Genomic DNA, 113,718 nt, shown 5'->3' with positions numbered 1-113,718 from the left:
CACCTCGGGCGGCGGCACCATCGGCGACTCCGACCGGTCCGGCACCGGCCGACACGGATCCACCACCGGGCGGCCCTCGCCGCTCACCGCACCACCCCGAGTGCCGACGCACCCCACCGACGCACCCGCGCATCATGGTCCGGCGGCGACGTCGGCAACTGCCCCGCCGCCATGATCAGGCTCGGCCGCCAGCCGCAACCCGCGATCACCGCGTACCACACCGGGCGCGGCAAGCCGTCCTCCACGATCTTCAACACGTCCTTCGACACGTCCTTGCCCCACCGGACGAACGACCACCCGCACACCTCGCCGAGCATGTCCGCGACCGGCCACAGCCGGTCCAGCTCGACCATCGCCGCCGTCGACGTCGCCCAGGCCGCCAACCGCTCCGGATCGCCCTGCAAGTCGTCCATCGTCAACGGCGGCAGCTTCGGCCCGCCACCCGTCCACGGGTCCGCGGTCAACGTCCCCGACACGTTCCCGCTCACCGACTGGCCACGCCGCTGCCAGATCGGCGACAACAGGCGAACCATCTTCGGCACGTCCACGACCCGGCCGCCGGCCTCCACCGCCCGGTCGACTGCCGCGTTGATCCGGTCGACCAGCACCTGGTGCACCGCCACCGACTCACTCACCGCCGACCGGCGGGCCGCCGCCGTCAGCTCCGAGATCGCACGCTCCGCCAGCCGCAACGCCGGCCGCTCCCCGTCCAACCACGGCACGTACTCCACGTCACGCTGCGCCGCCTCAGCCGCCCCGACGTCCCCGCCCGCCAGCCGCTCGACCAGTACCGCACGCCCGTCGCGCGCCCGATGCACCTCGCTGGCGGCCCCGGCCTGAAGCTGCCGCGCCCGGTCCAGCTGTCGACGGGCCTCCGGCATGACGTCGCCGATCCCGAGCCCGTCCAGCTCGGTCAGCAACGCCACCAACAGCCCCGACTGCGGGTCGAGCCGACGGAGCCCGGCCACGGTCGGCGCATGCTGCGCCGGATCCGCCACCTGCTCCGCACCCTGCCGCAGCAACTCCGACACCGTGGTCCCGTTCCGGGCCGCCGCCTCCTCCAATGCCGCCATCTGCTGACCGTTCAGCCGCACCGACGGCCGAGCCGCTCCCCGCCCCATCGCCTACTCCCGTCCACGTCGGACAACTGTCTGACAGCCTAGTGCTCGGTGCCGAAGGATCGAAGATCTGATGCGCTTTCAGCCGAAGAATCTTCGGCAACCTGCCGGCATGACACGACTTCTTCCAGCAGCCGGAAGGCGCCGGGAGATCGCGGGACGCACCGAGCGGCGAAGAGCCGAGATCAACCGAGATACGTCACTATCAGTGACCTCGCGTCCAAGGGAGAGAGATTTTGGCCATAGCGGGCTGTTCGGGGGGTACCCCCACTCGGGAAAAACGCGCAGGTCAGAGTGATGCCGTGCCTGCCGCTGTCCATCTGGCGTCTACGTCCGGGCTCGGTCGTCGGTTCACGCCGCGTGGCTGGTAGCTGTGGGTGACGGCTGGTCGGCTCGGCTGGTTCGTCGGTGGGCGCGGCGGTCGCCTTGGGTGGTGCCGGCCCAGATGCCGTGTAGTTGGTCGGTGGGTTGCTGGTGGGCCCAGGCCAGGCAGGCGGGTTGGAGCGGGCAGCGGTTGCAGATGGCGCGGGCGCGTGGTGTCTTCCATCGTTCGCCTGGTTCGGGGAACCAGAGTGCGAGGTCGGTGCCTCGGCAGGCGGGCAGCTCGGTGGCGTGGTCGAGGAAGGTGGGCCAGTTGCCCCAGTGGGGTGGGCGGCCGGCGGTCATGGGCGGCGCCGTGCGGCTGCTTGGCGTGTGGTGTGGCGTTGTCGGAGTCCGTGTGCCCGGCGTTGGGCGAACTCGGTGTGTGCGTCGCGTCGGGCTTGCCGTCGGCGGGTGGTCTGCTCTACGGCGGCGCGTAGGCGTTCCGGCCAGCCGTCGAGTTCGTCCCCGGGGGTTGGGGTTGAAGGGTCGCCCGGAGTTCGTCCCTCGTCCTCGTCCCTATACGACGGGACGAGGGGACGAGGTGCTTCGGTTCGTCCGGGACGAGGTGGGACGAGGTTGGGACGAGGGGACGAGGTGTCATCCATTGGGAGCCTCCAGGGCCTCGATGACGTACGGCTTGATGTGGGTGTGCACCATCGCGGCGCCCTGCTTCTGCTGGAGTACGAAGCCCTCGTTCACGAGGAGTTCCAGCGCGGTCCGGACGACGGCCGCCTTCCCGCCGGCCATCTGCTCGATGGCGTTCTTCGACAGGCCACCGGGGTTGTCGGCGAGGATCCGCGACAACTTGGTCATCACGGCGGTCGGCCGGAGTCCGGTGTCCGGGTTGGCCACCGGGGCGGCGAGCGACACCTCTACGAAGTCGGCTTCGTGGGAGGTGACCACCAGGTCGCCGAACCAGAACAGCCCTTCCCGCCCGGGCAGTGCGTGCCGGCGCAGCTGGGCCGGCCGGTCCTTGGTGATGTAGACCCCGGACCGGCCGGTCAGTCCTACGCCGAACGGGCGCCGGTTCTCCAGCACGTACCCGGCGCCGTTCAGCCCGTTCAGCTTGTGCACCCCGCCGATGGCGTACCGGCCTCGGCCCTCCGCGCTCTTCGTCACGTGGTCGAGCGCCACGGTTGCCGGGCCCCGGTCGGCGATCCACCGGGGCAGCAGCTTGCCGAACGCGGCGACGTCGGTGTTGTCCTTCATCTCCAGCCCGTGCAGCGACATGGCCTCGGTGACCCCGTCCAGCACGGCCAGCGTCGGCCGGAGATCACCGAGCACTTCGGCCAGGTCCTCGCGGTTGCCGAGCACGTTCACGGCGTCGTCGGGCTTCAGGTACGCGAACCGGTCGCGTAGCAGCTCGGGCTTGACCTGCATGGCCAGCAGCCGGCCGACGATGCCGCCTTCGTCGTCCTCGAAGTCGAGATACACCACGGCGTTGCCGGCCTCGAGTTCGGCGCGTACCGCCAGCAGCGCCAGCCAGGTCTTGCCGGCCTCGGACTCGCTGGCGATGGTGTGCATCCGGCCCGGGTAGAAGAGCCCCACCCCGTCGTCCCTGCGGCCCACGGTCGCCCTGGGCGGCTCGTACGTGCCGGCCAGCACCGGGCCGATGTCGACTGCCCGCCACGACCGGCGGCGCTCGGGCTCGGCCTCGGACGCTGCCGGACCGGCCAGCCGGCCCAGGGCCTCCCGTGCCTCGGCGAGCCCGGCCGCCCGGACGTCAGGGTCGGGCGACTCGGCCAGCCGCGCCAGCCGCTCGCCGGCGGCCCGTAGCCGGCGCTGCGCGGCGTACTCGGCCACCATCCGGGCGTAGTGCACCCCGTCGGTATCGGTCGGTGCCGCCGCGTACAGGTCGGTCAGGTAGGTGTTGCTGGGCAGGGCCCTGATGCCGTCAACGTCGAGCTGTGCCGCCACGGTCGCCGGACTGACCGGGGCACCGACGGCCCGCAGGTCGGTCACGGCCCGCCAGATCTGCCGGTGGTACGGCCGGGAGAACTGCTCGACGTCGACCAGGCCCAGCAGTACATCGGCGTTGGCGGTGGCGCACAGCGCCGACCCGATGGCGGTGCGCTCGGCCAGCACGACAGGATCGGTCACGCGGCACGCTCCGATTGGCCACCGTGGTGCCAGTCCGCGACGCTGGCGGCCCACACGGCATCGTTGACGGGGTGGCGGGGCCAGCGGCGGCGGGCGGTCCACCGGACCCAGCGGCGGGCGTCGGCGTACGTCTCGACCCATCCGGCCGCCGGTGGCTGGTCGGTGGTCGGCGCCGTCACGACACCACCCGGCCCGTGCGGCTCAGGTAGAGCTGATGCAACTCGTCCTGCTCGCGCCGGCACTCGTCCCCGTACCAGCCTTCCGGCCACGCCATGACAGCGTGGACGCGGTCGGTGTACATCACCTTGCGGACCGGGCCGAGGAACTCCTCATCCCCGTGGTGCTCCAGCTCGAACTGGTGCCACGCTACGGAGAGCCAGCCGATGATGCTGGCCGGCGGCTCGCCGGAGAGCAGCTGCACGAGGATGGTCTTATCGAGGGACGCGAGTCCGGCCCCGATTTCCTCGGTGCGCTCGGCAGCCTGCCGACGCTCCGCCTCGGTCAGCGGCTCCGGCTCCGGGTGGGGAGATCCCCCACTCAGCGACCGGCGGACCGCCCCCACGGTCTTGTGATCCACGCCGACGATCCGGGCAATCCGGCGGTCAGACCGGCTGTCGTCACGGCGCAACTCGGCGGCGATCAACCGGCGCCGGTCCGCCTGCGTCAGGTGCCGGCGGGCCAGGTTCAGCGCCATCGCGTGCTGCCGCTTGCCCTCTTCGTCCAGCCCGGGGACGACGCGGGTCGGGCAGTCGATACCGAGTTCGGCGGCGATCGCGGCCCGGTGGTGCCCGTCGAGCACCTGGCCGGCTTCGTCCACGTCGACCGGTACCCGGATGCCGTGAGCCTCGATGTCGGCTCGCAGCGCGGCGTACTCCTCCGCCGACAGCGGCGGCAGCAGCTGGTACGGCTGGTTGGTCACGGCGTCTCCCAGCGGACCAGGGACCATCCGCGGCCCCGGTCGACTTCGACCCTGCGCCAGCGGACCCGGACCGGGCCGGCCGGTGGCAGTAGCATCGTGGTCGACGTCTCGCCGGTCGACTCCTGGCCCGTCGCCCCTGCCCGGGGGTGGCGGGCTTCTCCGTTCCGGTCCATCAGGCTGCCTGCCCGGCCTGCTCGGTCTGCTGGTCGAGCCACTTCTCGACGTCGGCCCACCGGTACCGCCGATGGCGGCCCACGAGTGCGTATCGGGGCCCGGTCTTGCAGTACGCCCACCGGTCGAGAGTCCGAACCGGCACACCGAGGTACTCGGCGAGCTCCTGGGAGGAGGCGAGGGGGCGGGTGTCACGCATGAGCGTGCGTCCTTCCAGTCAAGACGTCTGCCGAGATTTTCTCGACGGACGTCGCGATGATCGAGACGCTACACGCATGCTTGCGCGTCGACAAGTCGTCGGGTACTGTCGCGGTTATGTCGACAGACGAAGTGATCGGGGCCAACCTCGCGAGGGTCCGAGACCAACGCGGGCTGAGCCTGCGGAGGCTCGCGGAGCACCTGGCCGCGATCGGCCGGCCGATCAACGCCGATGGTCTGAACCGCGCCGAGAAAGGGCGGCGGCAGATCAGCGCGGCCGAGCTGGTGGCGCTGGCGGTCGTGCTCGACGTGTCGCCGCTGACGCTGCTGCTGCCGCACGACCCGACGCCGGACGGGGTGCCGCTGACCCCCGAGGTCGTCGCGGATTGGCAAGCGGCGTGGCGTTGGGCGGTCGGTGAGCAACCGCTGACCCGGCGCGGCGAGTCTGTCGACCTGGTCGACCCGAAGGTGAGCGCCTACATCCGCGAGAACCGCCCGCACGAGGCGAACTCGATCGTTGACGAGATCGGCCGCTTCCTGGTCGCGCGGTCGGGTGGGAACCCGAACCGGCTGCGGTACGTCGTGGAGGTCGAGCAGGACGGCAGGGGCGGCTTCGGTGGCCGGTACACGGTGACGACTGCTGGCGGCGACGATGGCGAGCGTTGAGCGGCGGAAGGACGGCCGCCCCGGGTACGTGACCCGCTGGCGCGACGAGGCCGGCAAGCAGCGGAAGAAGTCGTTCACCCGCAAGGTCGACGCCGACCGGTTCCGCTCCGAGGTAGAGCACCGGATGAACACCGGCACGTACATCGACCCGGCCGCCGGGAAGATGACGTTCCAGTCGTACGCCGAGAAGTGGCGCGCGATGCAGCCGCACCGGCCGAACACCGCCGCCCGGATCGGGTACGCGCTCGGCAAGCACGTCTACCCGGTGCTCGGCCAGCGGCCGGTCGCGCAGATCCGGACGTCGGAGATTCAGGCGTTGGTGACCGGCCTGGATCTGGCGCCCAGCTCGGTCCGGCCGGTGTACGCCACGGTGCGCGCGATCCTCGGTGCCGCCGTCCGCGACCGGCTGATCGGGCACGACCCGTGCCAGCGGATCAAGCTGCCGGAGCTACCGCACGAGGAGATCGTGCCGCTGACCGTCGACCAGGTCGACGCGCTCGCCGACGCGATCGATCCACGGTACCGGGCGCTGGTCGTCGTCGGTGCCGGCGCCGGCCTGCGCCAGGGTGAGCTGTTCGGCCTCCAGGTCGCGGACGTCGACTTTCTGCGGCGCACGGTGACGCTGGATCGCCAGGTGCAGCCGAAGGCCGGCGGCGGGACGCTGGTCGGGCCGCTGAAGAACCGGGCCAGCTACCGCACGATCCCGCTCGGCCAGGTGGTGGTCGACGCGCTCGCCGCGCACCTGAAGGACTACCCGGCGAAGGGCACGGCGTGGATCTTCCGCGACCCGGCCGGTAACGCGCTGAGCCGGAACACCTTCAACGACACCTGGGAGCCGGCCCGGACCGGCGCCGGCCTGCCGGACGTGACGATGCACGATCTACGCCACTTCTACGCCAGCGCGCTGATCCGGGCCGGCCTCAACCCCAAGGTCGTCGCGGCCCGCCTCGGCCACGCCGACGCCTCGATGACCCTGAAGGTGTACACCCACCTCTGGCCGGACGACGAAGACCGGTCGCGCCAGGCGATCGATGACGTGTTCCGGCGCGATGTGCCCCGCCTGCGCCCCGTAAAGGAGGCGTGATCTATGCCGCCGCAGGTCAGAAGCCCTGCCAGGGCTCCACCGAGCACTTTTGTGTGAAGTGCTTCTCACCAAACCGGATCACTCCGGTTCGCCGCCGTCCTCACGCCGGTTCGAGTACGTCCCGGCCGCCGAGGTACGGCTGGAGGGCCTTGGGGACCCGTACCGAGCCGTCCGGTTGCTGGTGGTTCTCCAGGATCGGCACCAGCCACCGGGTGGTGGCCAGGGTGCCGTTCAGGGTGGCGGCGGTCTGCGACCTGCCCTGCTCGTCCCGGTATCGCACGTTCAGCCGGCGGGCCTGGAAGGTGGTGCAGTTCGAGGTCGAGGTGACCTCGCGGTACCGGCCCTGCGACGGCACCCACGCCTCGCAGTCGTACTTGCGGGCCGCGCTGCTGCCCAGGTCGCCGGCTGCCACGTCGATCACCCGGTACGGCACCTCGACCTTGGCCAGCATCTCCTCCTCCCAGGCCAGCAGCCGCAGGTGCTCGGCGTGCGCCTCGTCCGGGCGGCAGTAGGAGAACATCTCGACCTTGTCGAACTGGTGCACCCGGATGATCCCCCGGGTGTCCCGGCCGTACGACCCGGCCTCCCGGCGGTAGCAGGACGACCAGCCGGCGTACCGGACCGGCTCGGCCAGGTCCAGGATCTCCCCCGAGTGGTACGCCGCCAGCGGCACCTCGCTGGTGCCGACCAGGAACAGGTCGTCGGCCTCCAGCCGGTAGATCTCGCTGGCGTGCGAACCGAGGAAACCGGTCCCCTCCATCGCCTCCGGCTTGACCAGCGACGGGGTGATGGTCGGGGTGAAGCCGTACTCCACGGCCTGGGCGACGGCGAGTTGCAGCAGGCCGAGCTGGAGCAGCGCGCCGACCCCGGTCAGGTAGTAGAAGCGGCTGCCCGAGGTCTTCGCCCCGCGCTCGACGTCGATCGCCCGCAGCGCCTCGCCCAGCTCCAGGTGGTCGCGCGGGTTCTCGATCTCGGGCCGGGTGCCGACCTCGCGGAGCACCACGAAGTCGTCCTCGCCGCCGGGCGGGGCGCCCTCCTCGACCACGTTCGGGATCGCGTACTGCGCCTGGCGCAGCACCGCCTCGGCCGCGCCGACGGCCGCCTCGGCCGCCTTCACCTCCGCGGAGAGTTCCTTGGTCCGGGCGAGCAGCCCGGCCTTCTCCGCCGGGTCGGCCTTCGGCATCCGCTTGCCGAGCTGCTTCTGCTCGGCCCGCAGCGCCTCGAAGCGCCCGACCGCCGCCCGCCGCTCCTCGTCGGCCCGGAGCAGGTCGTCGACCGCCGACTCGGACTCGCCACGGGCACGCTGGCTGGCACGGACGGTTTCCGGATCGTCGCGGAGCAGACGCAGGTCAATCACGGGAACCGAGCCTACCGCCGCACGGTGCGGCACGGGTATCGAGATACGCCCGTCCGGTACCGGCGCCCGGTGCCGACGTCGGGTGGCCGGCGATTGTCGCTGGTGACGGAACAGGGGGTTCCTCAGCGGGCGAACGGCTTGGTCGGGGTCACCGTCAGGTCGGGCGGCGGCGGGCGGCCGTCGTCATCGTCGGGCACCTCCGGGTCCCCGGCCGGCCGGGGACGCCGCCACGGCCAGTCGGACTCCTCGGGGGTGGCCGCCCCGGCCGGGGTACCGGGTTCGGCGGCCGACGCCGGCGGGGCGGCGGTACGCCGGACGAAGCGGCCGGCGAGCAGCAGGGCCAGCCCGAGTCCGCCGACGGCGACGTACGCCAGCACGAGCCCCTGGCCGTATTCGATGACCATCCCGTCGAGCTGGCCGTACACCTGCCAGCGGTCGGCCAGGGTGTCGAGGGAACCGGTGGCGGCGACGAGTACCCCGAGTACCGCACCTGCTCCGGCGAGTCCGGCGACCCGGGCGTCGTGGCGTACGCCGGGCGAGCCGAAGAGGACCAGGGCGAGGCAGCCGACCACCCCGAACACCCCGACCAGGTACGCCGTGCCGAACGCCGACATGTCCGCGACCCCGCTGCCCAGCGCGACCGCGTTCTCGGCGCCCTCGACCGTCATGCTTGTCACCGCCCAGTCGCCGATCAGCGAGGCGAAGGCGGCGGCGGCACCGGCGACACCGATCACCGGCACCAGCCGGCTGTCCCGGCCGAGCCGGCGCAGGGCGAGTCCGGCCCGTCCGCCGGTATCCGGGCGGTCGCCCCAGGAGACGACGCTGGCAGCGTCCGGTCCGTCCTGGCGGGGGATGGAGACGTCGTCGGGCATGGCTGTCCCTTCCGCGGCGGGCTCCTGGCTCGATGATGGCACAGCGGCCCCGGCGCGGACCTGTGCCGCGACGCCGCCGCCCGGCGTCCTGGCCCGGGTCGTCGCGTCGCCGCTCGGCATGAGCTAGCGTCGGCACCATGCCTATCCGCACCGCATCCGCCCGCTGGCAGGGCAATCTCACCGAAGGTTCCGGCACGATCCGCACCGGCAAGGGCGGGTTGCAGGGGAACTACTCGTTCAAGTCCCGCTTCGAGGAGGGCGAGGGCACCAACCCGGAGGAGCTGATCGGCGCCGCGCACGCCGGCTGTTTCTCGATGGCGTTCTCCAAGGCTCTCGCCGACGCCGGCTTCACGCCGACCTCGGTGGAGACCACCGCCCAGGTCCACCTCGACAAGACCGACGCGGGCATGACGGTGACCCGGATCGATCTCGACACCGTCGGCGACGTGCCGGGGATCGACGAGGCCGAGTTCAACAAGCTGGCCGAGGCCGCCAAGGCGGGGTGCCCGATCTCCCGGCTGCTCTCGCCCGGCGCCGAGATCTCGCTGAACGCCCGCCTCTCCGCCTGACCCCAGGTGCGGACCGTCGCCTGCGCACCGGCGGCGGTCTGCTCCCGGCAGGTGCGGCACGGCGTGTGCGGCACGGCGTGTGCGGCACAATTGGGCGCGTGCCGGTCGAGATGAGCCGTGAGCGTTTCGAGGAACTGGTCGCCGAGGCCCTCGACGAGGTGCCGGAGGAACTGCTCAACCTGATGAGCAACGTCGTCATCCTGGTCGAGGACGACTCGCCGGAGGACGGCCCCGAGCTGCTGGGTCTCTACGAGGGCCACGCGCTGACCAGTCGAGGCTGGGACTACGCCGGGGTGCTGCCCGACCGGATCCTCATCTACCGCCGGCCGATCCTGCGGATCTGTGACGACGAGGACGACGTCGTCGACGAGATCGCGATCACGGTGGTGCACGAGATCGCCCACCACTTCGGCATCGACGACGACCGGCTGCACGACCTCGGCTGGGGCTGAGCACCGCGGATGCGGGCCCCGCGACCTGCCCGGTTGCGCCGGACACCTACCCTCGGTCCTCCACCCACAGGAGGAACGTGATGCGCAGCGCGCTGTTCTCGGCGGAGAACCTGGAGAAGGAGTCAGACCAGCCCGGCATGCGGCTGCAGAACTCCAAGATGCTCAAGATCGAACTTAACGGCGAGGCGATGGCCCGGGTCGGCTCCATGGTCGCGTACCAGGGGCAGGTGCAGTTCCAGGCGCTGGGCTCGGGCGGACTCGGCAAGTTTCTCAAGCAGAAGCTGACCGGCGAGGGTGTCCCGCTGATGAGGATCAGCGGGCGGGGCGACGTCTTCCTCGCCGACTACGCGGCGGACGTGCACATCATCGACCTGGAGCCCGGCGACGCGCTGTCGATAAACGGTTCCAGCGTGCTCGCCTTCGACTCGACCCTCCAGTACGACATCAAGATGGTCGGCGGTGCCGGCATGATGTCGTCGTCCGGCCTGTTCAACTGCGTCTTCAGCGGCTACGGACGGATCGCGATCACCACCAAGGGCACCCCGGTGGTGCTGAACGTCGACGCGCCGACGTACGTCGACCCGCAGGCGGCGGTCGCCTGGTCGGCGAGCCTGCAGACCGGCTACCACCGGGCCGAGCAGCTCGGCCTCGGCACGCTGCTCGGCCGGCGTACCGGTGAGGCTTTCACGATGAGCTTCGCCGGCCAGGGCTTCGTGATCGTGCAGCCGTCCGAGGAGCCGCCGATCCAGGGCATGGGCCGCCAGGAGCAGAGCGGTGGCGGCGGCCTGCTCAACCAACTGCTCGACTGACAGCCGCCGGCAGCGTCCGGCCGCCGGAGGCGCCTCGCCCGGGGGCGCCTCCGGCCCGTGCCGGTCGGGTGTCGCTCGACCGGTCGCGTGTTGCTCGGCCGGTCGGGTGTCGCTCAACCGTGTCGGGTGTCGCTCAGCTCAGAACCGGCCGTACCGTCCGGCGGTGACGCCGGTCAGCACCCGGGTCGCACCGCTGATGCTGCCGCTGCTGTGGTAACCCCCGACACCGGTCCCGGACACGCTGCCGCCGGTGTAGATGTCGTACTGCTGGCCGTTGGTGATCCGGTTCGACGAGAAGACGACCTCGCGGGTGTTGGCCGACGTCCGGTACGACGCCAGCACCGTGTTGCCGGAGACGACGTGCACGATCGTGTTGGTGGCGAGGTTGGCGCTGAACCGGGGCGCCACCCAGCCCTGGCCGGTGTTCGGTACCGCCCGGAACACGGCCATCGAGGTCAGGCCGGCGCCCAGCACCGTGCCGGCGGTGAAGGTGATCGGCCCGTCGGCGTCGATCGCGCCCTCGCCACCGCCCACCCGGCTGGAGCCCTTGGCCACCACGGTGCCACCGGCGAAGGTGAGCGAGCCGTTGGAGTCGAAGCCGTCGGTCCCGCCGGTCGCCACCACCGTGCCGCCGGTGACCCGGATGAACGCGATCGTGGACGGCTGCATGTGGCCCAGACCCTCTTCGGCGGCGTTCACCGCGTCGTCGGTCGCCACGGCGTTGACGGTGCCGCCGCTGATCGTGGTGCGGAGCCCTTCGAGCGCCTCGTACGACCTGGTCACGTTGATGGTGCCGCCGGAGATGTTCAGGTCGTTCTCGCCCTTGATCGCGTCGTCGGCGACGGCGGCGGTGATGTTGCCGTTGGTGATGGTGAGGACGCCCTTGCCGGCCTCGGTCTCGTTGGACTTGATCCCGTCGCCGGCGCTGGAGGTCACGTTTATTGTGCCGCCGTTGACGGTGAGCGAGTCCTTGCCACGGATGGCGTCGTCCACCGAGTTCACGGTGATCGTGCCGGACTGGATCACCAGGTCGTCCTTGCTGACGATGCCGTCGGCGTAGTTGGCCCGGACGTCCAGCGACCCGGTGCCGCCGATGGTCAGGTCGGCCGCGCTGAACAGCGCCGCGTCCGGCTCCCCGGTGTTGGTGTACGTCGTCGCGTCGGTGAGCCGGTTGCTGGTCCCGGCGGCCAGGGTCACGGTGACCGCGTCGGCGTCGGTGACGTGGAGCGGGGAGGAGCTGGAGTTGGTGATCGAGGCACCGCTGAGGATCAGTTCCACGGTTCCGGCGGCGGCGCTGGCCACGTTGACGTATCCGTTGTTCAGCGTGCCGCTGATCTGGTAGGAGCCGGGGGCGGTGATGGTGACCGCGCTGCCGGAGACGGTGACGTTGCTGCCGGTGACGCTCGCGCTGTTCCCGTTGAGGGTGATGGTGGCGGTCGGTGCGGCGGTGGCCGCGACGGCGAGCGGTCCGGCCAGCAGGGCTGCGGCGAGCCCTCCGGCGAGGGTGGTTCGGCGTACCACGGTGGTCATGACGGTCGGTCCTGTTCGTCAGGGGACGGGGGTTTGGACCGAGGCGCGGTGGGGTGCCTCGCACACCGGCGGCCAGGGATCATGAACCGCTGGTGAACCAAGGGTGTCCATCGACGAGTGTAAATGAGTACGGCAGGTGTCGAAGCCCTCGCGCGCAGAAACTTCGGACGCCCGCTTCGGTTCGCCGCGTATCCGGGCGAACCGTCCGGACGGTCCGGCGGCCAGGACGGCCCGCCCGCCGGGACCCTAGGAGAGTTCGCCGGCCCGCAGCCGGGCCAGCCAGGCCGCCGCGTCGGCGTAGTCCACGTCGGAGAGCCCGGCCGGCGCCGGGACCGGCCGGTCGGCCACCGCCGTGCTGCCGCGATGCCTCGGGTACGACCCCAGGAAGCGCACCTCCGCGCAGATCCTCCGCAACCCCTGGAGTGCCTCGCCGACCCGGTCGTCGGCGACGTGCCCGGCGCAGTCGAGGAAGAACGCGTACCGGCCGAGCGCCTCGCCGGTGGGCCGGGACTCGATCCGGGTCAGGTTGACCCCGCGTACCGCCAGCTCCATCAGCACCGCGAGCAGGGCGCCGACCCGGTCGTGCGCGATGTAGACGGCGAGCGAGGTCAGGTCGTCACCGGTCCGTGGCGGCGGCGGTCCCGGTCTGCTGAGCAGCACGAACCTGGTCACCGCGTCGTCGTGGTCGGCGATCTTGTCGGCGAGTACGGCGAGCCGGTGCCGGCTGGCGCCGATCGGCGCGCAGATCGCGGCGTCCTGCTCGCCCTGCACCGCGGCGAGCGCGGCGGCGGCGTTGGAGAGCACGTCCACCACGACCGCGTCGGGCAGGTGCTCGCGCAGCCAGCGCCGGCACTGGGTGGACGCCTGCGGATGGGCCGCCACGGTGTGCACCCCGGCGAGGGTCCGGCCCGGCGGCCCGGCGAGCACGAACTCGACCGGCAGCACCACCTCGCGGGTGATCACCAGCGGTTCACCGTCGACCATCTCGTCGAGCGTCACCGCCACCGCACCGCCGATGGAGTTCTCCAGCGGCACAAGCGCGGCGTCGGCGTCACCGGCGCGTACCGCGTCCAGTGCCTCCGGCACGCTGCGCGCCGGGGTACGGGTGCCGCGTTCCGCGGCCGGGATGGTTCGCAGCGCCTGTTCGGCGAAGGTCCCCTCGGGCCCCAGGTAGACGAAGCGGGTCGGCGGAGTTCCGGGCATGCCGTCAGCCTACAAACCGCCGTACGCGGGCGGGGGCGCGTCACACACCGTGGTCCGCAACCCCGGTGGCGCCTCCGCGCGTACCGTGATGTTGCAGACGTCGGTGCCGGCGGTGACCAGTCGCAGGTTGCCGGCCCGGCCCCGGGTCACCGCCTGCAACGGCTCCCGGCCGGCCACCGCCACGACGCTGTACTGCCAGTCCTCCAGGCAGAGCGGCCCGGTCTGGAAGGTGACCCGGCCCGATCGGGGCAGGTTCGCGGTCCGGCGCAGCAGCGCGGTGACCTGGTCGCGGATCGATCCGCTGGCCGGGCAGGCGGCCAGGGCGGTCGGTCTCGGCGTCGGTGTCGGGGACAGACTCGGTACGGCCGTCGGAAGGCCGGTCGGGCCGACCGTCGGGGTGCGGGTCGGCCGGGTCGGGGTGGTTTGCGGCTCCTTCAGCTCCGGCGGCACACCGCAGGCCGCCAGGGCGAGACAGCAACCCAGGGCCAGCCACCCGGGCAGGCTCCGGGCGGCACGGAGCCGACCGGCGACACGGCCGGGCGCCGGGCGCGCGACAGGCCCGGAGGACGACGAAGGCGCGACGGAACCGGTCGGCGGCGGCGCGACCGGACCGGACGAGGAGCGCGCGACGGGACCGGACGAGGAGCGCGCGACGGGACCGGGTGACGGGGGCGCGACCGGACCGGGTGACGGGCGCGCGACGGGACCGGGTGACGGGGGCGCCCCGGGATCGGGCGACGGGAGACGGAGCACGGCGGGTCCTCGGGCATCGGTGGCTGCCGTGGGTGGTGCGGCGGATTGCCCCGCCAATGGTAGGGCGTAGCCATGATCGACCCCCCTTCAGGTGCCGACCCGGCGTGCGCTGCCGCCGGCACGGCTGCTGCCGCTGCCGGTGCCGCCGGCCCGGTCGGAAAGGCTCCGACGATCCGTCCGCTCGTACCCGGCGCTCGCTCGTTCAGCCGGCGATCCGGTGCCCGTACTGCCGCAGCGCCGCGAGCGCCTCGACGAGTCGTACCGAGGGGACCAGCAGATAGTCGGTGTCGAACGTCGAGAACGCCACGATGTTGACCCGGGCGTCGGCCAGCGGGACGGCCAGGGAGGCGAGGATCCCGGTCAGCGCCAGGTCGAGCGGACCGGCCACCCGCAGGCACCGCCACGGGGTCTCGGCGGTGGCGTCGGCCGGAACCTGGTCGGCCCGGCAGATGATCGACAACTCGCTGCCGCTCCGGGTCACCGAGAGGACGCCGGAGTCCCTCGAAGGGGCCAGCAGGCCGGCCGGCACCGATGCGTCGGCGGGCAGCCGGCACACGGCGTACTCCTCCGGCAGCAGAGCGATGTCGAGCATGAGGAGACCTTACGGTGGGTGCGTCAGCGGCCCAATACCGCCGTACGGCAAAAGACCTGATCGCGACGTGCATCACCTCCCGGAAGGCATCCGACTGGCCGACCGGGTCAACGAGACCAGCCGATGGGTGACCGGGAAATCACCATGGGTACGCTCATCGGCCGGGCCCTGCCTCCCGGCGTGCCCCGCCTGCCGCAACCGTCCCCAGACCTCGACTGCTTCGGACCTCGACTGCTTCAGACCTCGGCGAAGAAGGTGAGCGAGCCGGCGACCTCGCCGTCGGTGAGGATCGGGGTGGCGATCGCGTCCACGGTGGTGGCGTCCGGGCCGCGGCCCTCCGGGCAGCGCACCCGGAGCAGTCCCCGGGCGAGCCGGGCCGACTGGAGGGCGAGCAACGGGGGAATCTTCTCGACGTCCTGCTCGGTCAGCTCGCCCCGGGCGGCGGTGAAGTCGAGCAGCCGCAGTGCGCTGCCGAGCAGCGGCAGGCCGAGCGCCTCGAGCGGGGTGCCGAGACCGAGCAGTTGGCAGCAGGACGGCGAGACGGCGGCGATCGTGGTCTCCCGGTCGATCAGCAGGCACGGCTCGGCGGCGGTCGAAACGGCCTCCGACCACCGGCTGAAACCGTCGACCCGGGCGCGGCCACCGGCGTCGGCGCGGCCGTCGACGTGAGCGCGGCCGTCGGCGTCGTCGAAGCCGGTGGACCCGTGTCCCGGCGAGGTGGTCGCCGGCGTCGGGAACGCCTCCGAGATCGAGAGTTCGACGTGGGCCACCGCGCCTCCTATTTGCCGCACCACCCCCCACGCTAGCCGGTGGCTCCGCAGGGCCGCGACCCCCGCGCTGCACCGGCCGGCTGGGCCGTCCACCGTCCCCGCCGCCGGCACGGCCCGTCCCGCACGCCCCCTCGGGCGGCGACGGGCGCCGCCTCAGCGGGTGGCGTCGGCTGGTGACGCTACCGGCGACCGGCGTGCTTGTCAGCCGCCGTTCGGCCCTCCTCGTACCACCGGTAGTCCGCCGCCGAGCGGTAAGGGGCGTTCAACCAGGTGGCGGGGGACTGGGCGACCCGGGAGAGCTTTTCCGCGGTCGCGGCACTGATCCGGTTGCCGCCCGCGACGAGCAGCCGGTCCAACTCCCGGTGGGTCGCCACCAGGCACTCGTTCGGCAGCCCGTAGACGCTGATCACGCCGGAGCCGACGAACGTGAGCACCGGGGTGACCGGAATCGGCAGCCCGACGGCGTTGCTGAGCGCCTTGGCGGCCCGCTTCGCGTCCCGGCGCGCCTCCGCGACGTACGCCGGGCGCCTGCCGTTGATCTGCACGACGTCCCCGGCGATCAGGACCCGGGACCGACCGTGGTCGGCCACGGTGACCGCGAAGAGGCCGCTGGGGCCGATCGCGAGGAAGCCGGCCCGCTCGTCCCGGGACCGGTAGTCCAGCTCGAGCATGCTGGACTCGGTCAGCTCGGTACGCGGCCAGTCGACCACGTGCCACGACGGGCCGAGATGGTCGAGTCGGCTCAACGCCCGTGCACCGGCCGCCTCGATCCGGCGGGCATCCCGTTCGGCGCGGCGCCGACGGGCCCAGTCCATCGGCGTCGGCCGGACGGCCTCCAGCGTGGGAAGTGGGTTGACCGGTGCGGGGGGCAGTGCCCTCGCGGGCGGAACCGCTGATCGTGCAGAGAAGACAGTCATCGTGACCTCCGGCAAAAGGTCCCTCGAAGTTATCTCCTCACTACGGTACGTGGCCAGTACTAGGGGGCGGCAAGTTGAACCGACGGAGTGAGTGTGGATGAATGCCCTATTCATCCGAAGCCTGTTTTCCCGGATGGTGCCAACTGCTGCCCTACGCTGCGAAGATGAGCCATTTCGTGGACAGCGAGGTCGGCCGTCTCGGCACCGTACTGCTGCATCGTCCCGGACCTGAACTCGCCCGACTCACGCCCCGGAACAACGACTCGTTGCTCTTCGACGCGATCCCCTGGGTCGGGCGGGCACAGGAGGAGCACGACGCGTTCGCCGCCGCGCTGACCGGGCGCGGCGTCGAGGTGCTCTACATCGGAACGCTACTCGCCGAGACGCTCGCCGTGTCGGACGCGCGGTCCGAGATGACCGAACGGGTACTCGCCGACCCCCGGCTCGGTGACACCCTGCGTCGGCGGGTCGCCGAACATCTGTCGTACCTCGACCCGGCCGCCCTGGCCGGAGTGCTGATCGCCGGCCTCGCCCACGAGGAGCTGCGGCTCGGCGGCCGGGGCGGCGGCCTGGTCTACCGGCTGATGGACCGGCTCGACTTCGTGATCGACCCGCTGCCGAACCTGCTCTTCACCCGGGACTCGTCCACCTGGATCGGCGACCACGCGGCGGTGACCAGCCTGGCCATGCCGGCCCGGGGCCGGGAGACAAGTCTGACCGACGCGATCTACCGCTACCACCCCCGGTTCGCCGGCACCTCCTTCGTGTACGGCCCCAGCCTGGAGCACCTGGAGGGCGGCGACGTACTGCTGCTCGCCCCCGGCGTGCTGGCCGTCGGGGTCGGCGAACGGACCACCCCGGCCGGAGCCGAGCGACTCGCCCGCCGGGTCTTCGAGGCGAAACTGGCGCACACCATCCTGGTGGTGCCGATCGCCCAGGAGCGGGCCACCATGCACCTGGACACCGTGTGCACGATGGTCGACGTCGACGCCGTACTGATGTACCCGAACATCGCGGACACGCTCTCGGCGTACACGGTGGTGGCCGGCGCGGACGGCGACATCCAGCTCGACGGGCCGGCACCCTTCCTGCGGGCGGCGGCCGACGCGATGGACCTGGACACGCTCCGGGTGATCGACACCGGCCTGGACCCGGTGACGGCGGAACGCGAACAGTGGGACGACGGCAACAACACCCTGGCGCTGGCCCCCCGACTCTGCGTCGCCTACGAGCGCAACGTGGAAACCAACGCCCAGCTCGAACGGGCCGGCATCGAGGTGATCCGGATCGCCGGCTCCGAACTCGGCTCGGGCCGGGGCGGCCCGCGCTGCATGTCCTGCCCCCTCGTCCGCGACCCCCTACACCCCGCGACGACGGCCGACCCCGACCCCGACTCTCGCCCCGGACCCCGCTCAGCGCCCGCCCCGCGCTAGGAGTCGCGACGCGATCGTGCTCGATCCGGGAAAGAGTGGCCTCCGCCGCGCATGAGGCCACTCTTTCACCGAACGAGCGTGATCCCGCCCCAGCCCCGGCCCACCCGGAGCGGCAGCGGAGGGCAGGGTCAGCGGCGGCGGGGCACCCAGTGCAGGAGTTGGCTGACGATCAGTGCGGGGTGCGTGTCCGGACGCTGTTGCAGGGCGCGGGCGAGATGGGCACCGAGGTACATCAGCAGCCCGACCCGGTCGCCCGCGAAGCCGACGAGCAGGGCCAGCCGAGCCTGCGGACACGGCCAGGGATGCTCACACTCCCGGCAGGCGTAACTCTCCGACGGGGTGTGTCCGGCAACCTGCCGCTCCTGCTCGCGCCTGCGGCGACGGGCGGCGAACCGCTCCCAGCGTGCCGGCGGCCCGATCACCGGTCACACCCGGGCACCGCGCCCGGCACGGTGCTCCTGGCCGGGAGTGTGGGCACCCGGCCGGCCGTTGGCCAGGTGTGCACGGGTCGACACGTCCCGGTCGGGTCGACGGTTGGCCGCCCGGCACCCGGAACGGGTGGAGCTGGAACGACTCCACCCGTTCCGGCCCGCCCGGCTCGGCTCGGCTCGCTTCCGGCGGGTTCGGGCCGGGGTGGCGTGACCGGCGACCGGTGGCGTGCCGGCACCGGTGCGGGCGTGTCGGGGCAGCGCCACCGGTGACCGCATCGGCAGTACCGCCAGAGGCGCCACCACGCGCGGCGGTGGCGGGGCTTGGCCCTGCTGCGTACCTGTCTCATCTGGCTGCCTCCCGTCGGCGGGATGGGAACGGGGCGGTGCCGGCCAGGACGCCGGAAGTTCGCCCTTGTCCACCGAGGAACGTGCCACCCTGCTCCGCTGGTGGGAGCCGATGCTCGGGCCGGGCCTGCTCCAGACCGAGGGGTACGCCCGTGCCGTGCTGCAAGGCGGCTGGTTGTCGGACGAGGTGGTCGACCGGGCCTTGCAGGTCCGACGGGAGCGTCGGGCCGCGACCGTCGACCGCCCCAAGCCGCCGACGTTCTCGGCGATCATCAACGAGTTCGCGCTGACCTTCGGGCCGCCCGAGCTGCGCCGGGAGCAGTTGGAACACCTGCTGGAACTCAGCCAGCGGCCGAAGATCCAGATCCTCGTGGTCCCTCGTTCGGCTGGCCTGCACGCTGGTCGTCAGGGCGCGTTCGTGCTGGCGACGCTTCCCGCCGGTCGACGAGCCGGCTATGTGGACGACCAGCTCCGTGGCCGGGTGGTGACGGACGGCGGAGATCTGGACCAGTTGGAAATATCGTGGGAGATCGTCAGCGGGCTGGCCCTACCGGTGCAGCCGTCCAGGGACCTTCTCCGGAGAGCGGTCGACGACCATGAGTGATCTGGTGCCCCGGTGGCGCAAGAGCACCCGCAGCGGCTCCAACCAGGGTGCGTGTGTCGAGGTGGCGGACAATCTGGTCGGGCGGGTGCTGGTCCGGGACAGCAAGGACCGCGCCGGGGGCACGCTTACCTTCGGGCCGGCGGGTTGGCAGGCGTTCGTCGAGCTGGCGAAGCGGATCGGCTCGGTCGGCGAGCAGTCCTGACAGGACAGACGGGAGCCCGGCGTGGTCGTCACGCCGGGTCCGGCTCGTCTCCCCAGAAGCTGCCCGAGAGGCCTACGCCGCGCAGGTATTCCCGGGCCGCCGACGGTTCGCGTCGGACGTAGCCGCGGTCGAGGCGCCCGTCGTACCAGTGCGAGGCGAGCTTCCAGAGGGTGCCGAGGTCCATCAGGTAGCCGTGATCCGCACCCGTGGCCCGACGCCACGAGTCGACACAGGACTCGGAGCAGAACAACCGCTGGTGCCGGCAGGTGTGCACGACGTCGTCCCACATCCGGGACACCGGTACCAGGAAGTGGGCCACCTGGTCGCCGTCGGGCGGCCGCTGGTTGCCGACGTTCCAGGCGTGCGGATGTGCGCAGGCCGGGCATCTGGTCGACACCAGCACCTCGTCCTCGTCGGGCAGCAGATGCGGCAGCGCGAAGGAGTCCCAGGCGCAGCCGCCCCACCAGAGGGTCCGGCTGCCCATCACGGCGAATCCGAGCGGTACGGCGGAGAACGGGTGCGCCATCACGATCTGGCCGGACCGGTCGAGGACGAGATGGCGGGAGGCGGCGAGTTCGGTCAGGCCGGCCTGAACGGCCTGGGTGTCGAGCCCGAACTGCTCAGCCAGCTCGTCTGTCGTGGGAGCCCGCCCGCACTGCGCGAACGAGTGGTAGACGCCGAGCCGAAGATCCTCCAGGTTCATCCCGACATCCTCCCGCATCCTCCCGCACCAGCAGCGCGTGCCGGCCCGCCTCCGGCTCGGCTCCGCAGCCGCCGGCGGCGAACCGTCAGATCTCCGGGCCGCCGGTGTTCCGAATCATCTGCCGGAGCACCTTCAGGGTCGTGACGTAGTCGGCGTCGTCGATGCCCTGGTGGATGCGGTCGCGAATCGCCGGGGCATGCTTCCCGAGGTCGACGCGTGCCGTCTCGCCCGCCTCGGTGATCCACAGCCGTCCCTCGCCGTCCCGGGTGAGCCAGCCCCGCTCCACCAGGACCGCCGCCTCCGCGTCGAGGTCGTCCTCGGGCCGGAGGTAGCTGCTCATCGCCTGCCGGAGCTCGGCGACGGTCATGCCGTGGCCGTCGGGCGAGATGTCGTGCCTCGACAGGTTGCGCAGCAGCCAGAACTGCGGCTGGGTGAAGCCGGACTCGGCCTGCCGGGCGCGGATGAAGGCGACCAGGGACTCGTAGGCCAGCTTGGCCCAGTAGGCCGCGGGTTGGGCCGCGAGTTGGGTGTCGGAAAGGTGCTGCGCCGCCATCCGTGTTCTCTCCTCACAGGTGATGCCGGTGGAGGACATTGCCTGGCAAACGTAGGACCTCGATCATGGTTGAGGTCAATGAGAGGGCTCGGGGTTCGCCGTGCGCGACAACCCCGATCGAGGCTCCTCGACCCGACGGCCGGCATGTGCGTCACCTTCGTTGGGCAGCAGGGCGGCGACGGACCGTCCCGCCACGAACGCGCGGCTCGCGTTGAGCGGTGCCGCCCCCGTGTCGGTGGCGTCGGTTACGGTCCCCGGGTGACCGACCTGGACTCCCTTCCCGCCACCCGGGACGCCTACGACGCCGTCGCCACGCTGTACGCGGAGCAGTTCGCCGACAGCCTGCGCGACCGGCCAGTGGAGCGGGCACTGCTTGCCGCGTTCGCCGAGTTGGTGCGCACCGGTGGTGACGGCGAGGTTGCCGACCTGGGGTGTGGGCCGGGATACGTCACCGCTCATCTGCGGGGATTGGGGCTGCGTGCCTTCGGCGTCGACGCCTCGCCGGCGATGATCGAGCTGGCCCGGAAGGCCAACCCGGATCTGCGGTTCGAGGTGGGATCGATGGCGGCGCTCGACATCGCGGACGGTGTGCTGGCCGGGGTGCTCTCGCGGTCCTCGATCATCCACACCCCGCCGAGGGATCTCCCGGCCGTGGTCGCGGAGTTCGCCCGGGTCCTGGCCCCCGGCGGCCAGCTGCTGATCAGCTGTTTCGCCACCGACGACCCGGCGATCCCGACACAGTCCTTCGACCACACGGTGATCACGGCCTACCGCTGGTCGCCCGACCACCTGGCGGGGCTGCTGCGCGACGTCGGCGTCAGCGAGGTCGCCCGGATGCTGTGCGAACCGAAGCCCACCGACAAGCGGCAGTTCCAGGAGTTGCAGTTGCTGGCCGCGAAGAACCAGTGCTCGGATCGACTCCTCAGGGGCAGATGAGGGTGGCGACCGCGCCGGCCGAGGTGACCGTACGTCCGGTGGTGCGCTGGTAGCGCCGGACCAGGTCGTGCCCGCGCGAGCGCTGGCCGATCCGGCGCTCGGCGCGGAGCAGTGGGTTGCGTGCCGGTGCCGGGAAGGCGGCGGCCAGCTCGGCGAGCAGGGTCGGGCGGTCCACGGCGGCGGCTTCCAGTACCCATGCCACCGCCGGGTCGAGGGCGACGAGGACGAGGGCGAGGTGTTCCGGCCGGTGTTCGCGGTCCCGGCGGGCGAGTGCGAGTCGGAGCGACGCTTCGTACGCCGCCTGGGCGTCGAGCCCGAGCGGAGGGTTGGTGCGGGCGCACCGCCGGCGTGCTCGGGTCGCGCCCAACGGCAGCAGTGGCTCGGGCCGGGTCGTACGGTCCAGTGTGGATGGAGCCAGCTGGGACAGGAGCCCGGCCACGTCGACGCCGAGCGGGGCTAGCAGGTCGCGGTCGGCGGCGGCTCCGGCGCCCAGTGGTCCGGCCCGGCGGACGGCTGTCCGGATGGCCTGCTCCGTGCCGCCGTGCCGGCCGAACAGGGCGCCGACGCCGTGACCGGGTGTTGCGGTGTGGCCGGGTGTTGCGGTGTGGTCGGGTGTTGCGGTGTGGTCGGGTGTTGCGGTGTGGTCGGGGGCGGTGAGAGCGAGGAGCAGGTGCTCGCTGCCGACCCGGGGGTGGTCGAGTTCACCGGCGGCGGTCCGGGCGCGGGTGACCGTACGCCGGAGTTCGGGGTGATCGCCTCGGAACATCAGACCTCCTGGTCACGGTATTTCCGGTGCACGGTCTGCTTGGTGACGCCCAGCCGGACGGCGATGTCGGACCACGACCAGCCTGCCCGTCGGGCCGCCGCCACCTGCTCGGCCTCGACCTGCTCCACCAGGCGGCGCAGCCGGGCGACCGCCCGCAGCGCGGCGTCGGGATCGCTTCCGTGCACGGCGCGGTCGAGGTCGGCGAACGAGGACATGTCGTCAGCATATGCTGACGACACCGACCCGTCAACAAATGCTGACGCCCCGCCGCGCCCCGAGGGGGTCAAGATTCTTGTTGAACTGTGGTGCATGCCGAACCACAACCCGTCAAGAATCTTGACCTGCCGGAGGTCCGGCGGGGGGCGTGGCGGGTTAGCGGAGGGTCAGTTGGCGGCCGAGTAGGCCCTGCTTGGCGCGGCGGGCGGCGGCGTCCAGCGGGGCCGGATCGGCAAGGGCGGCGGCGTAGCGCTTCGCGCAGTCCGCGAGCGGGCCCTCCCACGACTCGGGCGCGGCCTCCCGGGGAACATCCCAGACGGGTACCAGCCGGCCGTGTGCCCGGAACATCCCGGCGAACCTGGTCTGCGGGCCGAGCAGCAGCTCACCGGCGGCGGAGAGTCGGGAGAGCGCATCCAGAGCGGCGTCCTCGTCGTCCGGGAGCACCCAGCGGACGTGGCTCTTGTCACTGACCTGGCACCAGTACGCGGCCGGCGCGGCGGCCAGCCGGACCGTCGGATAGATGGAGGCGTTCGCCCGCTCCAGCGACGCCTTCACGTTGGGGTCCTCGCCCGCGCCCGGGTCGAGCCAGAACTCGAACCCGTCGTGCATGGTGATGTCCAGCGGCCCGTCGACGAGTACGTCCGGCAGCCGGGGACCCTCGCCGGGCAGCGCCGGCACCGAGACCGTACCGCCGGGCTCGGTGCGCAGGGCGCAGAGCAGCGCCTCGGCCAGGTCCCGGGAGACGTCGCCGGACTGCACGTGTCGCTGCAGGCCGATCATGATCCGGCCGTCCGGCTTGGTGATCGCGGGCGTGGCCATCGGCAGCACGGTGGCCAGGACGACCGGCCGGTCACCGAACTCCTCGACCAGGTGCGGCGCCAGGGTCAGCGGGGCGGAAGCCGCCGGCACCAGTTCGCGGAGCGCGATCCACTCCACCTCGTCGATCAGTCCCTCGAAGGGCCGGGGCACGAAGACGTCCCGTACCTTCTGCCGCTTCGCGGTCTGGCTCTCGGCGCTCGCGGAGCCGCTGGCACCGGTCGCGGCGGACCGGGAGATCTTTCGACGCTTGCCCACGGCGAGACAGCCTAGTACTCCGAAGCCATGATCTTCTGCCTGGTCTCATGTCCGACGGCCGAGTTCGCGCCCGTCCTGACAGCCACCTGCGGACCAGCGGCGGAGCGGACCGTCGGGTGGCTGGTCCCGGTGAGGGCTTGCCGGCGACGGAAGGATCGCAACCCGGGGAGGATGTCAGGACGCCGGAGGGGTGGTCATCGGACGGTGAGGGTGTGCCGGACCGGGTGCACCAGACGGGCCCAGACGCTCTGCCCCAGCCCGTCCCGCTCGACACCCCACTCGGTGGCGAGGGCGGCGACCAGGAAGAGCCCCCGGCCGTCCACCGCCGCCGGTCCGACCTGCCGGACCCGGGGTGGGCCGGTGGCGCCGCCGTCGGTCACCCGGATCTCGACGGTGTGCGCGGTCGGGCTGGTACGCAGCAGCCAGGTCAGCCGGATCATCCCGCCGGGCAGCGGCGGGGCGTGCCGTACGGCGTTGCCGAGGAGTTCGGCCGCCACCATCTCGACGTCGCCGAGCAGGGCCGACGGGACCGTACCGTCGAGTTCGGCGCCGAGCCGGTGCCGGGCGGTACGGGCGCCCTGGGCGTGCTGCGGCACCAGCAGGCACCACGCCCGTTCGGTCGAGATGCTCGACGCCGGTCGTTCCGTCGAGATGCTCGACGCCGGTCGTTCCGTCGAGATGCTCGACGCCGGTCGTTCCGTCGAGATGCTCGACGCCGAGCCCTTGTCGGCATCCCCCTCGGGGTCGACGGGTCGCAGGGTCGGGCACGCTGCCCGAGCGCCGCGCGGTTCAGGTTGGAAGGGGTTCACCCCGGGTGCCTCCTCGACGGACCACCGGACGCCAGGTGCCGCCCCGACCGACCACCGGGCACGGCGGCGTCGGGCGACCTCGGTTCAGCCTCGGGGCAGCCGCACCTCTGCGACCGTACCGCCGCCGTCGCGTGGACGGAGGGAAACCCAGCCATTCTGCCGCTCGACGATCCGGCGTACCAGGTAGAGCCCCAGGCCAGCGCCGGGATAGCGGCGCCGGTCACCGGACTCGCCCTGCCAGAACCGTTCGAATGCGCGCTCGACATGCTCCGGACGTACCCCGATTCCCCGGTCGCTCACCCGGAACGCCACGGTCCGCCGGTCGGCTTCGGCGCTGAGCAGCACCGGCGAGCCGTCCGGGGAGTACTTGCCGGCGTTCGTGGTGAGTTCGGTGAGCACGGTCGCCAGGCTGGCCCGGTCGCCGAGCGCCTTCGGCAGGTGCTCGGGCAGCCGGATCACCAGCCGGTGCCGCAGTTCGGCCGGGAGGTCGGCGACGGCCGCCCGGAGCGCGTCGAGCAGGTCGAACGGGACCGGCGGGGAACCGCCGACCGGTCCGGCGTCGTTTGTGGTGGCGAGCAGTCGGTCCACCAGCCGGGCCAGTTCACCGGCCCGTTGGCCGATCACTCCGGCCGCCTGTCGGCGGTCCGAGTCGGAGAGCGACTCCCAGTGCGTGCCGAGCGTGTCGGCGTACCCCTTGATCACGGTGACCGGGGTACGCAGCTCGTGGCTGGTCACCGCGACGAAGAGGTCCCGGTCGTGGTCCCGGATGTGCTGGTCGCTGCTGTCCCGGAAGGTCACCACCCGGGCGGCCGCCGCGCCCGGCAGCTCACCAGAGGTGATCTTGAGCCAGCGGCCGTCCGGCAGCCGGTGGTCGAGCACCTGCCCCGGCGGCGGCACCGGGAACGGCAGCGGCCGGTCCAGCAGCTCGGCGGCGCGCAACCCGGTGACCTTCTCGGCGGCCGGGTTCCAGAGCTGCACGGTGCCGTCCCGGGTGACGACCGCCAGCCCGTCGGCCAGGGCCGCGACCACGGTGCCGTCGCCGTGCACCGGCAGGCCGGCCTGGTCGCCGTACATGTGTGCGGCGGTGGCGGCCAGGAAGTCGAGTACCGACTGGTGTTCCGGGTCGGCGGGGCGCTCCGCGTCCGGGTAGACCGCGTACAGGTTGCCGATGGTCAGGCCGCCGATCTCCACCCGGGCGGCCAGCAGGTGCCGCAGGCCGCGCCCGTCCAGCTCCTCGGCCAGGTCCGGCGGGAGGATGTCGACGTTCATCGTGCGTACCCCGGGGCCGCAGAGCCGCTCGTCGGCCGGCTGGTCGAGGACGGGGATCGGCCGCCCGACCGCCCAGTCCAGCTCCCCGTCGCCGCCGACCACCCGGCCGCCACTGGGGCCGAACTCGACGAACGCCACCCCGGGTGCCCCCAGCGCCCGCCCGGCGACCCGTAACAGCCGGTTGAGCACCGGCAGGCCCACCTCGCCCGCGTTCAGCATTCCCAGCACCTCGGCGTGGCCGGCGACCAGGCGGGGGTAATCGGGGCGTTCCGGCATGCTCCGAGTCTGCCCGTTCGACGCCGCTTTCGGCAGTACCGCCGTCCTCGCGCTCCCGGGTGGGCGGCCGGTGCTCAGACGACCCGGGCCGGCTGCCCGTCCTCGCTGGCCAGCGGGCGGCCGGCGGCGGCCCAGGCACGCATCCCGCCGTCGAGGTTGCGGACGTTGTCCCAGCCGTGGCTCATCAGATAGCCGACGACCTGTCCCGAACGGCCGCCGGAGCGGCAGACCACCACGACGTCGGCGTCGGAGGGGATCTCGGACAGCCGCGCGGGCACTTCCATCATCGGCAGGTGGTGGGCGTCGGGCGCGTGCCCGGCGGTCCACTCGTCCGGCTCGCGTACGTCGAGCAGGTAGGCGTCGGCGGGCACTTCGGCGGCGGTAACCGCGGGTACGTTGGCTGCGAACACGGTTACCAAGGGTAGAGCCTGACCGGGATCGCACCCGGAGCCTAGAGCGGGTTGACCCATTTCGGATGCTGCCGTGCCCAGTTGTCCAGCTCGGCGCCGCCCATCGAGTCGAACAGGGTGTAGGCCGGCTCGTCCAGCAGGACGTACGAGACCTCGTCGATCGTCTCCGCGTGGGACGGCAGCTGGATGCCACGCAGCGCGTCCGAACGCACCCCGCGCAGACCGAAGATCAGGTCCTCCAGCGGCACCCCGTTGGTGTCGACGGTGAACGACGAGCCGACGGCCCGGATCACCTGGTCGAGCCGGAGCGGGTTGCGGAGCATGTCACCGGTGGTGGCCTTGTCCATCATCGCCCGCAACAGCTGCTGCTGGTGGCGCTGCCGGTCGAAGTCGCCGTTCGGCAGGTCGTAGCGCTGGCGGGCGTAGTCCAGCGCCTGCGCCCCGGTCATCTGGTGGCAGCCCGCCTCGAAGAGGTTCCGGGTGTGGATCGACCGGACCGGGGTGTCGACGCACATCCGGATCCCGCCCAGCAGGTCGATGGCGCGCTGGAAGCCGGCGAAGTTGACCAGCGCGGCGCCGTCGAAGCGGATTCCGGTGAGCCGGCTCAGGGTGGCGGAGAGCAGTCGGGTGCCGCCCTGGCCGCCGCCGCCGTACTGGAAAGCCGAGTTGATTTTGTCGGGGCCGCCGGGCCAGCCGCCGGCGGTGGCGGGCGGGATCTCGACGAGCAGGTCCCGGGGTACCGAGATCAGGTAGGCCCGGTCCAGCCCGGCCGGCAGGTGGGCGATCATGATCGTGTCGGAGCGCTGGTCGCTGCCGGGACTGGCGGCGGGGCGCTCGTCGGAGCCGACAAGCAGGTAGTTGAGCGGGCCGACGACGTCACTCCGGTCGCCGCGGGCGGCCGGGTCGAGGAGCAGTTGCTTGACCACGCTGTTGTCGTAGCGGTCGGCCAGCATGTGCAGCCCGGCGCCGCCGGCTCCGGAGACCAGCAGCAGGACCAGGCCGAGCCCGAGTGCCACCTTGGCCCAGACCGGCGCCTCCCGCAGCCGGCGCCGGTCCGCTGATCTTCCGGTACGGCCGGTGCCGGGGACTCGTCCTGGCTGCCCGGGTGTGGCCGGAGCAGCCCGCCTGGATGTGAACGTGACCCCTCCCCGGACCCGGCACTGAGTGAAGCTTCCTCAGCTCAGGCTAGGCGTCCGGTTTGCGCGTCCAGCGGCTTTTGCGATTTTCCCTGGCGACATCCGTCCGGGCGGCGCTACTTGGTCGACGCGAGCACGGTCGGGTTGTTGATGATGAACTCGTCCAGCCGGTCGTTCTTGACCGCCGCGAACATCTGCTGGCTGATCGGCTTGAGGGTCTCCCGACCGTTGCCGTTGCCGGCGAAGTTGCCGTCGTTGGTGCGCAGCAGCACCAGGTCGTTGGCGGCCACCCCGCGCATGGTGAAGATGAAGTCGGCGATCGGGGTACGCCCGGTGTCCACGATCAGCGCCTCGCCGGCGGCCTTCATCAACTCGTTGAGCTTGCCGATGTCGGTCATCACGCCGTCGCTCATGGCCTTCTTGGCCATCGCCTTGATCAGCTGCTGCTGGTTCTGCTGCCGGTCGTAGTCGCCGCGCGGCAGGCCGTAGCGCTGCCGCGAGTAGTCAAGCGCCTCCCAGCCCTCCATCTGCCGGCAGCCCTTCTTGTGCACCACCGGCTTCTTGACCCCGCGGGCCTTGTCGGCCTCGTGGTTCCACATCGGCTCGCCGTCGACCAGCTTCATGTGGTGCGACTTGACCTCGTGGCGCACGCACATCGGGATGGTGCCGAGGGCGTCGATGATCTTCTTGAAGCCGCTGAAGTTGATGATCGCCGCGCCGTCGAAGCTGATCCCGGTCAGCTTGTTGACCGTCGCCGCCATCAGCTGCGCGCCACCGGCCAGCCCGCCGCCGTTCTGCGCACCGTGGTAGAACGCCTCGGTCGCCTTGGCGGTGCCGCCGCCGTACCCGCTCTTCTTGAAGGCCGGCACCTGCACCTCGGTGTCGCGCGGGATGGAGAGCAGGTACGCCTGGTCGTGGGTGGCCGGGATGTGCAGCACGATGATGGTGTCGGCCCGTACGTTGTCGGCGTCCAGCCGGGCCCGCGCGTCGATGCCGAGCAGCAGCAGGTCGATCGGGCCGTCGAGGTCCTTGCCGCCCTCGGCGTCGGACTTGCCCGCGCCACCGAGCAGGTTCTCCTGCTGGATGCTGCTGGTCGCCTGGTCGATCGCGACCTGCATGCCGGCGATGGCCACCCCGCTGGAGAGCATCAGCACGGCACCGAAGATGACGGTGAGCCGGGCCCAGAGCGGGGTCCTGCGGCGCCGGGCACTCTTGCCCCCCCTGCCCCCTTTGCCTCTGCCGCCCTTGCCGCTCTTCGTCTTGCCGGCGGGCCCGTCCGACGCCTCGGGCCAGTCGTCGAGCGGCGACGGCCCCACCGACGCGGTCGCCCGGGAGGGCGGGACCGTCGAGGCGGGCCGTGGGGGACGTCGGCGGGACTGCACCGGCATGCCTGCTCCAGGTTCGGGGGTGAGGGCGGGACGCCGTGACAAGGTGCGGTAACCCGCCGGTCGCCCCGAATTCAACTACGTTACCTGCTCCTGTTCATCTACGGGTACACGCGCCGATCGGTTCAACCGCCGTTGGCCGGCGTCGGTGTCGGTGCGACGTTCGCCGCCACCCACTCGTCCATCGTGTCCGCCGCCATCGCCTGGTACATGGCCAGTGCCTTCTGCCGGTCGGACACCACCACCGACTCGCCGTCGATGGTCTCGCTGCCGTTGTGCGGGCTGGTGATGAACTGGAGGTTCTCGCCCCGCAGGTTGCGGAACTGGATCGCCATGTCGACAAGCGAGAAGCCTTCGTCGACGGTGACCGCACTGGTGACCGACTTGAGGAAGGCGTTCAGTTTGCCCGGGTTGGTGAGGGTGCCCGTGCTGACCGCCTTGTCCATCAGCGCCCGCAGGAACTCCTGCTGGTGGCGCATCCGGGCGAAGTCGCCGTCCGGGAACTGCTTGCGCTGCCGGATCCAGTCCAGCGCCTCGGCCCCGTTCATGTGGTTGACGCCCTTGTCGAACTTCCGGTACGGCTTGTGGATCGAGGTGATGCTGCGCTCCACCTTCAGGTCGACCCCGCCGAGGGCGTCGGTGACCTCCTTGAAGCCGGCGAAGTCGATCGCCATCACGTGGTCGATCCGGACGTCGGTGAAGCACTCCACGGTGCGGACCGCCAGCGGCAGACCACCGAAGGCGAAGGCCGCGTTGATCTTGCCCCGGTCGCCGCTGCCGCACTCCGCCTTCGAGTTCTCCGGAATCGGCACGTAGAGGTCCCGGGGGATCGAGACCAGGTACGCCTTGTCGTGGCTGGCCGGGATGTGCATCACGATGATGGTGTCGGCCCGCCACTTGCTGCGCTGGTCGACCGGGGCGTCCGGGTCCCGGGAGTCGCTGCCGACCATCAGGATGTTCAGCGCGCCGCTCACCGACTTGGGCCGCCCGCCGGCCAGCTCGGCGAACGGGTCCGTCCGGGCCAGGTCCTTGTCCAACCCGCGCAGATAGAGCCATGCGCCGCCGCCGGCCAGCAGGGCCAGCACCAGCACCGCGACGCCGGCCACCAGGGCGATCCGGCCCCACCGGGGGCGCGGGCCGCCGCGCCCGGGGGCGCCGGGCAGACCCGGACCGCCGGGACCGCCGGGGCCACCGCCGCCGGGACCGGCCGGGGCGTCGTGCCGACGGGCCTGACCTGGTACGCCGGACACCTGCGCCCGGCCGGAGATCCGGCTCGACCCGGCCGGCTGACCGGGGCCGGGCACCGAGGCCCGGCCGGCGGATCCACCGGCCGTCATCCGGTACGGACTGTTGGCCGCGTTCGGGGGAGGGCTCGCGAACATGCCCACAGGGTACGTAGCGGAACCAAGAAGACTCTGGGTGCCACGGCCCGGGCGGCCCGGGGCGGGGTATCCTGCGCTACCCCGCCAACCGCTGGCTGAAGTGCTCGATCGTCCGGCGCAGCCCCTCGGTCGGGGCCACCTCGGGCTCGTATCCGAGCCGCTCCCGGGCCAGCGTGAGATCCGGCCGGCGCATCTCGGGGTCGTCGGCGGTCCGGGTGATATAGGTCACCTGGGACCGGCTCCCGGTCAGCTCGGCGATCGTCTCGGCCAGCTCCCGCATCGACACCTCGTGTTCGGTGCCGCAGTTGATCGGGCCGGTCTCGGTCGAGTCGAGCAGCAGCAGGATGCCCCGGACCAGGTCGCTGACGTAGCAGATGGACCGGGTCTGCGCACCGGTGCCGTGCACGGTCAGCGGCTCGCCGCGCAGCGCCTGGGTGATGAAGGTGGGGATCGCCCGCCCGTCGTCCGGCCGCATCCGCGGCCCGTACGTGTTGAAGATCCGCACGATGCCGACGTCGAGCCCGTGGTAGCGGTGGTATGCCATGGTGCTCGCCTCGGCGAACCGCTTGGCCTCGTCGTAGACGCTGCGTACGCCGATCGGGTTGACGTTGCCCCAGTACGTCTCGACCTGCGGGTGCACCTGCGGGTCGCCGTACGCCTCGGAGGTGGAGGCGAGGACGAACCGGGCCCGGTCGGCGACCGCCCGGTCGAGCAGGTGCAGGGTGGCCAGCGAGCCGACCCGGAGGATCTCGATCGGCAGCGTGGCGAAGTCGGTGGGGCTGGCCGGCGAGGCCAGGTGCATGATGGCGTCGAACCGCTGGGCGATCGCCGGGTGGTGCTCGGGCAGCCCGTCCGAGACGTCGGCCTCGACCAGGGTGAACCGGGGATGGTCGGCCAGGTGGGCGACGTTCTCCTTGGAGCCGGTGACGAAGTTGTCCACCGCGACCACCGTGCAGCCCCGCGCGACGAGCGCGTCGACCAGGTGGGACGGGACGAATCCGGCACCGCCGGTGACGAGGATCCGGTGTTCCGCTCCGAAACGCTGGGCTACCACCATGCGTCCAGCCTACCCAGAAAGCTGATCTCCGGCTGGCCGAGGGATGCCCGTCAGCCGGGACCGGCCGGCGGAGAGCGGACGGGTGGTGCCGGGTCACCTAGTACCCGACACCACCCGTCATGTCGATATGACCGACCGCGACCGTCGAAGGGGTCGGCCGGTCCGCCGGATCAGTGCGCCCCGGCGCCGGTGAGCGAACGCACCTCCAGCTCGGCGTACTTGTCCTCGTCCGTCTCCTTCGAGATCAAGGTGCCGATCCAGCCGCAGAGGAAGCCGACCGGGATGGAGATGATGCCCGGGTTCGACAGCGGGAACCACTGCCAGTCGCTCTCCGGGAACATCGCGGTGGGCGCCCCGGAGACCACCGGGGAGAAGAACACCAACCCGACGGCGCTGATCAGACCGCCGTAGATCGCCCAGACCGCACCGGAGGTGTTGAACCTCTTCCAGAACAGGCTGTAGAGGATCGCCGGCAGGTTGCCGGAGGCCGCCACCGCGAAGGCCAGGGCGACCAGGAACGCCACGTTCAGGTTCTGCGCGAAGATCGACAGCACGATCGAGATCGCACCGATGACCAGCGCCGAGACCCGGGCGACGTTCACCTCCTGCCGCTCCGACGCCTGGCCGCCCTTGACCACGTTGGCGTAGAAGTCGTGCGCCAGGCTGGACGAGGAGGCCAGGGTGAGCCCGGCGACCACCGCGAGGATGGTGGCGAAGGCCACCGCCGCGATGATCGCGAGCAGGGCCGCCCCGCCGACGTCGCCGCCGAGGAAGTCGACCCCGAGTGCCTCGGCGAGCTGCGGCGCCGCCGTGTTGCCGGCCGCGTCCTGTGCCCTGATCGCCTCCTGGCCCACCAGGGCCGCCGCGCCGAAGCCGAGGGCCAGGGTGAACAGGTAGAACGTGCCGATGATGCCGATCGCCCAGAGCACGCTCTTCCGGGCCGCCCTGGCGGTCGGCACGGTGTAGAAGCGGATCAGGATGTGTGGCAGGCCGGCGGTGCCGAGCACCAGGGCGATGCCGAGGGAGAGCAGGTCGACCTTGTTGTAGAAGGTCTTCGTCGCGTCCCCTGCGACCTCGACGCCGTACCTGAGTCCTGGTTCGAGGAACGCCGAGCCCTTGCCGGAGGCGTTGGCGGCGTCGCCGAGCAGGTTGGAGAGGTTGAACTTGTAGTGCGCCAGCACCAGGACCGTCATCACCAGGGCGCCACCCATCAGCAGGAACGCCTTGACGATCTGCACGTAGGTGGTGCCCTTCATGCCACCCACGGTGACGTAGATGATCATGAGGGCGCCGACCATGATGATGGTGGCGATCTTCGCCGCGTCGGCGTCCATGCCGAGGAACGTGGTGCCCGGCCGGATGCCCAGCAGCAGCGCGACGAGCGCACCCGCGCCGACCATCTGGGCCAGCAGGTAGAAGACCGAGACGGTGATGGTGGAGACCGCCGCCGCCGTCCGGACCGGCTTCTGCCGCATCCGGAACGCCAGCACGTCGGCCATGGTGTAGCGGCCCGAGTTGCGCAGCAGCTCCGCCACCAGCAGCAGGGCCACCAGCCAGGCGACCAGGAAGCCGATCGAGTAGAGGAAGCCGTCGTAGCCGTACAGCGCGATGATGCCGGCGATGCCGAGGAACGACGCCGCCGACATGTAGTCGCCGCCGATCGCCATGCCGTTCTGGAACCCGGAGAACGAGCGGCCACCGGCGTAGTAGTCGGTCGCCGTCTTGGTCTGCCGGCTGGCCCAGATGGTGATGCCCAGGGTCACCGCCACGAAGACCAGGAAGAGCGTGATGGTCAGGGTACGGGCGGTGCTGCTGTCGCCCGCCTCCGCCGCCAGGCTGAACCCGGCCAGGATCTCTCGACTCATGACGACGGCTCCTCCTTCCGCTCGTCGGTGCCGCCGGTGAGGTCGGCGCGGATCTTGTCGGCGACCGGGTCGAGCTTCCGTTCCGCGTACCGGGAGTAGAGCCAGGCGATCAGGAAGGTGGAGACGAACTGCAACAGGCCGAAGACGAGGGCGACGTTGATGTTGCCGACGATCTTGGTGCCCATGAATCCGCGTGCGTACGCGGAGAGGATCACGTAGAGCGCGTACCAGAGGAAGAACGCCACGGTCATCGGAAAGACGAAGCCGCGCAGAGCCTTGCGCAACCCGACGAACTCGTCCGATCGCTGTGCCGCGACGTACGGGTCCGCCGGTGCGCTGGCCGGCGCGGGAGTGTCCGTAGACATGCTGGTCTCACCACCTTCGCAGGGGCAGGGGAGTTTCCGCGCACCGTATGGAGCAGCCCGGATCTCGGAAAGCAGTGATCCGGAGCCTGGTCGGCGGCTGCGCCGAACGGGCCGGTGGCTGCGCCCAGTGACCCGGATCACGCCGTTTGGCGACGGGCCCACCTCGCCCGACCCGGGCCGTGGCCCGGAGGTCGCCGGGGGTAGATGTCCGTTCCGCGTGATACCACCAGGTCATCGTGATGACACCCTGGCATCACGCTCGCCGGGTCACCCGTTTCCGGTCAGCTCGCGGTAGCGGCCCCGGTGGTGCAGCAGGGGTGCCGCCGTACCGGTCAGTTCGACGGTCTCGACGGTGGCCTCGACCAGCAGCGCCCAGCCGTACTCCCGGGCGTCGTCCAGCCGGCAGCCGGCCCAGCCGCCCACCTCGGCCCCGCCGCCACCCACCCCGGCCGGCACCGGCCCGTATCCGGTGTGCGTCCAGTCGCCGGCGGCGAAGAGCCCGCCCGGAGCCGGGAAGAGCCCGGCGAACCGGTCGGCGAGCTGCCGGTGCGCCGGACCGAGCAGCGTCACCGCGAACCGGCCGCTGGCCGAGGCCGCCGCCCACAGCTCGGACTCGTCGTCGACCAGCCCGAGCAGCCGTCCCGGCTCGCCGTCGGCGACCAGGGTGGACGAGACGGTGAGCCCGGCCGGAGCCGCCGGCTCGCCGGTCGCGCTCGTCCGGGCGTACGCCGTCCAGAGCGTCACCGGCGCCGGCAGCCGGCCGCGCAGCCGGCGCACCGGGGAGCGGTCCCGCTCCGGGGTGGCGAACGGGTCGGTGTGGTGGATCTGCCCGCCCGGCGGCTCGGCTCGGTTCACCGCCCCATTGTGCCGTCCCGAACCGCGAAACCGTGGACGCCTCCGGGGGGTGTAGGCAGTAGAAACCTGACGGGAGGGGCGATGGCCCAGGAGAACGACTTCCACGAGTTCTACCAGAGCACCCGGCACCGGGTGGTGACGGTCCTCTACGCCCTCAGCGGCAACATGGCCGATGCCCAGGACGCCACCCAGGAGGCGTACGCCCGCGCCTGGCAACGCTGGTCCAGGGTGAGCTCGTACGCCGACCCGGAGGCCTGGGTCCGGACGGTCGCCCGGCGGATCCAGCTCAACCGCTGGCGGAAGCTGCGCAACGGCCTGGCGGCGTACCGGCGGCACGGCCCGCCGGCGGCGGTCGACCCGCCCTCGGAGAACACCACCGCGCTGGTGACGGCGCTGCGACAGCTGCCCGTCGACCAACGCGAGGCGATCGTCCTGCACCACCTGGCGGACCTGCCGGTGGCGGCGGTCGCCAGCCAGCTCGGCGTGCCGGTGAACACCGTGAAGACCCGACTGGCGCGGGGGCGCCGAACACTCGCCCAACTCGTCGGCGAAGAACTCACGGAGGAGAACGCCAATGCCTGACCGACTCTTCGAGGACCTGTACCGGGACACCGAGCGGCTGCACTGGGCGTCGACCGGCGAGGTACGCGAGCGTGGCCGGCAGCTGGCCCGGCAGCGGACGTACACGGTGCTGGCGGCCGTGCTCGTGCTGCTGGCGGGTGGCGGGATCGGCGCCTGGAACGCGCTGGCCGACTCCGGGCGGCGCCAGGTGCTGCCGGACGTGGTGGCGACCGCACCGGCCACCCGGACGCCGAGCCCGACCCCTTCCCGCACGCCCACGCCGACGGCACCCTCGTCCCCCTCCGGCTCGACCGGCGACCCGGGACGCCCGACCGGGACCGCCATCCCGGCCGCCGCCACGCTGCAACGCTCCGACGTCCCGTCCGGCTTCCGGTCCATCGGACAGAACCCGGACGGCAACTGGGTGCTGCACTCCGTCTCGGGACACTGCCCGAACACCTGGCAACACCCGGGCCGGAAGGTAGCGGAACGCGAGCAGGGGTTCGCCGTCGGCGAGCGGCGCCTCGTCCAGCGGGTGCACCGGTACGCCGGCACGGACGCCCGGCAGGCGATGGCCGCGGTGCGGACCAACGTGGACGGTTGTGCCGGCGCCGACCGGATCGAGATCACTGTCGTCGACCGGGGTTTCGCCGGAGAGGAGTCCGTGCTCGTGGCCGCCGAGGTCGAGGGTGTCCGGAACCTGTGGGTCTTCGTCCGCCGGGCGGACCTGGTAACCGAGATCTGGATCAAGAACGGGACCGACCACGCCGAGGCGCGCCGGTTGGCCGACCGGGCGGCGGTCCGGCTCTGCGCGGGTACGACGAACTGCTGAAAGGTCCGCCGCGGTGCTGCGGGTGCGCGGTCAGAGCCGGAGGGTCTCCGGGGCGTGCAACCGCAGCATCGTCGCGGCGACGTCGGTCGGGGCCCGGCGGCGGGTAACCCAGGAGACCGTCACCATCACGGTGAAGGCCAGCGGCACGGTCCAGGCGGCCGGCTGGGCGATCAGCACCGCCGGCCAGCCGGTGAGTTCCGGGCCGACCACGGTGAAGAGCACCGCGCCGACCGCCGCGCCACCGCCGGCCAGGATCCCGGCCGCCGCGCCCGCGTCGGTCAGGCCGCGCCACCAGATGCCGAGCACCAGCAGCGGGCAGAAACTCGACGCGGCCACCGCGAAGGCCAGCCCGACGACCTGGGAGACGTCCAGCCCGGAGACGTTCAGCGCCAGCACCATCGGCACCAGCCCGGCGACCACGGTGGCCAGCCGGAAGTCGCGTACCGAGCCGCGGCCGAGCACGTCGGTGGAGAGCACCCCGGCCACGCTTGTGAGCAGCCCGGAGGAGGTGGAGAGGAAGGCGGCGAACGCACCGGCGGCGACAAGCGCGGCCAGCAACTGGCCGGTCAGCCCGCCGCCGAGCGCCGCGCCGGGCAGCAGCACCACCACCGCGTCGGTACGCCCGGTGAGCAGCAACTGCGGGGTGTAGATCCGGCCGAGTACGCCGTACAGGGTCGGGAAGAGATAGAAGGCGCCGACCAGGGCCAGCACCACCAGGGTGGTACGCCGGGCCGCCGCGCCGTCCGGATTCGTGTAGAAGCGGACGAGTACGTGCGGCAGCCCCATCGTGCCGAGGAAGGTCGCCAGGATCAGCGAGTAGGTGGCGAAGAGCCCCCGGTCGTCGTCCCCGGCCGTGCTCGGCAGCAGCCACTCCAGCCCGCCGGCCGCGTCGACGCTGGAGATCTCCGGCACCGGGTCACCGGCGGCGAACGACAACTCCTCACCGGGGCGTACCTCCCGGGTGGCGCCGTCCGGCAGGGTCAGCGTCGCCCGCTCCTCCACCACCACCGTGGTCGCGGCCGGGAAGACCGAGCCGCCGACCGGGGTCACCGGCGGCCGGGCGTCGGCCTGCCAGTGCAGCACCAGGAAGATCGCGGGTACCGCCAGCGCGGTCAGCTTGAGCCAGTACTGGAACGCCTGCACGAAGGTGACCGCCCGCATCCCGCCGAGCGCCACGTTCGCGGTCACCACCGCCCCGACCAGCAGCGCACCCAGCTCGTACGGCCCACCGGCGACCGTGGTCAGGGTCAGCCCGGCGCCCTGCAACTGCGGCACCAGATAGAGCCAGCCGATGAAGACGACGAAGGCGGTGGCCAGCTTGCGCAGCCGCCGGGAGCCGAGCCGCAGCTCGCAGAAGTCGGGCAGGGTGAACGCGCCGGAGCGGCGCAGCGGCGCGGCCACGAAGAGCAGCAGCGCCAGATAGCCGGCGGCGAAACCGACCGGATACCAGAGCACGTCGACGCCGTACTTGAGGATCAGGCCGGCGATGCCGAGGAAGGATGCGGCCGACAGGTATTCCCCGCCGATCGCCGCCGCGTTCCAGGTCGGGCTGACCATCCTCGACGCCACCAGGAAGTCGGAGGTGGTCCGGGCCAGGGTCAGCCCGTAGAAGCCGATCGCGACCGTGACCAGGGTGACCACGATGATCGCCGGCACGGTGTACGCGTTGCCCACCTCAGCGCTCCGGCCGCTGGACCACGTCGACGAAGTCCTGCTCGTTGCGCTCGGCCAGGTGCACGTACGCCCAGCCGGCGGCGACCAGGAACGGGAAGGCGGCCACCCCGAGCAGCAGCCACGGCAGGTTCACCCCGAACAGTTTCGCCGCGCCGACCTCCGGGGCGATCGCGAAGAGCAGCGGCAGCCCGCCGAGCCCGATCCCGACCACCAGCGACAGCCGCAGCGCCAGCGCGAGCTGGGCGCGGATCAGCCCGCGGAGCAGCGCGTCGCCGACCTGGGTCTGCTGGGACAGCTCGGCCCGGGTCCGCTCGGCGCCGCTGCCGCTGCGGGCCACCTCGGCCAGCACCACCCGGGTCCGGCGCGGCGGACCGGGGCGCCCCGGCTCCGGCTGCCGATCGATCGGGATGGCCACCCCGGCAGTCTCACCGCCTGGCCGGGAATGTCAAGTCGACCCCCGGCCGGGCCGTCAGCGCTCCACCAGCACGGCGGAGTGGTCGCCGGCCGCCGGGGCCACCGTCGGCAGGCTCACCCTGATCTGACAGCCGGCCGGGCGGGCCGAGCGGCCCGGAACGGTCGGTTCGACCAGGGGACGGTCGGCGACCGCGATCGTCCCGCCGTGCAGCTCGACCACCCAGTGCGCGATGGCCAGGCCCAGCCCGGTACCGCCGTCGCTGGTCCGCTCGCCCCGGGTGAAGCGTTCGAAGACCTCCGGGCGGAGCCGGGCCGGGATCCCCTCGCCCTCGTCGGTCACCTCGAACCGCAGCTCGTCGCCGACCCGCTGCGCGGCGACCAGTACGGTGCCGCCGGGCGGGCTGTGCCGGGCCGCGTTGTCCAGCAGGTTGGCGAAGACCTGGTGCAGCCGCCGGGGGTCGGCCGGCACGGTCAGCGGCGCGGAGTGCTGGCGTACCTCGAACCGGACGTCCCGCCCGGCGCCGGCCGCGGTCACCGTGGCCTGCTGGATCACCTCGGCCAGGAAGTCCGCCACGTCGACGTCCTGCCGGCGCAGCGGCAGCACCCCGGCGTCCAGCCGGGAGAGGTCGAGCAGGTCGGCGACCAGATGACCGAGCCGTTCCGTCTGGGCCAGTGCCACCCGCAGCGTCGGCAGGTCCGGCTCGGCCACCCCGTCGACGATGTTCTCCAGCACGCCCTGGAGGGCGGTGATCGGGGTACGCAGTTCGTGCGACACGTTCGCGATCAGCTCCCGGCGGCGCCGGTCGGCCTCGGCCAGGTCGCCGGCCATCTGGTTGAACGCCGCCGCCAGGGTGCCCACCTCGTCCCGGGAGCTGGCCCGGACCCGCCGGGTGTAGTCACCCCGGGCCATCGCCCGGGCCGCCGCCGTCATCTCGCGCAGCGGCGAGGTCATGCCGTGGGCCAGCAGTTGCGAGGTGAGCAGGGCCAGCAGGACCGCCGTCCCGGTGGTCCACGGCGGCAGCCAGCCGATGCCGACGATGAAGACGGCCATCCCGGCGGCACCGGAGCCGACCATCAGGATGCCGAGTTTCAGTTTGATCGACCAGATCGGGTCCAGCGGCCGGGGCAGCACGTCGAGCGTCCGGTTGACGCCGGTCCAGAAACCGGTCACGGCCGTACCTCCAGCGCGTAGCCGACACCGTGCACGGTGCGGATCAGGTCGGCGCCGAGCTTGCGGCGCAGCGCCTTGACGTGGCTGTCGACGGTACGGGTGCCCGACCCGTCGGCCCAGCCCCAGACGTCGGCGAGCAGCCGCTCCCGGGGCAGTACCGTCCGGGGCCGGTTGGCGAAGTGCGTCAGCAGGTCGAACTCGGTGGGCGTCAGGTGCGCCTCGACGCCGTCCCGGCGGACCCGCCGCTCGGCCTGGTTGATCTCCAGGTCGCCGAGCCGGAGGATCCCGGTGCCGTTGCGGACCGCACTCGTGGCCCGGTCGACCCGACGCAGCAGCGCGTGCACCCGGGCGGCGAGTTCGCGCAGCGAGAAGGGCTTGGTGAGATAGTCGTCGGCGCCGACGGCGAGCCCGACCAGCAGGTCCGTCTCGTCGTCCCGGGCGGTCAGCATCAGCACCGGGACCGGCCGGTCGGCCTGGATCCGCCGGCACACCTCCAGGCCGTCGAAGCCGGGCAGCATCACGTCGAGGACGACCAGTTCGGGCCGGCCGGTCCGGAACGCCTCGACGGCACCGGGCCCGTCCCGGGCGATCTCCACCAGGAAGCCCTCGGCCCGCAGCCGGGCGGCCACCGACTCGGCGATGGTGCGCTCGTCCTCCACGACCAGGATCCGGCGTTGCGTCATGCCCCTGACTGTAGAAAGCCGTCGTGCGGAAACCTCGCCCGCGTTGTGAACAACCTGTGGAGAACTTCATCACCCTGTGGATAACCCGCTGACCAGCAACGGAGCGCGGCGAAGGTCAGCAACGGAGTGCGGCGAAGGTTCAGCAACGGAGTGCGGCGAAGGTTCAGCAACGGAGTGCGGTGAGGGCCGGCAACGGAGCGTGGCGAACGGGTCGGGCCGGGCGGTCAGGGGTGCAGGTCGGCCTCGGTCAGCAGGTGCGTGACGCGCAGTTCCGCGAGTGTCTCCGGCGGGGCGGCGGCGACCAGGCAGGCCGTGCCGAGGACTGTGGCGCCGCGTCGGGTGGCGATCTCGTGCAGGGCGCGTACCTGGGCGCCGCTGGCCAGCCAGTCGTCCACCACGAGTACCCGGTCGCCGGGGCCCAGGTGCCGGTCCCGTACCCCGAGGGCGAGCCGGCGTTCCCGGTAGTCGTACCCGGTCCAGGCCCAGGTGGTCGGCTCGGCGATCCGCCGCTGACCGGTGTTCTTGTACGCCGGGACGAATCCCGCGCCCAGCGCGGTCGCCACCAGCGGGCCGAGCAGCAGGCCGGTCACCTCGGGAGCGACCACGACGGTGGGCGGGGCGGCCCGGAACGGCTCGGCCAGCGCGGGGCCGAGCCCGGCGAGTAGCTGCGGATCACGCCACCAGCCGGAGACGTCGCTGACCAGGTGCGTGCTCTCCGGCCCCGGGTCGGTCCACCGGAACGCCCCGACCAGCCGCCTGCTCAGTTCCGCCCGCACGGGAACCATCCTGCGGCATCCCCGCTCCAACCCGTACGCCGCACGGTCTCCAACCCGTACGCCGCACGTCCGACCCACGCCGGGTCGGATGATCGGCTACACGTTTCGGCACATAACCGGGCGAAAGCAGATGATCACGTTGACTTCCGAAGTGCCACCCTCGTTACGGTCCGACCCGATCCATGTCGTAGCCGGGGAAGGACGTTGCGGTGGCTGGGAAGCATTCCCGAGTTCGGATCCTGCGCTGGCCGACCGGCGTGCTGGCGGCCGGTGCGGTCGCCGTGGCGCTGGTCGGTGCGGGCGCGGCCGGGATGGTGCGGCTCGGCACCGAGCCGGTCGCCGACTCCGCCCCGGCGCCGGCCCTGGCCGACCCGACGACTCCGGCCGGCCCCGGCGGACCGGTGACGGCGTCGCCCACCCCGGAGGCGGTGACGCCGACGCCGGCCCGGTCGCCCGAGCGTGCCTCCCGGGCCAGCTCCCGGGCCACGCCGAGCCGGACCAGCCCCGCGAAGAAGCCGGCCGGCAAGCGGCCGGCGGGCAGCCCGACGGCCCGGGTGGTGGACACCGGCTCCTGCGGCGCCTCCTACTACGACCAGGGGCAGGTCACCGCGAACGGCGAGGCATTCGACCCGAACGCCCTGACCGCGGCGCACAGGACCCTGCCCTTCGACACCCGGGTCCGGGTGACGAACCCGGACAACGGCCGGTCGGTGGTGGTCCGGATCAACGACCGTGGGCCGTTCGTCGAGGGCCGCTGCATCGACCTGTCCCGGGCGGCCTTCGAGGCGGTCGCCGCGCTGAGCCTCGGCCACGTCGACGTGCGCTACGAGGTCCTCGGCTGAGGGTCCCGGCGTGCCCCGGGCTCGCCCGGCCGCCCTGTCCGTCGTCGGCCGGACGCGTGACGTGATCGAGGAATGTTCATTCGACTGGCAACGGTTGGCTGACCCGGCGACAAGATCCGGCGGATCTGGACCGGTGGGATGCACCGGGTGGCCAGAACCCGATCGGACGAGGAGTCAACTTCGTACAATCGCGGTCGTCGATCAGGCATGCTGTTCCGCGTACCCATGCGACTGATGCCACCGGGCCGTCGCCCGCTGAGCCAAGGTTCCCGCGCCGGTCTCGGCGCGGCCCTCGTGCTGCTCGCGCTCGTCTCGGTGGTGGAGTTCGCCGACGACTCGAAGGTCAACTATGTCGGGCTGGTCGCGGCGGCCCCGTTCCTGGCCGCCGCCTTCGCCTCCTGGCGGGTGGTGCTGGCGGTCGGCGTGATCGCCACCGTGCTGGCCGGCTCGCTCGGCTGGAGCGACCGGGTGGTGCCGCTGGCCACCACGGTCAACCTGGTCGGTGTGGTGCTGGGCACGGCCATCGCGGCGCTCTTCGCGGTGATCCGGCAGCGCCAGGAGGAACGGATCGCCGAGTTGTCCAAGCTCGCCTCGGTGGCCCAGCAGGCGGTGCTGCGCCCGCTCGGCCCGCAGGTCGGCAGCCTGGCCGTGGCCGGGCACTACATCTCGTCGACCGCCGCCGCCGACATCGGCGGTGACCTGTACGAGGCGATCGACACCCCGTACGGCGTCCGGATCATCATCGGCGACGTACGCGGCAAGGGGCTGGACGCGGTCCGGCTGGCCAGCATCGTGCTCGGTTCCTACCGGCACGTGGCGTACGAGCGGGCGGACCTGCGGGCGATCGTGGCCGACCTGGACCGGGCGGTGGCCCGCAACGTCGGTGACGAGGACTTCGTCACCGCCGCACTCGTCGAGGAGCGGGGCGGCACGCTCACGATAGTCAACTGTGGACATCCGGCCCCCCTGCTGCTGCGGCGTGGTCAGGTGATCCCGATGGAGCCGCCGGCACCGGCGCCGCCGCTCGGCTTCATGCCGGTGGTCCGGCCCCGGGTGGAGCGGCTGGAGCCCGGCGACCGGCTGCTGCTCTTCACCGACGGGCTCGGCGAGGCACGCCGGGACGGTGAGTTCTTCCCGACCGTGGACCGGGCCTGGCGGCTGCTCGGGCACGGCACCGTCGCCGACGGCCTGGCCTCGCTGGAGACCGCCCTGGTCGAGTGGGTGCGCGGCCGGCTCGACGACGACATCGCGCTGGTCCTGATGGAGTACCCGGGACCGCACTCGGCAACCGCCTCCCGGGTGCCGAGCTGGGAGGTCGGCGCCGCCGACAGCTGACCGCGTCCCGGTCGCCCGCACACGCCGGCGTCAGGTTCCGGTCACTGTGGCGCGGGTCACTGGAGTGGGCGCACCACCTCGACTTACCCGCGAGTAATATAGCTACTGTTACTGCCGAGTAACCTTCGCGAGTGTCCGGGGGGCAGAGGCGTATGAGCCACTACAGGAGCAATCGGCGCGACCTGGAGTTCAACCTCTTCGAGGTCTTCGGCGCGGACCAGGCGTTCGGCGTCGGCCCGTACGCCGACATGGACGCCGACAGCGCACGGAGCGTGCTCGCCGAGGTCGAGCGGATGGCCCGGGAGGACCTGGCGGCCAGCTACGCCGAAAGCGACCGCAACCCGCCGGTCTTCGACCCGGCCGCGCACACCGCCCCGCTGCCCGAGGCGTTCAAGAAGTCCTACCAGGCGATGATGGCCTCCGAGTTCTGGCGGATGGACCTGCCGGAGGAGCTGGACGGCACGATGGCGCCCCGGGCGCTCTGGTGGTCGGCCGCCGAGCTGATCCTCGGGGCCAACGCCCCACTGTGGATGTACGCCGGCGGCCCCTCCTTCGCCTACACCCTCTACCGCGAGGGCACCGAGGAGCAGAAGAGGTGGGCCAGGCTCTTCGTCGAGAAGCAGTGGGCCGCGACAATGGTGCTCACCGAGCCGGACGCCGGCTCGGACGTGGGCGCCGGCCGCACCCGGGCGATCCCGCAGCCGGACGGCTCCTGGCACATCGAGGGCGTCAAGCGCTTCATCACCAGCGGTGAACACGACCTGACCGACAACATCATCCACTATGTCCTGGCCCGGCCGGTCGGGGTGGAGGGCGTCGGCGGTCCGGGCACCAAGGGACTGTCGCTGTTCGTCGTCCCCAAGTTCCACTTCGACCCGGAGACCGGGGAGCTGGGCGAGCGCAACGGCGTCTACGCGACGAACCTCGAGCACAAGATGGGTCTGAAGGTCTCCAACACCTGTGAGATGACCTTCGGCGAGCACGGCGTACCGGCGAAGGGCTGGTTGCTCGGCGACGTGCACGACGGCATCCGGCAGATGTTCCTGATCATCGAGTACGCCCGGATGATGGTCGGCACCAAGGCGATCGCCACGCTCTCCACCGGCTACCTCAACGCCCTGGAGTACGCGAAGAGCCGGGTGCAGGGCGCCGACCTGCTCTCGTCGGACCGGAACGCCCCCCGGGTCACCATCACGCACCACCCGGACGTCCGCCGTTCCCTGATGCTCCAGAAGGCGTACGCCGAGGGCCTCCGGGCGCTGGTCTGCTACACCTCGACCTGGCAGGACCGGATCAACCTCGCCGAGGCGAGCGGTGACGAGGCGGGCGCCAAGCTCGCCAAGGGCGTCAACGACCTGTTGCTGCCGCTGGTCAAGGGTGTCGGCTCGGAACGCGCCTACGAGCTGCTCGGGCACGAGTCGTTGCAGACGTTCGGCGGCTCCGGTTTCCTCCAGGACTACCCGCTGGAGCAGTACGTCCGGGACGCGAAGATCGACACCCTCTACGAGGGTACGACCGCGATCCAGAGCCTCGACCTCTTCTTCCGGAAGATCGTCCGGGATCGCGGTACCAGCCTGATGGCGGTGGCCGGCGAGATCACCGCGTTCGTGGAGTCCGGTGGCGGCACCGAACCGGCCGGCACGGACTCTGCCGCGAGCGGCGCGACCGGACCGGGCGACGGACAGCTCAAGGAGGAGCGTGCCGCGCTGGGCCGGGCGCTCGGCGAGGTGCAGGCGATGCTCGGCACCATGACGGGCTGGCTGGGCGAGGCGCAGAGCGGCGACCCCCGGACGCTGTACAAGGTCGGGCTGAGCAGCCGGCGCTTCCTGCTCGCCGTCGGCGACCTGGTGGTCGGCTGGCTGCTGCAACGGCAGGCCGAGGTCGCGCTGCGGGCGCTGGGCGGCGAGGTGTCGGCGGCGGACAAGGCGTTCTACACCGGCAAGTTGGCGGCTGCCCGGTTCTTCGCCCGGGAGGTACTGCCCCGGATCGGCGCCGACCGGCGGATCGTGCAGGCCGCCGACCTGGAGCTGATGGACCTGCCCGAGGAAGCCTTCTAGACGGGGCGCAGGGCGGGCTGATATCCGGCGGCCGGTGGAGCTGTTGCTCCCCGGCCGCCGCGCTATTCTTGAGGCGGTGCTAGGAGCAGTTTGACCTGATTTGTCATGAAAGCCCACGACCCATCGCACGGGGGAGTGCAGCGGACATGGGCATCGGTACCGGAATTTTCCTTCTCACCCTGGGAGCCATCCTGACGTTCGCGGTCAGAGCGAACGTCTGGTGGCTCGATCTCCGGGCGGTCGGCTGGGTCTTCATCCTGGCCGGGGTCGCGGTGCTGGTCACCACCATGTGGTATTGGCAGGACCGCAAGAAGCGGGCGCGGACCCTGATCGTCGAGGAGAACAGGCTGTCGCATCCGACGGCGATGATGCCACCGCCACCGGATCCACCGCCGCCGAGCGCCCCACCCACCTGACGGCACCCACCCGGTGCCCGGCCCGGTCGCCGCCGACCGGTCCGGGCCGGCGGCCGGTCGGTGGTTCAGCCCCGGGCGGTGTGCCACTTCACGATCGGTCCGGTCTGCGGGGCCAGGTCCGCCCACTCGCCGTCGAACCGGTGGATGACGATCCCGCTGGTGCGTAACCCGTCCGGTGCGGCGTGCACCGGGTCGAGCAGAGTGGACAGTTCCGAGATGGTCGGGTTGTGCCCGACCAGCAGCACCGTGTCCACCTCCGGATCGGTGCCCCGGACGAGTTCGAGCAGGTCCGCGACGTGTCCGTGGTAGATCCTCGGCTCGTACCGGACCGACGGCACGGCACCGGTGCTCCCGGGACCGGGCGCCGCGCCAGCACCGCCGGGCCCGGCAAGCTGGCCGTCGCCGCCGCCCGAGGTCTGGCCGTCGCCGCCGCCCGAGGTCTGGTCGTCGCCGCCGCCCGAGGTCTGGCCGGTGGTGGCGCCCGCGGGCTGGCCGGCACTGCCGGACGTGGCCGTACCGCTGCCGCCGCCGGCCCGGCCGGCCGGAACGGTCGCGGTCCGGCCGAGCGGGCGGGCCGGGGGCGCGGCCATGCCGAGTGCGACGTCGTGCCAGGTCTGCCGGGTGCGCTTCGCGGGCGAGCAGAGCACCACCGCCGGCAGGTGACCGCCGTGGCCGAGCCAGGCACCGGCGGCGGCCGCGTCCGCGTGCCCGCGGGCGGTCAGCGGCCGTTCGGCGTCCGGCGCCGCGGCCGGCCGTTCGGCTTTGGCGTGCCGGAGCAGCACCAGCGTCCGCCCCGGTACGTCCGGCCGCCCCGCCCCGCCGGAGTCGCCGATGCCGCCGGTTCCACCGGCCGGGCCGTTGTCCGTCACGTTCGTCCTCCCCTGGGTTCCGGTGGTGCGCCGCGTCCGCACAGCGACGCCGTATCCAGCTTGCCGGATTCGGAACTGTTACGCCTGGGTATGTCGATGGGTGCCGCGACCGTGGCCCGGAGCGGCGCAACCGGTACCGGTCGACAGCCTAGGAGGCGGCACAGTGGGCATCGGTGGAAGTATCTTTCTTCTCGCTCTCGGCGCGATCCTCGCCTTCGCGGTGGACGTCGAGACGGGCTGGCTCAACCTGAGGGTCGTCGGCTGGGTGCTGATGCTCGCCGGCGTGGCCGGGCTGGTCATGACCAGCTACCTCTGGCGCAACCGCCGCCGGACCGTCGTCACCCCCGTGGTCGAGCCGCGGGCGCCGGTCCGGGAGGAGCAGGTTGTCGAGGAGTACCACGAGGTGCGGCGCCCGGGCCGTCCGCTCTGACGGCGCGGGCCGATCGGGCTCGGGCTCCGCTGCGAGTGGCGGACGACAGGCAGGCCACCCGGCCGGCATTCCCGTCGGCCGGGTCAGGCGTGCTGCCGGCCGGGTCAGGCGTGCTGGCGAGGTCCGGCGTTCCGGCGAGGTCGGGTGTGCGTCGCCGGGCGGGTGTGCGTCGCCGGGCGGGTGTCCCGGCGACTGGGAATCAGGCGAAGAGGGCGAAGTAGATCGCCACGTGGTGGCAGATGGCCGCGACCAGGGTGCAGGCGTGGAAGATCTCGTGGTGCCCGAAGACGGTGGGCCACGGGTTGGGCCGGCGCAGCGCGTAGCAGACGGCGCCCACGCTGTAGGCCGCACCTCCGGCGACCAGCAGCGCGAGTACGGTCACGCCGCCCCGGTCCAGGATGTCCGGCAGGACCGCCACGGCCACCCAGCCCAGGGCGAGATACAGCGGCGCGGAGACCCAGCGGGGCGCGTGCGGCCAGGCCAGCTTCATCGCCACCCCGGCGACCGCCCCACCCCAGACGATCAGCAGCAGTACCGCCGCGCTCGCCGGTGAGAGCACCAGGAGGCAGAACGGCGTGTACGTGCCGGCGATGAACACGAAGATCATCGAGTGGTCGAGCCGGCGCATCACCAGATAGCCGCGTTCGGACCAGACCCGCCGGTGGTAGAGCGCGCTGGTACCGAAGAGGCCGCAGACCGTCACACTGTAGACAAGGCAGCTGACCAGGGGCGTCCAGCCCGGCCGGGTCGCGGCGACCGCGCAGAGCACGACCCCGGCCAGCACCGCGACGAAGAAGGCGTACGCGTGCAGCCAGCCGCGCATCCGCGGCTTGCCGAGATCGACGGGGCGCAGCCGGAGCGGGGCGGAGGTACTCACCCAATCAGGTTACGGCACCGTAGGTTACTCGGAGGTAGTGAAGCCGAAGTGGTTCCGGTCACGTCCCGTGGTGAGCCCCCCGCGCCAGCTGTCCAGGGCCTCGGCTCGTCCGGCGGCCGTCGGCGTCAGCTGTCCAGGCCGCGTAGCACGAGGGGCAGCCGGTGCGCACCCTCCGGGGTGACCCGAATCGGCACCCCCCAGTCCTGGCGGCTCAGGTGGCAGGCGGCGTGCTCGGCCTTGGCGTCGCAGGTGGCAGCCTGGGCGACCACCTGGAGCACCCCGGAGCTGACCCGGTCGTTCAGCACCAGCCGGCGGGACAGCTCGGTGCCCACCCCGGCGCCGTCCAGCAGCAGCTCGGGCGGGGAGGCGGAGACCTCCAGCCGGGTGGCCGGGCCGAACGAGGAATCCAACTTCTGCCCCGGCGGCGGCTCGAAGACGACGTCCAGGGTCAGCTCCCCGGCGGCGAGGTCGGTAGCCGGCCGTTCGGTACGGTGCCGGCTCCCGGCGACAGTGCTGGCACCGGCGGCGGTGAGCGCACCGGGCGCCAGCCGGCTCAGCCGGTGCGCGGCCGACTCGACCACCAGCACCCCGCCGTCCGGGGTCAGCACGACGTCGCTCGGCTCGGCCAACCCGGAGGCGACCGTCGAGACGGTCTCGCTTGCCGGATCGAAGCGCCGGACCGCACCGTTGTAGGTGTCGGCGACCAGCACCGACCCGTCCGGCAGCGCCCCGACCCCGAGCGGATGCTGCAGCAGTGCCTGCCCGGCCGGGCCGTCGACGTGGCCGAAGTCGAAGAGTCCCTGCCCGACGGCGGTGTGCAGCACCCCGTCGGAAACGTAGCGCAGCGCGCTGGTCTCACTGTCGGCGATCCACAGCCGACGGCCGTCGGCGGAGGTCGAGAGCCCGGACGGCTGGGCCAGCCAGACGTCCGGCAACGGCCCGTCCCGCAGCGCCTCGACGGTGGTGCCGGCATAGACGCCGACGGTCCGCCTCACCGGGTCGAACCACCAGAGCTGGTGGATGCCGGCCATTGCCACGATCACCCGGTCGTCGTACCAGGCCAGGTCCCAGGGGGAGGAGAGGTCGGCGGCGAGCGCGTCGTGGGCGTGGTCGTCCACCGTCGAGCGCCACTGCCGACCGGTACCGGCCACCGTGGTCACCTCACCGGTCGCCAGCCGTACGCCACGGAGCAGGTGGTTGACCGTGTCCGCGACCACGACGTCGTAACCGGCCACCTCGGCGGTGTGCGCGGGCAACCGGCAGAGGCCCTGCGGCTCGGCGAACCGGGCCAGCTCGGCCGCCCCGTCCGACCGGCCCCGCCCGCCGGAACCGATCCGGCGCAGCACCGTCTCGCCGTCCGGGGCCAACTCGACAACCGAGTGCCGGGCCGAGTCCGAGACCAGCAGGTGTCCGTCGTCGAGCACGATCGCCTTGCCCGGGAACCGCAGCACGGTCTCCGGCTCGGCCGGCGGCACGTACGGGCCGTCGCCCCGGTGCAGGGTGCCCTTCGCCTCGTGCGTGGCGATCAACTCGTCGAGCAGCCGGGACAGCCCCTCGGCATGGCCCTCGCCGGCCATCGTGGCGACGACGTACCCCTCGGGGTCGATCACGTTCAGCGTCGGCCACGCCTTCGCGGCGTACTGCTGCCAGACGGCCATCTCGGCGTCGTCGAGTACCGGGTGCGCGACGCCGTACCGCTCGACGGCGGCGGCCAGCGCCTCCGGGTCGCGCTCGTGCTCGAACTTCGGCGAGTGCACCCCGATCACCACCAGGGCGTCGCCGTACTTCTCCTCCAGCGGGCGCAGTTCGTCGAGCACGTGCAGGCAGTTGACACAGCAGAAGGTCCAGAAGTCCAGGATGACTATCCGGCCGCGAAGGTCCTGCAACGTCAGGTCCGCTCCGCCGGTGTTGAGCCACCGGCGGCCCCTCAGCTCGGGCGCTCGGACACGGGGCGAATTAGCCATACGGTCACCCTGCCATGCCGTCGCCCCGGGCGTTCCCGGGCCCCGGCCGTTGTGCTCCGGTGGACCGTCCGGGTTCCGCTCCACCCGTCGGGTCGGGCCGCACAGCGTGGCCGCTGGATCGCGCCGGACGATGGCGCCCCGCCCGGAAAGCCGGGCGGGGCGCGGTGTTCGAGTCAGCCGTACCGGACTGTCATCCGCCGGTCGGTGCCGTCGCCGGTTGCAGGCAGAGCACTTCCTTGCGGTCCGGTACGACGATCGTCTGCGGGGTGTCCGCCGGGCACTCGTTCTTGTCGGTCACCTTCGAGGCGACCTTGAAGACGCCCTGCTCGGCGCAGTCCGCGATCACCGGGGTACCGCCGGAGTCCTTGACACAGGCGCCCACCGCCGGGTTGAACGGCGGTGCCGCGTCCTCACTGCCGATCTTGCCGAGCAGCCAGAGCGTGCCCAGCGGGATCGCCAGCAGCAGGACCGCCGCGACCAGTACCAGGAACAGCACCTTGCCGTTGCGTACCTGCGGCGTCGGCGCCTCGGTCCTGGTCTCGGTCTCCGTCGCCTCCGGCTTGAAGGCGTCGAACCTGCTCTTCTCGCCGTCACCGGGGGTGTCCCAACCCGGGCCGGAGGAGGCGGGCGCCCCGTACGTGCCCGGTCCCGCCCCGGCCGCCCCGGCCGCTCCGTACGTGCCCGGTCCGGCACCGGCCGGGCCGGGGCGGCCGAATCCGAGGCCGTCCCCGTCGGGTCGCGGGCCGAAGGGCGGCTGTCCGGGCGCCGGCCCGAAGCCGGGTTGCCCCGGAGGCGGCCCGAAGCCGGGCGACCCGGGCGGCGCGCCGAACCGGTCGGTGCCGGGCGGAGCGGACGCGCCGAACTGGCCGGGGCCGGCCGGTCCCCCGCCGCCGAAGCGGTCGCCGTCGAAGGGTGCGGGACCACTGCCCGGAGCCGAGCCGCCGAAGCGGTCGCCGTCGAAGGGTGCGGGACCGCCACCACCCGGAGCCGAGCCGCCGAACGGTCCACCGGCCGGGCCAGGCCCGCCGAAGCGGTCCGGTCCGTCGTGTCCCGGTCCGTCATGTCCCGGTCCGTCATGTCCCGGGCCGTCGTGTCCCGGCCGGCCGAAGCGCTCACCGTCGAACGAGGCGGGTCCGCCGAACCGATCCGGACCACCCCGACCGGTCCCACCGAACGGGTCCTGTTCGGACCGGCCCGGCCCACCGAACGGGTCGTGTTCAGGCTGGCCAGCTCCACCGAACCGGTTCTGTTCAGGCTGTCCAGGCCCGCCGAAGCGGTCCTGTTCAGGCTGGTCCGGCCCGCCGAAGCGGTTCTGTCCGGACCGGCCGGAGCCGCCGAAACGGTCGTCGTCGAACGGAGCCGGCCCGTTCGGGCCGGGTCCGTCCACTCCGACGCCACCCTGGCCGGGCACGCCGGCGGGGGCGATCAGGTCGGCGAAGGGCGACCCGCTCGACGGCCGGTTCGGCGCGTCGGGCAGTGGTGCCCGGGCACCGGGAACGGCCACCCGGGTTGCCGGTGGCTCGTCGGCGAAGTCGTCGTCCTGCTGGCCCGGCTCCGGCCGATCCGGCCCCGGCGGCGCGCCGTAGACCGTCGGGCCGGGGCGGCGGGCCTCGGCGGCTTCCGGCCGGTCGCCGTGCCAGCCACCGCCGGCTGCGCCCCCGGGACGTTCGCCGTCCCAGTTGCCCGGGCCGGCCGGTGAGCCCGGCCGGTCGGCGTCCCAGCCGGGCGGACCCGACTGCTGGTCGGCCTCGTCCGGACCGGCCGGACGGCCGTACACCCGCGGCTGCGGCGCCGGTACGGCGACCGCCGCGGCCACGTCGGCGGGCGGCAGTACCCGGCTTGCGGCGGGTACGGCGGCACTGCCGGCCGCGGCCCGGCCGGCGGGCCGGTCGGGTGCACCCACCGATTCCGGTTGTCCCGACGCCCCGGGTACGGAGACCCGGCCGGCGACCGCCGACTCGGTCGGGACCCGGGGCTGCGGTACGACCGCCGCGCCACCCGGCGTGGCTGCGGGCTGTGCCGCCGCCTCGGACACCCCGGGCGCCCAGCCGCCCTGTTCCCGGGCCGGCGGGCCGTACTGGTCCGGTGACTGACGGTCGGCGGCCGGCGGATAGCCGACGGGCGGTGAAGCCGCCAGGCTGGCCCCCGGAATCCGGGTCTCCTGCGGCGGCAGTGGCACGGCGTTACCCGGCGAGATCCCCGGTCCCGGCCCCGGTTGGTACGCCGGCCCCTCCGGCTCCCGCCGGTCCAGGCCCGGCTCGCGCCGCTCGAACTCCGGCTCGCGCCGCTCGAACTCCGGCTCGCGCCGGTCCAGGCCGGGCTCCCGCCGGTCGAAATCGGGCTCGCGTCGGTCGAAGCCCGGCTCCCGGCGGTCCAGCTCCGGCTCGCGCTTGTCGAAGTCGGGGCGGGACGGCTCGAACGGGCCGGGCCTGCCGTCGCCGGCGCCGGTCGACCAGGTCGGTGCCTGGGGTGCCCAGCCGGACGCCTCCGGGGCGTCGCCGTGCGGCACCTCGGGCTCGCCGGCCTGCGACCGGTCGGCCGGGCGCTGCGGATAGTCGCTCCCCGGGCCGCCGGGTTCGGGGCGGGCGGGTGAATCGCCCCGGGACGAGGCCGGTCCCCACGCCTCGGCGGCCGGCCACGGCTCGGCATCGGGGATGGCCGGACGGTTGACCGGCGGATAACCCGGCCGCTCGGCGGCCTGGACCGGACTTCCCGGCGCCGCCGACGGGTACGCCGGACTTCCCGGTGCCGCCGACGGGTAGGCGGGGCCGCCCGGTGCCGCCGACGGGTAGGCCGGCGCGCCGTACTGCTGGCCCGGGGAACCCGGTGCACCGCCGGCCGGCGGGTCCGGGTAGCCGGACGGGGCCGGCCCGGCCGGATATCCCGGCGGTCCGCCCGCCGGGTCGGCGGGCTGGCCGGCGCCGGTCCAGCGCGGCGGGCCCGGCTGGTTGGGCGGGCTTCCCCACTCCGGCGGGAAGCCCGAGTTCTCCGGGGCCGGCGGTGCGCCGGCGGGCTCCGGGGGCGGACCCCACGAGCCGTCGGGGCGGCCGGGGGTGCCCGGGCCTTCGCCCGGAGCTGCCGCCCAGCCGGCCGGGCCGGGGTGGCCCGGGGCGCCGCCCGGTGCTTCGTTCCAGGCCGCCGGCGTGCCGGCCCGCCCGGGGGGTGGCGGAGCCCAGCCGTGGTCGGCCGGTGGCGTTCCAACGGATCCCTGGGGCGGGAACCGGTCGTCGTGGTCTGGTGCGGGGTTGCCGTACGTGGCTGGGCCTGCGGCGCCCGGCGCAGCCTCGTCCGGCCACCGGCCGGGGTGCTGCGGATCCTCGGACGTCATGCGCGCGCCTCCTCCATCACATGTCGGCCGCGCCGGTCTCGCGCGCCGGTCGCCGGCAGGTGGCCGGCGACTCCGGCGTGAAACCGGGCTGGGCAAGCTCCCCGCACGGTAGCCGGTCCAGGCCGGCACCGCCCGGGCAGCGCGGGTCGCCGGGGCCCCGGCCATCCGGGCGAGTCGAACGGGGATCCGCTCGGCGCACTCCTACCGGCCGGTCGGGCGACGACCGAGCCCACCGTACCGGGCGGTGTCCCGGGGGCGGTACTCCGGTGGCGTGCGGGTGGAAAACGACAACGGCCCACCCGGAGCGCTCCGGGTGGGCCGTCGTCGTGGTGCGGAGGAGGTGAGGAGTCTGTCGAGGTCAGCCGTAGAAACGCTGGGCGGCGATCAGGATCTCGTCGCGGACAGCCGGCGAGTCGGTCGCCCGCAGTGCCCGCTCGATCGCCCGCGCCCGTCGCGCGCTGTTCCGGCGGTTACGAAGTCGGTTGATCATGCTCATGGTGTCGCGCCCCCTGGCTATTCGGTTGTCGTCCGCGTCTGGTGTCCATTGAACCTCGCGAACGCGGAGGCTGCCAGCGATTATTAGGTGAGCTGAGACACCAGCCTAAGAATCGTAGGCCGGTCGGTAATCTGGGCGTCGTTTCTTCGACACCTAATGGCAACGGCCGGTGTGCCCGGGAGTAACCCCGGGCACACCGGCCGCCCCGTGCCGGGTGTGCGTGCCTGCCGCCCGTCAGGTCCAGCCGAGCAGCGCCGCCTCCGGATCGGCCAGGAAGTCGCCCACGTCACGCAGGAACTTCGAACCCAGCTCGCCGTCGATGATCCGGTGGTCGAAGGAGAGCCCGAGGGTGGTCACCTGGCGCACCCTGACCTTGCCCTTGTGCACCCACGGCATCTCCCGCACCGCGCCGAAGGCGAGGATCGCCGACTCGCCGGGGGGCAGGATCGGCGTACCGGTGTCGACGCCGAAGACGCCGACGTTCGTGATGGTCAGCGTGCCGCCGGCCATGTCCGCCGGAGCTGTCCGGCCCGCCTTCGCGGTCTGCACCAGCCCGGTCATCGCGTCCGCCAGCTCACGCAGCGTGAGCCGGCCGGCGTCCTTGATGTTCGGCACGATCAGGCCGCGTTCGGTCGCCGCCGCGATGCCCAGGTTGACGTACTCCTTGACGACGATCTCGTCGCCGGCCCAGGTCGAGTTGACCATCGGGTGCCGGCGGACCGCCAGCAGCACCGCCTTGGCGACCAGCAGCAGCGGCGAGACCCGGACGTCCCGCCACTCCCGCCGCCCGCGCAGCCGGTCGAGCGCCTTCATCGAACGGGTCACGTCGACGGTCAGGAACTCGGTGACGTGCGGCGCGGTGAACGCCGACGCCGCCATGTTCTGCGCGGTCAGCTTGCGGACACCCTTGACCGGGATCCGCTGCTCCCGGTCCGGCCCGAAGGCCGGCTCCGTCGCGGCCCCGGCCACCGGCGCCGGCTCGGCCGCCGTCGCCGCACCGGCCGCCGCCAGGTGTACGTCGTCCCGGGTGATCGAGCCGAGCGGTCCCGAGCCGGTCAGGGTACGCAGGTCGACACCGAGATCCTTGGCCAGCTTGCGCACCGGCGGCTTCGCCAGTACGAGCCCACCGGCCGGAGCGGTGCCACCGGTCCGGGGTGCCGGTGCGGCAGCCGCCGGACGCACCGGCTCGGCGACCGGGGCAGCCGCCGGACGTACCGGCTGGGGGGTCGGAGCCGGGGCGGGAGCCGGCACCGGAGTGCCGTTCGCCGCGGCCGGTACCCCGGCACCCTTGCGCGGCCGGCGCTTCGCGGCGCCGGTGCGCGGGCCGTACCCGACGAGCACCGCCGTGCGGCCACCCGGAGCGGGCCCGCCGATCAGGCCGGGCTCGACGGCCCCCTCGGCGGGCGCGATGTCGACGGCGGCCAGCGAGGCCGCCGACGGCTCCGGCAGGTCACCGGCGCCCGGGTCGGTGTCCACGGCGAAGATCGGCGAGCCGACGTCCACCACCGTGCCCTCGTCGTGGAAGATCGCGGTGATCTTGCCGGCCCACTTCGCCGGAATCTCCACCGCCGCCTTCGCGGTCTCGACCTCGACCACCGGCTGGTTCAGCTCGACGATGTCGCCGACCTGCACCATCCACTTGAGGATCTCGCCCTCGGTCAGCCCCTCGCCGAGGTCCGGCAGGGGGAACTCCCTTACCCGCGACATCCCGCTCACCACCCGAAGGTGCGGTCGACGCCGTCGAGCACCCGGTCGAGGTTGGGCAGGTAGTCCTCCTCCAGCCGGGCGGCCGGATAGGGCGTGTCGAAGCCGGCCACCCGCAGCACCGGGGCCTCCAGGGAGTAGAAGCACTCCTCGGTGATCCGGGCCGCGATCTCGGCGCCGAGGCCGAGGTTGCCGGGTGCCTCGTGCACCACCACGCACCGCCCGGTGCGCTTCACCGACTCGTGGACCGGGCCGAGGTCCAGCGGGGAGAGGGTACGCAGGTCGATCACCTCCAGGTCCCGGCCGTCCTCCTCGGCCGCGGTGGCCGCCTCCAGGGCGGTACGCACCATCGGCCCGTACGCCAGCAGGGTGGCGTCCCGGCCGGGCCGGACCACCCGGGCGGCGTGCAGCGGGTACGCGTCGCCGAGCGGGGCGTCCAGCTCCACCGGCCCCTTCTCGTGGTAGCGCCGCTTCGGCTCCAGGAAGACGACCGGGTCGTCCGAGGCCACCGCCTGCTGGATCATCGTGTACGCGTCCTGCGGCGACGAGCAGGCCACCACCTTCAGCCCGGCGGTGTGCGCGAAGTACGCCTCCGGGGACTCCGAGTGGTGCTCGACCGCGCCGATGCCGCCGCCGAACGGGATCCGGATGACCATCGGCACCCGGACCTTGCCCTGCGAGCGGTAGTGCATCTTCGCCACCTGCGACACGATCTGGTCGTAGGCCGGGTAGACGAAGCCGTCGAACTGGATCTCGCAGATCGGCCGGTACCCCCGGATGGAGAGCCCGACCGCGGTGCCGATGATGCCGGACTCGGCGAGCGGGGTGTCGATCACCCGGTTCTCGCCGAAGTCCTTCTGCAGGCCGTCGGTGATCCGGAAGACGCCGCCGAGCTTGCCGACGTCCTCGCCCATGATGACGACCTTGGGGTCGTGCTCCAGTGCGCGGCGCAGGCCGCGGTTGATCGCCTTGCCCAGGGTGAGGGTCTCGGTGGCCATCAGTGCACGCTCCCCTCGAACGAGTCCAGGTACCGGGCGGTCTGTTCGCGCTGCGCGTCCACCTCTGGCGAGCCGTTCGGATAGACGTGGTCGAAGAGGGTCAGCGGCTCGGGGTCGGGCATCTCCAGCACCCGCTCGCGCAGCCGCAGCGCCTCCTGCTTGGCCTGCTCCTCCACCTCGGCCAGGAAGGTGTCGTCCGCGATGCCCTGCTTGGTGAGGAATGCCCGGACCCGGCTGATCGGGTCCTTCGCCTGCCACGCCTCGACCTCGCTGGCGATCCGGTAGCGGGTCGGATCGTCGGTGGTGGTGTGCGCGCCCATCCGGTAGGTGTACGCCTCGATCAGGGTGGGGCCCTGACCGTGCCGCGCGTTGTCCAGCGCCGCCCGGGTCACCGCGTACGTGGCCAGCACGTCGTTGCCGTCCACCCGTACGCCGGGGAAGCCGAAGCCGGCCGCCCGTTGGTAGAGCGGGATCCGGGTCTGCCGCTCCAGCGGCTCGGAGATGGCGTACTGGTTGTTCTGGCAGAAGAAGACGACCGGGGAGTTGAAGACGGCCGACCAGATGAACGCCTCGTTCACGTCGCCCTGCGCGGAGGCGCCGTCGCCGAAGTAGGCGATCACCGCCTCGCCGTCGTCGGTGCCGGTCCGGCCGTCCATGGCCACGCCCATGGCGTAACCGGTGGCGTGCAGGGTCTGCGCACCGATGACGATCGTGTACATGTTGAACTTGAACTCGTTCGGGTCCCAGCCGCCCAGGTCGACGCCGCGGAACAGGCCCAGCGGCATGATCGGGTCGATGCCCCGGCAGTAGAGCACGCCGTGCTCCCGGTAGGTCGGGAAGGCCATGTCCTGCGGTCGCAGCGCCCGGCCCGAGCCCACCTGCGCCGCCTCCTGGCCGAGCAGGCTGGCCCAGATGCCCAGCTCGCCCTGCCGCTGCAACGCGGTCGCCTCGGCGTCCAGCCGGCGGACGAGTACCAGGTCCCGGTAGAGGCCGCGGTATTCCTCGTCGGTGAAGTCGACGCTGTACTCCGTACCGTCGGACCAGGTGACCTTGTCGATCCGGTCGCCCTCGGGCGTGAGTAGTTGCACCAGGTCACCGGTGGCCGGGGACTTCCCGCCCGACCGTGCGGACCGGGGTGTGGCTCGCCTGCCGCGGGCCGTACCCGCGGGATCGCCCTTCGCCATCCCTATCTCCCTGTCGTTCGTGCGTCGGCACCGGGGGTGTCCCGACCGCGCAGCTCGTGCGCCCGTCCGGCTGGTGCCGGACCGGGGGTGGCTGCCGCGCCTGGCCCCGGTAGGGGTAGTCACGCGGCGTGGACCAGATTCTGGCCGAGCCTGGTCCACCGAGCGCCGGCAATCACGTCCTGCCTGCCGCGGGGGTGCGCGAAGGTCGCGGCCGCGTTGCCGTCGGCTCCATATTCGCAGAGCAGGCCGGTAGTGCCACAGGTCGCCCTCCGCCGGATCCGGACCGCCGCCGGCTTCGCACCACATCAACCGATTTGATCGGGTACGCACATCGAATCGGTCGAAACTCGACCTCTGACACGCTGTGTGACGCTGGCCAACACCTGGTCATCTCCGCCACTGTATGTAGCGGCGACATCACTGTCGACGACGGTCCGTCCCCTCCGGCCGCCGCCTGGCCCGCGCTGCCGACGACGAGGAGTTCCCCGTGTTCGACCAGGGTTACCAGCACCCGGCTCCGGTGCTGCCGGCCCGGCACCGGCGATCCGGTGGCGCGCACGCCGGATACCGGAGAGTGACCGGGGTGCACCGGGCGGAGGGGCTCGGCCGCCCGGCCCGCCGGTACCTCTTCACGGTCGTCCTGCTGGCCGGTACCTCCTCGCTGCCGATCCTGGCGGCGATCGGCAGCGGTTCGGCCACGGTCTCCGACGGGATGCGCCCGGCCGAGGTGAGCCCGTTCGTCCCGCCCCCGGCCGGCGTACCGCCGCAGGTGCTGCCGCGCCACCCGGCCGTGCCGCCGGTGGTGGAACCGGGACCGGCCGGTACCGGTGCCCGGTTCCGGGGCACCGGCCGTCCGCTGCCGGTACCCCCCTACGCCGTGCCCGGCCGGTCCGGTCCGTCCGGCAACGAGCCCGGCCTGCCGCCACCCCTGCCCGACCCGCCGGACCCGAACGATCCGGTCGCGCCGGGGACGCCGCTGCCGGGCCTGCCGGCGCCGCCCACCCAGTCACCCGCCCCGCCGCCGGTGGCGTCGCCGTCGCCGACCCCCTCGGTCCCGCCAACCGGCTCGCCGGGCGCCGAGCCGCCCGCTGTGCCGTCGGCCGCTCCCACCGGTTCGCCGTCCGGCGCGCCGACGCCGAACCGACCGTCCCCGTCGCCGGGACCGGGCGAGCCCTCGCCGGTACCGAGCACGTCCGCGCCCGTCCCGGATGCGACGACCTCGGCCGGGCCGCCCGCCCCGCCGGTCGCCCCGGGACCGACCGAGCCGCCCGCCGGCATCCCGCCGACCCCGGCCCCGACCCCCGCGCCGGTGCCCAGCACGCCGCCCGGCGGCCCGCGGTCCTGAGCCCGGGGCGATGGTCGGTCAGCTGCCCGGCACCCGCAACGTGCGACACGACCCGGGTCCCCCGGGCCGATGGTCGGCCAGCTGCCCGGCGGCCTCCTGGCCACGGCCCGGTCGGCGGATGGCGAGCCGGTCCTGGACCCCGGGCACCGTTGGCTGGTCAGCTCCGGGCGATCGACGGGCGGAGCATCGGCGGATGCAGCAGATCGGCCGGGCCGCGCCGGAACAGTTGGGCGGGCCGGCCCCGGTCGCCCTCGGTCACCCGGCCGGCCGGTTCGACGAAACCGGGCGTGGTGGTGACCTTGCGGTGGAAGTTGCGCGGGTCCAACCGGGTGTCCCAGACGGTCTCGTAGACCGTGCGCAGCCGGGCGATGGTGAACTCCGCCGGGCAGAACGCGGTGGCCAGTGGGGTGTACTCCAGCTTCGCCCTGGCCCGTTCCAGTCCGTCGGCCAGGATGACGTCGTGGTCGAAGGCGAGCCGGGCGTCGGCGACCCGGTCCACCGGGAGCCAGTCCGCGGCCGCCGCGTCGGTCCCGGCCACCGGCGTCGGCAGGTCCGGCAGCAGGGCCAGGTACGCCACCGTGACCACCCGGCCCCGGGGGTCCCGCTTCGGCGACCCGTACGTGCCGAGCTGTTCGAGGTGGCCGACCGGCTCGGGGACCCCGGTCTCCTCGGTCAGTTCCCGGGCGGCGGCCTCCGGCAGGTCCTCGTCGAAGCCGACGAACCCGCCGGGCAGGGCCCAGCGGTCCTGGTAGGGCGGCACGCCCCGGCGTACCAGCAGGATGCAGAGCTCGTCCGCCCGTACGGTGAGGACGACCAGGTCGACGGTCACGGCGAACGGCGGGTATTCGGCCATCTGAATTATCACCACCTTGACGAGAAGCTACCACAGTGCTTATCGTCAGTAGGACGAGAAAGGATTCGGTCCCGTCCTCCACGACCGGGACCGAGCCACCGGAACGAGGTCGTCGACCGGCAACGACGGCCTTCGGCGGCGCTGGTCCTCGGGCCAGCGCCGCCGCCCTGATCGGCCGGCGGGGGGCCGGACCGGTCACCGGCGGTGCCGGCGGGCCGACCTGCTCTCCCAGGTCGCGCCCGCCGGCCATCGGTCACCCCGGGAAAATCCCCGCCGCCCCGCCGCGTCGGGGTGCCGTGATCTCGTGTCTCGTGGGCTTGCGGTGTCGGCACTACCGGCGGGTAAGCGCACTCGTCCGGACTATTCACCGGCTCAGTGACGCGTGGCTATGCTGACCTCCCTCGATAAGACCGGTAACCCCGGTGACCCGACAGGGAGGCAGCGTGGGTCACACCAGCAATCGGTGGAGCCGTGGTCTGCTCGCCACCACACTCGTCACGACACTCGCGGTGACGGCCGCACCGGCGCCGGCACAGGCGAGTTCCGGCTCCGCCCTCGGCAGCCTCGGCTCCTGGGTGCTGCGCAAGGCGGTCACCGCCAAGGGCGTACACCAGCACCTCGAAGAGTTGCAGAAGATCGCGGACCGCAACAACGGCAACCGCGCCTCCGGCGCACCCGGATACGACAGGTCGGTCGACTACGCGGAGAAGGTGTTCCGGAAGGCCGGATACCGGGTGTGGCGGCAGTCGTTCGACTTCCAGACCTTCCTGATCAACAACCCGTCCGAACTGGAACGGGTCTCGGCACCCGCCGGTGACCTGCCACATCGGATCATGAGTTTCTCGGGCAGCGCCGACGTGACCGCCCCGGCCAGCGTGCCGACCGGCGACGCGCAGGGCTGCAACCCGGGTGACTACGGCCCGGCGAACGTCGGCACCATCGTCGTGGTCAGCCGGGGCGGCTGCCCGTTCGGTCAGAAGGCCACTACCGCGGCGGCGGCCGGCGCCTCGGCGGCGGTCATCTACAACAACGTCGCCGGCGACCTCTCCGGAACCCTCGGCAACGCGTACACCCTGGACTTCGCCGCCGTCGGCGTCTCGCAGGCGCTCGGTCAGGAACTGGTCGGCCAGGTCGCCGGGGGTCTGACCCTGCGGGTCTTCACCGACACCTTCCGGGGCCAGGCGACCACCGAGAACGTCTTCGCCGAGTCCCGCTGGGGCGATCCGGGCAACGTGGTGATGGCCGGTGCGCACCTCGACTCCGTGCCGGAGGGGCCGGGGATCAACGACAACGGCAGCGGCAGCGCCGCGCTGCTGGAGATCGCCGAGCAGCTGCGCTGGTTCCCGACCAGGAACAGGGTCCGGTTCGCGCTCTGGGGGGCCGAGGAGGTCAACCTGGTCGGCTCGACGTACTACATCGCCAACCTGCCGCAGGCCGAGCGGGACAGGATCGCCCTCTACCTGAACTTCGACATGGTCGGCTCGCCGAACTACGTCCGGTTCGTCTACGACGGCGACAACTCGGCCTTCCCGCCCGGCACCGGCTCGGCGGCCGGCCCGCCCGGCTCGGGGGCGATCGAGAAGCTGTTCCACGACTACTTCCGGTCGCAGCGGCTGGCCTCGGCCGAGACGCCGTTCTCCGGGCGCAGTGACTACGGGCCGTTCATCGCCGACGGGGTGGGCATCCCGTCCGGCGGCCTCTTCACCGGAGCCGAAGGGGTCAAGACGGCCGAGGAGGCGCGGGTCTACGGCGGCACCGCCGGCGAGTCCTACGACCCCTGCTACCACCAGGCGTGCGACGACATCGACAACATCAGCATGAAGGCCATCGACGAGATGTCCGACGCGGTCGCGCACGCGATCATCACGTACGCCTACGACACCCGCAGCCTCGGCACCCCGCTTACCGGACCGACCCGCGGCACCACCGCGCCGGCCGGTGGCGGCGGCGGTCTGCACGACGACCACCACGAGGACGAGATCTGATCCATCCGGTACGAGAACGACGGGGCGGCGCACTCGCGCCGCCCCGTCGCCGTTACGTGAAGCTGTCGGTGCTCTCCGTTACCGTGGCGCCCGTGAACGTCCCACCCGTAGCCTTGACCTCGTGGCTTCCCCGACCGATCCCGGAGGTTCTCCGATGAGCGCCGCCCCGATCGCCCTCGACCGGCCCGGCCCGCACGGCTACACCACGGCAGACCTGCACGCCCTGCCCGATGACGGCCGGCGCTACGAGCTGATTGACGGGAGCCTCATCGTGTCCCCCTCGGCCACGATCGACCACAACACCATCGCCCGATGGATCGCCAACATCCTGGAGGACTCATGTCCGTCCGAGGAATACGCGGTCGGCACCGACCAGTCGACGACTGTCGACGCGCACAACGAGCCCCGGCCGGACGTGGTGGTGACCCGGGCGGAGCACCTGCGGTGTACCCCGTTCCCGATCGCCGACGCGCTGCTGGTGGTCGAGGTGGTGTCGCCGACCTCGGCGCTGCGGGACACCGAGACCAAGCGGGCGCTCTACGCCCGGGCCGGCGTTCCGGCGTACTGGATCGTGGTGCCGGAGGAGGAGAAGCCGACCATCTCCCTCGCCGAGCTGGTGCTCGACCCGGGCAGCCGGAAATACCGATTCGTCACGCACTACACCACCGAGCCGTTCGCGACCGCGCACCCGTGGCCGGTCCGGGTGGACCTGCCGGCGCTCATCGCCCGCCGGGCCAGGTTGCTGGGCCAGCCGACCGGCGAGAGCTGACCGGCGTGGCGCCGACAAGCGCCTGACAGAGGTCGCCGTCGAGCGGCCTGCTTGTCGAGCGGCCCGCCGCTCGCTACGCGGGTCGTCGTCGAGCGAGCGGTGGCTACGCGGGGTCGTCGTCCAGGCGCTGCCGGTTCGCCTCGATCCAGGCGTCCAGCGCCGCCGCGTCGTTCGGGTCGACGCCGTCGGCGATGAGCTGGGCCACCGCCGCCGTCGCCGGGCTGCGCCGCTCCCCGGTGGTGTAGAGCCGGACGAACTCCGGCACCATCTCCTCGACCGAGGTGTCGGTCTGGGTCGCCGCCTCGGCCGGCAGCCCCCGCAGCCGGCTGGCGTACGCCGCCCAGCTCCGGACCACCCGGGGCAGCATCGCCGCGTCGTCCATGTCGAGTACCGCCCGCCGGTGCACCCAGTCGAGCAGGAACAGGCCGGCCACCGCCGGGCTCCAGCGCAGCGGGTCCGGGTCGGAGAAGGTCGCCGCGTGGTCGAGTACCAGGCTGAGGCAGAAGTGCAGCGAGGCGAGATCCGCCTCCGGCACCTCGGGCAGGCCGAACCGGGCCGCCTCGGGCGAGCCGAGGAAGGACCTGACCAGCCGGTCCCGCTCGGCGCTGGAGAGCGGTTCCGGCCCGGCACCGACGAGGGCGGTCGGTGCGGGTGCGGGCAGCAGCGCCAGCCGGGCACCGACCAGAGCCCGGTCGGTGGCCAGCGAGCCCTCGTCCGGCAGGTCGCTCAGCTCGTCGGTGATGTCCAGGTGCCGGGCCACCTCGCCGCGCAGCCGGGCCGGATCCTCCGCACGGAACCAGGTGAGCGCGTCGTCGGCACACATCTGGCGGACCTGGCCGAGGATCCGTTCGGCGGGGCCGCCGACGAAGACGTCCTTGGTGATCCCGATGTTGTGGTCGACCAGGGCCACCACCGCGTGTTCCGGACCGCCGGAGGTGCTGTCGTCGTAGGCGAAGGTGGCCAGGTAGGAGGTCTGGTCGCCGTACACGTCGCCGTAGGCGTAGCTGCCGGTCAGGCGTACCTTGCCGAGCTGGCCCGACCAGGAGGGCGCCTGCGCGCCCGGCTTGACCGAGGCGGCGCCGTCGGCGTCCGGCACCAGGGCGGCGAAGACGGTCCGGATCGTGGTGGCCGCCGCGGTGCGGCGGCGGGACGTCGCGGAGAGGAAGTCGCCGACGAAGTGCCGGACGGCGCTGCGGCGATCCTCCTCGGCGATCGCGTAGACGCTGCCCAGCAGTGCGGTGCCGAGCATCTCGGCGTCGAGCGCGCAGTCGAGCTTCGTCACGTCGCGGGCGGCATGGAGTACGGCTTCGAAGGGGGTCCGGGGCGAGGCCATGGACCGACCCTACGCCCGCCGCCGCCGGTCCAGCACGACCAGCGCGCCGGGAACGAGTACGCCGAGCAGCAGCGTCCCCCGGCTGGCCAGCAGGTCGGCGCTGCTCAACGTGCCGACCTGCACCAGGTGGAAGAGCAGGTGCACGGTGCTGAAGACAAGCAGACCGGTGATCACCACGGCGGTGACCCGGCGGTCGTCGAGCCAGGCGGCGGCCAGCAGCAGTACGCCAAGGGTCAGGAACGCCGCCCCGACATCGGTCATCAGGTGCGCGTTGTACGGCGGGTAGCCGGCCGTCCAGGCCAGGCCGAAGCCGGGGAAGCTGTCGAAGAACCAACGCGGCACAAGCACGGCCGGCACCCCCCAGCTCAGGTGCAGTACGCCGAGCAGCAGCAACCCGCCCCGGACCAGCACCTCCCGCCACCGGTCGCCGCTGCGCGCCGGGTCCGGGGCAGTGCGCGTCGGCTCCGGGCCGGTCCGTGCCGGGTCCGGGGCGGCGGCCGGGTCGGTCATCGACGCCCGGCGGCGACGGTCAGCGCAGCACGCGCCTCGGCGTACGCCCGCAGCACCTCGCGGACCGGGGCCACCACGTACCCCCGGGCCACCTCGGCGACCGCGTCGTGCAACCGCCCCTCGGCCCGCCAGCGGGCCCGCCGGGCCGCCCACCTGATCACCGGCTTGACCAGCAGCGAGAGCAGTGCTCCGCCGAGCAGTCCGCCGAGCAGCAGCACGGTCGGCAGCGGCGCCACCCCGACCATCGGATAGTCCAGCTCGGGCAGCCCGAGGGCGCGTACCGCGTAGCCCAGGAGCAGCCAGCCCAGCCCGACGGCGGCGGTGACGGTCACCAGCCACTGCACGGCGTTGACCAGCCGCCACCAGACCGGCCGGCGGGCCATGCCCAGGTCGGTGCCGGCGACCGCCCGGTCGAGCGCGTCCGGCAGGTCGGCCTGTCGGGACCGGGCCGCCGCGGACACCGCCGCCGGCCAGGGACCCGGCAGGGTCGTACCGGCCCGGTCGGCGACCGCCCGGACGGCGAGCCCGACGGCGGAGCGCTGGGCCGCGGTCGGCTCGGGTACCGAGGTCGCCGGCACCGGCCGGAGTTCGAGGCCGAGCAGCCCGCCGGGTTGGGCCGGGCGCTCCGGCCCGGCCGGTGTCTCGGCCAGGTGCAGCCGGCGCAGCGGGTCGGGGCGGAGCCGGCGCAGGCCCCGGGCCAGTGGCCAGCCGGTCGCCGCGACCGCCCGGTGCCGGTACGCCTGCTCGGTCGCCTCCGCCACCGCCGGTACACCGGCCGCGCCGGCCAGCGCGTCGATCAGCCGGCGGATCGTCGGCCGGTCCACGTCGTCGTCGACCCGCCTGGCGTCGAACCGGGCGTCGACCAGCTCGGCGAACCCGTCGACGACCGAGTCGACGTCGCCGGAGAGCCGGCGCAGGGCGGCCTGCCGCTGCGCGACCGCCTGCTCCAGGGCGGCTCGCAGCGGTGACGTGCCGTCGTCGCTCAGTGCCGAGGTGGCGAGCACCGGCACCCCGTCGAGCCCGTCGGCGTCGACCAGCCGGCGCAGGTCGGCGAGGACCCGGGGCAGCTCCTGCGGTGCCAGCCGGTCGGCCTGGTTGAGCGCCACCACGGTGATGTCCCGGTGCCGGTGGAACTCGCGCAGGTAGCTGCGGTGCAGCACCTTGTCGGCGTACTTCTGCGGGTCCACCACCCAGACGACCAGGTCGACCAGGCCGAGCAGCCGGTCCACCTCGGAGCGGTGCGACCACTCCACGGAGTCGAAGTCGGGCAGGTCGAGCAGGACCAGCCCGTGTAGCGCCGCCTCGTCGGCACCGTCCAGCGCGCTCTCCCGGACGAACCGGTGCCGGGGCAGTACGCCGACCCAGTCGAGCAGCCGTGCCGCGCCGTCCAGTGGCCCCCAGACGCAGGCGTGGGTGACCCCGGTGGTCGGCCGGCGTACCCCGACCGGCGACATCTCGAACCGGGCCAGCGAGTTGAACAGGCTGGACTTGCCGCTGCCGGTGGCGCCGGCCAGCGCCACCACCGTGTGGTCCAGGGAGAGGGCCAGCCGGGTGCCGGCCCGTTCGATAAGGGTGTGCCCGGCGACCAGCCGGTCGTCGGGCAGGTGGCCGTCGACGGCGCCGAGGAACCGGTTGACCGCGTGCAGCCGCTCGACCAGCCGTTCCGGGTCGGCCCGCTGGTCGGGGCGGAACGAGTCCCGGACCCGGCCGAGGATGTCGGTCATCGGGCCGTCTCCGTTCCGCTGGTGCCGGCGCGCGCTGCCTCGACCGTCCGGGCCGACTCGCGGAGCTGGTCGCCGTGCCCGGCGTCGACCCCGGCCGCCGCGGTGCGGGCCAGGTAGCGGGCCGCCTCCTCGTCGAACAGCCGGTCGACCATGCCGAGCAGGTCGGCCCGGGCCTGGCCGGCCAGGCTACGGATGGCCTGGTCGCCGAAGATCGCCTCCAGTACCTTCTGCGCGGCGACAGTGGTGCCGCCGGCCGCCGCCACCTCCAGCCCGGTCGGGATGAAGGCGGTGGAGGCGAAGACCGCGATCATCACCGCCAGCCCGGTGGCGTTCACCGCGTACGCCGCGCTGCGCGCCACGAACCGCTTGTCACCGCCGCTGGCCCGGACCAGTTCGAGTACCCCGCGCTGCCAGTCCCGGACCAGTCGTTCGGCCCGCTCCGGCAGGTCCTCGCCGGGCCGGGAGAGTTCCGGGGTGAGCAGGGCGGCACCTGCCGGATGGGTCTGCCAGGCCGCGGCGGTCTGCTCGGCGGCGGTGGCGGCGGACTCCCGGAGCAGGGTGACGAGCTGCGACTCGATCGCGCTGTGCAGCTGGGCGTTCGGGGCCGGTCGACCGGTCAGCGCCGCGACGAGCCGGTCGCGGAGCTGGCCGACCCGGGCCTCCAGGGTGCGGAAGAGTTCGCCGGTGCCGACGTACTCCTGCCAGCGGGCCAGTACCTCGCCGCGGAGCAGCCGGCCGTCCCGCAGCGCCTCCTCGACTCCCCGGCGGGCGCCCCGGTAGCTGGCCCGGACCCGCTCGTCGAGCGCCTGTGCGGCGTTCGCCTGCTGATCGGCGGCGGTGGCCAGGTTCTCCAGGGCCGGGCCGAGTGCGGCGACGGCGCCGTCCAGGGTCTGCCGGATCACCGCGGCGCGGGCCTCGGAGTCGGCGGCGAGCCGACCGAACCAGGAACGCAGCGGTTCGGTGAGCCGGCCCGGCAGCAGTCCCTGCCCGTCGACGACGGTCTCCGGGAGGACGAACAGCGGTGCGGCGTCGAGCTGGTGCTCGGCGAGCATCTCGGTCAGGTGCGCGGCCACCTCGTCGGTGGCGGCCGGCGGCACCCGGTCGAGGACCAGGGCGATCGCCGTACCGCGCAGCCGGGCGGTGCGCAGCAGCTCCCAGGGCACCGCGTCGGCGTACCGGGCGGCGGTGGTGACGAAGAGCCACAGGTCGGCGGCGGCGAGCAGCTGGACCGCGAGCGCCCGGTTGGCGTCGACCACCGAGTCGATGTCCGGCGCGTCCAGGAAGGCCAGCCCGGCCGGCAGCGCGGGCGCGGTGACCAGGTGCAGGGTGGCCGGCTGGTCGCCGGGGGTGGTGGTCCGGGTCAGTCCGGGCAGCAGTTCGCCCTGGCGGAACCACGCCGAGTCGAGCGGGCTGCACACGAGTACCGGTGAACGGGTGGTCGGCCGGAGCACGCCGACGCTGCTGACCCGGGCCTGGACCAGGCTGTTGACCAGGGTCGACTTGCCGGCGCCGGTCGAGCCGCCGACGACCACCAGCAGCGGGGCGTCGAGCCGGGCGAGCCGGGGCAGCAGGTAGTCGGCGAGCTGCGCGCGCAGCGCCGAGCCGAGCTGGCGGGCCTCGTCCGCGCCGGGCAGCGCCAGCGGGTACGCGGTGACGTCGATCGCGGCCCGCAGCCGGGTGAGCGCCCAGCGCAGGTCGGAGCCGGCGTCGCCGGTCGGGGCATGGTGCTCCGCCGGACCGGCGTCCCGGGCGGTGTGTTGCCGGCTGTCCGGATGCGGGACGGGAGCAGCCGTGCTGTCGGGATCGGGGGCAACGGCAGCGGTGTTGTCCGGATCGGAGGCGGGGGCAGCCGTGCCCGACTCGTCCTGGTCGCGATCCGCGCCGGCGACGGGGGTTTCCGGGCCGACCACGGGCGTGCCGAGGCCGGTGGCCGGTTCGCCGTGGGTCGTCACGGGGTAAAGACTGCCCGATCCCTCGAACGCAGACAACCGGCACTGTTGCCCTCCGACCGGTGCCCGGCCGGCCGCCGGTTTCCTGGCCGGCTGTCCGGATCGGTACGACCACCGTCGATGCCGTCCCGGGCCGGGCGATTCGCGGTGGTGGAAGCCCCGACCCGGGTTGCGTCGATGTGACTCAAGTCCGACTTTGCAGCCTGGGCGGATCGTGGCACTATTGAGTCCGGTCCACTCAACTTGCGGTGGGTGCGCTGCGGGCGATGCCCGTGCTGCGCTGCGGGCGGTGCCCGTCACCTGCCTTGTAACGAAGCGAGGAAGCGAAGATGGCACGTGCGGTCGGAATCGACCTCGGCACGACGAACTCCTGCGTCAGCGTTCTCGAGGGCGGTGAGCCCACCGTCATCGCGAACGCCGAGGGCTCGCGGACGACTCCTTCGATCGTCGCGTTCGCCCGCAACGGCGAGGTGCTCGTCGGTGAGGTCGCCAAGCGTCAGGCGGTGACCAACCCGGACCGGACCATCCGGTCGGTCAAGCGGGAGATGGGCACCAACTGGTCCGTCGACATCGACGGCAAGAAGTACACCTCACAGGAGATCTCCGCCCGGACGCTGATGAAGCTCAAGCGGGACGCCGAGGCGTACCTGGGCGAGCGGATCACCGACGCCGTGATCACCGTCCCGGCGTACTTCAGCGACGCCCAGCGGACGGCCACCAAGGAGGCCGGGGAGATCGCCGGCTTCAACGTGCTGCGGATCGTGAACGAGCCGACCGCGGCGGCGCTGGCGTACGGGCTGGACAAGGGCTCCAAGGAGCAGACAGTCCTGGTCTTCGACCTCGGCGGCGGCACCTTCGACGTGTCGCTGCTGGAGCTGGCCGAGGGGGTCATCGAGGTCAAGTCGACAAGCGGTGACAACCACCTCGGCGGCGACGACTGGGACGAGCGGATCATCGACCACCTGGTGAAGACCTTCCGGGGTCAGCACGGCGTCGACCTGTCCCAGGACAAGATGGCGATGCAGCGGCTCCGCGAGGCGGCCGAGAAGGCCAAGATCGAGCTGTCTGCCGCCACCACCACCAGCATCAACCTGCCGTACATCACCGCCGGTCCGGCCGGTGGCGACGGCGCACCGTCGGCGCCGCTGCACCTGGACGTGACGCTGACCCGGGCGGAGTTCCAGCGGATGACGCAGGACCTGCTGGACCGCTGCAAGGGCCCGTTCGACCAGGCGATCAAGGACGCCGGGGTCAAGGTCGCCGACGTCGACCACGTCATCCTGGTCGGCGGCTCGACCCGGATGCCGGCCGTCTCGGACCTGGTCAAGCAGCTCACCGGCCGGGAGCCGAACAAGGGCGTCAACCCGGACGAGGTCGTCGCGGTCGGCGCCGCGCTCCAGGCCGGCGTGCTCAAGGGCGAGGTCAAGGACGTCCTGCTGCTCGACGTGACCCCGCTGTCGCTGGGCATTGAGACCAAGGGCGGCATCTTCACCAAGCTGATCGAGCGGAACACCACCATCCCGACCAAGCGCTCCGAGGTCTTCACCACGGCCGACGACAACCAGCCGTCGGTGCTGATCCAGGTCTTCCAGGGTGAGCGGGACATCGCGGCGTACAACAAGAAGCTCGGCACCTTCGAGCTGACCGGCCTGCCGCCGGCCCCGCGCGGCGTGCCGCAGGTCGAGGTCACCTTCGACATCGACGCGAACGGCATCGTGCACGTCAACGCGAAGGACCTCGGCACCGGCAAGGAGCAGTCGATGACCATCACCGGCGGCTCGGCGCTGCCGAAGGACGACATCGAGCGGATGATGCGGGACGCCCAGGACCACGCCGACGAGGACAAGCGGCGCCGGGACGAGGCGGAGACCCGCAACCAGGCCGAGCAGCTCCAGTGGCAGACCGAGAAGTTCCTCGCCGAGAGCGGGGACAAGCTGCCCGCCGAGCCGCGTGACAAGATCAACGAAGCGCTCGGCGACCTGCGGTCCGCGCTCGGCGGGACCGACCTGGAGAACGTCAAGACGGCGCACGAGAAGCTGCTCAAGGTCTCCCAGGAGGCCGGTTCGATGCTCTACGCGCAGCAGCAGGCCGAGCAGGGCCAGCCGGGTCAGCCGGGTGCCGCCGGTGCGGGTCCGGAGGCCGGCCCGACCGGGGCCAAGGGCGGCGCCGACGACGTGGTGGACGCGGAGATCGTCGACGAGGACGACAAGAAGTGACGACGCGTTCCCCGCGTACCCGGGCTGCTGGCCGCACGCACGATGGATCGAGGTAGCTGTATGACGGACAAGCCACGAGCCGCCGATCCGGAGTCCACCGGATCGGCGCCGGGTGGCTCCGCGCCCGCCGACCCCGCCCCGGGCCCGGCCGGCGAGGGCGTCGTCATCCGGAACAACCGGAAGATCAACCTGACCGGAGACCAGTCGGCCTCCGGTGGCACCGACGGAGCCGGACTGGCGGCGAAGGACCCGAACCCGGATCCCGAGCCGCCGGGTGACGTCGAGCCGGTGGTGGCGGCGGGCGAGGTGGACGACACCGCCTCGACCGGTGCCGCCGGCTCGGTCGACGACGCCGCGTCGGCCGAGGGTGGGCCGGAGGTGGCGGACGACGTCACCACCGAGCCGGCCGAGGCGACCGCCGAGGAGTCGGCCGACCCGACCACCGACCCGGGCGCACCGGTGGTGGACGACACCGAACTCGCCGAGGTGCTGGCGGCCGAGCGGCCGTCCGGCACCGACGGCCCGGTGGTGGACGCCCCGGCCGCGCCGGTCGCCGAGGGCGCGGCCGACGTCGACGGGCCCGGCCCGCTCGGCGCCGAGCTGGGGGCACTCCGGGCCGACCTGGACGAGCGGACCCGGGACCTCCAGCGGGTGACCGCGGAGTTCGCCAACTACCGCAAGCGGATGGACCGGGAGCGGGCCAAGGACGTGGACCGGGCCACCCGGGTCGTACTCGCCGCGCTGCTGCCGGTACTCGACGACCTGGACCGGGCGCGCGAGCACGGCGACCTGGTCGGGCCGTTCGGCACCGTGGCGGAGCAGTTGGGCACGGCGCTGGCCAAGTTCGGGCTCACCCCGTTCGGTGAGAAGGGTGACCCGTTCGACCCGAACCAGCACGAGGCGGTGGCGCACCAGACCTCGACCGAGGTCACCGAGCCGACCTGTGTGGAGGTGCTGCGACGCGGCTACCAGGTGAACGACGCGCTGCTGCGGCCCGCGCTGGTCGCGGTGGCCGATCCGGAGCCGGAGTGAGCACTGCGGCGCCGGCAGGAACCGGACCGGAGCGAGGTTGAGCCGGTGCGTCGCGGTCGAGGTGCCCTCCGTACGCCGCCCGACGGGCGGAGTGCGGGCGGCACCTCGACCGCGCCACAGGGGAAGGGGGTGGACGACCGATGAGTTCCAAAGACTGGCTGGAGAAGGACTTCTACGCCGTGCTGGGGGTGGCCAAGTCCGCCTCTGCTGACGAGATCAAGAAGGCGTACCGGAAACTGGCCAGGGAATCGCACCCGGACCACAACCCGGGCAACGCCGAGGCCGAGGAGCGGTTCAAGGCCGTCTCCGAGGCGTACGACGTGCTCTCCGACCCGCGCAAGCGCAAGGAGTACGACGAGATGCGCTCGCTCTTCGGCTCGGGCGCGTTCCGCCGCAACGCCCGGTCCGGCGGGCCGGGCGGCTATCCGTTCGACGTCTCCGACCTCTTCGGCGGGATGGGCCAGCCCGGCGGCGCGGCCGGCGGGGACCGCCGGTTCGGTGCCGGCGCGGGCGGCTTCTCGGACCTGTTCAGTTCGATCTTCTCCGGTGGCGGCCCGACCCGGACCCGTGGACCGGCCCGGGGCCGGGACGTGGAGGCCGAGGTCGTGCTCGACTTCGGCGACGCGGTACGCGGCGTGACCGTGCCGTTGACGCTGCGCGCTCCCGGGGTCTGCGACACCTGCCACGGCGACGGCGCCAAGCCGGGGACGCTGCCCCGCACCTGCCCGCAGTGCCGGGGTGCCGGTGTGGTCACCCGGAACCAGGGCTCGTTCAGCTTCTCCGAGCCGTGCCGGGAGTGCCAGGGTGTCGGCACGATCGTGGACGAGAAGTGCCCGGAGTGCCGGGGTAGCGGCGGGGTGACCAAGTCCCGCACGCTGAACGTCCGGTTCCCGGCCGGGGTGGCGGACGGCCAGCGGATCCGGCTCGCCGGCCGGGGCGAGCCCGGTGACCGGGGCGGCCCGCCCGGCGACCTGTTCGTGCTGGTGAAGGTGCGCGCGGACGACCTCTTCGGACGCAGTGGCGACGACCTGACCCTGACGGTGCCGATCACCGTGGCGGAGGCGGTGCTCGGAACGGACCTGCGGGTGCCCACGCTGGATTCCGCGGTGACCCTGCGGGTGCCGCCGGGCACCCCGAGCGGCCGGACCCTGCGGGCCCGGGGCCGGGGGGTGGTCCGGCGGGACGGCCAGGCCGGCGACCTGCTGGTGACGGTGGAGATCGCGGTACCCGAGCAGCTCTCCCCGGAGGCCAGGAAGGCGCTGGAGGAGTTCGCCGCGCACACCCCGGCGGCGGAACGGGAACATCTCGACGCCCGGGTGCGTCGTTTCAACTGAGCTGTTGGCAACGCGGAGGTGATCAAGGTGGCCGAGGAGTACGTCGTCGTCTCGATCGAGCAGGCATCCGACGCCAAGGTTCTGATGATCTCGGTCGCGGCCCGGATGGCCGGCATGCACCCGCAGACCCTTCGGCAGTACGACCGGATGGGGCTGGTGCAGCCCGGCCGGGCTCCGGGCGGCGGGCGCCGGTACAGCGTCCGCGACGTCGCGCTGCTCCGCGAGGTGCAGCGGCTCAGCCAGGACGACGGGGTGAACCTGGCCGGCATCAAGCGGATCATCGTGCTGGAGCAGATGGTCGACGAGCTCCAACAGCGGATGGCCGGCCTACAGGCCGAGCTGGAGGCCGCCTATCACCGGATCGCCGAGCTGGAGGCGCTGGGTGGGCTGCCCCGCCGGGATCTGGTGCCGACCAACCGGCCGTCGACCGCGCTCGTCGTGTGGCGGCCCCGCCGCGGCACGGACCCGTCCGCCTGACGCGCCGGACCGTCGGCGCCGAAGGGTACTGGCGGGTACCGCCATGATCCGGGCATGCGTGACACTTCTCCCGGTGTTCCCGAAACCGATTACGCCGGGTGTTTCGGGAGCATTACGCCCGCTCTCGAATCCAATAGGTAGGAGACTCGGAAACCATTACCCCATGCGGGTCGGAAGGGCTTCACCGTACATAGCGGGTGGTGACGGAACCCGCGGGCCCTGTCCGGTCGGCCGGATCGTTCCGTCGCACGCCCGGCAAGGTCATTAAGCGCCTCGCCGTCCGGCCCGGTTCGGGTATGGGGGCGGGTCGCCGAGTCGTGTCCGGTGCCGCGCTCCGACGTGGCCCCGCGGACGCCTGTGAATGATCAGACAGAACTGATCAACGGTTCATTTGAATGTGGGCGGTTACAAGATTGTTTAATTGACGGCTATCTATGTTCTGACTATGGTGGGCTGCGGGCGCGACCGCATCGCGACGACCGGAAGGAACTAGCATGTCCAACGTGATGGCTGTCGGCGGAGTACTCGCGGCATTGTTTGCCCCGGCGGTAGCTACCGAGCCCGTGGTGGCCCCTGCCGAGCGGATCACCATCAGTGTGGAGACCGTCAACGGCTCGGGCTGCCCGGCAGGAACCACCCAGGTCAGCACCGCCGCCGACAACACGGCCTTCACGGTCAGCTACAGCGACTATTACGTCCTGGCCGGTGCCGGGGCGAAGCCGACCGAGTTCAGGAAGAACTGCCAGCTCAATCTGCGGGTCCAGATTCCTGCGGGGCTCACCTTCGCGGTGTCCCAGGTGGATATGCAGGGCTTCGCGTACCTCCAGCGGGGTGCCAAGGGCACGCAGCTCAACCACTACTACTTCATGGGCAGCTCCGCGACGGGCCAGCAGAGCCACGAGTTCAACGGGCCGTACGTCGGTGGCTTCCGTACCACCGACCGCGCCGCGTCGCTGGTCTACGCGCCGTGCGGCCAGGAGCGCAACCTGAACATCAACACCGAGCTGCGGGTGGACGCCGGCGACTCCGAGAGCGGCACGAGCCTCATGGTGATGGATTCGAGCCGGGGCAGTGTGCGCAGCGTCTATCACCTGAGCTGGAAGGAGTGCTGACCGCACCGTCGTGAACTCGTCCCCCCGCGGCGGTCCGCAGGGTTAGCGCGAGTCAGGGCCCCCGGGTCGGCCCGATGGAATTGTTAATGTCCATCGAGCCCGACCCGGGGGCCCTTGCGTATTTCGGGCCGGCGACTACTTTCCCCTTTTCGGACGATGGCGCATTCCCCTTTACGACATTGACGAACATCAATAAAGCAAGTTAGGGTACTTGTGCGCGCGCAACATTATCGGCACGATCGGGAGGGAACCCATGATCAGTGTGCTGGCCATTGGCGGTCTCGTTGCATCGCTGCTCGGCGGCTCGATTGTCATTCCGACGGATCCGCCCGTGGAACCGCCGGAAGAGAAGATTGTCATCGAGGTCATTACCATCAATGGCTCGGGTTGCCCGGCCGGCACCGCGGCCGTCGCGGTCGCCCCCGACAACACCGCCTTCACGGTGACGTACAGCGAGTACCTCGCCCAGGTCGGCGTGGGGGCGCGGCCGACCGATTCCCGGAAGAACTGCCAGGTGGCCCTCCAGGTGCACGTGCCGGAAGGCTTCACCTACGCCATCCTGCAGGCCGACTACCGCGGCTATGCCTACCTGGCCAACGGTGCGACCGCGGTGACGCGGGCGAACTACTACTTCCAGGGCTCCTCGCCGACGACGTACAAGAACCACAACTTCAGTGGTCCGCTGGACGACAGTTGGCAGACGACGGACACCTCCGAGCTGACCTCGGTGAGCTACGCGCCCTGCGGGGAGATGCGCTTCCTGAACATCAACACCGAACTGCGGGTGAACGTCGGTACGTCCAACCCGGCGACCACCACCAGCTTCATGGCGATGGACTCGACGGATGGTGGCATCAGCACCATCTACCACTTCGCCTGGAAGAAGTGTCCGACCCCCTGACGTGGTCCCTCCGGGTTGGGATGCGGGAATCCGTTCCGGCATCCCGGCCCTGAGGGCAGGGGCCCGCCCGCCGGGTCGCCCGGTCCTAAGGCGGGCACCGATTAAGAGGGCATCCAGAGCTATGGATGATTTCGATACATCGCGCGGGCAACGGCCCGCGCGACGGTAACCGAAGGGAGCCCCGGAAAATGTTGAACACGTTAGTCGTCGGTGGTCTGGCAGCGTCGTTGCTGGGCCTGCCGGTACTCGGCGACCCGGTGCCGACCACGAACCCGCCGGCCGAACGCATCACGATGGAGGTCGTGACGGTGAACGGGTCGGGCTGCCGGCCCGGAACGGCGGCGGTCGCCACGGCGCCGGACAACACCGCCTTCACGGTGACCTACAGCGACTACCTGGCCCAGGCCGGCGCGGGTACCGCGCCGACCGACTTCCGGAAGAACTGCCAGCTCGTCCTCAAGGTGAACGTGCCGGGTGGCTTCACCTACGCGATCCGCCAGGCCGACTACCGCGGCTTCGCGCATCTCGAAAAGGGTGCCAGTGGCATGCAGCGGGCGAGCTACTACATCCAGGGCACGTCGCCGACGGCGGTCGAGTCGCACAACATCCCCGGCCCGATGAGTGACAGCTGGCAGACGACCGACGTCACGGACATGGCCGAACTGGTCTACGCCCCCTGCGGCGAGGTCCGGCTGCTCAACATCAACACCGAACTGCGGGTGAACCGCGGGACGTCGGATCCGAAGACCACCAGCTTCCTGATGATGGACTCCACCGACAGCAGTGTCAGCACCACGTACCACTTCAACTGGATGCGGTGCGAGTAGGCGTCGCCGGGACCGGTCCCGGTGTGCACCTGACAGGGCTACATCCACGCGCACCGGTACGGCGTCCGCCGGCCGGCGTCGCGACCGTTCCACCGAAGAACACCGCTGGCGCTCGCAGAGGGCTTCGAGCGCCAGCTCTTCCTGTGCCCGTCCCTGCCGTCGGCGAGGGGCCCACGCGGCCGCTGCCCGGTTCCGCCCCGTCGCGGTCGCCAGCTAAGTAGCCTGACTGGTGGTGCGGCTTCCGCGGGTCGCGGTCCTGTCGACGACGAGGCGGGCCCGCCGCGGCGCCGGCACCGGTGGTGGCTGGTGGTCCGGGGTCCACGGGGGGTCCCGGCCCGCCGTCCGGCGTCGGCACGGGTGCCGGCGCGCCGGTCGACCCGGTCAGCTCAGCCGGCGGGACTGCCGGACCAGGCCACCCTCACACCAGTCGCGGTAGTCGAAGAGGTCGGGCCTGGCCTGGAGCATCCGGGTGTTGTGCGCCCAGATCACCATCGGCTCGTCGCCGAGCCGCTCGGCCTGCTCGACCAGCTTGCGCAACCGCCGCTTCGGATGGGCCTGGAACTTGGTCCGGATGCCGTCCGCCGCGTAGATGTAGAGGCAGTGCATCGCGAACCGGCGGGCCGGGCAGGACTGGTCCATCGCCAGCTCGAACAGCGTGCCGATCAGCCGGTCGCCGGAGACCAGCAGGTCCCAGTCCTTCGGCATGGTGTGCAGCGGCACCGAGTCCGGCTCGTAGGCCCAGGCCCGGAGCTCGGCTGGAGACGGGTCCACCGGGTTGGCAAAGCCCCGGAACGCGGAGTCCTGCACGCTCAACGGGCCGCCTTTCCGCTCGCGCGGCTGCCGGGCACTCCGGCCCCCGCAAGACCTGTGGGGCTACTGCGGCGACACGGTAACGCGCTGTTGCCAACCTGCGGAAGGGTCGCCGAGTGCTATTTCATCAACCCGTTACGCGGTCGTCGATCCGGCCGTACGGCGATCCCGGTATGTGGGGCGTGACGCCGCGCCTCAGTCCGGAACGGGAGCGGGCGTCGGCCCACCGGCCGCGGCCCGGCGCAGCCACCGCTTGAACCACTCGAAATCGGGCAGCCGGGCCAGCATCGGCCCGCTCACCACGGTGATCAGCACGTACGCGGTGGCCAGCGGGCCGAGTTGCGGGTTGACCACGCTGGCACTGACGGCAAGCCCGGCGATGACGATGGAGAACTCGCCGCGCGGTGCCAGGGTCAGCCCGGCCCGCCAACGGCCCCGCGCGCCGATCCCGGCCCGTTTCGCCGCCAGGTAGCCGGTGAGCACCTTGGTGGCCATGGTGACCACGGCCAGTGCCAGGGCGGGCAGCAGGACCGGCGGGATCGCCCGGGGGTCGGTGACCAGGCCGAAGAAGACGAAGAAGACGGCGGCGAAGAGGTCCCGCAGCGGTGAGAGCAGCTCGGTCGCGTTGTGCGCCACCGGCCCGGAGAGCGCGATGCCGACCAGGAACGCGCCGACCGCCGCCGACACCTGGAGCCCGGCCGCGATGCCGGCGACCAGCAGGGTCAGTCCGAGTACGCCGAGCAGCAGCGCCTCCGGATCGTCGGCCGAGAGCATCCGGGAGATGAAGTTGCCGTACCGGATCGCCACCACAAGCACCAGGACCACGGTGAAGACCGCGACGGCCAGCGCGATGCCGCCGCCGAGCAGGCTCTTGCCGCTGAGGATCGCGGTGACCAGTGGCAGGTAGAGCGCCATCGCCAGGTCCTCGATGACAAGCACCGAGAGGATGACGGGGGTCTCCCGGTTACCGATCCGACCGAGGTCGGCCAGCACCTTGGCGACCACGCCGGACGAGGAGACCCAGGTGACCCCGGCCAGCACGATCGCACCGACCCAGCCCCAGCCGAGCAGGAAACCGAAGGCCGCACCGGGCAGGGCGTTGAGCAGGCCGTCGATCAGCCCGGCCGGTGCCGCCGCGCGCAGGTTGCCGACCAGTTCGCTGGCGGAGTACTCCAGGCCCAGCATGACCAGCAGCAGGATCACGCCGATCTCGGCGCCGACCTCGAAGAACTCCTCGCTGGCCGAGAGTGGCACCAGCCCGCCGTGCCCGAAGGCGAGCCCGGCGAGCAGGTAGAGCGGGATCGGGGAGAGGCCGATCCGCCGGCTCAGCCGGCTGAGCAGTCCCAGGGCGAGCAGCAGCGCGCCGACCTCGATGAGCAGGACTGTGGTGTGGTGCATCCGCCTCAGCCGTCCGGATCGGTCTCGGCGAGGATCGCGGTGACACCGTCGAGTCCCTGACGGGTGCCGACCACGACCACGACATCGCCGGCCTCGAACCGGAAGGTCGGATCGGGTGAGGCGATCACCTCGCGTTCCCGGAGGACCGCGACGATTGATGCGCCGGTGCGGGTGCGGGTCTGCGTGTCGCCGAGGCGCCGGCCGACGTAGCGGGAGCCGGCCGGGATGGCGATCTGCTCGGTGAGCAGGCCGGCCGCCTGCTGGCGCAGCCCGGAGAGCTGGCCCAGCATCAGGGAGGCGCCGAGGATGTCGGCCAGTGCCTCCGCCTCGTCGTCGGTGAGCGGGATGTCGGCGGTGCACGAGTCGGGATCGTCGGGGTCGTAGAGCACCAGGTCCCGTCGGCCGTTGCGGTGCGTGACGACACCGAGCCGCCGTCCGGAGGTGGTCACCACGTCGTGACGTACGCCGATGCCTGGCAGTGCCGTCTGCTCCACACGTACTCGCACGTAACCAACCGTACCCGTATGTCGATCGAGGGCCGGTACCGGCTTCCGGGCCCGGTCGGGTGGAACCGCCCTCTTCCGGGCCGGTGGCGGAACCCGGCGGGTGTGACTGACGTCATAGCGAAAGAGTTGAGTGGAATAGACTCAACTCTGGTTGTGTCGTTCCTACTGGAAGTGATGCCGCCGGCGACGGCGGCACCGCCCGCCACGCTGCCGATGCCGGCCCGTGCCACGGCCGGCAGACCGTATTGGGAGCCCATGAACGCCGAACGTCTCACCACGAAGAGCCGCGAAGTCATCACCGGCGCCGTCGCGACGGCCAACCAGCGCGGCCACGCCACCGTCGAACCGTGGCACCTGCTGCTCTCCCTGCTGGACACCGGCGGGTCCACCGCGGCCGGGCTGCTGCGGGCGGTCGGGGCGAATCCGGCCGACATCCGGCGGGCCGCCGTCCGGGCCGTGGAGAACCAGCCGGCCGCCCGGGGATCCAGTGTCGCCGAGCCGAGCCTGGCCCGCGAGTTCGTCAACGCGATCGGCGCGGCCGAGCAGATCGCCCGGCCGCTCGGCGACGAGTACACCTCGACCGAGCACCTGCTGGCCGGGCTGGCCCGGGTCGGCGGCGCGGTCGCCGACACCCTCAAGCGGGCCGGCGCCACCGAGGAGAACCTGGTCGCCGCCTTCCCGGCGGTGCGCGGCGGCGACCGCCGGGTCACCACCGCCGACCCCGAGCAGACCTACCAGGCGCTGGAGAAGTACGGCGTCGACCTGACCGCCAGCGCCCGGGACGGCAAGATCGACCCGGTGATCGGCCGGGACGCCGAGATCCGCCGGGTGATCCAGGTGCTCTCCCGGCGTACCAAGAACAACCCGGTGCTCATCGGCGAGCCCGGCGTCGGCAAGACCGCCATCGTCGAGGGGCTGGCCCAGCGGATCGTCGCCGGTGACGTCCCCGAGTCGCTGCGGGACAAGTTGCTGGTCTCGCTCGACCTCGGCGCGATGGTCGCCGGGGCGCAGTACCGGGGGCAGTTCGAGGAGCGGCTGAAGTCGGTGCTGGAGGAGATCAAGAACTCCGACGGCCAGGTCATCACCTTCCTCGACGAACTGCACACGGTGGTCGGCGCCGGCAAGGGCGAGGGCTCGATGGACGCCGGCAACATGCTCAAGCCGATGCTGGCCCGGGGCGAGCTGCGGATGGTCGGTGCGACCACCCTGGACGAGTACCGCGAGCACATCGAGAAGGACCCGGCGCTGGAGCGGCGCTTCCAGCCGGTGCTGGTCGGCGAGCCCACCATCGAGGACACCATCGGCATCCTGCGCGGCCTCAAGGAGCGCTACGAGGTGCACCACGGGGTACGCATCACCGACGCCGCCCTGGTCGCCGCCGCCTCGCTCTCCGACCGGTACATCACCGACCGGTTCCTGCCGGACAAGGCGATCGACCTGGTCGACGAGTCCGCCTCCCGGCTCCGGATGGAGATCGACTCCCGGCCCACCGAGGTCGACGAGATCGAGCGGGCGGTACGCCGGCTGGAGATCGAGGAGATGGCGCTGGCCAAGGAGCCCGACCCGGCCTCGGCCGAGCGGCTGGCACGGCTGCGCCGGGAGCTGGCCGACAAGCGCGAGCAGCTCACCGCGCTCAGCGACAGGTGGAAGCTGGAGAAGGAGCACATCACCCGGATCTCGACGGCCAAGGAGGAGCTGGAACGGCTCGGCGGCGAGGCCGAGCGGGCCGAGCGGGACGGCGAGCTGGAACGCGCCGCCGAGCTGCGCTACGGCCGCATCCCCGAACTCCAGGCCACGCTGACCCGGGCCGAGGGCGAACTCGCCGGGTTGCAGGCCGACGGGGCGATGCTCAAGGAGGAGGTCGGCGCCGACGACATCGCCGCGGTGGTCGCCGCCTGGACCGGCATCCCCGCCGGCCGGCTGATGGAGGGCGAGACCGCCAAGCTGCTCCGGATGGAGTCGTCGCTCGGTGCCCGCGTGGTCGGCCAGGCCGAGGCGGTCGCCGCCGTCTCCGACGCGGTACGCCGGGCGCGGGCCGGCGTCGCCGACCCGGACCGCCCCACCGGCAGCTTCCTCTTCCTCGGCCCGACCGGCGTCGGCAAGACCGAGCTGGGCAAGGCGCTCGCCGAGTTCCTCTTCGACGACGAGCGGGCCATGGTCCGGATCGACATGAGCGAGTACGCCGAGAAGCACTCGGTGGCCCGGCTCGTCGGCGCCCCGCCCGGCTATGTCGGATACGAGGAGGGCGGCCAGCTCACCGAGGCGGTGCGCCGCCGGCCGTACTCGGTGATCCTGCTGGACGAGGTGGAGAAGGCCCATCCGGACGTCTTCGACGTACTGCTCCAGGTGCTCGACGACGGCCGGCTCACCGACGGCCAGGGACGTACCGTCGACTTCCGCAACGCCATCCTGATCCTCACCTCCAACCTCGGCTCGGCGGTGGTCTCCGACCTGACCCTGGGCGAGCAGGAGCGCCGGGAGGCGGTGCTGGCGGTGGTCCGCTCGCACTTCAAGCCGGAGTTCCTCAACCGGCTCGACGACATCGTGGTCTTCGCCTCGCTGACCGGGCAGGAACTGCGCGGGATCGTGGACATCCAGCTCGACCGGCTGCGGCGGCGGCTCGCCGACCGGCGGCTCGGCCTGGACGTCACCGACGAGGCCCGGACCTGGCTGGCCGAGCACGGGTACGACCCGATCTACGGCGCCCGCCCGCTGCGCCGGCTGGTGCAGTCGGCGATCGGCGACCGGCTGGCGAAGGCGCTGCTGGCCGGCGAGGTGCGCGACGGCGACACCGTGCGGGTCGACCTGGCGGACAGCAAGGAGTCGCTTTCCGTCGTCCGGGTCTGAGACCGGGCCCGAGACTCGCGGGGCCGGCTCCGATCTCGCCTCCTGGGGTGGGACCGGGCCGGCCCTGCCGCTGTCCGGTGTCCGCGGCCGGTGGTCGGTGGTCGCCGGTCGTGGACGACGCGGCCGGCGAGCGCTCCGGCCCGGCACGGGTGACCATTGGGACATGAGCGAGTTACCGGGAGAGCGCGAAGACCTGACGACGGCGGTACGCGAGCTGGCCGACGCCGACGTGGTCGCGTTCGGCGGGGTGGGTCTCGCGGGCCAGGTGCTGGTGCCGACCGAGGCGTACCGGACCGTGGAGGCGGCACTGCCGGACCGGGGCGAGGAGATCCGTCCCCGGCTGACCTGGCTGTTGGCGAACGGCTCGGCAGCCGGCAAGGCGTACGCGGCGACGCTGCTCGACCGGCTGGACCCGGCGGCCGCCCGGGATGCCTGGCGAGGGCTGCTGGACGACCGGGCCGAGCTGACCACCTTCAGCGGCTGCCTGATGGACCAGACCACCCTCGGCGAGTACGCCGCCGCCCGGCTCGGCCAGGACTGACCACCGTGCCGGAGCACCCGACCCGGTCCGGTCAGGACTGACCGTCGTGCCGGGCCGGCCGGCCCGGTCAGGACCGGCCGTCGCGCCGGCCCGCCGCCCGGACCGGCCGCCGACCGGAACCGGCGGCGGTTCAGCCCTGGCCCACGGGACGCGAACCGATACGGTGGTCCGGAATAACCGACTTCCGCTCCGGGAACACTCGACCCGCACAACCGATCCCGGGGACCCCCGCTCCGGGGACCCGAGCCAGGAAAAGGAGAGTCGTGTCGGAACCAGCGAATCCCGCGCCGACCGCGAGGCCGCGCCCGGGCACCGTCACCAACGCGAGTTACCTGCTCTATCTCGCGGCCGCCCTGATCGCCGTCAGCGCGGCGGTCAGCTTCGCCACCGTCGGAACCGTCTCCACCGTCTACCGCGAGGCGTACGCCGGTAGTTCCCTCGAAGGCGCCGACGGTTTCGTCGTCGGCACCACCGTGGTCAGCGCCATCCTGCAACTGCTGATCGCCATCGCACTGGTGGCGCTGGCCCTGCTGAACAACCAGGGCCGCAACGGCGCCCGGATCGCCACCTGGGTGGTCGCCGGTCTCGGCGTCTGCTGCACCGGCCTCGGCGTCGGTGGCACGGCGTTCTCCGGAATGGGCACCGGTGGCGGCTCCGCAGCGGACGTCCCGGACCCGGCCGAGGTGCAGCGCCGGCTGGAGGCGGAACTGCCCTCCTGGAGCGCGCCGCTCACGCTGATCTGCTCGATCGTCGCGCTGCTGGCGCTGGTCGCCGCCATCATCCTGCTCGCGCTGCCCGCGTCGAACGAGTTCTTCCGCAAGCAGCCGGCGGGCGTGGACCCGGCACTGCCGGGTGCGGCCTACCCGGGGCAGCCGGGCGGCGGCGAGCCCGGATATCCGCAGTACCCGGCGTCCGGGCAGCAGCCGGGCGCGGGCACCGATCCCGGCTACCCGCAGTACCCACCGCCGGGGCAGCAGCCGCCGTCGAACCCGCCGGGCAACCCGCCGAACCCGCCGTCGAACTGAACTCCCGCAGCACCGAGGATCCCCCGGTCGGCCCCGGCCGCCGGGGGATCCGGCTTTTCCGGCGTACCTGTCGACGCTTCGCGGCCCCAGCTCTCGGGCGCACGGCCGGCGGTCTTCCGGTACCCGGCACGGCTTTTCCGATCCCGGCGACTCGGCTACCTTGTGGGAGCGGTGGCGCCGGTCGGGGGAGTCCCGGGTGCCGCCGTGTCGGTGGCACCCGCGCCGCGGCCCACCTCGACGGTTTCCGTCGACCGCCGTTCGTCCGCGAAGTCGTCGAGGTGAGGAAGCGCAGTGGCCGCAGCCGTTCCCCCGCCCGGCACCGGCGCCGGTCCGGGCACCGGGGCGGACCGGAACGGCAGCCGTCGTGCCCTGGTCACCGGCGCCACGGCCGGGATCGGGGCCGCGTTCGCCCGCCGGCTCGCCGCGGACGGCTACGACCTGTTGCTGGTGGCCCGGAACGGCGAGCGGCTGGCCGCCACCGCCGCCGAACTGGCCGCCCGGCACGGCAACCGGGTCGAGGCGCTGCCCGCCGACCTGGCCGACGACGACGGGTGCGGCGCGGTCGAGGAGCGGCTCTCCGACGCGTCGGCACCGGTCGACATGCTCGTCAACAGCGCGGGGATCAGCCTGAACCGGTCCTTCCTGCACTCGACGGTGGCCGACGAGTCCCGACTGCTCCGGCTGAACGTGCACGCGGTGCTCCGGCTGACCCTCGCCGCCCTGCCCGGGATGACCGAGCGGCGGCACGGAGCAGTGATAAATGTCTCTTCCGTCGCCGGATTCGGGCCGGTCATGCCCGGGTCGACGTACCCGGCGAGCAAGGCGTGGGTGACCAACTTCAGCGAGTCGGTGGCCCAGTCCGTCCGGCCGATGGGCGTACGCGTGCTGGCGCTCTGCCCCGGCTACACCCGTACCGAGTTCCACGACCGGGCCGGGATCAACATGTCGAAGACGCCGGACTGGTTGTGGCTGCGGGCCGACGACGTGGTCCGGGACGCCCTCCGTGACCTGGATCGGGACCGTCTGGTGAGCGTTCCGGACTGGAAGTACAAGGTGGCGGTCTTCGGCATGCGGCACACGCCGGGCCGGATCTGGCGGGCGGTGGCCAGGGACGCCCGCGGGCGTACCGGTCGGGAAAAGTTGTAATCCGGCGGACCCTCGCCGGTCCCGCGCTCCGCAGGGCGGGCGGACGACGCCCGGATGCGGACAAGATTCAGTGCGGAGAGTAGCCGATTTCTCGGCCCATCGGCCACCGTCGGACCGACGCGAACGGCCGTCTTCCCGGGTCGGCCATTCGGCTCTCACCTTGGCGCAGTACCCTTACCGGCCATGGGCGACCACGACGACCTGCGTAAATTCATCACTGACCTGGCCGTCGTACACGGCCGGGTGGTGCTGTCGTCCGGTCGTGAGGCGGACTGGTACGTCGATCTGCGCCGCGTGACCCTGCATCACGCGGCGGCACCTTTGGTCGGCCGAGTCATGCTGGACCTCACGAAGGACTGGAACTACGACGCGGTTGGCGGCCTGACGTTGGGTGCGGACCCGATCGCCGTGTCGATGTTGCACGCCGCTTCGGCGGCGTCGCGTCGACTCGACGCATTCGTGGTGCGCAAGGCCGGCAAGACGCACGGGTTGCAGCGCAGGATCGAGGGTCCGGAGGTGAGTGGTCGCCGGGTGTTGGCGGTGGAGGACACCTCCACCACGGGAGGCAGTGTGCTCACCGCGGTGGAGGCGTTACAAGAGGCCGGAGCCGAGGTCGTGGGCGTGGCGGTTATCGTTGATCGTGGGGCGGTCGACGCCGTACGAGCCGCCGGATTGCCATACCGGGCAGCCTATACGTTGGCTGACCTCGGCCTTGTGGCCTAAAAGTTTGCCGATTCGGATCTGCTGATATGCAGCCGGGTCGATGCTGCTGGTGGAAGGATGGAATACGTGGGAACTGCGTTGGCCGAAATGACTATGCCTCAGATCTCGCCGCTTGCCGGCGAGCCGATCGAGCGAGCCGATGCTGAGCGGCTGGCAGGGGTCCTCAAGGCCCTTGCCGACCCCGCCCGGCTGCGGCTGCTCAGCCTGATCCAGTCGGCACCGGAGGGCGAAGCGTGCGTGTGTGACCTCACCGCGCCGCTCGGCCTCTCCCAGCCGACGGTCAGCCACCACCTCCGCATCCTCACCGAAGCCGGCTTGCTGGAGCGGGAGAAGCGGGGCGTGTGGGCCTACTACCGGTTGGTGCCGACGGCGATCGCCACGATCGCCGACCTGCTGACCCCGCCGCGTAAGCGGGCCACCAAGAAGGCCCGCTGAGTCAGCGTCCGGCCCGTCTGGTGTCCCGCCCGCACAGGGCGGCGCCAGACGGTCCAGCCGCTGCTCGGGCGGTGGGGTGCGGCGGGCTCCAGGCGTGAACTATCTCCGCGGAGACCTGCGGGATCAGCTCGCGTACGTCGGACGGGACGTCGTCCGGACCGGTCTGGTGGTCGGTTCCGGCGGCAACCTGTCCGCCCGGATGCCCGACGGCGATTCCTGCTGGGTGACCGCTGGCGGCACCTGGCTGGACCGGCTTGACCTTACGTCCTTCGTCCGGGTGCGGATATCGGACGGGTCGGTGCTGGCGGACCACCCCGAGCGGCCGGACGAGTCGCTCCGCTCCGGGGCGCCGCCCGCAGACGCCGGCCCGGCACAGCCGAGCCGGCCGACCGGGCAGGCCGGACCGGGCGATGGCACCCCGGGCGGTATGACGCTGCCCGCGCAACGATCCCCGGACGGCGCTGACCTCCGCGCGCCGGCCACCGGTGCGCCGGCCGTAGACGCCCCGGCGGTGGATGTTCCGGCCGATGGCACTGCCGTCGGTGACGCCGCTGTCATCGACACCTCGGCCGTCAACGCCCCGGTTGTCGACGCCGCTGTCGTTGGCACCGGAGCCGTCGACGCCGCTGTCGACGCGACCGGAGCCGTTGGCGCCGGTGGTGTCGACGCGCGGAAGATCCTGCCGACCAGCGAGTTGGAGCTGCACCTCGCCACCTACCGGGTCCGGCCGGACGTCAACGCGATCGTGCACCTGCACCCGCAGGCCACGCTGCTGCTCGACGCGCTCGGCGAGCGGATCCGACTGGTCACCACCGACCACGGCTTCTACCTGCGCCGGGTTGCCCGGGTGCCGTTCCGGATGCCCGGCAGCACCGAACTGGCCGAGTTGGCCGCCGAGGCGACCCGGGACGGCAGCAACTGCCTGGTGCTGAGCCGGCACGGCTGCTCGGTGCTGGCCGACAGCGTGGAGCTGGCGCACAAGCGGGCCGCCAACCTCGAGGAGGCGGCCCGGCTCACCTACCAGGCGCTCGTCGCCGGGCGGCAGTCCGGGTTGCCGGAGCTGCCCGCCGAGTTCCTGGCCCGGATCGAGGGCGGCGCGACCAGCGTGTGACCGGCCGCGCCGCTGCCCTGGGTGTGACCGGCCGCGCCGCTGCCTCTCCGGGCTGCGTGTCTGCGGCAGGGCGTCCAGTCTGTCAGTAGCCCTGGCGGTGCTGCTGGGCCTCCTGGGCGGCGTGCTCGAGCTCGGCCCGCTCGGCCGGGGTGGTGCCGCGCTTGGCGGCGAGCCGGGCCCGGAGCAGCTCGATGACGATCGGGATCACCGAGACGAAGACGATGCCGATCAGGATCATCTCGATGTTCGCCTTGACGAACGGGATCTGGCCGAGGAAGTAGCCGAGGACGGTGACCCCGGTGCCCCAGAGGATGCCGCCGATCACGTTGTAGATCACGAAGGTGCGGTAGCGCATCCCGCTGACCCCGGCGACGATCGGGGTGAAGGTGCGGACGATCGGCACGAACCGGGCCAGCACCACCGATCGGGCGCCGTACTTCTCGAAGAAGTCGTGCGCCTTCAGCAGGTTCTCCTGCTTGAACAGCCGTGAGTTGGGGCGGCGGAACAGCGCCGGACCGACCTTCTTGCCGAACGCGTACCCGACCTGGTCACCGGCGATCGCGGCAATCGTGATCAGCAGGCAGACCAGCCACAGCGGGTAGGTGATGTACTGGCCGTCGGCGGTCAGCAGACCGGCCGTGAACAGCAGCGAGTCGCCGGGCAGGAAGAAGCCGATCAGCAGCCCGGACTCGGCGAAGACGATGGCCAGGATGCCGAGCAGCCCGAAAGTCGAGATCAACCACTCCGGATCCAGCCAATCCGGACCCAGGGCCAGCGTGGTGGTGGGCGTCGGCACGAGGAGACCTCCGGAACTCTCGGCATGGCGCGGTGAGGGGGTCCGCCAGCGGCGGCGGCTGCCATGGCACGGTGGCGGGCACCACAGCAGTCTAGGCGGACGTTCCCGGCAGCCGCCGCGCGATGCCGGCCCCGGACGTGCCGGGACCGGACCGGAGGGCCCTTTTCCGGCACGCCTGCCCTGCTCCGGCAGCTCGGGCGGCCAGCCAAGCGACCGCTGCCGGCCAGCAGCCGCGACCGCTGCCGGCTGGCAGGGCACGCCGCCCGGCCGGCAGCGGTCGCGTACCTGGAGGCGGGGATCGGGTACCTAAAGACGGGGATCGACCGGTTCGGACTCGCAGGCGAGGATCGCGAAGACCAGTTCGTGCCGTCGCCACAGCGGGGCGCCCTCGGCGAGCCGGTCCAGCGCCGCCAGGCCGAGCCCGTGCTCGCGCAGGGCCAGCCCCCGCTTACGCCCCAACGACCGGTGCCGGAGAACGGCCAGCTGGTCCGGTTCGGCGTACTCCGGGCCGTAGATGATCCGCAGGTAGTCGCGGCCACGACACTTCAGCCCCGGCTGGAGCAGCCGGCCGTCGGCGTCCCGGGCGCCGAAGCCGGCGTACGGCTTCACCACCATCCCCTCGCCGCCGGCCCCGGTCAGCTCCAGCCACCAGTCCGTCGCCGCCGACACCGCCGTCTCGTCGGCGAGTTCCACCACCCGGCGCCGGGTCGGGGTGAACAGCTCCGGATCGGCGTCGTGCAGCCGGTCGGCCAGGCCGAGGTGCCAGCCGTGGTCCCGACCGGCGTGCGAGACGCCCGCGCTGGCGAGCACGGCGAACGGTGCCAGGGTCACCCCGGCGAGGCCGTCGGTCGGCCGCACGTAGCCCGAGTACGCCTCGGTGTACCGGTCCAGGTCGGTGCCGCGCCGGGCCATCCGGGCCCGGAGGTCGGCGACCGGCAGGTCCCGCCCGGCCGCCCGGTCCAACACGTCGAGTACGGCCGGCAGCGCGGCCCGGCCCGCCGCGCCGACCGGGGCGTACTGTTCCCGGATCAGCGAGCCGGCCTTCGCCGACCAGGGCAGCAGTTCACAGTCGAGCAGCAGCCAGTCGGTGTCGAGTTCGGCCCAGAGCCCGGCACCGCCGATGGCGGCGCGTACCCGGGCCAGCAGTTCCCGGTCCAGCGCGCCCCCGAAGAACGGCCGCCCGGTACGGGTGTAGACCACCCCGTCGCCGGGACCGAACAGCCCGGCGCCGGCCGCCGTCGTCGACCCGGCCGGCCCAGCCGGCCCAGCCGGCCGGACCGCGGTCGTCGGTCCGACCGCGGTCGTTGGCCCGACCGCGGTCGTCGGCGCGGCCTCGTCCCGGCAGACGAGGACCACCGCCCGGGAGCCCATGTGCTTCTCCTCGCAGACCACCCGGTCCACGCCGGCCCGCCGGTAGTCCTCGAACGCCTGCGCGGGGTGCTCCAGGAAGCCGTCTACGGTCGAGGTGGAGCAGGGCGCCATGGTCGGTGGCAGCCAGGGCAGCCAGCGCGGGTCGACGGCGAACCGGCTCATCACCTCCAGCGCGGCGGCGGCGTTCTCCGCCGGTACGGTCACCGTGCCGTAGCCGTAGTCGACGTGCCGACGCCCGGTGACGTCCCGCAGGTCCAGCCCGAGGTCGTCCCGCCCGGCACTGTCGGGCCGTCCCAGCCGTCCCGCCCCGAGCCGTGCCGCCCCCGGCGGCCCGGTCGGTGCCGGGTCCGAGGCTCCGGCAGCCACACCGTCCGGTACGGAACCCAGCGGCCGGGCCGGCGGGTAGTACTCCTTCGCCGCCGGCACCGAGACGAGTTCCCGGCTCGGGTAGCGCAGCGCGGTCAGACTGCCGCCGAAGACGCAGCCGGTGTCGATGCAGATGGTGTTGTTGACCCACTCCGGTGCCGGGGTCGGGGTGTGGCCGTAGACGACCGTCGCCGAACCCCGGTAGTCCCGGGCCCACGGGTAACGCACCGGCAGGCCGTACTCGTCGGTCTCGCCGGTCGTCTCGCCGAAGAGCGCGAAGGCGCGGACCCGGCCGGACGCCCGGCCCTGGTATTCGGCCTTGAGCCCGGCGTGCGCGACCACCAGCCGCCCGCCGTCCAGCACGTAGTGGCTGACCAGCCGGTCGACGAAGGCAGACACCTCGACGACGAAGCCGGGGTCCTCGGCGTCGAGCTGGGCCAGCGTCTCGGCCAGGCCGTGCGACACCGTGACGTTGCGGCCGCGCAGCTTGCGCAGCAGCTTCTGCTCGTGGTTGTCGGGCACGCAGAGCGCGGTGCCGGCACCGACCATCCCCATCACCAGCCGGAGTACGCCGGGCGAGTCCGGCCCCCGGTCCACCAGGTCGCCGACGAAGATCGCGGTACGGCCCTCCGGATGGGTCGCGTTCACCGGCCGCCCGGCGGTGTCCCGGTGCAGGGTCCAGCCGAGCCGGAGCAGCAGCGCTTCCAGTTCGGCCCGGCAGCCGTGCACGTCACCGACGATGTCAAACGGTCCGGTCAGCTCCTTCCGGTCGTTGAACAGCTTCTGGTAGCGGATCTCGGCGGCCTCGACCTCCTCGACGCCGCGCAGCACGTGCACCTTGCGGAAGCCCTCCCGCTCCAGCCGCCCGATGCTGCGTCGCAGGTCCCGCTGCATCCGCCCGAGCACCTGCCGGCCGAAGGTCCGGTCCGGCCGCCGACGGGTCCGCTCCCAGCAGAGCGGTTCGGGCACGTCCAGCACGATCGCCACCGGAAGGACGTCGTGCTCCCTGGCCACGGTGACCAGCCCGGCCCGGGCGTGCTGCTGGAGATTCGTGGCGTCGACGACGGTCAGCCGGCCGGCGCGCAGCCGCTTCCCGGCGACGTGGTGCAGGACCTCGAAGGCGTCGGCCGAGGCCGACTGGTCGTTCTCGTCGTCGGCCACCATCGCCCGGAAGATGTCCGAGGAGAGCACCTGGGTCGGCGCGAAGTGCCGGCGGGCGAAGGTCGACTTGCCCGAGCCGGAGACGCCGACCAGGACCACCAGCGCCAGCTCGGGAATGTCCAGTGTGCTCATCGGTCGCCTCCTCCTCCGGATGCGGTGTTGGTCTCGGGCGCGGTGCGGGCTTCGGATGTGGTGCCGTGACCGGGCGCGGTGCGGGCTTCGGACGTGGTGCCGTGACCGGGCGCGGTGCGGCCTTCGGACGTGCTGGATGGTTGGGGCGTGCTGCGGGTGAAGAGTGCGAGTTGGGTCGGGGTGCCGACCTCGGGGTCGTCGGCACCGACCCCGCTCAGCGTGACGGTGTAGCCGTAACCGGCCGCGACCGCGCCGGCCCACCGCGCGAACTCGGCCCGGGTCCACTCGAACCGGTGGTCGGCATGCCGGAAACCACCTTCGGCCAGCCCCGGATACCGCACGTTGTACTCGACGTTCGGGGTGGTCACCACCACTGTCTCCGGCCGGGCATGCCCGAAGACCGCCGCCTCCAGCGCCGGCAGGCGCGGCGGGTCGAGATGCTCGACCACCTCCATCAGCACGGCGGCGTCGTACCCGCACAGCCGGTCGTCCCGGTAGGTGAGCGCGGATTGCCACAGCTTGATCCGCTCGCGCTGCCGGGCCGGCAGCCGGTCCAACCGGAGGCGCCGCTCCGCGAGCGCCAGGCTCCGGGGCGAGACGTCGGTGCCGACGATCTCGGTGTACCGGCGGTTGCGCACCAACTCGGTCAGCAGCGCCCCGCCGCCGCAGCCGAGGTCGAGCACCCGGGTGGCGCCGGTGGCATCCAGCGCGGCGAGTACGGCGGCCCGGCGCAGCGCCGCGAGCGGCTGCCGGTCGACCGTGACCGGCAGTCCGGCGTCCTCGTCCGCCACCCGGTCCGGACCCTCCACGACGGAGTCCAGGTCGGCTGCCGGCTCGTCGGCGAGCCGCAGCTCGGCGAGACGGGCCAGGGCGACACCGGCCAGGGCCCGCCGGTGTGCCAGGTAGCGGCGGGTGATCAGGCCCCGTTCCGGGTGGTCGGCCAACCAGCCGGCGCCGGCCCGGAGCAGCTTGTCGATCTCGTCCGGTGCCACCCAGTAGTGCTTGGCGTCGTCGAGTACCGGCAGCAGGACGTAGAGGTGGTTGAGGGCGTCGGCGAGTCGTACCGTGCCGGTCAGGGTGAGGTCGACGTAGCGGCTGTCGCCCCAGTCGGGACGGCCGGGGTCCAGCGGGATCGGGGTGGCGGCCACCGTCCAGCCCAGTGGGGCGAAGAGCTTCCCGGCCAGTTCGACGCCGCCCCGGCAGCGCAGCGCGGGCACCCGCAGCTCCAGCGGGATCGGGGTGGCGGCCAGCTCCGGCCGCTCCCTCGAGTTGCCGCGCAGCGCAGACCGGAACACTGTGGACAGTGCCGAGGAGAGTAGGCTGGAGGCGGCGTACCCCCGGTCGTTGACGTACTGGCCGAGGGTGAAGCCGTCCGGCGTCGGGTTGCCGCCCCGGCCGGACCTTCCCCGCCGGGACCGTGCGCCGGCCAGCGCCAGCGGGTCGATGTCGAGGAGCAGGGCGGCGGTGCAGCGTTCGGTGCCGGCCTCCGGATACACCACGTACGCCGTACCGGTGGGTATCCCGAAGGTGTGCACCCGGTCGGGATGCTTCACGAGCAGGTAACCCAGGTCGGTGGCCGGCTGGTGGGTGGTGGTCACGGTGATCAACACGTCGACAATGCTGACAGCTCGGCGACGATCGGTCGCCCCCATTACCACCACCGCGGCTGTCCCGTGCGCGAGGGTCCGGCCGATCGGCCGAGTTCCAAGTCAGGGCAATCTTCCCGTCCCGCGCATCCGTCTATAGGGAGGAGAGGCCGGAGGTGCCCGTGACGTACGAGGAGTTCGCCGACTCCAGACTCACCGCGCTGCTGCGCTACGCGGTGATGCTGACCGGCGATCCCCATCTCGCCCAGGATCTCGTGCAGGAGACGATGGTGCGGGTCCAGCTCAACTGGCGGCGGGTGAACCGGGCCGACGCGCCGGAACGGTACGTACGCCGGATGCTGACGAACCAGTACCTCGACTGGCAGCGCGGCTCCTGGGTACGCCGGGTGCTGCTGCGCGCCGAGCCCGACGAGACGATGACGACGACGGCGGTACGCGCCGACCACGCCGAGACCACAGTGGAGCGGGACCAGGTGTGGAACTGGCTGTCCCGGCTGCCCCGCCGGCAGCGCGCCGCGCTCGTGCTCCGCTACTACGAGGACCTGCCGGACGCCGAGATCGCCGAGGTGCTCGGCTGCGCGGTGGGAACCGTCCGCTCGGCCATCTCGCGTGCTCTCGCCACCCTTCGTGCCGAATTCGTGGAGGCCTGAATGAGCGACGACGACATCCGGGTCGCCGAGGACGAACTGCGGGCGGCGTTCGCCCGGTACGAGGCGCTGACCCCGCAGGCCGGACCGCTGCGGGCCCTGATCGACGCCCGGGCGGTACGCCGCCGCCGTCGGCGCCGGGCCGCCCGGCTCGGCGGGATCGCCCTCGCCATGCTCGGCGTGCTGGCGGTGCCGACGCTCGGGCGGACCGTCGCGGAGCGGCCGGTGGCGGAGGTCGCCGCGACACCTGTGGCGTCCAGACCGACCGGCCCGGCCGAGCCGCTGGACTTCCTCGTCCTCGGCGTCGACGGCGGCGACGGCCGGCGTAACGGACACCGCGCGGACACCGTGCTGATGGTGCACGTGCCGGCGGACCGGAGCCGGCTGTACCTGGTCTCGCTCCCCCGGGACCTCGGCGTCGAGGTGCCCGGGCACGGTTTCGGGAAGCTGAGCGGCGCCTTCTACCTCGGCAGCCACCGCCCCGGCGGCCGGCCCGACCTGGCGGCCGGGACCGCGCTGACCGAGCGGACCGTGACCGCGCTGAGCGGGGTACGGTTCGACGCGACCGCCACCCTGACCTACGCCGGGCTGCGCCAGCTCACCGACGCGGTCGGCGGGGTACGGGTCTGCCTGCCGAGGCAGGTGGACTCGGTCCACACCGGGCGCGTATTCCCGGCCGGCTGCCAACGGCTCGACGGGGTCGCGGCCCAGGACCTGCTCCGCCAGCGGTACCGGCTGGAGCAGGGGGCGCACGACCGGGACCGCAACGGTCAGCGGTTCGCCGAGGCGCTGCTGCACCAGGTCACCGACCCGGCCGGCGGACTCGACCCGATCCGGGTGGCCCAGATCGCGCACGCGCTCGGCGGGCACCTGACCCTGGACCTGGCCGGGATGAGCGCCCCCGACCTGTTCGGCACGCTGCGTACGGTGGCCGCGGCGGACGCGGTGGGTATCGGCTGGACGTACCACCCGGACCGGGGGCCGGTGCGTGCGGTGGAGAGCCTGGACCCGGCCGAGGGCCACAGCCTGTTCGAGGCGTTCCGCCGGGACACCCTGGCCGAGTGGATCACGGAACATCCGGACCGGGTCACCCGCTGAATCCGGTCGGACCTGCCTCCTGCGTCTCCGGCCGGACCGGTTCCCCGCGTCCGGTGTTCACCTTTGCGTCATGCCGTTTTCGCCCTGGTCAGCGGGGTCGGGCCGTACACTCGCCGGCCGGGGCTCGTCGCGGTGTGCGTGGGACCGCAGTGCGTGGGACGGAGACGAACGATGACGACCGACGACACCGGAACGGGTCGTGCCGGGTCCGGCCGGATCGTCATGCTTGTCGACAACGGTGTCGACGGCGACTCCCGGGTGCAGAAGCAGGCCCGGTCGGCGGCGGACGCCGGCTGGGAGGTGATCCTGCTCGGCCGCTCGCCGAGCGGGGAGCCGCGGAACTGGCGGCTCGGCGGGGCGCGGGTCCGGCTGCTGCCGATGCCGGAGCCGCTGTTCCGGCGGCGCCACCAGTACCGGCGGGCCTGGCTGCGCTGGCCGCTCGGCTATCCGCCGAACGGGATCGCCGACTACCGGGCCCAGCAGGTCGCCGCCTGGCGGGCGGACCTGCGGTTCCGGGAGGCCCAGCTCGTACTTGCGGTCCGGGCCGGCCGGCGTGACCGGGCGGCGGAACTCCTGCTCCGACTCCGGCTGCTGCTGGCCGAGGTGGCCGACCGCTGGGTCTGGGTCCGGACGAAGATGCACAACCGGGGCCGCTACGGCCGCCTTTACCGCAATCCGTGGGACCGTGCGTACACGCTCTTCTGGCAGTTGACCATGGGTGACGGGGCGTGGCGGCGGCTGGAACCGGGGCTGTGGGACTACGAACTGGCGTACGGGCCGGTGCTGGACGAACTGGCGCCGGACCTGATCCACGCCAACGACTTCCGGATGCTCGGAGTGGGTGCCCGAGCCAAGATCAGGGCAGCCGCCGCCGGCCGGTCGGTCAAGCTCGTCTGGGACGCCCACGAGTTCCTGCCGGGCATCCGGCCGTGGCAGCGGCACGTCCGCTGGCTGCCGGCGATGCGGGCGCACGAGCGCGAGTACGCGCCGTACGCCGACGCCGTGGTCACCGTCTCCGACGCGCTCGCCGACCTGCTCCGCGCCGAGCACCAGCTGGCCGAGCAGCCGGCGGTGGTGCTGAACGCCCCGGCTGTCGAGCACGCCCCGGCTGTCGAGCGCGGCCAGGCTGTCGGCCGCGATCTCGCCGTCGAGCACCGTCCGGCCGGCGAGCGCGATCTCGCCGTCGAGTACGGCCCGACCGGCGGCCGGGTGCCGGGTTCGGTGCCGGACCTGCGGCAGCGCTGCGGCATCGGGCGCGACGTGCCGCTGGTCGTCTACAGCGGCAGTGCCGCCGAACAGCGCGGCCTGCGGACCATGGTCGACGCACTGCCCGACCTGCCCGGGGTGCACACCGCGCTGGTGGTGAACCCCGACCTTGAGTACGTGCGCAAGCTCGTCGCGCACGCCGGTCGGATCGGGGTGGCCGACCGGCTGCACGTGCTGCCGTACGTCGCGCACTGGCAGGTGGTGCCGTTCCTGGCCGGCGCGGACGTCGGGGCGATCCCGATCCACCACTGGCCCAACCACGAGATCGCGCTGATCACCAAGTTCTTCGAGTACGCGCACGCCCGGCTGCCGCTGGTGGTCAGCGACGTCAGGACGATGGCCGGTACCGTCCGGGAGACCGGTCTGGGCGAGGTTTTCCGGGCCCGGGACGTGACCGACTACGCCCGGGCGGTCCGGGCGGTCCTCGCGGACCGGGCACGCTACCGGGCCGGTTACGACCGGCCGGGGCTGCTGGAGGGCTGGACCTGGGCGGCCCAGGCCGAGATCCTCACCGGGCTCTACCACCGACTGCTCTCCGGCGGCCACCCACCGGCCGGCGCCACCGACGCAGCGGAGACGGCTGGCGCCACCGATGCACCGGCGCCGGACGGCAGCACCGACGAAGCAGCGCCGGACGGCAGCACCGACGAAGCAGCGCCGGACGGCACCACCGACGAAGCGGCGCCGGTGACGGGTGTCCGGCGGCAGGCGCCAGCGGGCCCGGACGGGGCCCCGGGGGGTACGCCGGAACTACCGGTGCCGGCCGCTCAGCGGTAGTCGTCGTCCTCGGTGCCGACGACCCGGGCCTGCTCCATCGCGTCCCACTCGTCGACCTCCAGGCCGCGTTGGACGGTCGACTGCTCGTCGGCGTTCGGGTTGGCGACCGTGGCCTGCTCGACGGCGTCCTCGGCCGGCGCCTCCGGGTCGCGCTCCTCGGGGCTGAGGTGGTCGCCGGGAGCGAAGTCCTCGTCGGGCTGGCCCATGTCCTACTCCTGCCGGTCGCTGCCTCTGTTGCCCACCGTACGGGTCGATCCGGTGGCGCGTACCCGGAGCACCCTGCCCGGTGCCGGACCGGGCTAAACCGCCCGCCCGGCCCGGGGCGCGTGCCACGATGGGACGGTGGGCTTCCTGATCAGGCTGGTGATCGGCGCTTTGGCGCTGTGGATCACCAGCCTCGTGGTGCCCGGCATCGAGTTGACCGGGCGCTCCGCACTGGACAACGCGCTGACCGTACTCGTGGTGGCGCTGATCTTCGGCGTGGTCAACGCGGTGCTCAAGCCGGTGATCCGGGTCGTCGGCTGCGTCTTCTACGTGCTCACGCTGGGGCTGTTCGCGCTCGTGGTGAACGCGCTGCTCTTCCTGCTCACCGACTGGATCGCCCAGGTGTTCGACCTGCCGTTCTCCATCGACGGCTTCTGGCCGGCCTTCTTCGGCGCGATCGTGATGGCGGTGGTGACCTGGTTGCTCGGTGTCGTCTGGCCGGGCCGGTCCGAACGCTGAGCCGGGGCCGGGTGGTTGAAGTGGCGGGATCGGGCTACGGGATACTTCGGGGCGGAGGACAGCGCGGTCCGGGCGCATTCATCGACTCTTTTCCCACCTGAACCGCGCAATGCCCGCGCATCGACCCTCACCGGCGGACCACGGGCCCGCGAGGGGAGGTGGGAAGAGGTTCATCCAGACAGCGGCCGAGCAGGCCGAGAGTGGTTAGTAAGGAGCGTTTCACATGCCCATCGCTTCCCCCGAGGTCTACGCCGAGATGCTGGACCGGGCCAAGGCGGGCCGGTATGCGTACCCGGCGATCAACGTGACGTCCTCGCAGACCCTGAACGCGGCGCTGCGCGGCTTCGCCGACGCGGAGAGCGACGGCATCATCCAGGTCTCCACCGGTGGCGCCGAGTACCTTTCCGGCCCGACGGTCAAGGACATGGTGACCGGTGCGGTGGCCTTCGCCGCGTACGCCCGCGAGGTGGCCAGGAACTACCCGGTCAACATCGCGCTGCACACCGACCACTGCCCGAAGGACAAGCTCGACAAGTTCGTCCGCCCGCTGATGGCCATCTCCAAGGAGCGGGTGGCGCGCGGCGAGGAGCCGCTGTTCCAGTCGCACATGTGGGACGGTTCCGCCGTGCCGGTGGCGGAGAACCTGGAGATCGCGTCGCAGTTGCTCGACGAGGCGGCGGCCGGGCACATCGTGCTGGAGATCGAGGTCGGCGTGGTCGGCGGCGAGGAGGACGGCGTCGAGAACGCGATCAACGAGAAGCTCTACACCACTGTCGAGGACGGCATCGCCATGGTCGACGCGCTCGGCCTGGGCGAGAAGGGCCGCTACATGGCGGCGCTCACCTTCGGCAACGTGCACGGCGTCTACAAGCCCGGCAACGTCAAGCTCCGGCCGGAGATCCTGAACGAGATCCAGCAGGCGGTCGGCGCCAAGTACAACAAGGGTGACAAGCCGCTCAGCCTGGTCTTCCACGGCGGCTCCGGCTCTCTGCTGGAGGAGATCCGCGAGGCGCTCGACTACGGCGTGGTGAAGATGAACATCGACACCGACACGCAGTACACCTTCACCCGGCCGGTCGCGGACCACATGTTCCGCAACTACGACGGAGTGCTGAAGGTCGACGGCGAGGTCGGCAACAAGAAGATGTACGACCCGCGTGTCTGGGGCAAGGCGGCCGAGGCGGGCATGGCGCAGCGGGTCGTCGAGGCGTGCGAGCACCTGCGCTCGACCGGTACGACGCTGGCCAAGTAACCCCGGCGGTCCGCACTCGTACCCGACACTCCGGCGGCGGGTGCGCGGCGGTACGGCTGGTCCGCCAGCCGTACCGCCGCACCCGCTCCGGTGCGCCCCCGGCTGGGCCGGTCCTCAGGCGGTGGGCGGCGGTTCGGGTGGTCCGGCGGTGAGCAGCTGGACGGCCTCGCGCACGTCGTCGGTGACGTACACCGAGCGGTCCAGGTCGTTGCCGGCCAGCGCCAGCAGCGGGCGCAGCAGCGCCTCGATCGGCAGGGTCTGGGTCCAGAACGCGCTGTCCAGGAAGACGTACGGCCCGCTGTCGCCGTCGGTCCCGTAGAACGTCTTGGTGGCCGCCTGGAACACCTCCTGCACGGTGCCGGCCCGACCGGCGGCGAAGACGATCCCGCCCCGGGCCAGCCGGAGGATGGTGTCCTCCCGGATCGCGTTGGAGAAGTACTTGGCGATCCGGCCGGCGAAGAGGTTCGCCGGCTCGTGCCCGTAGAGCCAGGTGGGGATGGCCAGCCCGCCACGCCGGGCCCACCCGTGCGGGTCGGCATCCCGGTGTCCGTTGGCACCGCCGTTGCCGGCCCCGCCGCCGGCCCCGTCACCGCCACCGCCACCGCCACCGTCACCGCCGCTGCCGCTGCCGCTGCCGCTGCCGTTGCCACCGCCGCTGCCGTTGGCGGTGCTGGGGTCGTCGGGGGTGCGGGGCCCCGGTATCGACGGCGCGAACCGGGCCCGCACCTGGAGCGCCGCCGCCGTGTACGGGTCGTGGTCGGTGAAGTCCGGCGCGGTGGCCAGCAGGTCGATCGCGGCACCGAGTTCGGGCGCCGACCGCTCCGACAGGTAGGCGCCGAGGTTCGCCGCCTCCATCACCCCCGGCCCGCCGCCGGTGACCACCAGCCGGCCGGCCCGGGCGAGTTCCCAGCCCAGCGTCGCGGCCAACCGGTACGCCGACGAGCCGCGCGGCACCGCGTGCCCGCCCATCACCCCGACCACCGAGGCCGGACCGTGCCGGGCCAGCCAGGAGCGGGTGGCGTCGGCGAGCGCGTTGTCGACGGCGTGGTCGTGCAGTCGCTGGGTCAGCGCCTCCCGCAACTCCGGCAGGGCACCGCCGTGCTGGCGGAAGTGCTGGTAGACGACGGTGTCGTACATCCCGGCGAAGCCGTGCCGGTCGAACCCGGCAGCCAGCTCGTCGGCGGTGTAGAGCCGGGACGGATGCGTCGAGTACGGCAGCGCCGGGAAGTCGGGTACCACCGTCGCGCCGCGCCGGACCAGCTCCGCCTCCACCTCGCGGGAGGCGAACCGGCACCCGGCGAAGAGGGTGCCGGTCAGGTCGACCCCGCTCAGCTCCGGCACCGGGTCGAGATCCAGCCGGAGCCCCTGCACGGTCAGCCCGGCGAGGCTGCCGGTACGGAGGTGAAGATCCAGTTCCGCGCGTGACTCGATCTCGTCGTGGGTGTCGTCGTGCGGTTCGAGCACGTCGGCGGGGGGTGGGGTGGGCACCCTGCCATCTTGCCCCGGCCGGGCAACCCGGCAACCTCGTGCCGGCCGGCAGCGGCACCCGTGCGGCGTTCGCCGGCCGGCGTGGGGTGGCGAGAAACGGCGGGAGCCCGGCGGCACGAGGCCGCCGGGCTCCCTGTTACCGGGTCCTGGGGAGGCTCCGGATCTTCATTTGTAGTCCAGTGCCTTCCGGACCGCACCGGCCGCACGCGTGACAGATCCTCAGCCGTTCGGCCAGCCGACGTGACACCCCGGCTCGCCGGAGCCGGTGCCGGGCAGGTTGAATGGGCGGATGCAGAACCTCTTGCCCGAGCCGCCGGCCACCCTCCTGCCCGGAGACGACGCGGCCGAGGCTGCCCTCGGCGCCGCGCGGGCGACGGACACCGACGAGGCGTACGCCTCGGTCGCGGCACAGCACCCGACGTTCAGCGCGGCCTGGGCTGCCCTGGGCGCGCGGGCGCTCGGCTCCGGCCAGGTCGTCGCCGCCTACGCGTACGCGCGCACCGGCTACCACCGGGGGCTGGACCAGCTCCGCCGCAGCGGCTGGAAGGGACACGGTCCGGTGCCGTGGAACCACGAGCCGAACCGGGGTTTCCTGCGCTGCCTGCACGTGCTGTCCCGGGCGGCCGGCGAGATCGGCGAGTCCGACGAGGCAGCCCGCTGCGCCCAGTTCCTCCGCGACTGCGACCCGGCGGCCGGCGACGCCCTCTCCGGCAGCTGAACCGGCGCTCCCTGTCTTCGTGCCGGCCGCACCCACCTGGGTGCGGCCGGCACGGCTGGAGCTCTCGGCAGTCTCGTCCCAGTCCGTAGGGGTGATCCGGACCTCGGGGGTCCTTGCGGTGAGCTGTTGGCCCGGTTGACCCGCTGGTCACCGGTTGATCACGGCTCCGCCGACTCAGAGCTACCTGTATATACAGCTATACTTGATTCGTGTCCGAACCCACGATGCCGCGCTACCGGGTCATTGAGCAGGCTCTACGCCAGCGCCTTCGTGACCTGCCGCCGCACACACCCTTGGCGTCGGAGTCCCAGCTGTCCTCCGAGTTCGGGGTCAGCCGGATGACAGCACGGGGGGCAGTGACCAGACTCGTCAACGCTGGGCTGGTCTACCGCGAATCCGGCCGTGGCACGTTCGTGGCGCCGCCGCCGTCGAACCGCCGCGCAGACAGCCTCGTGCGCTTCACGGAGCAGATGCGCCGTGAGGGTCGGGCGGCGACGTCACGGCTGATCGCCAGTGGGGCGCGGGGGGCCACAGCCGCCGAGAATACCGAGTTGCGACCCGGCAAGAACGGGGTGATCGAAGTCCGGCGAGTGCGGCTCGCTGACGGGATGCCGATCGCGGTGGAGATCGCCGTCTTCAGCGCCGCGCTCTCCGCCCTGTTGGACGCTGACCTCACGGCATCGATGCACACGGCACTGCTGAATCTGGGCCGCGTTCCGTCCAGCGGTCGCGCCACCGTCACCGCCGAATGCGCAACGGCCGAGGATGTGGACCTACTCGGCATCCCGGTCGGGTCGGCGGTGCTCGTCGAGAGGCGCCTGATCGGGGACCAGCACGGACATCCGCTGGAACGCACCGAGAGCCGGTACGCCGGCGACCGGTACGGGCTGGACGTCCGCTTCGCGGTCGACCACTCCTGACACGCCATCCAGCAACCCGACCCGTCGAAAGGGATCACCATGCACACTGTCGTCGAAGTCGCCAAGATGATCGACCATTCGCTGCTGAAACCGCAGCTCACCGATGTCGACATCGAGGCCGGCTGCGCCCTCGCCGCCCACTACCGCGTCGTTTCCGTGTGCGTCCGGCCGTGCGACGTCCGATTCGCCGTACAGTTGCTGAATGGTACGGAAGTACTGGTGGGCACCGTCGCGGGCTTCCCACACGGCGACGCGACGACGCCGGTGAAGGCGGCCGAGACACGGTTGGCGATCGAGCAGGGCGCGGCCGAAATCGACATGGTACTGAACATCGGACGGCTGCGGTCCGGAGATCTGGCGTACGTCGAGGAGGACATCCGAGCGGTCGTCACAGCTGCGGCCGGCGTCCCGGTCAAGGTGATCCTGGAGAACGCTCACCTCACCGACGAAGAGAAGGTCGCCGGATGCCAGGCGGCCGAACGCGCAGGGGCCGCCTTCGTGAAGACCTCCACGGGCTTCGCGGGCGGTGGGGCCACGATGGACGACCTGCGCCTCATGCGCGCATCGGTCTCGGCGGCAGTCCAGGTCAAGGCGGCCGGCGGGGTGCGCACACTGGACGTGCTGCTTGCGATGGCTGACCTGGGCGTGACCCGATTCGGCACCACCGCGACCGCCACGATCCTCGACGACCTGGATCGTCGCCTGCGACACGCCCCGCTCCCATAGACCACAGCGCGGTGATGCCGGGACGATGACGGGATCGCGCCGCTGGGTCGGTCAGAGTCCCTCGGCCACGGCCGCGGCGATCTTCAGCCAGGCGTCCCGGGTCGCCGACGAGAGCTGGGCGTACCGGATCGGTTCGCCGGTGTCGATCAACCGCTCGTACGGGGCCAGCAGCACCGTCCTGGTCCGGGCGGCGAAGTGCCGCTGGATCGCAGGCAGGTCGATCTCCTTGCGCGACGGTGGCATGGAGACCACCGTCACCGCCTGCCGGACGAGCCGCTGCCGACCGCTCTGCTCCAGGTGGTCGAGCATCCGGGCGGCTGTCTCGGCGGAGTCGTTCCTGGCCGACATCGTCACCACGAGCTGGTCGGTGGCGTCGATCGCCGCCTGCCAGTTCTGCGCCCGGACGTTGTTGCCGGTGTCCACGAAGATCAGCTTGTAGAACCGGCTGACCACCTCGCGGATCTCGGCGAAGGCGGCGGCGGTGAGCATCTCGCCGCCGGTCGCCGACTCGTCGGAGGCGAGTACGTCGAACATGCCCTCGCTCTGCGAGCGGACGTACTGCGACAGGTCGCCGACCCGGCCGTGCGCCCCCTTGAACTGGTAGAGGTCGCGGAGCATGTCCCGCACCGTGCGGGAGTGGAAGTCCTGCTGCGCCCGCATCCCCAGGGTGCCCTGGGTCTCGTTGTTGTCCCAGGCCAACACGTATCCGCCGCGCTTCTGCCCGAACGTCATCGCCAGCAGCAGGATCGCCACCGTCTTGCCGGCCCCGCCCTTCGGGTTGACCACGGTCACCTGGCGGAGTCCGCCGAAGTTCCGGCGGATCATCTCGATGTCCTGCTTGATCTCCTGCTCGTGCCGGCCCGGAGCGAGCTTGACCAGCCCCAGCGTGGTCTTGTTGACCGCCGCGCGTACCCCCATCTGGGCCACCGGGTCGGCGGGGCGTACCGCCCGGCGGCGGGCGAAGTCCTCGGCGGTGGGCGTACCGGAGTCCGGCGTCCAGAGCGGGTCGGGATAGGCGTTCGGCTGCGCCGGAACCCGTTGCACCCCGGCCGACTCGGCGTACGGCTGCTGCGGCACCTCGGTCACGCCCGGGTGCGGGGGGACCGGCGGCACCGGGGGAGCCGGCGGTGGAGCCCAGCCGGACTGCGGAGCGGGTGCCGGTGGCGGCGGGGGCGGGTAGCTGGGATAGCCGGGCTGACTCGGGTAGCCGGGCGGACCGGGCTGGTCCGCCGGATGCGGCGGGTACGCCGGGTAGCCCGTCGCCGGTGCTGCCGGCGGTCCGGGCTGGTGCGGCCCGGGCGGGTACGCCGAGACCGGCCGCGCCGTGGCCGAGTACTGCCCCGGGGCGATCGTGGGCGGGTACGGGCCGACCGGCGGGGTCGAGGCGCTCGCCGGATCGGCCCCGGAAGTCGCCGGACCGGGTCCGGGATCGGGAGTCGCCGAGCCGGAGCCGGAGACGGGATGCGGCGGGATCGGCGGTGCGGCCGTCGGCGGTGGCGGGATCGGTGTGGCCGGCACCGGAACCGGGGCGCCGTGCTGCGGGGCGACCGGCCGCTGCGGCGGCTGTGCCCACGGCGACTCGGCGGGCGGCCGGGCCGGGCCGTCCGGCTGGCTGCGACTGGTGGCCGGCAGCGTCGCCCGGCCCCGGGCCGGCTCGGCGGCGCGGGGCGTTTCCCGCTGCCCGGCCGCGCCGACCTCGGGCCTGGCCACGCCCGTCCCGGCGCTGCCATCCGCCTCTGCGGTGCCGCCCGCCTCGGCGGTGCCACTAGCCGCTGCGGTGCCGCCCGCGTTGTCGCTTGAGGTCGCGGTCTCGCCCTGTTCGGCGCCGGTCGAGGGCTTGGCCGCGCCCGCGGCAGACCCGACGTCGCCACCGGGGCCCCCGTCGGGCGACGCCGCCACACCGGTCGTGGTCGCCCTGTCGGTCGAGTGTCCTCCGCCGGTCGACATGCCTCCGCCGGTCGACATGCCTCCGCCGGTCGAGCCGGCTGCGCCGGTCGATGCGGTGCTTCCGGTCGAGCCGGCTGCGCCGGTCGTCGGGGCGGCACCGCTGGTCGGATGCACCCCGGCCAGCCGACCGGGACCGCCCACCGGGTCGGTACTGCCGGTCGCGCTCGTGCTGCCGGCCGGACCGGCACCGCTGGGCAGGACGGTCGGAGTCGCTCCGGTGGCCGGGCTGACCGACGCCTTGCCCGCGTTGGGGCTCACCGACGCCTTGCCGGCGGCCGGCCCGACGGACGCCTTGCCCGCGGTCGGGCTCACCGGGCCGACCGTCGCCTTGCCGGCGCCGGGGCCGACGCTCGCCTTGCCGGCGGCCCGGGGCTCGGCCGTACCGGTGCCGCCGGTCTGCTCCGCACCGGTCGCCGGTCGGTCCGGGGAGTCCGGCCGGGCCCGACCGGCCGCGTCGGTGCCACCGGTTCCGGCCCGGCCGGCCGTGTCGGGGCGGCGGATGTCACCGGTACTGACCGAGGCCCGACCCTGGTTGCCCGGACCGACCGTCGGCCAGACCCGGGTCGGCGAGTGCACCGGCGTCTCGGCCGCGCCGGAGTGCGGCGCCGGACCGGGCGGTGGCGGCACGGGCGGTGGTGGACCGGGCGGCGGCACGGGCGGTGCCGGCGGGTGCACGGGTATGGCGGTCACCGGCGGGACCGGCGGCTGTGGGGCGGGCGGTCCGGGTGGCCCGGGTGGGGTCGGCACGGGCCCGAACGCGGGCGGGACCGGCGGGATCCCGGGCGGCGGCACGGACGGGACGGCCGGCGGAACGGCCTGGTAGGGCTGGTGCGCGACGGCCGGCGGGTTCGACTGGTAGGGCTGGTGCGCGACGGGCTGCGGCACGCCCGAGATCGGGCCCGGCGGGGTCGCGTCCGGCGGCGGTGGTGGGGTCGGTGCCCAACTGATCGGATTGGACTCGTCGCGCGGCTCGGCGACGATCTCGTCCGGTGGCCACAGGGGCTCTGCCTCCGGTGGCGCTGCCGGCACCTGGCCGGGCATGTACACCCGGTCTCCCTGATTGTTCACCACGGCCTACCTACCTCCCCCCACACACCCGAGGATATGCCCGCCGGTCGGCGTCGGGCCGGGCACGGAGGTCTCCACTACAGCCTTCCACAAGAGATCAGTGGTCGTACACCGCCCACGCCCCCGGCTCGATCCACCACGACCGCTTCCGGTTGAGCGTTCCCGTTACCCCGTCGTCAAGGAACGGAATCTCCGGATCGCGGGGGGTGACCGCGACGGCCCGGCCCCGGGCCCGGCGTACTTCGAGGCGTACGGCGCGGCGGCCCCAGCGGGACCGGGTGGTCACCGGTACGGCCACCGCGACCTCGACGTCGCCGTCGGCCGGGTCCGCCGTGGACAGCAGGCGTACCCCGCCCAGCTCGGCGTAGCCGCCCGCGTTGCCGATCGCGCAGGCGAACAGCGGGTCGTCGCCGGCCGAGAGCACGATGTCGTCCACCTCCACCCGACCGTGCCAGGCCAGCGGGGTACCGGCGTCGTCGGCGGCACCGAGCAGCGCGCCGTCCAGGGTCACCGAGCCGCCGTCGTTGCGCAGCAGGTCGAGCCGGCGTACCCGATTCGCGAGTACGGCCGCGGCGACCGCCGCCGGCTCGCGGGGCAGGCCGAGTTGCCCGGCGAGGTCCCGGGGCGGGCCGGCGGCGGTCGACCGGCTCGGCTCCAGCGGCAGTACCCCGATCGCCGGCAGGTCGGGCACGGTCCGGTCGGTGCCGAGGTCGGCCGGTCGGCGGCTCGGCGGCGGGGCGTACCGGCGGACCAGCCGGCGCATGACGGCGCGTAACTGTGCGTCACTCGCCGTAGCGACGACGAGCCGGGTCTTGCCGTCCGGATCGGGCCAGTCCAGCCCGTCCGGTCGGGGCGGACCGTCCAGCCGGGCCAGCACCGCGTCGATCTCCCGGTCCGACCGGGCGGTCACCGACTCCACCCGGGCACCGGCCGCGGTGAGCGCGTCCGCGCAGGCCAGCACGGGTACTCGCGGGGTGTCCGCGCAGCTCGCCCGGTCGGTCGCCGCCTCGGACGAACAGCAGGCACCGCCCGCGCCACAGCCCGCCGGGTCGGCCTCACCCGGGGCGAGGGTGAGCAGTACCACGTCGTACACCGGGAGTCGCCTCCTGCCGCCAGCCCGGCCTCTGCGGGCCGGGTCGTCACTTTTTGTTAGCCTGACACCTCGGGCTCGCCACGCGGTCGCCACCTGGCACCCGAGCCCCCTGGAGGCGGGTTTAGAGATGCCGGCGATCGTGCTCATCGGGGCGCAGTGGGGCGACGAGGGCAAGGGCAAGGTTACCGACCTGCTCGGTGACCGGGTCGACTACGTCGTCCGGTACTCGGGCGGCAACAACGCCGGGCACACGGTGGTGACCCCGGACGGCCAGAAGTACGCCCTGCACCTGATGCCGTCGGGTGCGCTCTCGCCGAGCGCGGTGATCGTGATCGGCAACGGTGTCGTCGTCGACCCGAAGGTGCTGATCTCCGAGATCGACGGGCTGGCCGAGCGGGGCGTGGACGTCTCCCGGCTGCGGATCTCCGGCGACGCGCACCTGATCATGCCGCACCACCGGGCGCTGGACCGGGTCGTCGAGCGCTACCTCGGCTCGTCCCGGATCGGCACCACCGGCCGGGGCATCGGCCCGGCGTACGGCGACAAGGTGGCCCGGATGGGCATCCGGGTGCAGGACCTGCTCGACCCCGGCATCCTGCGCAAGAAGCTGGAACTCGCGCTGCGGGAGAAGAACCAGATCCTGTTCAAGGTCTACAACCGCAAGGCGCTGGACGTGGACGCGGTGACCGACGAGTACCTCGGTTACGCGGAGCGGTTGCGGCAGTACATCGCGGAGACCCGGACGATCCTCTGGGACGCGCTGGACCGGGGCGAGACGGTGCTGCTGGAGGGCGCCCAGGCGACCATGCTCGACATGGACCACGGCACGTACCCCTTCGTCACCTCGTCGAACCCGACGGTCGGCGGTGCCTGTGTCGGCGCCGGCATCCCGCCGACGGCGATCAACCAGGTGATCGGGGTGACGAAGGCGTACACCACCCGGGTCGGGTCGGGGCCGTTCCCGACCGAGCTGTTCGACGACAACGGCGCGCACCTGCGCAAGGTCGGCGCCGAGTACGGCACCACCACCGGCCGGGAGCGCCGGTGCGGCTGGTTCGACGCGGTGATCGGCCGGTACGCCGTACGGTTGAACGGCATCACCGACCTGGTCGTCACCAAGCTCGACGTGCTCTCCGGGATGGACAAGGTACCGATCTGCGTCGGCTACGAGATCGACGGCAAGCGGTACGACGACATGCCGATGACCCAGACGGCCATCCACCACGCCAAGCCGATCTACGAGGAGCTGGACGGCTGGTGGGAGGACATCTCCAAGGCCCGCTCCGAGGAGGAGTTGCCGGCCAACGCCCGCCGCTACCTGGAGCGGATCGAGCAACTGTGCCGGACCCGGGTCAGCGTGGTCGGCGTCGGCCCCGGCCGGGACGAGAACGTCGTCCGGCACGAGCTGCTCCCGCCGCGGTGAGGAGGGCCCCCGGTACGACAAGAACCGACAGCCGGGGGCCCGGCCCTTGCTCACCCGCCTGACCGTAGGATCGGTGGCCGTGCGCGTACTACTTCTCGGTGGCGGCGGGCGGGAGCATGCTCTGGCGCTCGGCCTGGCCGCCGACCCGGCCGTCGACCAGCTGATCGCCGCACCGGGAAACCCGGGCATCGCCGAGGTCGCGCAGTTGCGGCCGGTGCGGGCCACCGACCCGGAGTCGGTGGCCGCGCTCGCCGTCGAGGTCCGGGCCGACCTGGTCGTCGTCGGGCCGGAGGCGCCGCTGGTGGCCGGGGTCGCCGACGCGGTACGTGCCAAGGGCATCCCCTGCTTCGGCCCGTCCGGCGCGGCGGCCCGGATCGAGGGCTCCAAGGCGTTCGCCAAGGACGTGATGGCGGTGGCGGGAGTGCCGACGGGCCGGTCGCGCACTGTCGACAACCCCGGCAGCGGGGTCGGGTCGGCGCTCGTCGCGCAGGCACTCGACGAGTTCGGCCCGCCGTACGTGGTGAAGGACGACGGGCTGGCCGCCGGCAAGGGCGTGGTGGTCACCGGGGACCGGTCGGCGGCGCTGGAACACGCCGCCGGCTGCGGCCGGGTGGTCGTCGAGGAGTACCTCGCCGGACCCGAGGTGTCGCTCTTCGTGGTCACCGACGGCGAGACCGCGCTGCCGCTGCTGCCGGCCCAGGACTTCAAACGGGTCGGCGACGGCGACACCGGCCCGAACACCGGCGGGATGGGGGCGTACGCACCGCTGCCGTGGTTGCCGCCGGGCACCGTGGACGAGGTGATGGCCACCGTGGTCGGGCCGACCCTGGCCGAGATGCGGCGCCGGGGCACCCCGTTCGGCGGGCTGCTCTACGTCGGGCTGGCGATCACCGGGCACGGGCCACGGGTGATCGAGTTCAACGCCCGGTTCGGTGATCCGGAGACGCAGGTCGTACTCGCACTGCTGGAGACGCCGCTGGCCGGGCTGCTGCACGCGGCGGCCACCGGCACGCTCGCCGGGCATCCGCCGCTGCGTTGGCGAACCGGTGCGGCGGTCACCGTGGTGGTCGCCTCGGCGGGCTACCCGGGCACCCCGCGTACCGGTGACGTGATCACCGGCGCCGAGCGGGCCGGGGTCGTGCACGCCGGCACCGCCCGCCGGTCCTCCGACGGTGCGCTGGTCTCCGCCGGGGGCCGGGTCCTCTCGGGTACCGGCGTCGGCGCCGACCTGGCCACGGCCCGGGCGGCCGCCTACGAACTGGTCGACGCGATCGACCTGCCGGGGGCGCACCACCGGACCGACATCGCCGCGCTCGCCGCCGCCGGCCGACTCGCCGCCCCCGACCGGCAGAACCCGCCGACGACCGCCTGACCCCGGACTTCCCGGGCCGCCCGGCGGCCCCGTCCCCGTCGGGCGGGCTCAGGGCTGCGTGACCGGTGGAGCGGGTCCGGTTTGCGTGACCGGTCGGTCCGCGCGCCTGGCACGAAACCGTGATTCGCCGGTCGGACGGGTCTCCTACCGTGAGATCAACCCGGACTGTCGGGGGATTCCAGTGGCGGAGGAGCGGCCATGCACAGGTACCTCACTCGGGCGGCCGTGGTCGCCCTCGGCGGCGCGATCGTGGTCGCGACGGCCGGTTGCGTCACGATCGAGGCCGGCGGGTCCACTCCGGCGAGTTCGACACCGACCGCCGGCGCCCCGGGCGCGACCGGTGACGCGGGACTGGGCAGCGCCCCGGCGGACGGGACGGCCGGCACCCCGGGGCCGAACGGCAGTCCGGCGGGACAGGGCGGCCAGCCCGGCGGCAGCGGCAACAGCGGCGGGGGCGGCAACCCGGGTGGCGGTGGCGACACCGGCGGCAGCGGTACGACCGGCAAGAAGCCCGGCGGCCCGACGATCGTCCACTACAAGATCAAGCAGAAGCCGCAGTGCGACCAGGGTACGAACGTCAACCGCGTCCCCGGGGTCCCGGTGGTCCTGGAGTGGAAGGTGACCGGCGCCGACAAGGTGACCCTCTCCGTCGACGGGCCCGGAATCTACGACACCTACCCGCCGGTCGGCACCGCCACCATCGGGTTCCCGTGCGGCGGCAGCCCCGGCGAGTACGTCAAGCACACCTACCAGCTGCGGACGGTCGGCGGCGGCGAGGTGCGGTCCAGGACGCTCACCGCCTCCGCACTGGTGCACGAGATCCCCTCGGTCTGACCCGCTTCCGTCCGGGACGCTGTCCGTCCGTCCGTCCTCTTCGTCCGTCCGATATGTACCGAGCGGCTCCGCGAGCCCTCGCCGGCCCCTATCATCGCTGTCCTCTTCCCGACTGAGCACCAGGAGGACGGCGATGCGGTTCCGGCGGGGGTTCGCCACGTTCACGGCAGCGGCGCTGGCCATGGTGCCGGCGGTGGTACTGCCGGCCGCCGCGCCGGCCTCGGCGGCTCCGGCGGCTGCCGCTGCCCCGGCTGCCGAGGTCACCGCCAGCTACAACGTGTGGGTCTGGAACGTCGCCGGCTGGAAGATGCACCGGGGCGCCACCGGTAACGGTCTGGTCGCCGCGCTGGCCAACTCGATCCGCAACCGCAGCGCGCACTTCGCGGCGCTGAACGAGCTGTGCTGGAGCCAGTACAAGGCGGTGCAGTCCAACCTGCGGGGGTCGGGCTGGCCGCAGGACGTCGAGAACTTCTCCCGCTTCGAGGCGCACAACGAGACCGCCTGCGGCGGTGAGCCGTTCGGGGTCGCCATCTTCAGCAGGGCGCCGATGGGTCCGGCGGACCGTCTCGCGCTGGCCCCGGACGGCAGCTCGGAGCGGCGCAAGCTGCTCTGCGCCCCGCTGGAGGCCCGTCCGCACCTGCGGTTCTGCACCACCCACATCACCCCGTCCAACGAGGTGATCGGCGGCGGAAAGATCAACGAGCGCCAGCTCGGCGAGGTGCTGACCCGGGTGGAGAGCTACCACGCGGCCGGCGACACGGTGATCGTCGCCGGCGACTTCAACGCCCAGCCGAACTACGGCCGGATGAACCCGTGGTACTCCCGCAACCTGGACGTGCCGCGCAACAGCGGCAACCAGGGCGACTACCGGGAGCTGGACGACACCGATCCGGCCAGCCCCGGCTACGGCGAGACGACCGTCGCCGACGGCGACACCAGCGGACCGGACGGCCAGGGCAAGAAGATCGACATGATCTTCGTACGGGAGAACCGGATCGTCGGTACGTACACCGGTGACTCGCTGGCCATCTCGACGAGCTGTGGCGGTGCCTGCTCCGACCACCGGATCCTGATCGGCACGGTGACCGTCCGGATCACCACCTGAGCCGTCCGCTGTCGGCCGGGGCGGCCTCGGTTCAGGCGTGGTGGTGGCGGCGCAGCTCCCCGGTCATCACCTTGCCGGTCGCGTTGCGCGGCAGCGCCGGTACGAAGATCACGTCCCTCGGCACCGAGAACCGGGCCCGGTAGCGGCGGACGTACTCGCGTACCGCGTCCGGGTCGAGCGTCTCGCCGGGCCGCAGCACCAGGTACGCCGCCAGCCGCTGCCCGTACGTCCGGTCCGGCACCCCGATCACCGCCACCTCGCGTACCTGGGGCAGCTCGGCGAGCAGGTTCTCCACCTCGGCCGGGTGGACGTTCTCGCCCCCGGAGACGATCATGTCGTCGGCCCGGCCGTCGACGTGCAGCAGCCCGTCCGCGTCCAGGTGACCGAGGTCGCCGGTGTCCAGCAGCCGTACCCGGGCCGGGCCGGCAGCCCGGCCCTGCTGTTCCGGCCCGCCCGCCGTGTACCCCTCGAAGAGCAGTTCGTTGCCGACCAGGATCCGGCCGACCTGACCGGCCGGCACGGGTTCGCCGGCGGCGTCGACTATCGCCAGCCGGGTGCCGTGCGGCGGCCGGCCGGCGGTGGTCGGCGCCCGGCGCAGCTCGGCCGGGGTGGCGATGGCGGCCCAGGAGACCTCGGTGGAGCCGTAGAGGTTGTAGAGCACGTCGCCGTAGCGGTCCATGAACCGGGGCGCCAGCCCGCCGGGCAGTGCCGAGCCGCTCACCGCGACCACCTCCAGCGGCGGCGTGTCGGCCGACGGCGGCACCTCCAGCAGCCGTTGCAGCATCACCGGTACGGCGAACAGCGCGGTGCAGGAGTGCCGCCGCAGCGCCGCCAGCGCCGCCAACGGCTCGAACCGCCGGTGCAGTACGACGGTGCCGCGCAGCGCGAAGGCCATCTGGAGTGCGGCGTACCCCCAGGTGTGGAAGAGCGGGGCGGCGACCATCATCCGTACCCCGTGGTGCAGCGGGATCCGGCCGATGATCGCGACGAGCGGGCCGAGGCCGTTCGGGGTGCGTCGGCGGGCACCCTTCGGGGTGCCGGTGGTGCCGGAGGTGAGCACGATGGTCCGGCCGTCCCGCTCCGGCGGGCGCAGCTCACCGTGCGGCGCCCCGGCGACCAGTTCCGGGTACTCCCGCTCGTCCACCCGGTGCACCTCGGCCGGCAGCCCGACGACCCGGTCGAGGAATTCGTCGTCGTGCACCAGCAGCCGGAACCGCTGCTCCTGCGCGACGGCCGCGAGCTGTGCCCCGGACAGCCCGGTGTTGCCGAGCACGATGTCGGCGCCGAGCAGCCCGCCGGCCACGGCCGTCTCCACCAGCCCGGAGTGGTTGCGGCAGAGCACCCCGATCCGGTCGCCCTCGGTCACGCCGTAACGGGCCCGCAGCGACCGGGCCAGCCGTTCGGCCCGGTCCAGCAGCTCCCGGTAGCTGATCTCGCCGCGCTCCTCGTCGACGAGCGCGATCCGGTCCGGATCCCGGGCCGCCGCCTGGCGCAGCTCGCCGGCCAGGCTGAATCCCCAGTTCCGCAGTGCGCCGAGCTGTGCCGCGACCCGCCTGGGCGAACCGGGCTTGAGCAGCCCGCGCCGGGTCAGCGTGGCGACCAGGAACGCGAGGTCGGAAGGCAACGGGGTACTCCTCGGCGGTTGTGCCGCCGCTGTCGATGCGGGGCCGGTCAGCGGATCTGTGGATGCGCGCCCGGTCAGCGGATCTGGTGCCCGGAGATGGCCCGGGAAATGACCAGTCGCTGGATCTCCGAGGTGCCCTCGAAGATGGTGTAGATCTTGGCGTCCCGGTACCAGCGCTCGACCGGGTGCTCGCGCAGGAAACCGGCGCCGCCGAGGATCTGCACCGCCCGTTCGGTCACCGAGACCGCCACCTCGCCGGCCTTGAGCTTCGACATCGAGCCCTCGCCCGCGCTGAACGGGCGGTTGTTGCGGCCCATCCAGGCGGCCCGCCAGACCAGCAGCCGGGCGGCGTCGATCTCCATCCGCATGTCCGCGAGCTGGAACGCGACCGCCTGGTTCTCCACGATCGGCCGGCCGAACTGCACCCGCTCCCGGGCGTACGCCAGGGCGTACTCGTAGGCCGCGCGGGCCACCCCGACCGCCTGGGCACCGACCGTCGGCCGGGACAGTTCGAAGGTACGCATCGCGGCCTGGCTGTTGCCGCGCTGCCCGGTCCGGGCCCGGTCGAGCCGTTCGTGCAGCGCATCGCGCCCGCCGAGCAGGCAGCGACCCGGCACGCGTACCTCGTCGAGGAAGACGTCGGCGGTGTGCGAGGCGCGCAGTCCCAGCTTCCTGAGCTTCTTCGTCGCGGTCAGTCCCGCCGTGCCGGGCGGCACCACGAAGGCGGCCTGGCCCCGGGAGCCGAGTTCGGGCTCCACCGACGCGGTGACCACGTGCACGGCGGCGATCCCGCCGTTCGTGGCGTACGCCTTCTGCCCGGTCAGCACCCACTCGTCGGTGGCGGCGTCGTAGCGGGCCCGGGTACGCATGGCGGCCACGTCGGAGCCGGCCTCCGGCTCGGTGCTGCAGAACGCCGCCACGGCCGGCCGGTCGGTGTCGCCGTAGCACTGCGGCACCCATTCGAGCAGCTGTTCGGGGGTGCCGGAGCCGTAGATGGCGGCCACCGCCAGGGTGGTGCCGAACAGGGCCATGCCGATCCCGGCGTCGCCCCAGAAGAGTTCCTCGTTGGCCAGCGGCAGGGCCAGGCCGGTCGGGTCGGCCCAGCAGTTGGCGACGAACTCGAAGCCGTACAGCCCGACCTTCGCCGCCTCCTGGATCACCGGCCAGGGGGTCTCCTCGCGGGCGTCCCACTCGGCGGCGGCCGGCCGCACGATCTCGGCGGCGAAGCCGTGCACCCAGTCGCGCAGGTCCCGCTGCTCCTCGTTCAGGTCGAGCGAGAACTCGGTCACGCCGTCCCCTCGTCGCTCGTCGTTCCGGACCCGGGCGTCCGGCGGAGCCGGCGCCCGGGGTGGTCGGTCGGATGCCCGGGTCAGGCCTTCGGGATGTCGAACAGGTTGGCGATGTTCGCGGCCAGCCCGAGGTCACCCTTTGCCTTCAGCTTGCCGGTCATGAACATCATCACCGGGTTGGCGCCACCGGAGACGATCTTGAGGAATTCGACCGGGCCCATCGTGAGGGTCAGCTTCGGCTCCCGCTGCGGCGTCTCGGAGACCTGGCAGGTCGCGTTCTCGATGACGATCTCGTAGGTGTCCGAGCCGCCGTCCGGCCGGCCGGTGATGGTCCAGTGGATGACCGTGTTGGTGTTGCCGGCCCGGTCGGCCCGGAACAGTGCCGGCATCCGGCCGAACACCGCGTCCAGGACCTTGCCGCGCAGGTCCCCGCTCATCACCTCGGCCAGCTTGTCGTCCGGGGTGGTCTTGACGATCTGGGCGAACTGCCGAGGCTCCAGCGAGGCGAAGTTGGCCGGGTCGAAGTCGGTCATGCGAGGGTCCTCCAGGGCTGGTGGTTGTCGCTGCTCCGGTCCAGATTATTGGTTACTCGTGCGTAACCCTACTCACGAGTAGGTAGGCTCGCAAGCGTGCCGACTCCGCCCGCCTTCCGGCGGCTGCCCCGGGCCGTACGGGAGCAGCAGATGCTCGACGCCGCGGTCGGGGTCTTCTCCCGGCGCGGCTTCCACGCGGCGAGCATGGACGAGATCGCCGACGAGGCCGGCATCTCGAAACCCATGGTCTACGCCTACCTCGGCTCGAAGGAGGAACTCTTCGTCGCCTGCCTGCACCGGGAGGGGACCCGGCTGATGGAGGCGATCGTCGGCGCGGTCGTCCCGGA

The 113,718-nt window shown here is 72.5% G+C and carries 106 protein-coding genes and 2 pseudogenes (2 of these 108 cut by a window edge); 46 read left to right on the top strand and 62 right to left on the bottom strand.

Annotated elements, in window-relative coordinates; genetic code table 11:
• The 7 genes from ACN28A_RS13235 to ACN28A_RS13205 all read right to left on the bottom strand — a co-directional run.
• Positions 1-87: the 5' portion of a hypothetical protein gene (locus ACN28A_RS13235; RefSeq protein WP_421395388.1), read on the bottom strand. Its footprint begins 99 nt before the window's first position; only the first 87 of its 186 coding nucleotides appear in the window; its start codon is at positions 85-87; its stop codon lies beyond the left edge, outside the window.
• A complete protein-coding gene (locus tag ACN28A_RS13230; RefSeq protein ID WP_421395386.1) occupies positions 84-1,073 on the bottom strand; it encodes a hypothetical protein in 990 nt (329 codons plus the stop codon). The genes ACN28A_RS13235 and ACN28A_RS13230 overlap by 4 nt, the downstream gene beginning before the upstream one ends.
• Positions 1,074-1,469: 396 nt before the next feature.
• The gene (locus ACN28A_RS13225) at positions 1,470-1,784 is read right to left on the bottom strand and encodes a WhiB family transcriptional regulator (protein WP_421395384.1); all 315 of its coding nucleotides are present in this window, start codon (positions 1,782-1,784) and stop codon (positions 1,470-1,472) included.
• A 294-nt stretch (positions 1,785-2,078) separates the two neighbouring features.
• Positions 2,079-3,581, bottom strand: coding sequence for a DnaB-like helicase N-terminal domain-containing protein (locus tag ACN28A_RS13220; protein WP_421395382.1), 1,503 nt, complete (start codon positions 3,579-3,581; stop codon positions 2,079-2,081).
• Positions 3,578-3,760 (bottom strand): hypothetical protein, encoded by a 183-nt coding sequence (locus ACN28A_RS13215; protein ID WP_421395380.1) that lies wholly within the window; start codon positions 3,758-3,760, stop codon positions 3,578-3,580. The genes ACN28A_RS13220 and ACN28A_RS13215 overlap by 4 nt, the downstream gene beginning before the upstream one ends.
• Entirely contained in the window at positions 3,757-4,500 is a 744-nt protein-coding gene (locus ACN28A_RS13210; protein ID WP_421395379.1) for a ParB N-terminal domain-containing protein, read from the bottom strand. The genes ACN28A_RS13215 and ACN28A_RS13210 overlap by 4 nt, the downstream gene beginning before the upstream one ends.
• Before the next feature lie 172 nt (positions 4,501-4,672).
• Positions 4,673-4,870: a helix-turn-helix transcriptional regulator gene (locus ACN28A_RS13205; RefSeq protein ID WP_421395377.1), complete on the bottom strand. Its 198-nt coding sequence runs from the start codon at positions 4,868-4,870 to the stop codon at positions 4,673-4,675.
• A gap of 116 nt (positions 4,871-4,986) precedes the next feature.
• On the opposite strand from ACN28A_RS13205, the gene ACN28A_RS13200 reads away from it, so the two are divergent.
• Positions 4,987-5,535, top strand: a complete 549-nt coding sequence (locus ACN28A_RS13200; RefSeq protein WP_421395376.1) for a helix-turn-helix domain-containing protein — start codon at positions 4,987-4,989, stop codon at positions 5,533-5,535.
• Positions 5,522-6,619 (top strand): tyrosine-type recombinase/integrase, encoded by a 1,098-nt coding sequence (locus ACN28A_RS13195; RefSeq protein ID WP_421395375.1) that lies wholly within the window; start codon positions 5,522-5,524, stop codon positions 6,617-6,619. Before ACN28A_RS13200 ends, ACN28A_RS13195 begins: the two co-directional genes overlap by 14 nt.
• 100 nt (positions 6,620-6,719) lie before the next feature.
• On the opposite strand, the gene serS is transcribed toward ACN28A_RS13195, so the two are convergent.
• Positions 6,720-7,976 carry a serine--tRNA ligase gene (gene serS, locus ACN28A_RS13190; RefSeq protein WP_421395373.1) on the bottom strand — a complete coding sequence of 419 codons (1,257 nt, stop codon included), beginning with the start codon at positions 7,974-7,976 and terminating at the stop codon, positions 6,720-6,722.
• A gap of 122 nt (positions 7,977-8,098) precedes the next feature.
• Entirely contained in the window at positions 8,099-8,848 is a 750-nt protein-coding gene (locus ACN28A_RS13185; RefSeq protein ID WP_421395371.1) for a hypothetical protein, read from the bottom strand.
• A gap of 137 nt (positions 8,849-8,985) precedes the next feature.
• Here ACN28A_RS13185 and ACN28A_RS13180 point away from each other — a divergent pair, with 137 nt between their 5' ends.
• The 3 genes from ACN28A_RS13180 to ACN28A_RS13170 all read left to right on the top strand — a co-directional run bounded on the left by ACN28A_RS13180 (position 8,986) and on the right by ACN28A_RS13170 (position 10,678).
• On the top strand, positions 8,986-9,417 hold the full coding sequence (locus ACN28A_RS13180) for an OsmC family protein (RefSeq protein ID WP_203859424.1): 432 nt from the start codon (positions 8,986-8,988) through the stop codon (positions 9,415-9,417).
• A 110-nt stretch (positions 9,418-9,527) separates the two neighbouring features.
• The gene (locus tag ACN28A_RS13175; protein ID WP_421404354.1) at positions 9,528-9,869 is read left to right on the top strand and encodes a metallopeptidase family protein; all 342 of its coding nucleotides are present in this window, start codon (positions 9,528-9,530) and stop codon (positions 9,867-9,869) included.
• An 80-nt stretch (positions 9,870-9,949) separates the two neighbouring features.
• Entirely contained in the window at positions 9,950-10,678 is a 729-nt protein-coding gene (locus tag ACN28A_RS13170) for an AIM24 family protein (RefSeq protein WP_421395370.1), read from the top strand.
• Between the two features lie 138 nt (positions 10,679-10,816).
• Here the strand turns inward: ACN28A_RS13170 and ACN28A_RS13165 are convergent, their stop codons facing one another.
• The 6 genes from ACN28A_RS13165 to ACN28A_RS13140 form a co-directional block, all read right to left on the bottom strand.
• Positions 10,817-12,208, bottom strand: a complete 1,392-nt coding sequence (locus ACN28A_RS13165) for a carbohydrate-binding domain-containing protein (protein ID WP_421395369.1) — start codon at positions 12,206-12,208, stop codon at positions 10,817-10,819.
• A 246-nt stretch (positions 12,209-12,454) separates the two neighbouring features.
• Entirely contained in the window at positions 12,455-13,411 is a 957-nt protein-coding gene (gene pheA / locus ACN28A_RS13160; protein ID WP_421395368.1) for a prephenate dehydratase, read from the bottom strand.
• A 9-nt stretch (positions 13,412-13,420) separates the two neighbouring features.
• Positions 13,421-13,861 carry a hypothetical protein gene (locus tag ACN28A_RS13155; RefSeq protein ID WP_421395366.1) on the bottom strand — a complete coding sequence of 147 codons (441 nt, stop codon included), beginning with the start codon at positions 13,859-13,861 and terminating at the stop codon, positions 13,421-13,423.
• A 505-nt stretch (positions 13,862-14,366) separates the two neighbouring features.
• A complete protein-coding gene (locus ACN28A_RS13150) occupies positions 14,367-14,756 on the bottom strand; it encodes an ACT domain-containing protein (RefSeq protein ID WP_421395364.1) in 390 nt (129 codons plus the stop codon).
• A 236-nt stretch (positions 14,757-14,992) separates the two neighbouring features.
• The gene (locus tag ACN28A_RS13145; protein ID WP_421395363.1) at positions 14,993-15,526 is read right to left on the bottom strand and encodes a PAS domain-containing protein; all 534 of its coding nucleotides are present in this window, start codon (positions 15,524-15,526) and stop codon (positions 14,993-14,995) included.
• 179 nt (positions 15,527-15,705) lie between these two features.
• Positions 15,706-16,443, bottom strand: a complete 738-nt coding sequence (locus ACN28A_RS13140; protein ID WP_421395361.1) for a hypothetical protein — start codon at positions 16,441-16,443, stop codon at positions 15,706-15,708.
• A gap of 164 nt (positions 16,444-16,607) precedes the next feature.
• Here ACN28A_RS13140 and ACN28A_RS13135 point away from each other — a divergent pair, with 164 nt between their 5' ends.
• Positions 16,608-17,876 (top strand): arginine deiminase, encoded by a 1,269-nt coding sequence (locus tag ACN28A_RS13135; RefSeq protein WP_421395359.1) that lies wholly within the window; start codon positions 16,608-16,610, stop codon positions 17,874-17,876.
• Between the two features lie 128 nt (positions 17,877-18,004).
• On the opposite strand, the gene ACN28A_RS13130 is transcribed toward ACN28A_RS13135, so the two are convergent.
• A complete protein-coding gene (locus ACN28A_RS13130) occupies positions 18,005-18,298 on the bottom strand; it encodes a hypothetical protein (protein WP_421395358.1) in 294 nt (97 codons plus the stop codon).
• Positions 18,299-18,719: 421 nt separating this feature from the next.
• Here ACN28A_RS13130 and ACN28A_RS13125 point away from each other — a divergent pair, with 421 nt between their 5' ends.
• Positions 18,720-19,256: a DUF5753 domain-containing protein gene (locus ACN28A_RS13125; RefSeq protein WP_421395356.1), complete on the top strand. Its 537-nt coding sequence runs from the start codon at positions 18,720-18,722 to the stop codon at positions 19,254-19,256.
• Positions 19,249-19,458 (top strand): DUF397 domain-containing protein, encoded by a 210-nt coding sequence (locus tag ACN28A_RS13120; protein WP_421395355.1) that lies wholly within the window; start codon positions 19,249-19,251, stop codon positions 19,456-19,458. Before ACN28A_RS13125 ends, ACN28A_RS13120 begins: the two co-directional genes overlap by 8 nt.
• 28 nt (positions 19,459-19,486) lie before the next feature.
• Here the strand turns inward: ACN28A_RS13120 and merB are convergent, their stop codons facing one another.
• Complete coding sequence (merB, locus tag ACN28A_RS13115; RefSeq protein ID WP_421395353.1) at positions 19,487-20,161, bottom strand: organomercurial lyase; 675 nt, start codon at positions 20,159-20,161, stop codon at positions 19,487-19,489.
• Between the two features lie 85 nt (positions 20,162-20,246).
• Positions 20,247-20,714: a MarR family winged helix-turn-helix transcriptional regulator gene (locus ACN28A_RS13110; RefSeq protein ID WP_421395351.1), complete on the bottom strand. Its 468-nt coding sequence runs from the start codon at positions 20,712-20,714 to the stop codon at positions 20,247-20,249.
• A gap of 258 nt (positions 20,715-20,972) precedes the next feature.
• Here ACN28A_RS13110 and ACN28A_RS13105 point away from each other — a divergent pair, with 258 nt between their 5' ends.
• Positions 20,973-21,650, top strand: coding sequence for a class I SAM-dependent methyltransferase (locus ACN28A_RS13105; protein WP_421395350.1), 678 nt, complete (start codon positions 20,973-20,975; stop codon positions 21,648-21,650).
• On the opposite strand, the gene ACN28A_RS13100 is transcribed toward ACN28A_RS13105, so the two are convergent.
• The 13 genes from ACN28A_RS13100 to ACN28A_RS13040 form a co-directional block, all read right to left on the bottom strand.
• Entirely contained in the window at positions 21,637-22,416 is a 780-nt protein-coding gene (locus ACN28A_RS13100) for a Clp protease N-terminal domain-containing protein (protein ID WP_421395348.1), read from the bottom strand. The two genes, ACN28A_RS13105 and ACN28A_RS13100, sit on opposite strands and share 14 nt — an antisense overlap.
• Positions 22,416-22,631 (bottom strand): helix-turn-helix domain-containing protein, encoded by a 216-nt coding sequence (locus ACN28A_RS13095; protein WP_421395347.1) that lies wholly within the window; start codon positions 22,629-22,631, stop codon positions 22,416-22,418. The genes ACN28A_RS13100 and ACN28A_RS13095 overlap by 1 nt, the downstream gene beginning before the upstream one ends.
• Before the next feature lie 157 nt (positions 22,632-22,788).
• The gene (locus ACN28A_RS13090) at positions 22,789-23,706 is read right to left on the bottom strand and encodes a DUF5926 family protein (RefSeq protein ID WP_421395346.1); all 918 of its coding nucleotides are present in this window, start codon (positions 23,704-23,706) and stop codon (positions 22,789-22,791) included.
• Positions 23,707-23,900: 194 nt separating this feature from the next.
• Positions 23,901-24,515, bottom strand: a complete 615-nt coding sequence (locus ACN28A_RS13085) for an ATP-binding protein (protein WP_421395345.1) — start codon at positions 24,513-24,515, stop codon at positions 23,901-23,903.
• An 84-nt stretch (positions 24,516-24,599) separates the two neighbouring features.
• A complete protein-coding gene (locus ACN28A_RS13080) occupies positions 24,600-26,060 on the bottom strand; it encodes an ATP-binding protein (RefSeq protein WP_421395343.1) in 1,461 nt (486 codons plus the stop codon).
• Between the two features lie 74 nt (positions 26,061-26,134).
• Positions 26,135-26,470: a rhodanese-like domain-containing protein gene (locus ACN28A_RS13075; protein ID WP_421395341.1), complete on the bottom strand. Its 336-nt coding sequence runs from the start codon at positions 26,468-26,470 to the stop codon at positions 26,135-26,137.
• A gap of 41 nt (positions 26,471-26,511) precedes the next feature.
• Positions 26,512-27,459, bottom strand: a complete 948-nt coding sequence (locus ACN28A_RS13070) for an LCP family protein (protein ID WP_421404352.1) — start codon at positions 27,457-27,459, stop codon at positions 26,512-26,514.
• Between the two features lie 263 nt (positions 27,460-27,722).
• A complete protein-coding gene (locus ACN28A_RS13065) occupies positions 27,723-28,994 on the bottom strand; it encodes an LCP family protein (RefSeq protein WP_421395339.1) in 1,272 nt (423 codons plus the stop codon).
• 122 nt (positions 28,995-29,116) lie between these two features.
• A complete protein-coding gene (locus tag ACN28A_RS13060) occupies positions 29,117-30,373 on the bottom strand; it encodes an LCP family protein (RefSeq protein ID WP_421395337.1) in 1,257 nt (418 codons plus the stop codon).
• Positions 30,374-30,449: 76 nt separating this feature from the next.
• Positions 30,450-31,430, bottom strand: coding sequence for a GDP-mannose 4,6-dehydratase (locus ACN28A_RS13055; protein WP_421395335.1), 981 nt, complete (start codon positions 31,428-31,430; stop codon positions 30,450-30,452).
• 170 nt (positions 31,431-31,600) lie between these two features.
• Positions 31,601-33,295 carry a cation acetate symporter gene (locus tag ACN28A_RS13050; RefSeq protein ID WP_421395334.1) on the bottom strand — a complete coding sequence of 565 codons (1,695 nt, stop codon included), beginning with the start codon at positions 33,293-33,295 and terminating at the stop codon, positions 31,601-31,603.
• Positions 33,292-33,660 carry a DUF485 domain-containing protein gene (locus ACN28A_RS13045; RefSeq protein WP_421395332.1) on the bottom strand — a complete coding sequence of 123 codons (369 nt, stop codon included), beginning with the start codon at positions 33,658-33,660 and terminating at the stop codon, positions 33,292-33,294. Before ACN28A_RS13045 ends, ACN28A_RS13050 begins: the two co-directional genes overlap by 4 nt.
• Before the next feature lie 267 nt (positions 33,661-33,927).
• Positions 33,928-34,515 carry a flavin reductase family protein gene (locus ACN28A_RS13040; protein WP_421395331.1) on the bottom strand — a complete coding sequence of 196 codons (588 nt, stop codon included), beginning with the start codon at positions 34,513-34,515 and terminating at the stop codon, positions 33,928-33,930.
• Positions 34,516-34,596: 81 nt separating this feature from the next.
• On the opposite strand from ACN28A_RS13040, the gene ACN28A_RS13035 reads away from it, so the two are divergent.
• Both ACN28A_RS13035 and ACN28A_RS13030 read left to right on the top strand, forming a co-directional pair.
• Complete coding sequence (locus ACN28A_RS13035) at positions 34,597-35,097, top strand: SigE family RNA polymerase sigma factor (RefSeq protein ID WP_421395330.1); 501 nt, start codon at positions 34,597-34,599, stop codon at positions 35,095-35,097.
• A complete protein-coding gene (locus ACN28A_RS13030; RefSeq protein WP_421395329.1) occupies positions 35,090-35,908 on the top strand; it encodes a hypothetical protein in 819 nt (272 codons plus the stop codon). Before ACN28A_RS13035 ends, ACN28A_RS13030 begins: the two co-directional genes overlap by 8 nt.
• Positions 35,909-35,938: 30 nt before the next feature.
• Here ACN28A_RS13030 and ACN28A_RS13025 read toward each other — a convergent pair whose 3' ends face one another.
• The 5 genes from ACN28A_RS13025 to ACN28A_RS13005 all read right to left on the bottom strand — a co-directional run bounded on the left by ACN28A_RS13025 (position 35,939) and on the right by ACN28A_RS13005 (position 40,626).
• Positions 35,939-37,582 (bottom strand): cation acetate symporter, encoded by a 1,644-nt coding sequence (locus ACN28A_RS13025; protein WP_421395327.1) that lies wholly within the window; start codon positions 37,580-37,582, stop codon positions 35,939-35,941.
• Between the two features lies 1 nt (position 37,583).
• Positions 37,584-37,991 (bottom strand): hypothetical protein, encoded by a 408-nt coding sequence (locus tag ACN28A_RS13020; protein ID WP_421404351.1) that lies wholly within the window; start codon positions 37,989-37,991, stop codon positions 37,584-37,586.
• Positions 37,992-38,051: 60 nt separating this feature from the next.
• Positions 38,052-39,167, bottom strand: a complete 1,116-nt coding sequence (locus tag ACN28A_RS13015; protein ID WP_421395325.1) for a sensor histidine kinase — start codon at positions 39,165-39,167, stop codon at positions 38,052-38,054.
• Entirely contained in the window at positions 39,164-39,850 is a 687-nt protein-coding gene (locus ACN28A_RS13010) for a response regulator transcription factor (RefSeq protein WP_421395324.1), read from the bottom strand. The genes ACN28A_RS13015 and ACN28A_RS13010 overlap by 4 nt, the downstream gene beginning before the upstream one ends.
• A gap of 224 nt (positions 39,851-40,074) precedes the next feature.
• Positions 40,075-40,626, bottom strand: coding sequence for a phosphoribosyltransferase family protein (locus ACN28A_RS13005; protein ID WP_421404349.1), 552 nt, complete (start codon positions 40,624-40,626; stop codon positions 40,075-40,077).
• Between the two features lie 209 nt (positions 40,627-40,835).
• Here ACN28A_RS13005 and ACN28A_RS13000 point away from each other — a divergent pair, with 209 nt between their 5' ends.
• From ACN28A_RS13000 to ACN28A_RS12985, 4 genes are all read left to right on the top strand, one after another.
• Positions 40,836-41,468, top strand: a complete 633-nt coding sequence (locus ACN28A_RS13000) for a septal ring lytic transglycosylase RlpA family protein (protein ID WP_421395323.1) — start codon at positions 40,836-40,838, stop codon at positions 41,466-41,468.
• Between the two features lie 207 nt (positions 41,469-41,675).
• Positions 41,676-42,803 carry a PP2C family protein-serine/threonine phosphatase gene (locus ACN28A_RS12995; RefSeq protein WP_421395321.1) on the top strand — a complete coding sequence of 376 codons (1,128 nt, stop codon included), beginning with the start codon at positions 41,676-41,678 and terminating at the stop codon, positions 42,801-42,803.
• A gap of 152 nt (positions 42,804-42,955) precedes the next feature.
• Positions 42,956-44,860, top strand: a complete 1,905-nt coding sequence (locus ACN28A_RS12990) for an acyl-CoA dehydrogenase (protein ID WP_421395319.1) — start codon at positions 42,956-42,958, stop codon at positions 44,858-44,860.
• 146 nt (positions 44,861-45,006) lie between these two features.
• The gene (locus tag ACN28A_RS12985; RefSeq protein WP_421395317.1) at positions 45,007-45,276 is read left to right on the top strand and encodes a DUF6458 family protein; all 270 of its coding nucleotides are present in this window, start codon (positions 45,007-45,009) and stop codon (positions 45,274-45,276) included.
• A gap of 587 nt (positions 45,277-45,863) precedes the next feature.
• Here the strand turns inward: ACN28A_RS12985 and ACN28A_RS12980 are convergent.
• A pseudogene (locus ACN28A_RS12980) lies at positions 45,864-46,109 on the bottom strand (histidine phosphatase family protein); the annotation flags it as partial.
• A gap of 199 nt (positions 46,110-46,308) precedes the next feature.
• Between ACN28A_RS12980 and ACN28A_RS12975 the strand changes: the two are divergent.
• Positions 46,309-46,575, top strand: coding sequence for a DUF6458 family protein (locus ACN28A_RS12975; protein WP_421395315.1), 267 nt, complete (start codon positions 46,309-46,311; stop codon positions 46,573-46,575).
• A 199-nt stretch (positions 46,576-46,774) separates the two neighbouring features.
• Here ACN28A_RS12975 and trhA read toward each other — a convergent pair whose 3' ends face one another.
• From trhA to pdhA, 7 genes are all read right to left on the bottom strand, one after another.
• Positions 46,775-47,452, bottom strand: a complete 678-nt coding sequence (gene trhA, locus ACN28A_RS12970; RefSeq protein ID WP_421395313.1) for a PAQR family membrane homeostasis protein TrhA — start codon at positions 47,450-47,452, stop codon at positions 46,775-46,777.
• 125 nt (positions 47,453-47,577) lie between these two features.
• Positions 47,578-49,416: an NHL domain-containing thioredoxin family protein gene (locus ACN28A_RS12965; RefSeq protein WP_421395311.1), complete on the bottom strand. Its 1,839-nt coding sequence runs from the start codon at positions 49,414-49,416 to the stop codon at positions 47,578-47,580.
• 190 nt (positions 49,417-49,606) lie between these two features.
• Positions 49,607-52,744, bottom strand: coding sequence for a hypothetical protein (locus tag ACN28A_RS12960; RefSeq protein WP_421395310.1), 3,138 nt, complete (start codon positions 52,742-52,744; stop codon positions 49,607-49,609).
• Between the two features lie 358 nt (positions 52,745-53,102).
• On the bottom strand, positions 53,103-53,240 hold the full coding sequence (locus tag ACN28A_RS12955) for a hypothetical protein (RefSeq protein ID WP_421395308.1): 138 nt from the start codon (positions 53,238-53,240) through the stop codon (positions 53,103-53,105).
• 234 nt (positions 53,241-53,474) lie between these two features.
• Positions 53,475-54,947: a dihydrolipoamide acetyltransferase family protein gene (locus ACN28A_RS12950; RefSeq protein WP_421395307.1), complete on the bottom strand. Its 1,473-nt coding sequence runs from the start codon at positions 54,945-54,947 to the stop codon at positions 53,475-53,477.
• A 5-nt stretch (positions 54,948-54,952) separates the two neighbouring features.
• Positions 54,953-55,942: an alpha-ketoacid dehydrogenase subunit beta gene (locus tag ACN28A_RS12945; RefSeq protein WP_421395305.1), complete on the bottom strand. Its 990-nt coding sequence runs from the start codon at positions 55,940-55,942 to the stop codon at positions 54,953-54,955.
• Positions 55,942-57,126, bottom strand: coding sequence for a pyruvate dehydrogenase (acetyl-transferring) E1 component subunit alpha (pdhA, locus tag ACN28A_RS12940; protein ID WP_421395303.1), 1,185 nt, complete (start codon positions 57,124-57,126; stop codon positions 55,942-55,944). Before pdhA ends, ACN28A_RS12945 begins: the two co-directional genes overlap by 1 nt.
• A 487-nt stretch (positions 57,127-57,613) precedes the next feature.
• Here pdhA and ACN28A_RS12935 point away from each other — a divergent pair, with 487 nt between their 5' ends.
• Positions 57,614-58,471 carry a hypothetical protein gene (locus tag ACN28A_RS12935; RefSeq protein ID WP_421395301.1) on the top strand — a complete coding sequence of 286 codons (858 nt, stop codon included), beginning with the start codon at positions 57,614-57,616 and terminating at the stop codon, positions 58,469-58,471.
• A gap of 157 nt (positions 58,472-58,628) precedes the next feature.
• Here ACN28A_RS12935 and ACN28A_RS12930 read toward each other — a convergent pair whose 3' ends face one another.
• The gene (locus ACN28A_RS12930) at positions 58,629-59,324 is read right to left on the bottom strand and encodes an NUDIX hydrolase (protein ID WP_421395300.1); all 696 of its coding nucleotides are present in this window, start codon (positions 59,322-59,324) and stop codon (positions 58,629-58,631) included.
• A gap of 443 nt (positions 59,325-59,767) precedes the next feature.
• On the opposite strand from ACN28A_RS12930, the gene ACN28A_RS12925 reads away from it, so the two are divergent.
• On the top strand, positions 59,768-61,309 hold the full coding sequence (locus ACN28A_RS12925) for a M28 family metallopeptidase (protein ID WP_421395299.1): 1,542 nt from the start codon (positions 59,768-59,770) through the stop codon (positions 61,307-61,309).
• 154 nt (positions 61,310-61,463) lie between these two features.
• Positions 61,464-62,078, top strand: coding sequence for a Uma2 family endonuclease (locus tag ACN28A_RS12920; protein ID WP_421395297.1), 615 nt, complete (start codon positions 61,464-61,466; stop codon positions 62,076-62,078).
• 103 nt (positions 62,079-62,181) lie between these two features.
• On the opposite strand, the gene ACN28A_RS12915 is transcribed toward ACN28A_RS12920, so the two are convergent.
• From ACN28A_RS12915 to ACN28A_RS12900, 4 genes are read right to left on the bottom strand one after another with little or no spacing between them, the layout of a single operon-like run.
• Complete coding sequence (locus ACN28A_RS12915; RefSeq protein WP_421395295.1) at positions 62,182-63,411, bottom strand: hypothetical protein; 1,230 nt, start codon at positions 63,409-63,411, stop codon at positions 62,182-62,184.
• 9 nt (positions 63,412-63,420) lie between these two features.
• Entirely contained in the window at positions 63,421-63,921 is a 501-nt protein-coding gene (locus ACN28A_RS12910) for a hypothetical protein (protein ID WP_421395293.1), read from the bottom strand.
• Positions 63,918-65,645, bottom strand: a complete 1,728-nt coding sequence (locus ACN28A_RS12905) for a GTPase (protein WP_421395292.1) — start codon at positions 65,643-65,645, stop codon at positions 63,918-63,920. The genes ACN28A_RS12910 and ACN28A_RS12905 overlap by 4 nt, the downstream gene beginning before the upstream one ends.
• Positions 65,642-67,597, bottom strand: coding sequence for an ABC transporter (locus ACN28A_RS12900; protein ID WP_421395290.1), 1,956 nt, complete (start codon positions 67,595-67,597; stop codon positions 65,642-65,644). The genes ACN28A_RS12905 and ACN28A_RS12900 overlap by 4 nt, the downstream gene beginning before the upstream one ends.
• 326 nt (positions 67,598-67,923) lie before the next feature.
• Here ACN28A_RS12900 and dnaK point away from each other — a divergent pair, with 326 nt between their 5' ends.
• From dnaK to ACN28A_RS12865, 7 genes are all read left to right on the top strand, one after another.
• Positions 67,924-69,810 carry a molecular chaperone DnaK gene (dnaK, locus tag ACN28A_RS12895; protein WP_421395289.1) on the top strand — a complete coding sequence of 629 codons (1,887 nt, stop codon included), beginning with the start codon at positions 67,924-67,926 and terminating at the stop codon, positions 69,808-69,810.
• Positions 69,811-69,870: 60 nt separating this feature from the next.
• Positions 69,871-70,842: a nucleotide exchange factor GrpE gene (gene grpE, locus ACN28A_RS12890; RefSeq protein WP_421395287.1), complete on the top strand. Its 972-nt coding sequence runs from the start codon at positions 69,871-69,873 to the stop codon at positions 70,840-70,842.
• Between the two features lie 140 nt (positions 70,843-70,982).
• Positions 70,983-72,176 carry a molecular chaperone DnaJ gene (dnaJ, locus tag ACN28A_RS12885; RefSeq protein ID WP_421395286.1) on the top strand — a complete coding sequence of 398 codons (1,194 nt, stop codon included), beginning with the start codon at positions 70,983-70,985 and terminating at the stop codon, positions 72,174-72,176.
• 84 nt (positions 72,177-72,260) lie between these two features.
• Positions 72,261-72,653: a heat shock protein transcriptional repressor HspR gene (locus ACN28A_RS12880; RefSeq protein ID WP_421404347.1), complete on the top strand. Its 393-nt coding sequence runs from the start codon at positions 72,261-72,263 to the stop codon at positions 72,651-72,653.
• A 494-nt stretch (positions 72,654-73,147) separates the two neighbouring features.
• The gene (locus ACN28A_RS12875) at positions 73,148-73,765 is read left to right on the top strand and encodes a DUF4360 domain-containing protein (RefSeq protein WP_421395285.1); all 618 of its coding nucleotides are present in this window, start codon (positions 73,148-73,150) and stop codon (positions 73,763-73,765) included.
• Positions 73,766-74,018: 253 nt separating this feature from the next.
• The gene (locus ACN28A_RS12870) at positions 74,019-74,666 is read left to right on the top strand and encodes a DUF4360 domain-containing protein (RefSeq protein ID WP_421395284.1); all 648 of its coding nucleotides are present in this window, start codon (positions 74,019-74,021) and stop codon (positions 74,664-74,666) included.
• Between the two features lie 188 nt (positions 74,667-74,854).
• Positions 74,855-75,493 carry a DUF4360 domain-containing protein gene (locus tag ACN28A_RS12865; protein ID WP_421395282.1) on the top strand — a complete coding sequence of 213 codons (639 nt, stop codon included), beginning with the start codon at positions 74,855-74,857 and terminating at the stop codon, positions 75,491-75,493.
• A gap of 381 nt (positions 75,494-75,874) precedes the next feature.
• On the opposite strand, the gene ACN28A_RS12860 is transcribed toward ACN28A_RS12865, so the two are convergent.
• The 3 genes from ACN28A_RS12860 to ACN28A_RS12850 form a co-directional block, all read right to left on the bottom strand.
• Complete coding sequence (locus ACN28A_RS12860; protein WP_421395281.1) at positions 75,875-76,306, bottom strand: hypothetical protein; 432 nt, start codon at positions 76,304-76,306, stop codon at positions 75,875-75,877.
• Positions 76,307-76,498: 192 nt separating this feature from the next.
• Positions 76,499-77,701, bottom strand: coding sequence for a cation:proton antiporter (locus ACN28A_RS12855; protein WP_421395280.1), 1,203 nt, complete (start codon positions 77,699-77,701; stop codon positions 76,499-76,501).
• 5 nt (positions 77,702-77,706) lie between these two features.
• Entirely contained in the window at positions 77,707-78,207 is a 501-nt protein-coding gene (locus ACN28A_RS12850; RefSeq protein ID WP_278065003.1) for a cation:proton antiporter regulatory subunit, read from the bottom strand.
• A gap of 255 nt (positions 78,208-78,462) precedes the next feature.
• Between ACN28A_RS12850 and clpB the strand changes: the two genes are divergently transcribed.
• From clpB to ACN28A_RS12815, 7 genes are all read left to right on the top strand, one after another.
• Complete coding sequence (gene clpB, locus ACN28A_RS12845) at positions 78,463-81,054, top strand: ATP-dependent chaperone ClpB (protein ID WP_421395278.1); 2,592 nt, start codon at positions 78,463-78,465, stop codon at positions 81,052-81,054.
• 163 nt (positions 81,055-81,217) lie between these two features.
• Positions 81,218-81,595 (top strand): hypothetical protein, encoded by a 378-nt coding sequence (locus ACN28A_RS12840; RefSeq protein ID WP_421395276.1) that lies wholly within the window; start codon positions 81,218-81,220, stop codon positions 81,593-81,595.
• Between the two features lie 263 nt (positions 81,596-81,858).
• Complete coding sequence (locus ACN28A_RS12835) at positions 81,859-82,620, top strand: hypothetical protein (RefSeq protein ID WP_421395275.1); 762 nt, start codon at positions 81,859-81,861, stop codon at positions 82,618-82,620.
• A 369-nt stretch (positions 82,621-82,989) separates the two neighbouring features.
• Complete coding sequence (locus ACN28A_RS12830) at positions 82,990-83,766, top strand: SDR family NAD(P)-dependent oxidoreductase (RefSeq protein ID WP_421404345.1); 777 nt, start codon at positions 82,990-82,992, stop codon at positions 83,764-83,766.
• Positions 83,767-83,949: 183 nt separating this feature from the next.
• A complete protein-coding gene (gene pyrE / locus ACN28A_RS12825) occupies positions 83,950-84,489 on the top strand; it encodes an orotate phosphoribosyltransferase (RefSeq protein ID WP_421395273.1) in 540 nt (179 codons plus the stop codon).
• 57 nt (positions 84,490-84,546) lie between these two features.
• Positions 84,547-84,924, top strand: a complete 378-nt coding sequence (locus ACN28A_RS12820; RefSeq protein WP_007073957.1) for an ArsR/SmtB family transcription factor — start codon at positions 84,547-84,549, stop codon at positions 84,922-84,924.
• Between the two features lie 94 nt (positions 84,925-85,018).
• Entirely contained in the window at positions 85,019-86,035 is a 1,017-nt protein-coding gene (locus ACN28A_RS12815) for a class II aldolase/adducin family protein (RefSeq protein WP_421395272.1), read from the top strand.
• Between the two features lie 82 nt (positions 86,036-86,117).
• On the opposite strand, the gene ACN28A_RS12810 is transcribed toward ACN28A_RS12815, so the two are convergent.
• The 3 genes from ACN28A_RS12810 to ACN28A_RS12800 all read right to left on the bottom strand — a co-directional run bounded on the left by ACN28A_RS12810 (position 86,118) and on the right by ACN28A_RS12800 (position 91,471).
• The gene (locus ACN28A_RS12810; protein ID WP_421395271.1) at positions 86,118-86,831 is read right to left on the bottom strand and encodes a DedA family protein; all 714 of its coding nucleotides are present in this window, start codon (positions 86,829-86,831) and stop codon (positions 86,118-86,120) included.
• Positions 86,832-87,137: 306 nt separating this feature from the next.
• Positions 87,138-89,861, bottom strand: coding sequence for a polynucleotide kinase-phosphatase (locus ACN28A_RS12805; RefSeq protein WP_421395269.1), 2,724 nt, complete (start codon positions 89,859-89,861; stop codon positions 87,138-87,140).
• Positions 89,858-91,471, bottom strand: a complete 1,614-nt coding sequence (locus ACN28A_RS12800; protein ID WP_421395268.1) for a 3' terminal RNA ribose 2'-O-methyltransferase Hen1 — start codon at positions 91,469-91,471, stop codon at positions 89,858-89,860. The genes ACN28A_RS12805 and ACN28A_RS12800 overlap by 4 nt, the downstream gene beginning before the upstream one ends.
• Before the next feature lie 158 nt (positions 91,472-91,629).
• On the opposite strand from ACN28A_RS12800, the gene ACN28A_RS12795 reads away from it, so the two are divergent.
• The 3 genes from ACN28A_RS12795 (at position 91,630) to ACN28A_RS12785 (ending at position 95,256) form a co-directional block, all read left to right on the top strand.
• Positions 91,630-92,118 carry a SigE family RNA polymerase sigma factor gene (locus ACN28A_RS12795; protein WP_421404343.1) on the top strand — a complete coding sequence of 163 codons (489 nt, stop codon included), beginning with the start codon at positions 91,630-91,632 and terminating at the stop codon, positions 92,116-92,118.
• Positions 92,119-93,213 (top strand): LCP family protein, encoded by a 1,095-nt coding sequence (locus tag ACN28A_RS12790; RefSeq protein ID WP_421395267.1) that lies wholly within the window; start codon positions 92,119-92,121, stop codon positions 93,211-93,213. It abuts the gene before it with no gap.
• 222 nt (positions 93,214-93,435) lie between these two features.
• On the top strand, positions 93,436-95,256 hold the full coding sequence (locus tag ACN28A_RS12785; protein WP_421404341.1) for a glycosyltransferase: 1,821 nt from the start codon (positions 93,436-93,438) through the stop codon (positions 95,254-95,256).
• On the opposite strand, the gene ACN28A_RS12780 is transcribed toward ACN28A_RS12785, so the two are convergent.
• Entirely contained in the window at positions 95,247-95,462 is a 216-nt protein-coding gene (locus ACN28A_RS12780; RefSeq protein ID WP_421395266.1) for a hypothetical protein, read from the bottom strand. The two genes, ACN28A_RS12785 and ACN28A_RS12780, sit on opposite strands and share 10 nt — an antisense overlap.
• A gap of 136 nt (positions 95,463-95,598) precedes the next feature.
• Between ACN28A_RS12780 and ACN28A_RS12775 the strand changes: the two genes are divergently transcribed.
• Both ACN28A_RS12775 and fbaA read left to right on the top strand, forming a co-directional pair.
• Entirely contained in the window at positions 95,599-95,979 is a 381-nt protein-coding gene (locus ACN28A_RS12775; RefSeq protein ID WP_421395265.1) for a phage holin family protein, read from the top strand.
• A gap of 223 nt (positions 95,980-96,202) precedes the next feature.
• Positions 96,203-97,231 (top strand): class II fructose-bisphosphate aldolase, encoded by a 1,029-nt coding sequence (gene fbaA / locus ACN28A_RS12770; protein ID WP_278064992.1) that lies wholly within the window; start codon positions 96,203-96,205, stop codon positions 97,229-97,231.
• A 114-nt stretch (positions 97,232-97,345) separates the two neighbouring features.
• On the opposite strand, the gene ACN28A_RS12765 is transcribed toward fbaA, so the two are convergent.
• Positions 97,346-98,719, bottom strand: a complete 1,374-nt coding sequence (locus tag ACN28A_RS12765; protein ID WP_421395263.1) for an LOG family protein — start codon at positions 98,717-98,719, stop codon at positions 97,346-97,348.
• Between the two features lie 289 nt (positions 98,720-99,008).
• On the opposite strand from ACN28A_RS12765, the gene ACN28A_RS12760 reads away from it, so the two are divergent.
• From ACN28A_RS12760 to deoC, 3 genes are all read left to right on the top strand, one after another.
• Positions 99,009-99,437: a DUF3151 domain-containing protein gene (locus tag ACN28A_RS12760; protein WP_421395261.1), complete on the top strand. Its 429-nt coding sequence runs from the start codon at positions 99,009-99,011 to the stop codon at positions 99,435-99,437.
• A 209-nt stretch (positions 99,438-99,646) separates the two neighbouring features.
• On the top strand, positions 99,647-100,357 hold the full coding sequence (locus tag ACN28A_RS12755; RefSeq protein ID WP_421395259.1) for a GntR family transcriptional regulator: 711 nt from the start codon (positions 99,647-99,649) through the stop codon (positions 100,355-100,357).
• Between the two features lie 39 nt (positions 100,358-100,396).
• Entirely contained in the window at positions 100,397-101,083 is a 687-nt protein-coding gene (deoC, locus tag ACN28A_RS12750) for a deoxyribose-phosphate aldolase (protein ID WP_421395258.1), read from the top strand.
• 51 nt (positions 101,084-101,134) lie between these two features.
• Here the strand turns inward: deoC and ACN28A_RS12745 are convergent.
• Positions 101,135-103,128: pseudogene (locus tag ACN28A_RS12745) on the bottom strand (chromosome partitioning protein).
• A 1,067-nt stretch (positions 103,129-104,195) separates the two neighbouring features.
• Positions 104,196-105,191 (bottom strand): hypothetical protein, encoded by a 996-nt coding sequence (locus ACN28A_RS12740; RefSeq protein ID WP_421395257.1) that lies wholly within the window; start codon positions 105,189-105,191, stop codon positions 104,196-104,198.
• A 127-nt stretch (positions 105,192-105,318) separates the two neighbouring features.
• Here ACN28A_RS12740 and ACN28A_RS12735 point away from each other — a divergent pair, with 127 nt between their 5' ends.
• The 4 genes from ACN28A_RS12735 to ACN28A_RS12720 all read left to right on the top strand — a co-directional run bounded on the left by ACN28A_RS12735 (position 105,319) and on the right by ACN28A_RS12720 (position 109,925).
• Positions 105,319-106,614 (top strand): adenylosuccinate synthase, encoded by a 1,296-nt coding sequence (locus tag ACN28A_RS12735; RefSeq protein WP_421395256.1) that lies wholly within the window; start codon positions 105,319-105,321, stop codon positions 106,612-106,614.
• A 79-nt stretch (positions 106,615-106,693) separates the two neighbouring features.
• The gene (gene purD / locus ACN28A_RS12730) at positions 106,694-107,986 is read left to right on the top strand and encodes a phosphoribosylamine--glycine ligase (protein ID WP_421395255.1); all 1,293 of its coding nucleotides are present in this window, start codon (positions 106,694-106,696) and stop codon (positions 107,984-107,986) included.
• Positions 107,987-108,184: 198 nt separating this feature from the next.
• Entirely contained in the window at positions 108,185-108,820 is a 636-nt protein-coding gene (locus tag ACN28A_RS12725; RefSeq protein ID WP_421395254.1) for a hypothetical protein, read from the top strand.
• A 181-nt stretch (positions 108,821-109,001) separates the two neighbouring features.
• On the top strand, positions 109,002-109,925 hold the full coding sequence (locus ACN28A_RS12720) for an endonuclease/exonuclease/phosphatase family protein (RefSeq protein WP_421404339.1): 924 nt from the start codon (positions 109,002-109,004) through the stop codon (positions 109,923-109,925).
• A gap of 31 nt (positions 109,926-109,956) precedes the next feature.
• Here the strand turns inward: ACN28A_RS12720 and ACN28A_RS12715 are convergent, their stop codons facing one another.
• The 3 genes from ACN28A_RS12715 to ACN28A_RS12705 form a co-directional block, all read right to left on the bottom strand.
• A complete protein-coding gene (locus ACN28A_RS12715) occupies positions 109,957-111,549 on the bottom strand; it encodes an AMP-binding protein (RefSeq protein WP_421395253.1) in 1,593 nt (530 codons plus the stop codon).
• A 74-nt stretch (positions 111,550-111,623) separates the two neighbouring features.
• Positions 111,624-112,838 carry an acyl-CoA dehydrogenase family protein gene (locus tag ACN28A_RS12710; protein WP_421395252.1) on the bottom strand — a complete coding sequence of 405 codons (1,215 nt, stop codon included), beginning with the start codon at positions 112,836-112,838 and terminating at the stop codon, positions 111,624-111,626.
• Positions 112,839-112,918: 80 nt separating this feature from the next.
• Entirely contained in the window at positions 112,919-113,371 is a 453-nt protein-coding gene (locus ACN28A_RS12705; protein ID WP_421395251.1) for an SCP2 sterol-binding domain-containing protein, read from the bottom strand.
• 96 nt (positions 113,372-113,467) lie between these two features.
• On the opposite strand from ACN28A_RS12705, the gene ACN28A_RS12700 reads away from it, so the two are divergent.
• Positions 113,468-113,718: the 5' portion of a TetR/AcrR family transcriptional regulator gene (locus ACN28A_RS12700; RefSeq protein ID WP_421395250.1), read on the top strand. It continues 397 nt past the right edge of the window; the window shows 251 of its 648 coding nt (coding positions 1-251); it begins with the start codon at positions 113,468-113,470; its stop codon lies off the right edge, out of view.

It is taken from the genome of Plantactinospora sp. WMMB782, assembly GCF_049179135.1.
Taxonomy (GTDB): domain Bacteria; phylum Actinomycetota; class Actinomycetes; order Mycobacteriales; family Micromonosporaceae; genus Plantactinospora.
This window is presented reverse-complemented; position numbering and strand designations above follow the sequence as displayed.

Excerpts from the sequence above, each read along its gene's own strand:
- ACN28A_RS13150 (WP_421395364.1), bottom strand. The coding sequence starts at position 14,756 with ATGCTCGACATCGCTCTGCTGCCGGAGGAGTACGCCGTGTGCCGGCTG.
- ACN28A_RS12865 (WP_421395282.1), top strand. The coding sequence starts at position 74,855 with ATGTTGAACACGTTAGTCGTCGGTGGTCTGGCAGCGTCGTTGCTGGGC.
- ACN28A_RS12955 (WP_421395308.1), bottom strand. The coding sequence starts at position 53,240 with ATGAGCATGATCAACCGACTTCGTAACCGCCGGAACAGCGCGCGACGG.
- ACN28A_RS12785 (WP_421404341.1), top strand. The coding sequence starts at position 93,436 with ATGCTTGTCGACAACGGTGTCGACGGCGACTCCCGGGTGCAGAAGCAG.
- ACN28A_RS13060 (WP_421395337.1), bottom strand. The coding sequence starts at position 30,373 with ATGTTCGCGAGCCCTCCCCCGAACGCGGCCAACAGTCCGTACCGGATG.
- ACN28A_RS13080 (WP_421395343.1), bottom strand. The coding sequence starts at position 26,060 with ATGCCGGAACGCCCCGATTACCCCCGCCTGGTCGCCGGCCACGCCGAG.
- ACN28A_RS12950 (WP_421395307.1), bottom strand. The coding sequence starts at position 54,947 with ATGTCGCGGGTAAGGGAGTTCCCCCTGCCGGACCTCGGCGAGGGGCTG.
- ACN28A_RS12905 (WP_421395292.1), bottom strand. The coding sequence starts at position 65,645 with ATGACCGACATCCTCGGCCGGGTCCGGGACTCGTTCCGCCCCGACCAG.
- ACN28A_RS12705 (WP_421395251.1), bottom strand. The coding sequence starts at position 113,371 with ATGACCGACTTCGACCCGGCCAACTTCGCCTCGCTGGAGCCTCGGCAG.
- ACN28A_RS12960 (WP_421395310.1), bottom strand. The coding sequence starts at position 52,744 with ATGACGTCCGAGGATCCGCAGCACCCCGGCCGGTGGCCGGACGAGGCT.
- ACN28A_RS12880 (WP_421404347.1), top strand. The coding sequence starts at position 72,261 with ATGATCTCGGTCGCGGCCCGGATGGCCGGCATGCACCCGCAGACCCTT.
- ACN28A_RS12790 (WP_421395267.1), top strand. The coding sequence starts at position 92,119 with ATGAGCGACGACGACATCCGGGTCGCCGAGGACGAACTGCGGGCGGCG.
- ACN28A_RS13135 (WP_421395359.1), top strand. The coding sequence starts at position 16,608 with ATGAGCCATTTCGTGGACAGCGAGGTCGGCCGTCTCGGCACCGTACTG.
- ACN28A_RS13165 (WP_421395369.1), bottom strand. The coding sequence starts at position 12,208 with ATGACCACCGTGGTACGCCGAACCACCCTCGCCGGAGGGCTCGCCGCA.
- ACN28A_RS13095 (WP_421395347.1), bottom strand. The coding sequence starts at position 22,631 with ATGTCCTCGTTCGCCGACCTCGACCGCGCCGTGCACGGAAGCGATCCC.
- dnaK (WP_421395289.1), top strand. The coding sequence starts at position 67,924 with ATGGCACGTGCGGTCGGAATCGACCTCGGCACGACGAACTCCTGCGTC.
- ACN28A_RS13035 (WP_421395330.1), top strand. The coding sequence starts at position 34,597 with ATGGCCCAGGAGAACGACTTCCACGAGTTCTACCAGAGCACCCGGCAC.
- merB (WP_421395353.1), bottom strand. The coding sequence starts at position 20,161 with ATGAACCTGGAGGATCTTCGGCTCGGCGTCTACCACTCGTTCGCGCAG.
- clpB (WP_421395278.1), top strand. The coding sequence starts at position 78,463 with ATGAACGCCGAACGTCTCACCACGAAGAGCCGCGAAGTCATCACCGGC.
- ACN28A_RS12995 (WP_421395321.1), top strand. The coding sequence starts at position 41,676 with ATGCTGTTCCGCGTACCCATGCGACTGATGCCACCGGGCCGTCGCCCG.
- ACN28A_RS13185 (WP_421395371.1), bottom strand. The coding sequence starts at position 8,848 with ATGCCCGACGACGTCTCCATCCCCCGCCAGGACGGACCGGACGCTGCC.
- fbaA (WP_278064992.1), top strand. The coding sequence starts at position 96,203 with ATGCCCATCGCTTCCCCCGAGGTCTACGCCGAGATGCTGGACCGGGCC.
- ACN28A_RS13050 (WP_421395334.1), bottom strand. The coding sequence starts at position 33,295 with ATGAGTCGAGAGATCCTGGCCGGGTTCAGCCTGGCGGCGGAGGCGGGC.
- ACN28A_RS12990 (WP_421395319.1), top strand. The coding sequence starts at position 42,956 with ATGAGCCACTACAGGAGCAATCGGCGCGACCTGGAGTTCAACCTCTTC.
- ACN28A_RS12945 (WP_421395305.1), bottom strand. The coding sequence starts at position 55,942 with ATGGCCACCGAGACCCTCACCCTGGGCAAGGCGATCAACCGCGGCCTG.
- ACN28A_RS13045 (WP_421395332.1), bottom strand. The coding sequence starts at position 33,660 with ATGTCTACGGACACTCCCGCGCCGGCCAGCGCACCGGCGGACCCGTAC.
- ACN28A_RS13180 (WP_203859424.1), top strand. The coding sequence starts at position 8,986 with ATGCCTATCCGCACCGCATCCGCCCGCTGGCAGGGCAATCTCACCGAA.
- ACN28A_RS12760 (WP_421395261.1), top strand. The coding sequence starts at position 99,009 with ATGCAGAACCTCTTGCCCGAGCCGCCGGCCACCCTCCTGCCCGGAGAC.
- ACN28A_RS12840 (WP_421395276.1), top strand. The coding sequence starts at position 81,218 with ATGAGCGAGTTACCGGGAGAGCGCGAAGACCTGACGACGGCGGTACGC.
- pheA (WP_421395368.1), bottom strand. The coding sequence starts at position 13,411 with ATGCCCGGAACTCCGCCGACCCGCTTCGTCTACCTGGGGCCCGAGGGG.
- ACN28A_RS12920 (WP_421395297.1), top strand. The coding sequence starts at position 61,464 with ATGAGCGCCGCCCCGATCGCCCTCGACCGGCCCGGCCCGCACGGCTAC.
- ACN28A_RS13225 (WP_421395384.1), bottom strand. The coding sequence starts at position 1,784 with ATGACCGCCGGCCGCCCACCCCACTGGGGCAACTGGCCCACCTTCCTC.
- ACN28A_RS13100 (WP_421395348.1), bottom strand. The coding sequence starts at position 22,416 with ATGTTCCGAGGCGATCACCCCGAACTCCGGCGTACGGTCACCCGCGCC.
- ACN28A_RS12855 (WP_421395280.1), bottom strand. The coding sequence starts at position 77,701 with ATGCACCACACCACAGTCCTGCTCATCGAGGTCGGCGCGCTGCTGCTC.
- grpE (WP_421395287.1), top strand. The coding sequence starts at position 69,871 with ATGACGGACAAGCCACGAGCCGCCGATCCGGAGTCCACCGGATCGGCG.
- ACN28A_RS13205 (WP_421395377.1), bottom strand. The coding sequence starts at position 4,870 with ATGCGTGACACCCGCCCCCTCGCCTCCTCCCAGGAGCTCGCCGAGTAC.
- ACN28A_RS13055 (WP_421395335.1), bottom strand. The coding sequence starts at position 31,430 with ATGGTGGTAGCCCAGCGTTTCGGAGCGGAACACCGGATCCTCGTCACC.
- ACN28A_RS13120 (WP_421395355.1), top strand. The coding sequence starts at position 19,249 with ATGAGTGATCTGGTGCCCCGGTGGCGCAAGAGCACCCGCAGCGGCTCC.
- ACN28A_RS13010 (WP_421395324.1), bottom strand. The coding sequence starts at position 39,850 with ATGACGCAACGCCGGATCCTGGTCGTGGAGGACGAGCGCACCATCGCC.
- ACN28A_RS12735 (WP_421395256.1), top strand. The coding sequence starts at position 105,319 with ATGCCGGCGATCGTGCTCATCGGGGCGCAGTGGGGCGACGAGGGCAAG.
- dnaJ (WP_421395286.1), top strand. The coding sequence starts at position 70,983 with ATGAGTTCCAAAGACTGGCTGGAGAAGGACTTCTACGCCGTGCTGGGG.
- ACN28A_RS13230 (WP_421395386.1), bottom strand. The coding sequence starts at position 1,073 with ATGGCGGCATTGGAGGAGGCGGCGGCCCGGAACGGGACCACGGTGTCG.
- ACN28A_RS12720 (WP_421404339.1), top strand. The coding sequence starts at position 109,002 with ATGGTGCCGGCGGTGGTACTGCCGGCCGCCGCGCCGGCCTCGGCGGCT.
- ACN28A_RS12965 (WP_421395311.1), bottom strand. The coding sequence starts at position 49,416 with ATGGCTAATTCGCCCCGTGTCCGAGCGCCCGAGCTGAGGGGCCGCCGG.
- pdhA (WP_421395303.1), bottom strand. The coding sequence starts at position 57,126 with ATGGCGAAGGGCGATCCCGCGGGTACGGCCCGCGGCAGGCGAGCCACA.
- ACN28A_RS12725 (WP_421395254.1), top strand. The coding sequence starts at position 108,185 with ATGCACAGGTACCTCACTCGGGCGGCCGTGGTCGCCCTCGGCGGCGCG.
- ACN28A_RS13110 (WP_421395351.1), bottom strand. The coding sequence starts at position 20,714 with ATGGCGGCGCAGCACCTTTCCGACACCCAACTCGCGGCCCAACCCGCG.
- deoC (WP_421395258.1), top strand. The coding sequence starts at position 100,397 with ATGCACACTGTCGTCGAAGTCGCCAAGATGATCGACCATTCGCTGCTG.
- ACN28A_RS13195 (WP_421395375.1), top strand. The coding sequence starts at position 5,522 with ATGGCGAGCGTTGAGCGGCGGAAGGACGGCCGCCCCGGGTACGTGACC.
- ACN28A_RS13170 (WP_421395370.1), top strand. The coding sequence starts at position 9,950 with ATGCGCAGCGCGCTGTTCTCGGCGGAGAACCTGGAGAAGGAGTCAGAC.
- ACN28A_RS12805 (WP_421395269.1), bottom strand. The coding sequence starts at position 89,861 with ATGAGCACACTGGACATTCCCGAGCTGGCGCTGGTGGTCCTGGTCGGC.
- ACN28A_RS13030 (WP_421395329.1), top strand. The coding sequence starts at position 35,090 with ATGCCTGACCGACTCTTCGAGGACCTGTACCGGGACACCGAGCGGCTG.
- ACN28A_RS12820 (WP_007073957.1), top strand. The coding sequence starts at position 84,547 with ATGGAATACGTGGGAACTGCGTTGGCCGAAATGACTATGCCTCAGATC.
- ACN28A_RS13200 (WP_421395376.1), top strand. The coding sequence starts at position 4,987 with ATGTCGACAGACGAAGTGATCGGGGCCAACCTCGCGAGGGTCCGAGAC.
- ACN28A_RS12780 (WP_421395266.1), bottom strand. The coding sequence starts at position 95,462 with ATGGGCCAGCCCGACGAGGACTTCGCTCCCGGCGACCACCTCAGCCCC.
- ACN28A_RS12875 (WP_421395285.1), top strand. The coding sequence starts at position 73,148 with ATGTCCAACGTGATGGCTGTCGGCGGAGTACTCGCGGCATTGTTTGCC.
- ACN28A_RS12930 (WP_421395300.1), bottom strand. The coding sequence starts at position 59,324 with ATGGCCGAATACCCGCCGTTCGCCGTGACCGTCGACCTGGTCGTCCTC.
- ACN28A_RS13065 (WP_421395339.1), bottom strand. The coding sequence starts at position 28,994 with ATGCCGGTGCAGTCCCGCCGACGTCCCCCACGGCCCGCCTCGACGGTC.
- ACN28A_RS13175 (WP_421404354.1), top strand. The coding sequence starts at position 9,528 with ATGAGCCGTGAGCGTTTCGAGGAACTGGTCGCCGAGGCCCTCGACGAG.
- ACN28A_RS13140 (WP_421395361.1), bottom strand. The coding sequence starts at position 16,443 with ATGACTGTCTTCTCTGCACGATCAGCGGTTCCGCCCGCGAGGGCACTG.
- ACN28A_RS12870 (WP_421395284.1), top strand. The coding sequence starts at position 74,019 with ATGATCAGTGTGCTGGCCATTGGCGGTCTCGTTGCATCGCTGCTCGGC.
- pyrE (WP_421395273.1), top strand. The coding sequence starts at position 83,950 with ATGGGCGACCACGACGACCTGCGTAAATTCATCACTGACCTGGCCGTC.
- ACN28A_RS12985 (WP_421395317.1), top strand. The coding sequence starts at position 45,007 with ATGGGCATCGGTACCGGAATTTTCCTTCTCACCCTGGGAGCCATCCTG.
- ACN28A_RS12915 (WP_421395295.1), bottom strand. The coding sequence starts at position 63,411 with ATGGCCTCGCCCCGGACCCCCTTCGAAGCCGTACTCCATGCCGCCCGC.
- ACN28A_RS12910 (WP_421395293.1), bottom strand. The coding sequence starts at position 63,921 with ATGACCGACCCGGCCGCCGCCCCGGACCCGGCACGGACCGGCCCGGAG.